This is a genomic window from Sporosarcina sp. SAFN-015 (genome assembly GCF_059415085.1).
Window position 1 is genome coordinate 57,672 of sequence record NZ_JBPFDR010000007.1, and the last position, 115,343, is coordinate 173,014.

Genomic DNA, 115,343 nt, shown 5'->3' on the forward strand with positions numbered 1-115,343 from the left:
AATCTTTTGATCGTTGGAAAATCCAAATGATCATAATGTCCGTGGGAAATGAAGACGACATCGATTTCAGGCAGATCCATCATAGCAATCCCTGGTGCCGTCAGTCGTTTCTGAAAGCCCATACGATTGGCCCAGACAGGATCGGTAAGCATATTGAGGCCATTCATCTGAATGAAAAACGTGGAATGCCCAATCCATGTAATCGACGTGTCCATTCGATTGCTCTTTAGTTCTTCGATTTGCTTGTATGGTGCCTGCTCGATTCGGATGCTAAGATCCTTTTTATTAATCTTGCGCTCCTTCTGCCAACGGCGAAAATCTGTAAATGTTTTTGTCGTTTCCACTTCATCCAAATTTACAAAACGGTGCTTCCGTGACATGACATACCTCCATTGGTTGTAATTGCTACTATTTTAACACTCGACCCAGTCGCATTACAGAATGTCTGACTGCTGTTTAAGGTTTTAATTTTATCCAACAGTATCGTTCATTTCCAGTGAGTTATCGGTCATTTCCCGGAAGTTATCGGTCATTTCGCGAGAGTTATCGGTCAATGTCACAAAGTTATCGATCATTTCCCGAGTTTTATTGTCATTTCGTGACTTAGGACCTAACCAAATTTGCGCTCAATATCCGATTCTCGAAGTCGCAGAATCGAGCCACCAACGAAAACAATTTCACGACAATAAAAAAAGCCGTTCCATTCAAGATTTCTCTCGAATGGGACGGCTTCAAGTCGTTCATTTACTTTGAGTGGCTTAATTCCTTCGCTGCTGCAAATAAAATTTCGACAGCAGGGAGGAGGGAATCTTCGTTGATATCGAAACATTCGTGGTGATGGCCGGCAGCGAGGTCGGTGCCGAAAATGCAGTATGTTGCTTGGCCGCCACGCTTTTGGACCGCTTCCAAGAAGTAGGTGGCGTCTTCTGAACCTGCGTTTGCTTCACTCGTGACTTCCACTTGTTCAATGAAAGCGTGCTGCTCGGCGATGTTGGCTAATTTCTTTGCCAAGTCTTCGGAGCATTTGCAGCTGATCGCTTCCCCTGCAGTTTCGATCGAGTACTCGATGCCATACATTTGTGCAGCGCCTTTTACGATGTTTTCAACTTGTTCTTTCATATAGTTGTTCACTTCGCTTGTTTCCCCGCGTGTTTCAGCGATGAGAGTGGCGCGGTTGGCGATGACGTTTCTTCCTGATCCGGCGTGGAGTTCTCCCACGTTAATGCGAGAGTCCCCGCCGGAATGACGGCAAATGGCATGCATATTCAATGCGGCGCTTGCAGCGGCAAGCAATGCATTTTTGCCGACTTCCGGTTCACCACCTGCGTGAGCAGCTTTTCCTGTGAACGTAATATTTAACTTCGTTGTCGCAAGAAAGCCGTTATTTGAAGCGACGAAATGATGTTGCGGCACGCCGGTTCCGATATGGGAAGCGATGAAGAAGTCTGTATCGTCAACAACCCCTGCACGAGCCATCGCTTTTGCTCCGCGTGTGCCTTCTTCGGCTGGTTGGAAGATCAGCTTGATGACACCGCTTAGCTCATCTTGCTTTTCAGCTAACAAAGTAGCAAGTCCGAGGCCGATGGAAGTGTGTGCATCGTGTCCGCATGCATGCATGGAGCCTTCCGCAGTAGAACGGAATCCTTCGGTTGCAGGTGTATGGTGTGCCGCATCAGATTCTAAAATCGGTAATGCGTCCATGTCCACACGGAACGTAACAGTAGGGCCGGGACGTTTCGTATCGAGCGTTGCGACGATTCCGGTGAACCCTTCCTCAAAATAAGGGAGGAAGCGTTCCACAGCTCCGTTTTCTTTTGCCCATGCGACATGTTCTTTCGTTTTTGCAGCGTCGGGTTTCCCCATGCATTCGTCTGCTTTCATCACTTCTTTGCCGAGCTGTAAATCAAAACCTAAGGATTCTAATATGCTTGCTACGATGGATGCCGTACGTATTTCTAGAAAACCTTGTTCAGGAAATCGGTGGAAGTCACGTCTCCAGTTAATGAGTTGCTTTTCTAGTTGCATAATAATGCCTCCTATAATGGTTGAAAGTCTCTATCAATTATAAGCGTGCGTGAATACCAGGTCCAAATGGAATTCCTAAGTAGAAGAATACGATGATCAAAATGATCCAAGTAACTAGGAAAACAAGGCTATACGGAATCATGAGGGACATATACGTTCCGATGCTTGCCTTCTTATCGTAACGTTGCATGAATGCCAATATGATGACCATATAAGGGAAGAGCGGCGTAATGATATTTGTTGATGAATCGGCAACACGATAAGCGACTTGTGTGAATGCCGGGTGGTAACCAAGTTCCATGAACATCGGTACGAAAATAGGTGCTTCAATTGCCCATTTCGCTGAACCGGATGTGATCAAGAAGTTCATGAGTGATGTGAAAATAATATAACCGATGATGAGCGGCATTCCTGTAAAGTTAACGCTTTCAAGGAATTCTGCCCCGTTAACGGCTACCCATGTACCTAGGTTAGACCAGTTGAAATAAGCAGTGAATTGTGCGATTGCAAAAACGAGTACGATATAGCTGGACAAGTCTTTGACGGATTCGGACATGTAATGGCTAACGTCTTTACTAGACTTGATTTTACCAATAGAAATTCCGAATGTGATCCCGATAATGATGAAGAAGAACAAAATGATCGGAATAATACCGCTCAAGAATGGTGAACTAGGAATTAATCCACCTTCTTCATTCGTCAATGGGCTGTTCGGAATAAGAATAGCTCCTACGACAACGGCAATATAGATAAGACCTGCAATGACAGAGTTTATAAACGCTTTTTTAGCATGCGGATGTTCTTCGGTTTCTTCGTCTTCCAATGCTTCGCCTTTATACGTACCGAGACGCGGTTCGATAAACTTGGAAGTTAATAGACCGCCGACGATCGTCAACACGATAACAGAAGCGATATTGAAGAACCAGTTATCTACAGGTGATACTGTGAATGATTCATCCATAATGCGCGCGGCTTCTGTAGAGATACCGGCAAGTAATGCGTCTGTTCCTGCAATAAACAAGTTTGCAGTGAACCCAGCGCCTGCACCAGCAAAACCGGCAGCAAGTCCGGCCAAAGGATGGCGTCCGACTTTATAGAAGACTAAGGCTGCAAGTGGCGGAATGAGCACGACGGCAGCATCGGAAGCAAGGTTCCCCATGATCCCTACAAATACGACTGTGTAAGTTAGTAAGAAAGGAGGTGATTTCAAAATCGTTTTACGTACTGCATAGTCTAGCAAACCAACTTTTTCTGCTAATCCAATCCCGAGCATCATAACGACAACAAGGCCAAGCGGTGCAAAGCCAGTGAAGTTATCGAGCATTGAAGACAACATGAATTGTAAACCTTCAGCGGAGATCAAGCTCTTAATCGGCATGACCTCTCCCTTGCCAGGATGGACAACGGAAGCGTTGAAAAGACTGAAAATCCAAGAAGTAATAATCATCAACACTGCTAAACCGACAAATAATGCGAACGGGTCAGGTAGTTTGTTACCAACCTTTTCAACAACATCCAAAAATCTTTGGAATAAACCTTTTTTCTTTTCCATCATTTCACCTCTTTAGTAGATTCTTTTTCCGCCCAGCGTAGATGGACTAACATCTTTCGGGATAGGGGGATTGTATGGGTTTTGGTGCTCAAATTGAGCATGTTCTTTTTTCACTTGTTCAAGTTTTTCGCTTGAAGTGAGTAGGTCGATGCCTGTCAAAGCCATAGCGGAAGCTGCACGCATCATACCGCGGTTTGCAAAATCGGAAAGCCCTTGTGCAGTCATTTGCCATGTGTGTAAAGCAGTTCCAAGAGTGCTTGTTGCAGCAGTGAGTTGGGCAGTAGGAAGCACCCAGCTGACATCCGCTACATCTGTCGAGCCGTAGAAAATTTCCTCGGATGCTACATAATCAGAAATTCGGTCATTCAAATATTTTCCTTCGAATTCACTGCCGTCTCCGATATAGCCAAATCCATTCATGACGTCTAAGTAAAATTCCTGCTCATCAGATGAGAACGTCTCCCAAATCTGTTTTGCATACGCCTCTTCTTCAGCTGACACTTCGCCAGCTCCGACTTCTTTCAAGTTTTTATGAAGGATTTGTTCCAAACTTCTATTTGGCACGTAGTTGGAGCATGCTTTAATGAATTCGATTTCCACGTTTGTTTCCGTCATGAGTGCAGCACCTTCAGCGATTTTGCAAATCCGTTTATAAATCCCTTCCACCTGATTGTTTTTCGGTGCACGGATCAAATAGAGAACTTCCGCTTGAGGTTGCACGACAGCAGGGGACAAACCGCCTGTATCCGTAATCGCATAGTGGACTCTTGCATCTTGAATGATATGTTCACGCAAATAATTGACACCGACGTTCATTAATTCAACAGCGTCCAGTGCACTACGACCGAGGTGCGGGGAGTTTGCTGCGTGTGCAGAAATTCCTTTGAAACGGAAAGCGACTTGGTAGTTTGCCAATGTCGGTCGGCTCATAATGGCGTTGCCGGGTGACGGATGCCATGTCAGTGCCGCATCGACACCTTCAAATGCACCGTCTCGCACCATGAACGTTTTCCCGGATCCGCCTTCTTCGCCTGGGCAGCCGTAAAAGACGACAGTTCCTTCTAAGTTGTTCGCTTCCAAATACGCTTTCGTTGCGCAAGCCGCTGCAAATGCGCCTGTACCGAGCAAGTTATGCCCGCATCCATGTCCGAAATGAGGTGATTCTTCAACGAGCTCTTTTTCAGCGGTTCCCGGCGTTTGGCTCAGTTCTGGTAAAGCGTCATATTCACCTAGAAACGCAATGACGGGTTTACCGGAACCATACGTTGCTTTGAAGGCAGTAGGGATATTTGCGAGATTGCGCTCAACCTCGAATCCTTGTTTTTCGCATTCTGCAGATAGAAATGCGGCAGATTCATATTCTTCAAATCGTGTTTCTGGATGGCGGAATATGTAGGCGGATACCTCGTTAAAGTAATCTGCTTTTTCTTCCATATACTTTTTGATGAATGTATTCATTTGATGTCCTCCTAGTTGTTATTCTAATGAAAGTGAGTTGTTGCCAGTTGTTTCTCGTAAATATTCAGCTAGCACCCTAGTTCCTTTCAAGAGATCTTCACTATCGGCGTGCTCTGACGGATGGTGGCTAACTCCATCTCGGCATGGGATGAATAAGAGCCCGCACGGCCAGCGTTTGGCCAAATTCATAACATCGTGTCCAGCCCCGCTATCTAGCGGCAATGAAGACAAGCCGATTTTCTCGCAAATATGTGTGAGCTTTGCTTGTATGGATGAATCGAGTTGGGTCGGTTCATCATCAACGAGCGTTTCAATGGTAATCGTAACCGGCCGATCCTTTTCAATGGATCTTGCATAGTCGGTAATTCTTTTCACGAGTTCGTGTTTTTCTTGTAAACGCGTACTTCGGATATCGACGCCTAACACGACTTCCCCTGGAATCATGCTTATTGCATTCGGGCTGTTTTGAATCGTGCTGACCGTCGCCACAAGCGGAACTTGTTGTTGTGCGATGATATCAACCGTTGCTTCCTCAATGAACGTAATGATTGGTGCAATGGCAACGAGTGCGTCTTGGCGTTCTTCCATCGGCGTAGTGCCTGTATGGTTTGTTTTCCCGACAGTAGTGATACGGAGTCGAGTTGGCTGCGCGATTGCCCGGACAATTCCCAATTCCTTTCCGGACTTCTCCAGCTTCGATGCTTGTTCAATATGCAATTCGACAAATTGTTCAAGCTGATGATCTTCGAGTCTGGCTTCGTGTAGCAGCTCCCAGTCCAAACCACAGTTTGCAAATGCTTCCCTCAAGGTGATGCCGTTATTATCTTCTAGAGAAGCATGTTTGGTTTTATCCAATATCCCGCAAATTGCTTTACTGCCAATCGTAGAAACATGGAAGCGCGCAGCTTCCTCGCAGGCAAATGCAATAACGGCAATGTTCTTTTTCGGTTGGAAGGACGCCTCTTTTAGTAGTTTCACTGCAGCGAGACTTGCCACTACACCCGCGGCGCCATCGTAACCTCCGCCGTTGTAAACGGTATCGAGATGTGAACCGGTGGCAATCCAGCTTGCTGAATCATCGACTTTCCACAAAGCCCATTGGTTGCCTGCCGCATCTTGATGCGTTTGAAGTCCAAGTTCCTTGGCGATGCAGCGGAATTGTTCCTGAGATGCCTGCTCTTCCTTCGTATAGCCAAGTCGTGAAAACCCGTCTGCCTGGTCCATCGTGTTGACAAGATTGACTTGCAGCAGCTTTTCTTCAATCCACGTAATCAGATGATGCATCGCTTACTCCTCCTTTCCGAAGAGGAGTTCTTGGTCCGAAAAACGGTACACATTGCTAGGGCGTCCTCTTGGTGTTGTTTGCGTTTTATCGTAAATTTCGATGATACCGGCTTGCTGCAATTCTAGTAAAATCCGGCGGGCGTTTCGCTTCGTGTTTGAGAACCATTGCGCCACATCATCAGCAGTGAATTCCTGTTTGTTGTATCTCTGGCAATAAAACGCCAACCGCAGCACATCTCGAGCGTTGCTGTCCGTCATTTGGAATCTTTCTTGCAAGATTGTACGCAACTCGGTCGTGTTCAACATACTTGCATAATCGCTGCGTACTTTTTGCGTAATGTCTTTTTTCGTTTTCACGATTAGAAGAGAGGGCTCTTCATCCGCTTTTAATTGATTGAGCCCATGTCGCACATGTTGTTCGGCTTCTAAAACGGTTTGTCCATAGCCGATTGTAAAACCGATATCCAATTGATCATTTAACTTGAACGTTTCGATCGTCGTAAGCAAGGATGATTCAATATCTTCATCGATTTCGCCTTTCGTCGTATAAATCGAGTAAAGTCCGTCTGCAATTTCTACGAAGGATCCATTCAATTTCTGCGTCAATGTGAAAAGGTGTTTTTTAACGACTAAGTCTTGAAGTTTCCACTCAAAGATCGATTTCTCGATATTATCATTGGCATTTAACACTTGGCATCCAATCACGGCCATCTGCAAGTTTTCAAAGCGTTTTGACTGCGCTTTTTTAATGAGCAGTTCAATTGATAACTTAATTGACATGTAGGAGGGGGTCAGCCGGTAGACGGGAACGTTGGATTCTTTTAGCCGATCATATACTTCTTTCATAGCAGTAATGGCAACTTCGGTTTTCTGATTTTTGTACCGTTCTTCGTGAAGGGAAGCGATCTTTTTCCCATCACCGTTACAAGAAGGAATCGTTTCGAAATGAAGATGCGTTAAGTCGTAAAAGGAGACTACTTTTTGCACTTCTTCAGCCGTAATATAATCAATGCTGACCGATCGAATGATCCGACCTTCTTTTGCTTGTATTTCCAATAGTTTTCCGAAGAAGCTTGAACCGTGCAAATAAGGAAAACTCGCTTGCTCTTGCTTCACTAAGCCATGTTGCAACGCGTACATATGATTCATAATTCCGGAAAATAGCCACTGATCTACGATTAGGCGTCCTTGCTCAATCAATGCAGGCAATTCGCGCACATTTTCGTATATGAAAGGAATGCATTTCGTGTTCGGAAACTCCTCCGCAACTGACAAAATCTTACCGACCGATTCGGCAGGCCCGACAACACCTATTGTCACTATCAATTTTCCACCCCCTCTGCATTGTAAAAATCGATTTAAGGTCAAATTCCTTTAAGTTTCCTTATACGTTACTATAAAGCGCTTACATTGTCTATATTTTTTTCTTTGGAAATATTAGATAGTTCACAAGAATATTGTTAGGGCATGTTTTAGAAAGAGTAATCATTTTCATCTTTCTTTGTTAACTTGCCTCGGGGTTTATTTACAGAAAAATAAGGAATCATTTCAAAAAATCAGGTATAATGTAGGATATATAGAGATATGAAAAAAGTAGGCTAATAGATTATAAGCGGGTGACATGATGAGGTTGTTCGGATTCTTATCTACTAAGCGAGATGATAAGGAAAAAGAGCTGAAAACGATAGATGAAGAAAGAGTGAAAAGCGCTTCACCGGTAGCCAATCCAGTAAAAGATCCGGATATCCACTATCTTGAAATGCAAAATCAACAACTGTATTTCGACTTAGAGATGAAAGATCAAACGAATAGGCAACTAGTTGCAGAACAAAAAAGATATGAAGAGCTATTTCAAAAGCAGTCTGCTGAACTGGAAAACTATAAGAAGATGATCCGGACGCTCGAAGGAGAAATGGAGAGGCGGCCGACGAAAGAAGAGCTTGACCAGAAAGACGAGCAAATTCAACGGTTGGCAATGCGGCTGAAAGCAGTTGGCCAGGGGCTCGTTTCAAAGGATGCCTATGAACTGGCACAATCGGAAACCGCGAAGGTGGAGCAACGACTTCGTATGATGACAGCTGCGGCCGAACAGTTGAAAGTTAGGGCAGATCGGCTCGAGGCGGAAGTTCAGTCAAATACGGCTGCGCCCTTACTTAAGGAATTAGAGAAAAAGTACGCTATTTTGCAGATGAGCCATTCATTACGAATCGTGGAAAACAATCGTTTAGCTCAACAGTTGGATGAAACAGAAATGAAATTCAAACAGCTGGAACAACTTTTGGAAAAATTGGAGATGCCTGCACCGATTACGATGGAGCAAGACGCCGGTTTTGAACAAGCGATCCACAACAGTGTTTCGATGAAGGACGTTGTCATGACTATCCTTGAGGAAGCCATTACCGTACAGATGGAGTTGGAAGAAGAGGAAAACGAGTTTTTGAAGGCGGCTGACATAGTACCGGAATTACAAGTGGATGACCAACCAATGCATGCCGAGAAGGAAATCGATGAAAAGAAGATGTTGCAGTCGATGTCAAAAGAGTTGCTGAAGACTGTTTCTACATTAAAAGAATCGAAGGTGCAAGAAGTATCTAAAGCACCTTCATTCCCGGCTTATAGTGAAGCCTCGTTTTTCCCACGTGATGACAACTCAGAGGTTGGCTTTTTGCGGAAAGTACTTAGTAAAGTAAAGTCCTTAATGAGACCGATCCGAAAAGTGGAGTTCGACAGTACATATAGTGTGGATTATGCATCTGCCTATGCTGAAGGGATTATACGGAAACGTTCATACGAACATAACAGCCGACTAAAAACAATTGAAGATTCCCCGTATTTGGCGCGTGTCGATTATGTCACTCGAAACGGCGCGGAAACGATGTATATCGGGGAACAAGGCATCGACGGCTATGTGACGAACTGGAAAGCGGAAGCGGCCTCGCTCTATTATTTGCGGACAGTCGGCCAACCGATTTCCCATAAGACGCTTGGCAATGTCATCGTCGATTACAGCCGGCAGATAGATATACGAAGAGGAAGTATTTATAAGCTCCATCCTCCACTTACGGCATCGAGCCAATACTTCCAAGATGAAGGTCTCATTTCCGCACTTTCGGACAAACGTGGTGTGGACATGCAAGCAATTGTCGCGACGTTGCAACGTGAGCAGTATGAAATCATCCGACTTCCGATGACAAAGCCGATCATTATCCAAGGTTCGGCGGGAAGCGGGAAGTCCGCAATCGCCTTACACCGATTAAGCTATCTGTTATACAAATACGAAGATCTTTCGCCGGAGCGTGTGGCCATCTTAGGACCGAATGAGGCCTTCTTGGCTCATATTAAAAACGTACTTCCTTCGCTAGGGGACTTCGGCATTAAACAGATGACATTCCTTAACATGGCTTGCGATATTCTTGGCTTATCACCGGCTAATATAAAGCGACATGGCTTAAACGAGCTTGAACTCATTCAAGCGAAAGGATCGTTGGAGTTCCAGTCGATTGTACAAAGGACGACCATGAGGAAACTCAATGATCTCCGTACATGGGCTGCACAGGTTTTGGTAGGTACAATTGCTGTTCCTATCTTGCCGATTTTGCGTGAAATGGAGAAGTATCCTGACCTGTCGCTGAAAGAGAGGGAAAACCTCTATTTCAACTTCTTTCTGAAGAGTCTTCAAAAAGAGTTGAAAGATCGGAATGAAGCGTCCCACGAATGGAAGCAATGGGTTCGGGAACAGGCGAAAGAGTTGGAGAAGCAGGAAATTGTCACTCTGCCTCTCTTCCAAAGCGAGTTTCTGTCAGAGCGTATCACCGAATTGGGGAAAAAATGGACGCAGGACGCGGTCGGTTATGCAGAGGACGCCTCCGCTGCGATGAAAAAGAAGATGGAGGAAAGCCGGCGTCAGTTCCTTGCGGCCATCCAGCATGCTGTCCAGGAGAAAATGGAGGAGCATAGCGCTATTTTAAAGGACAGTATCCTCGGAGTGATGGACGAGTCATTCATTATGGATGCATGGCGACACCAGATGAAGTGGAGGATGCGTGAACAGCGGGAAGAGGTTATTCTACAGCATATCGCATCGCAAACGGATGAGGTGTTGAATGCGGCCGGTCTCCTGGATGAGCCCGCCTTGAAAGCACAGCTGGAAAAAGTGCAAGGACAGCTGCTGCAGGAGTTTGCTGCAGAAAAGCAAGATTTTGTTGACGAACGGAAAGCCATGCTATTCGACGCTTTGTACAAAGAAAGCCTCGCGGGAATTGAACGAGCGTATTACAGACAGATTATGGGTGCGATCAAACGGGAGTACAATTACAATTACAGTTTCAGTAGTCGCTATCCGAGTTTTGCGTTTGAGGAAGACATCGTCATGTCTGATGCAGATCAGGCCAAGCTGCGAAGCTATGTGAAAAAGAACTTGAAAGCAAACTTGTTTGAGTGTTGTGAAGCCGCGGCCCAGACAGCGAGAGAGGAAGGGGTCTTGCCCGTGCAAGAGGATCCGTTCGGTGTGTATTATGAAGACTTGCCGGCATTGTTGCATGTCGACAGGCTGTTAAACGGGTCTCCGAAAGCTCATCTGCTGTCGTATTTGATCATCGATGAAGCGCAAGATTATATGCCGTATGAAATTACGGAACTGCATGCACTCACTCGGAAAAATGGCATTATGCTCATAGGGGATCTCGGACAGAATTTGAACCGAGCAAGCTCGCTGGAAGACTGGAATGTGCTAGGTGAATGGATTGGGGACCTATCGCTCCATGAATTGAAAGCCTCTTACCGGTCCACAGCACAAATTGTTAATGTGAGCAATGAAATCATTGAGCCTTTCGCGAACGGGAAATATTCACTTTCGAAGGAAACGTTCCGGGAGGGCGAACCGGTTCAGCTGACGGAGTTCACGGCCGGGACAGAAGAGGAGAAACTGATTGCCATTCTGGAAGAAGCCGTCTATGAACACCATCACGAGCCGGTCGCTGTCATTGTGAAGGATGAATCGATGATTGAGCGGTACCATTATATGATCGATCCGTATTTCTCTGTCGCCATCCAGACTGCGGGCGAACTGCCGACGGGCAAAAAGGTAGTGATCACCACTCCTTCCGCCGTCAAAGGGCTCGAGTTCAGAGCAGTTGTCATTGCCGGTTTCAATGACTATCAACCGACGGACGACGACCGGAAATTGGCCTACGTGGCAACGAGTAGGGCATTGCATCGTCTATATTTGATGGTGGAAAAAGGAAAAGGCAGTTTAGTAATGAAGCAATAATGGACCGGAAAACAACTTTTTAATGCAAGTAGGAATGGGCAGGAATTTCCTCAGCCTGATTGAAAACGCTTGTCAGCCTAGGCGCGAAGTCGAGCGAAGACGCGAATAGAACTAAAGTTCATGAGCGGACGAGCGAGACGAGCAACAACGGATGCGAGCGTTTGTCAACAGGCTGAATCCATCCTTGAGTGAGAACTCCAATAGGATGATTTTTTCTATTGCTTACATTCAATCAGTTATATTCGTAAACTTTTTTACCCATTCCCGGTCATTCCAAATATCCGGATCGTCTATCGTTTCATTTTCTCCGCGAACGATGAAATCATAACTATCTTTTGCACCTGTATACCAATCAACGATAACTAGCTTGCCGTTTTCATTACGGACAAGAAATTCGGTAGGTTCACCATAACCACCTTGGTATTTATTAATTGCGACAGGCAAGTGCAAGTAGAGAAATCCTCCATCCGCATCATCCGTAAATTCAACTTCCCACGCTTCGCTAATCTCAATATTTTTCACCTTATTATTAAAATGGGCGTACTTATCAGATTGGGACTGAACTTTCTTTTGCATATACTGTTTGAGGTTTTCATTTGTCACAAACATATTCAAGTCGATATCCGAGCCGTTCCAGACCGCTTTATAATAGTCAGTGAGCGCTCGTACACACATTTCAAAAGCCGTTTCAATATCCGCTTCAGAAAGTCCCTCGTCACTATTAGGCAGATATTTGGAATCGGGGGATTCGATCCTTTCCCAGTCCATCACCTTCTCATAAACAATGGGGTTTCCTTGCGTTCCGACGGGGTAAGCAAGTGCATCGTAAACCACTCTGATTTCCATGCCGGGGACAAGTTCTTCCGACATATCATCGATGACAAACCGGGAAGCGAGTCCTTTTAGTAACAACTTTTCCTTTTTCGAGGGAGCGTCCTCTACGAAGCCTTGCGTGACTAGGACTTGGTCACCCTCGATTGCGGCTACTGTCCCTTCGAGTTCGTCGTATTTCACGGACAAGTCAAAAGGAGGAATCGATTTTTGTTCCATGAACTCACTGATGGCACGCTCGTTTTTATTCTGAAATAAACGAATCGCTTCACCTCTCGTTATAGATTCTTCCTGTGAATGGCGAACGAGCCAATTGGATGCCCTTTCAGCCCTGGCTGTCCACGTAAGCAGGACATTGAAATACTCATCATACGTTATTCCAAAAGCGTCCGTCTGCGCTTGAAGGATGTCGTTCTTTTTCTCTTCTACTTCTTTTTCCAAATCAGCATAGAAAGCATCCCGTTGTTCCGCCACGGTTTCATCGATCGCTTCCATGTCTTCCGTGTAGCCGAGCGTTTTGGCATAATCAATTAGAGCGTCAATTTGCAACATGCTCTGCAAAACCGTCTGCCTCATCTCGTCGGAAGCCTCTGCTTCATTGCCGGCCGATTCAGTCCGAAGCATGAAGTCATAGATCAGTTCATTGACCTCATATTTCTCATCATCCGCAGTGGAAAAACCGTCCTGCAGAACGTTGAATGCAAAAAACAAGATTGCTGCGGCCACAAGGGCGGTAACTGCCGCTGGAATTGGATTTCTTTTTTTCTGCCTCTGTTTTCCGGTAAGGACTCTTTGTTTCACTTCTCCCAAGTCTTCCGATGTAATCCCGGACACGGCATCTAAACCTTTTTTCACTTCATTCACTAGATAGCACCTCCCAATCATCAGGTTTCAGTTTTTCCTTCAGTAGCTGCCGTGCCTTCACCATTCGTGCTTTCACAGTGTTTTCGGATAGATTTAATAAAGCGGCGATTTCTTTTATTTTGTAGCCTTCGTAATAATAAAAAATGATAATTTCTCGATACTTTATCGGCAGCTTCAATATCGTAATGGCGAGTTCTGCTCGCTCTTCATTCAAAACAAGCGGGTCTTGCTGCGTATGTATTGTCTCCGCCCAATTATGCGAAAACAGCAAATTCCGGAATGACCAGCTCCGCAAGTGATCTTTGCAACGGTTGACGGTCAGCTTTGTGAGATACGCGCGTAATGTCCCTCGTTCCTCATAATTCGATGAAGTATAAAAGGAAATGAAAACATCTTGCACAATATCTTTCGCCATTTCGCGATCACGCAAATAAAAGAAAGCCATTCTTAATAGATGTTCACCATGCGCATCCATGATTTTCTCCAATTCTACCTGCTCCATTGTCTCCACCGCCTCTTCCTAATAGTAACGGAGCTCAACGGGGAAAGGTTGTCGTTTTTAGATGAAATAAGTACATGTTGAAATTTTTTTAAAAACCTTTGAAACTTTTTCTGAAAAACTCCGTCTGTACAGTGCTAAATTGACAACAATGGGGTACATGATGAAGAAGATAATCGTGCCGTTATTTGGGAACAGCAATTGCTGGGACGGCACCCCCGAGTTCAAAAAGGCGGAAATGAAACACGCAGTAGTACGGAACCTCGGTCGGCATTGTCCAGAAGAAGCTGTCAACCAACCGCTTGAAGTAGAGGGCGTGTCGACTGGGTTTTAGTTGCTTGAGAAGTAGTTTTATAATTGGAGGACAATGATGATGAAAAGTAAACTGACTGCCATCGTGGCGGTGCTGCTCTTTTTGGCGGCCCTTCCACTTCAGGTAAACGCCGCAACGAATTTCTCAGATGTGAAATCGCATTGGGCGAAGAATGAGATTATGTACTTATCGGAACGCAATATTATAGGCGGTTACCCGGATGGCACTTTCCGTCCGAATGAACCGATCACACGTGCACAAGCTTCTGCCATGCTGATCAAGGCATTGAATATACCGTTGACAGAAAGTGCGTCTGTGGAGTTCAAGGACGTTTCGAAAAAGTCGCCGTATTATCAGATTCTAGCGACGGTAAACGAGAAAGGGATTCTACGAGGCGACGCCGGTTTCATGCGCCCAGGGGAAAAGACGTCACGTGCACAAATGGCTGCAATTTTGCGCCGTGCATTCGACATGCCGCTAGACAAGCAGGCGACATTCATTGACGTGACGCCAGCTCACTGGGCCTATCAGGACATTAATGGAATTGCGAAGCAGCGTGTTGCAGGCGGATCGGAAGGTAAATTCATGCCGAGCAATGTTGTTACTCGCGCTCAGTTTTCTGCATTTTTAGTGCGCGCGATGGATGATAAGATGAAACTTAGCAACTATCATACATACGTGAGTACGAAAGGGAAGAGCGTTGAACAGGATGGGTTTTCGTATTTCACTAAGCGGGATTCAGATGGATACTACCAAGTTATCAAAGAAAATAAGGAAACCGGCAAACGGGAAGTGTTATTGAAAGACAAAGAGATTCAGGAAAGCAAGTGGGATTTTGACTCGGTCATTTACTTGCATGATAACACCCGTATCATTCTTTACAACGAAGAGTTGTACATCCCTTACTGGAGAGGCGGGTTTGCGGAAGCGGATGAAGTTCCCTATGCTTTCGCTGTCATGAAGATGAAAACGGATGGACTAGGATTTGAAATTATGAAAGAGCCATCAGGTGAGTCATTCCGTAATTTATTCATATGGAATGATCGCATGTACTTTACGAATGCGGATTCCTACACGCCGCGTACAGCAGGCCCGGATGTTTTTGAGGAGGCGAAGCTTGTACTTTACTCGACCGCTCTTGACGGCATGAGCGATAAGAAAAAGGAACTCACCTTCGATGCGCGTGTGACGTTCGACTTTTACGAGGAGTCTCACAACCAACCTTACCTAAACCGCGAGGCTGGTGGAGAAAACTTGTCCGTACTATACGACCATTCGACGATGTATTATTTTAATAAAAAAGGCGTCTACAAGTACAGCCTGCTAGATAAGAAAACGACCAAGCTTTCGACAATTCTAGGGAAACGGATGGAAGTTACTGATAAGAAGCTGATCGTGACAGATACGGCAGGGAAGAAGCATGAGTTAAATAAATGATAACAAGGCTTGCTTAGCTGAAAGGTTAATCAGCATATACTTCAACAGCGATTTAGCCATTTGAAAAACGAGTAAAAGCGCTCAGATCTGAGCGCTTTTTTGCGTAATATGCTACTATCCTTATTGAACTAAAGCACTCGTTAGTGAAGCAATAAACTCTTAATTAGGCAAATCGAAATTCTTATGCTTATTAATACTTCCTTCTTTAATACCGAACTTCAATAACCCGTAACATAAAATGAGTATTTGTAACAGACTCTCTGTAAATGCATTCAATGGCAGTCCAAAAATAGTTAAAGTAATATCTAAGAGTAAGACAAGAATAACGGCAATAACCAAAAAGATTAATCCGACAAGTACAAATCTAACCAAGCCCCACTACACAAACTCCTTTTTTACTTATTGAATGCTGCCCCGTAAGTTCTAAAAGAATTGAACTCCTCAGCATCTTATCAATCTTCAAGTAAAGCAGCCTTTAGTTGAAGACTAAAGAATTACTATTGTTCCAATATACTTCTTAATTCATTAGTTTGCTCATTAGAAAGGGAAAAGTAACCATTTACACCTTCATTATATAAAATTGAACTACCATCGTTTTGATAGTATACATACAACCACAATTCGGCAATGCCTTCCTTTGGTCTTTCAAGTGAGAAAAATGTCTCTGGTTCATTATCTAAGTCATTCGGTTCTTCAATCTCTCTAACTTTTTTTATGATCGACCTCAAAGCTTCGATTGATTCAGAGTCCTTGATCTCCCTATCAAAACTTATTGCTTTTCCTTTGTCATTAAAAGAAGGAGTGCCAACCCGAATCACCTCTGATGCTGAACAACCTGAGAGCATTACAGATAAGATTAAGAACAATACCATCCATATAAACTTTTTAAATTAAATCATCTCGCTTCAAATAGTAATAATCTCTTTATTTGATATTTGTTCTATAAATCCTTATTCAACTAAACTGCCCTGTTAGTTGAAGAATGACATCTTCAAGCAAAGCACCCGTTAGCTCTACTTGTTTTATGATTCCACTGTCTCCATAAATGAGATTTTCAACATTATCCATTTCTTTTGCATTTTCCGCTTGTTTCTGGGGACTTATCGTAGGTGGAACTTCGGATGTAGCTCCTTTTAACGAGGCGTTATTGATAAATAGAGAGGTTATAACAAATAAAGTTATAATAGTAGTAATTAATGTGATTTTACTCTTTTTCAGTTAGTACACTCCTTTTTCCCTCTCTCAAACGTTTATCTCTCCTCTTTCTCTTTGATTCGTAAATACCTGCGATTAATTCAACTACCGTAGTTATTAGGTCTGCAACCCACATACCATGACACCTCCAAACTGCTTTATAATCCGAGTCTGGCACCTACTTCTGCATACTCTATATCTTTTCTTTCTGCATTCCAATTACCCCCTGTTTGTCCGTCCCATATCGCTCCTGTTTCAACGAAACCGACAGACGCAAACAACTTCCGGGCGGTTTCGTTTACCATCCAATATGATGTAGCAACTGCATTGGCTTTTCCTTGTGGAAACGACTTGATGTAATCAATAACTTTCATCATTGCTTGTTTGCCAAATCCTTTGCCTTGATGCTTTTTATCAATCATAAAGCGATTAAGTCCATAAGTAGATTTATCTCCATATTTTTCACGTAAAATTGAACTTTCCGCCAGTTCGTAAAATCCAATATCGACATATCCTATGACTTCATCGTTGTTGCATATAGCGAAGATCATAGGAGGTTTTTCGTCGTTGAGCATCCTCACATAGGCTCTAGCCAAACAATATATGCTGGAATCCACATTTCCTTTCTGCTCATCTGTTATGCTTAACTTCAACACTGCCTCAAAATTATCGTGGGTAATTTTTCTTAATTCAATCATGTTTCTTCCCTACTTTCGAAAAATTCTATTATTCGTTCTTTGTTATTCAAGTATCCTGACCCGTTAGCAGAAAGGTAGCCGCCCGATTTAACAATTGCACCCGTTTTATTTCTCGCCTGTTAGTATTCAACAGAATGGCCCGATTGTTGAACACAAGTTAAACATCAATCTTCAACTAAACTGCCTCGTTAGTTCAATGAGAAAAAAGATTGCCGATGCATTTTTACTAAAGCACCCGTTAGTTGAATAATATTCACACAATTCCAATCCTCACTTATTAAATTCAGCTTTCAGAAGATAAACTACGTCATATTTTTCTAACTCATTCATATGACCATCAACATCTTGATAAAAATCGGTAGTAAGACTACTCATATGACCATCAGTTGAATAGCAGATACTTGCTAATACTACTTCTCCTTCAATTGAATTGTTCTCTCCTTGGATGTTGCCCCAAACACTTGACATAGCATCTAAATCATCTGAATTTGTCTCGATGCGACTTGTAGAACCAATGCTATTATTACTGCTAATTCCAATATTAAAGGTATATTGCTTTCTGCCAACTGCTTTTGAGGTTGCAAAAATAACAGAACCATTTTCCTCTACCTGTGATGTTATAGAACTTATTCTATTATTAACCAATTTACCTAATTCGTACTTTTCAATCCATACTGATACTTCTTCATACTCACTGTCAACATTGAAATCAAAAACAAATGAATTATCCGAAGTGGTCGAGAGTATCGCATTCTCTCTCTCTGTTAGTTCAACAGCAGAAATAGTATTTGACTTCGCATTGTTAGTAACACAGGCACTTAAAACAAATACCAGTAGAGCCGCCATAATTAATAACCTTTCCATTTATTTCCCCCTTTTAGCTTTTATCTAGACAAATACTTCTTCAACTAACCTGCACCGTTAGTTCGGTAAGGAAAAATGCTGAGAAGTGCATGATAGTCATTGTTTTTCTTCTTTTGTACTCTTGGATTTGATTAGCGAATAAATATCTTTGACATGAAATACAAGCAAGCCTATCATAAGCAACCAAACAAAATATACCTTGTAACCAATATCCTCCAGCATATATTCACGATATTTAAACGTAAAGTAGCAAATAAATATAAATAATAGCAGGTCCCAGACTACGGTCACTATTTCTTTTAGTTCTTTTTTGTCATTCAGTAATCCAGTTAAGATCAGTCTCACGATTAGAAAGGCAAAAATTGCACTTGGATAATTTGACATATCTACATGAAAACCACGAAAAGCATCCATTGATAACCTCCTTTATTTTTATGAATATAGTGATAATTTCATTCGCCATAAAATATAAGGATCTTGCTATGATAGGCGTTGGTACAACCAAATAAACATACATTCTTACTTCCTAGTTTTTAAAACCACCCCTGTTTATAATTTTTTTAAACTAACCCGCTGCGTTAGTTGAAGAACATCATTTCATAATATTCAATATATTTTATCATAAAACTATCATCTACCTTCTATATTTTCTTTCCAATATCTAATCAGCAATTGTTTTAACAAGTGAGCTGTGTCCCCAAATGTTGTACCTTTTGAAGTTTTCTCCATCTTCCGAACCCGTTACTTACTTAGGATAGGTTTCATTATGAATTATTATAGAAACTCAAAATTATACTTCTTTTCTTATTGCGAAAAATATTTCCAAGTAATTATATGGTAAAATAGTTGCGATTGATTTAAAAAAGTGAGGGATTTGGGTGGAGCTACTCGTAATCAGACATGGCCAATCAGAAGCGGATTTATTGGAAGTGCATGAAGGAAGAGCAGATTTTCCGTTAACTGAATTAGGGGAGAGACAAGCGGGAAAAATGGCAGCGACTGTTGCGAAAGAATATCCTCCGGAAATCATCTTATCGAGCACTTTGAAAAGGGCAAGTGGGACAGCGCAAATCTTGCAGGAGGCAATCGGGTGTGAAATTCGATTTTATGATGATTTAAGGGAATTCAATAATGGAGTGTTAGCTGGAATGTCGAGAAAAGAAGCGGCGATCAAGCATCCGTTACCTGAAGGCGGGAGGCCGGTTCATATTCCGATACAAGACGGGGAATCAGCCCTTGACCTACGCTATCGAGCAGAACGGATACTTCGACAGATTCTCCATGATTATCAAGGCTATCAACGGATTGCGATTGTCTCCCATGGCAAAATGATTTCTAATCTGATCAATGCATTTCTCAGACTGCCTGTAGGAGATGTCGCATTTCCTACTGGGGATACGGGAATCCATTTGCTTGAACAAAGGGAAGGCATGCGAGTCGTTAGGTTTATGAATAGGCAGGATCATTTATCTTGAGAATGCTGCATGGAGTGTTACGCATCGTTAGAAGAATAATAAGATGACTAATAGGGACATTTTAGCGGGCATCTTATTTCTATTTCTCTGTTTCCGGTTCTTTCGGTTAGTCATTAAAATGAAACAGCCTACTGTTTTCCCTGTCACAGAGGAAGATTTACAAGTAATCCGGGTACAGCCGAAAAAAACGATTGAGCGGCCTATTATTTCTCAACAAAAGTCTGCTCTTACATGGCTAGGTTTCAATCTATCGATCTTCCTTATCTTGGCTGTTTATAAATTGTTAGATACAACTATCAATCTGCCTTACGACTTTGTATTTATCTGGGCTTTAATCTATTTTAATCACATTTGGAATCTGTTTGCGGTCGTGGAGGACGGGGTGTTATGTCAAGGCAAGTTTGTTTCGTGGAAGAATATTCACTCCTATCATTTTGAGGAAATCGATCAGAACCACCGTTTTTACGGAGATTCTCCCGAAGTGAACAGCGGGTATGAATTGTGGATTATGACAAAGTATTCCGAAGTCAGCTGTGTTGTCACGTCAGAAGTAGTGAAAGAGAAATTGGCAGGTATCTTGGATGCGCATTTGAAAGCCGATAAAAGGAATAAAGAATAAAGGGGGGGCGTAGATAAATGGTATGGGGAACTATTATACTGTGGCTAGTTAGTTTATTCATCCTGTATATCGTGATTTTTGCAGCAGTAAAGGATGGAATTGATCGGTCCGAGGTGGGGCAATTGATCAAAAAGAAATACGGGGTAAAAGAAGAGATTGTACCGGTGAGTGATGAGGAAATTGAAAAGGAATTAGAAGATCGATTTAAGGATTGATCAAACGTAAAATAAAATACAGTAAAAGTAATTTTTCGACAATCGGTTCCAGAATGGGATTCAAATGGGTTAAAATCCGAATAACAAAAGAAGGTACTATAACTCAAGATTTATGTGTCGGTACCTGTAAATTTATACTAATAGATTCAGGGGGGTTATGGAGTGGCAGGATGGTTTGGAATAATATTTATGTCAGTCTTATTCATTTTTATAAGTTTCTTCTTTACTCTGTCATTTTTCGAAAATCTACATAAAAGCGATGAGAGAATTACAAAACAATCAAAATTAGCAGCTCTTATATGTCTTGGCATAGCTTTTGTAATTCCATTCTTGTACGTCTTTTTTACAGGCTAACATCGCAAACTGGCACGATTATGGAAGAAATTACAACAATAAAATATGGTAAGCACAAACGTATAGATAATTACTTAACGGGTTCGGTTTTGTGATATCAACGTTTAGATGATTTAAATAGACATACTGGAACAGAATTAGCACAGGGATTAATAAGAGCACGTAAATTTATGTGCATTTGCTAATTCCCTTGTTAAACACTTGCTGATTGAATATTGGATAGAAAAATATAGCAGGTAATTGAAAAATACATATTAAAATATATGGAAGATTGCGAAATGACGTTCTTCAACTAACGGTGCAGGTTAGTTTAACAACAATTTGAAACTTTAGTACGTAATATGCATCTAATCTTTCAAGGGGGTGCCTTGTGAAAACTAAATTCACAATAAGTTTTACATTATTGATTTGTTTATTTTTTGCTGGCTGTTCGGATGATTATCAAGAAAGTTTTACTTTCACAGGTACAGTAGAAGAAATTCTTGTTGAAGAAGAAATGTTGATTATGAAGGAGTATGGCGGGGTTTCTCAGGGTAGACGAGAAGGAAATGTATACGAAATACCCGTTGAAAATGTAGAGAAATATAACATTGGACAAAAGCTTGAAATAACTGTCTTTTCTAATACTGATGCTGATATTTGGAGGTTAGACAATATGAAATTCGATATAAAAACAGTCGAAAATTAAATTTCTTATTCAACTAACGGGGCAGTAGAGTTAAAGAAAAGATGATTCAAAACTAATAAGGGGGCATTTATGAAAAAGGCGATAATCACTTTAATAATATTAGTTATATTAAGTATTGGGATTTACTTCGTTATCGGGTTATTTAATAACAATCCACCTGAACTGACTATAACTGTTGATGAAAAGAAGCTAGAAGTGGCACGAGGTTCATATTGTTGGGATGGTTTATTTAATTCTGTTTGTGCGGATACGATTTCTCCCCCAATGCTAATTGAACATCATAAAATTAAACCTGTAATTGTATCGTCTGAATCTGAATTAAAAATAGAATTTAAAAAAGAACCTAACGCAAATACATTGGGAGTAAATAGATGGTTTAATGATAATGAAGTGGAAGGCGTTTCGTTAAGTAATAATGTTTTGCTAGCACCAAAAGAAAAAGGTGTTTACATTTACGATGTCCATGCAAGATGGAAAAAGGGAAGTTCGAGTTATGCTTTTGTAATTGAAGTTCGATAAGACTTCTTGAAGTAACGGGTGCTTTACTTGAAGATCGTTGAGCTGCTTCAGACAAATTAGATTCTGAATGGTTCTAATTGAAGATTAGTGATTCAAAACTAAACGGATCAGGTCAGTAGACTATTTTCATTGGAGAGGAGGAAGTAATTATGTTAGATGGTCTTTTTGATTGTAATCCACTTGCCATAATCCGTTTTAAGATTGACGACGAAAAAGAAGAGCATGGGGAGTATATGGGTGGATTTTCAACTTGGCTTCCTTCTGAATTGACTGAACACCTTGAACATAATTTCGGTAAGGTCACACTTGTTCAACAAACCGAAACCGAGATTCGGTACACATACAAGCGTGGGAAAAAAGGCGGGAAGAGAGAAGGGAAAATACTTGTGACGTTCGATCACTTGTGGGATCAGAATGCGGAGAGGGTAAATAAACTTGTCCCCTATTGGATTGCAAAGGGGCGGCAGTAGCCTGGGACAGTAATTAGGAAATTAATTCGTGTGCCTAATTATCGAATGCTCAATTTTTCTTGTTCAATCAACGGGTGCTTTACTTGAAGGAGTAAAGCCTTTTTTCTTATTGAACTAACGCGGCAGTTTAAGTGAAGAGTGTTTCTTAAGTTATGGTCAACAATCGAGTCTTTAAGTGGAATACAGTACAGGTAGTCAGATTAAGGGGGGATTTGTGTGAAGTTGTTGTTATCCATTCTATTAGCTGGGCTTTTAGGTATCTTGGCATTCCTCGGTCCTATTGGAATTTACATCTTATGTGCAATAATTGTTGGAGTCATCTTTAGGTCATTTATTTTAATTAGTGAGGTCCATAAACAAGTAGTACCACCTAATAGTAATGACAGGGTGGAAGATGCGTACGAAAGATATATCAAAGAGAGAGACGAAAAAGAAACGGAAAACTAATGTATGAACGGGTGCATTAGTTCAATAAGATAGTAGACTATTACACTAAAAAGCGCTCAGAAATCTGAGCACTTTTATTTTCTCCTATTCTACATGTACTTTCTCCATCCAGTCTTTCCCTTCCAATTGCCTTGTTACAAGCATACTTGCAACCGTGTCTCCAGTTGCGTTAACCATCGTTGCAGGTGGGTCAACAACGACACCGATTGCTGAGATCATCGGCAATGCCTGAATCGGTAGACCATACAGTGTAACGATGACCATCTCACCGATAAAGCCGCCGCCAGGAATTCCGCTCATCACTACACCTGACAGTAAGGAAATCGCAATTGCTGTCAAGAAAGTGCCGAATCCTGTGAAATCCATATTGAACACGCCGAAGACGAACGCGATTTTGAGAATGGCAGAAAGACAAGATCCATCCATATGAATTGTCGCGCCGAGCGGTAATACAGTTTCCCGAATATCCTTTGGTACGCCGATTTGTTTTGCTGCTTGCAAGTTAATAGGGAGGGTTGCAAAACTGCTTCCCGTGCCAAGCGCAGTTGCAGCAGGTGCAAGAATGTTTTTCCAAAAACGGACAACTCCTTTTTTCCCGCCAGCAATGAATGCGTAAAGCGTAAATCCAATCACAAAATATAGAAAAGCAACAGGGTAATAAAGGATGAAGGCTTGCGCATAATCACCGATCAGTTCTCCGCCAAAGGTGCCGATCAATGCTGCAAAATAGGCACCCAAGCCGATCGGAGCATAATACATAACGAGTTGAATCACTTTCATGAAGATTTCGGAGCCGCTTTCTAAAAAGCGGGCAAATGGCTTTCCAGCCTCGCCTGTCAACCCGGTTGCGATTCCTAATAACACCGAGAATACAATTAACGCGAGCATATGTTTACGTGAGAATAAATTGACAAAGTCCGGAACAGTAAACGTATTTACAAGTTGATCGGATAGCGACAGCACTTCCGTATTTTCTACAACTTCCCTGGGAATATCAACCCCGGATCCAACTGGGAAAATAAGAACGGCTACTAACATCACAATGGATGCAAAAATCCCTGTAATGATAAAAACCGTAAGCATGGAGCCCATGATTTTCCCAAGCCGTTTCATACTGTCCATATTCGCGACAGCTGATGCAATCGAAAAGAATACAAGTGGAACAACAATCATGAAGAGTAAGTTTAAGAATAAATCCCCAAACGGTTTAATGACGCTCGCCTTTTCGCCAAAAATCAGCCCAATTATGGATCCGATGATAATGGAAGCTAGAAGGATGAGCGGGAAGCGATATGCTTTCAATTTTTTTGCCATGCAACTGTTCCCCCTTTAATGTAGAATCTGTATTTCTATGAAGCTTGACGGTTCCAATGGAAGACCCCTTGAATCGTTGTCTCCGCTGGTCCGGTCATCCAAACATGATCATCATCATCCCATGTAATGCATAAATCACCACCACTCAAATGGACAGTGACATCTGTCCCTTTTTCGATAAAACCGTTTAAAACTGCAGCGACGACTGCTGCGCTTGCTCCTGTTCCGCAAGCTTCTGTCACGCCGGAACCTCGTTCCCATACTCTGTAATTCATTTCATGGCGAGAGAGGACTTCAACAAATCCGACATTCACACGATCTGGGAAACGCGGATCTTCAGTAACGATTGCGCCCAACTCATGTAAAGGGGCTTCCTCAATCGCATCGACAAAAAACACAGCATTTGGATTGCCCAAAAATAATGCCGTCACTTGCCATGTTTGTGACGCAACTTGAAACGTTTCCGCAATCACTCGGTTATCGTCAGGACCGTGCATCGGAATTTGACTTCGATTCAGTAGAGGCGAACCTAAGTCTACTGTCACTTGCTCTACACGCTCTCTTTCGCCGTATACTTCGACAGTGACAATTCCCGCCTTCGTTTCGATCCGAAAGATATTGCTAGAAACGAGATGGTTTTCATAAGCATATTTTGCTGTGCAACGTAAACCGTTGCCGCAACTTTGTCCTTCCGATCCATCTTTATTGAAAATCCGCATTCCAACATCCGCCACGTCACTCGGATGGATGACAATGAGGCCATCTGATCCTACGCCTGTATTGACATTTGAGATATCTTTCGCCAGTTGACTGAAAATGGCATCATCGAATTCATGTACAATGGCATCGAGGTAAATGTAATTGTTTCCAATTCCGTGCATCTTCGTAAAAGGTATTTTCATAAGCTAACCTCACTTCAAGCTTTATAAAGTAAACAAGTCCTCATTGAATAAAGTATGGTTTGCATATAAGGACGGGGATCCACCTGTATGAATAAACAGCACGTTGTCTTCCTTCTTGAATGTTCCGTTGCGAATTAAGTCAATAAGCCCTGCCATCACTTTTCCTGTATAAACGGAATCGAGCAGAATACCCTCCGTCCTCGCCAACATTTGTACTGCTTCAATCATCCCTTGTGTCGGAATGGTGTAGCCTTCGCCAACATACCCGTCGTAGCAGTGGACACTAGTAGCTAATTGGTTGTCTTTCACGTTTACATAATCCGCAGTTTGCTGTACTAAATCTGTGATTTTCGGAATTTGTGTTTCGTTTGGCCTGGAAACATTGATGCCATGCACTTTAATCGGCGCGCTGCTTGCATTAAAACCAACGATCAGTCCTGCTTGTGTTCCGCCACTGCCGCTCGCAACGACTACATCGTTAATGACAAGCCCAGTGTTAAAAGTTTGTTGTAGGATCTCTTGAGCGCACGCCACATATCCAACCGATCCTAATTCATTAGATCCTCCGATTGGGATTAAATAAGGTTTTCTGCCCGCCGCCGCTAATTCTTCTCCTAATGCGTGCATGTCCGCTATTACATCCGATCCATGAGGCACAACCTTAATTGATTCAGCACCTATTAATTTAAACAGCAAGTTATTGCCGTTTGCATCTGGATGATAAGGTGTAGCAACACCTTCCTCTAAAACGAGCTGGCATTTTAAACCTTCTTTTACGGCAGCGGCTAACGTCAGTCGGCAATGGTTCGATTGGAGAGCACCGCAAGTGACGATCGTGTTTGCTCCTTTTTGAATCGCATCGGCAATTAAGAATTCGAGTTTCCTCGTTTTATTCCCGCCGCCGGCAAGTCCAAGTAGATCATCTCGTTTTATGTAGATGGAAGGACCACCCAATAGTCTCGATAGATGGGTTAACTTTTCGATTGGGGTTGCTGCGTGCGTATAGATTCTTCGAGGGTACTTTGCGAGTAGCATTTGAGCATCTCCACCTTTCAATTATTTGGAATCAACTAAACTTCTTTTGAAAATTTTAGTTAATTCAAAGTATCGATTAGGAAAACTCTTCTGTCAATGAGCAATTCGACATTCTTCTACAAATATCTGTAGGGGAGTGCTCTATTCAATCACGTAAGTATTACAGTATATTTTAGGAATTATTTATTATGCTGGATGGGATAGGCATGTATATAAAAATAGGTACCGGACGTGAGCAATTTAGCATTGCTCGGGAGTCTGGCACCTTAACGATTTTTATTTACACTCTCTTCCGTATCGTAAAATTATCTCCAAGCAACAACCAGTTTTGCGGGAAGGGATATCCGAGGACCCAATAACTGATGCCTCGAAGCTTATAATCTTTCACCATATTGAACTTCGCTTGTGCGCTGCGGGCGTCTTCAAACCATACTTTATGGGTACGCCCTTGTTCGTCGGCGTAACGGAAAAATGGAGATTGTGCTTTTGTATCATATTGGATGGCTGCTTGATGTTGAATCGCTCGTCGGACAGCTTCCTGTGCGCTGAATGTTTCGGCTTCCTGCCCTTCAACGAAAGGTAGCAGCCAGTCACGTGCATAAATTTGAAAGCCGAACAGAATTTTGTCTCGCGGAATGACGGTGACAGCGTAGTCGAGCACTCGTTTTATTTCATTGATAGGTGAAATTGCTTGGGCAGGCCCTTTTCGATATCCCCACTCATATGTCATCAGTACAACAAAATCGACGATTCTACCATGCGCTTCATAATCATGCGCTTCAAATAGCAATCCTTTTTGTTCACCACTCGTCTTTGGAGCAAGAGCTGATGATACAGAATATCCCTCAGGATGTAACCGATTGACTGCCAGCTGCAAAAACTCATTGTAATGCTCCCGATCACGAGGATATACGTTTTCAAAATCGATATTCAATCCTTCATAGCCTTTCTCTTTCATAACAGCGAGCACATTCGTAATGACCTTTTCCTGAAGTTCGCGACTTGATAAAACAGTATGGGCAAGATCGGATCCAGCTTCTGTAGCGCTGAAATTTGTGATTGCCATTATGGGTACGATTCCTTCAGCTGCAGCAGATTTGAGCATTTCCTCATCATCGAGATCCGTTAAACTTCCATCTTCTTTCACGCTATACACAAATGGCATCCAATACGTTAAGTAACGGCCGACTTCTTGAATTTCCCGCGCGCCTGTTTCCCCAGTATTGATCGTATAGGCATTCACATCAATAACCGGTTTTGAGGCGGTTGAACGGGAAACGGTCGGAATGACAAGGGCTTGACCGATGACTAATGCATTCGGATTTTCCAATTGGTTGGCCGATACAATTTGATTTACAGTAACGCCGTATTGATGGGCAATTGCCCATAAGGAATCCCCCTGTTTGACGACATAAATCTGCAATGCACTTCTCTCCTTATTCTTCATCTCCTGTATGGTATTCCGATAGGAAATAGGATGTCATCACTTTCAGGCGACACATCTACTAGTTCTAGGCAAGAAAGATAGCGCTTTACATATGCAGTAAGCCTTATTCGGAAAATATATGATGTTTTAAATAAGAGTACTAGGGAAGAACATAGTCGTAAGGATAAAACAGAGGAGGAATAAAAAATGGCTAACAACAACAAACGTAATCGATCAGATGAAGGCAAAATGACAGTGGAAGAAGCAGGACGTAAAGGCGGCGAAGCGACTGCTGAAACGCATGGAAGAGAGTTTTATGAAGAGATCGGTAGAAAAGGCGGAGAAGCTACTTCTGAATCTCATGGAAGAGAATTTTACGAAGAAATTGGCAAAAAAGGTGGAGAAGCCCGCGCCAATCAACGTGACGACGATGATAATAACGGCAAGATGAGTAGGGAAGAAGCAGGTCGCAAAGGCGGAGAAGCGCGTGCCAAGCAACGTGATGATAATGACAATGACGGCAAGATGAGCAAGGAAGAGGCAGGACGAAAAGGCGGAGAGGCACGTGCGAGGAAAAAAGATAAATAAACTAGTTTGTAAGGAATATAACAGTTACTAAATGATAAAAATGAGGAACCAAATCAAACTTACATTTGATAGGTTCCTCATTTTTTATGGAGACATTCACATTATTTCAGGCCGCCGCTAAGTAGGTTTCTCAACAATTGCTTGTCGCCGAGATATGACATTTTAGCGATTTTATCTTCACGCATAATGGCAACACCTGTAACTTCGATTGCTGTTGTCTCCCCGTCTTTATCTACATAATCAAGCTTGACCGTGAAGTTATAATTCGATGGCGTCACTTCGTTTTGCTCCACAATGACATCGTTCACCTGTAACTGATAGTCGTATCTGTCGGCTACCGTATGGAACATATCGAATTCATTCGTTCGCGTGTACAGTTCGAAAGTGCTCTCCGTAAAGTAAGGTCCGTATGTTTCCTCTAAATACGTCATGTATTGAGCGACTTCCTCCTCGAATTTTCCTTCATCGTCCGAGAAGTAATTCGCGAAGACTGCTTTTTCTTTCGGTGCATTCATTTGCAGTTCAACAACCGTTTTGACCGTTTCTATGATGTTATCTTGTTCATCGGTCTTCGAGCAGCCTGCACAGACAAGACAGATCGCAAAAAGAAATATGGATGCACCTGTTTTCCAGCGAGAAACTCTATTCATCATCTCCTCACCCCATCTATTCACATTTGTAGTTAGCTAGTATACGGCCGGCGGGCGATAAACGTTTCATTATTATCTAGACTTGAACTTCTAGTCGTCTGTCCGGGTTATTATCGATCATTTCCTGCTGTTTATCGGTCATTTCCCGGAAGTTATCGATCAAGTTCGGAGAGTTATCGTTCATTTCCCAAGAGTTATCGGTCATTTTCACAACTTTATCGTCATTTTGTGACCTTTGACCTGCCAAAACCATCTCTCAAAGAACCCCAAAAAACTTTTTTACAAACCTTTGAAACTTTTTTTGAAAATCTCCGTCTGTACGTTGCTTGAATGACAGTGGAGGTAAAGGTATGAGGAAGAATTCTAGTAAGCTGATACTTGTGTGCTTGTTTGTATTTATTATAAGTATAGGTGCGATATGGTTTTTCGTAGAGTCACAAGGAATAGCTTTTGCGCAAGATAGAGACCGCTTTATTATGAAGAAAGAATTTGAGCAAGTACTGACATTGCAGGAACGCCAGCCGATTTATATGAAAGGTGCAGCCTTGAAGCAGATTGGCGAGTTGGAGGCGAATCAGCCGGTTGCCATTGTCGGTGAAGATGAAGTGTATTATGAGCTTCGGCTTGGAAATATGTCTGCCTTTGTCCGGAAGGGGCACGGGACAGTCGAATCAATGAAGCTATCGACAGTTGTACATAAGGAGCGGTTGGCTGCTATTCTTTCATTGCAAAAAACCGCCGTTTACGAAAATCCCGACTTGCAGAGCAGCGTTATACTGGAGCTTGAGGAAGGTTATCGCTATCCAATCGTGCGAGAGGAAGAAAATTGGTATATCCTTACGATAGGGGAGCGTCCGGGTTATATTCATAAACAGTCCGTTGAAATGGATGAGGGAATGCCTGTACTTGTCTATCATCAAGTGTTGCCGCTAGAGTTGATGAAGACGATGAATAGCACAATTTCGTTGGAATCGTTTGAGCAGCAGATGGAGTATTTGGCGGAGCACCATTTTGAGACGTTGACTGCACATGAGCTTTATGATTATTTGGAAGGACGTCTTGTCGTGCCGGGCAAGGCAGTGCTGATTACATTTGATGACGGTTTGTTATCGACGAAGGAATATGCCTATCCGATTTTAAAACAATACGGCTTTACTGCACTACAGCATATTATTTCTTCACGTACGGGCCGGGCAGAGGGGACGCAGTTGTTTGATGCGGAAGGTCCGCTGCAGTTTTTTACAGCTGCAGATTTGGATGAGCTGGCGGATGTTTTTCAATTTGAAGCACATACGGATGAACTCCATGCACTGAACGGGGATACGGGAGAAGGTGTTGTGTTTGATCATACAAAGGAAGAAATCCTATTGGACTTACAGCAAAATGTTGCGCAAGTGCCGGCAGCGGTTTCGTTAGCCTATCCGTTTGGGCATTATAATAAGGATTTTATTGCGGCGGCGAAAGAGGCAGGGTTGTTGATTGGCTTTACGACGACGGAAGGGTATGCCAATCGAAAGATGTCAAATTATGAAGTTTGCCGATACGGTGTGACAGAGAAAAAGTCGTTCGATCAATTCGTTGCGTATGTGGAAGGGGACATGACTTGGTAGTGAAAGAGGGTGAGGATTCGTAAATGAGTACTATTGATAAAATCATCGATGAGCATTCGCGTTATTTAGTGCGCATCGCTTATTTATATGTGAAGAACTGGTCGACTGCCGAGGATATTGTGCAAGAAGTGTTTGTTACGTATTTTCAAAAGAGTGACCAGTTTCGCAATGAGGCATCGTTGAAGACGTATTTAACGAAAATGACGGCCAACCGCGCAAAGGATTATTTGCGTTCATGGAAGCATAAAAAAGATGTGCTGTTCGATACAATTTTTGTTTCGGAAAAAGGCGCAGATGAAGTTTTGTTGGAGCAGGAGCGGCTGGCATCTCTTGAGAAAAATCTTTTTCAGCTGCCGTTAAAGTACCGGGAGCCGCTAATTTTATTTTATTATGACGAGCAGTCGATCACGGAAATAGCAGCCTATTTGCAGCTCAACGAAAATACTGTGAAAACGCGGCTGCGGAGGGCAAAGCAGCAGCTTAAGGAATTTTTTGAGGAAGAGGAGGTAGAGAGCAATTGAATGATTTTAAGCGTAAGCTCGATCAAATGATGGGCGATACAACGCTGCAGGAAAGGCGGATTAAGCAGCGTGTGCATGAACAATTGAATAGAGCACCGGCGAGAAAGTTTTCTTGGCAAGTGCTGTTTGTCACCGCGGCGCTTCCGGTCGTGGCACTCGTTCTTTTTCTTGCGATTGACCCTACGAATTATCTTTCGGCAGATCAAGGGCCGGGCACCCCATATGACCCGCTGGACGATTTGGCGCAAATTTCGGCATTGCAGAAGAAGAAACAGTTGTCAGCCGTTGATTATGAAGTATTCGCGGAGCTTCCGCATTTTGATCAAGTCGATGGTCTGCATTATGTGGATAAAGAACAGTTTTCATTGAAAGGAAGTTCGGATACTTTCCATACAGTCATCGAGCGGAAAGCGAATTTATTCGACGAAGTTGTATACGAGACGGGCGACATTGTTCGCACAATGACGAATACGACGAGCCATTTGCCGACATATAATGATGCCTATTATGAGGTGATTGCGGTTCCAGGAGATCGAGTCGTATTGAAAAATGGCAAGCTGCGCATAAACGGCAAACCGGTAAAATCTGACCTTATGGATCGTTATGAAAAACACGGAGTCGAAATTGTAGGCGGATACGACCAGCTGTTGAATGCGCGGGAATATTTATTGTTAAACCATTTCCCGGCAAGTGAAACAGTACAAGGGGCGACAATTACACCTGTACACAAAATTTACGGGCAAGTAGTAGGCGTAGCGAGTGAAGAAGGTACTGATTCGATTTATATCGATTACTTAACCGGACAGCTTGCGGATGAATACACACCGGAACAGTATTTTGATTTGTATTTGTATGACGATTTGTTAGGCTATGGCAATTTGCCGGAAACGCCTCTGTTTTCGCAACTGACGAGGTTAGGTGAATTGTTCTTAGAGGCATCGTATCGAACGACCGCTTCTGTTTCTGAAAATGAAGTTGAAATCCGCTACGAATATGGACGAGAAGGAGTAGCGGAGCAAGTGTTTCATATGAAATGGGATGTAAATGCAGGTCGCTGGGTAATAGAAGAATAATGCTGGAGGGGGATGGGACCCCCGATATCATCATTTATAGAAACCAGGTTGGCAACCTCCCTAAAATAACCGTCAACCAACCGTTTAATATATAGGACGCGCTAATCTGGTTTCACGGTACCTTTTCACGGTGCCTGTGCAATGCATGCGCAGCCACCTCAATAATTCTGTAAAGTAGAAAGGGAGATTGAAAGTGAGGAAGAAGATATTTATTGGATTAGGGGCGTTGCTGCTTGCTTGCAGTCTGCCTTTATCCGGCACAATTGCTGCTAGCACGGAAGAGCGATTTTCAGATGTACCCTCATCAAAACATTTTGCTGAAGCGGTTAATGATCTAGCAGAACGCAAAATTATTGGGGGCTATCCGGACGGCACTTTTAAACCGGGGAACTCCATTACGAGAGGGCAGGCAGCTGCTATCATCGCCAAAATGACCGACTTGGACACTTCGAACGTGAAGAATCCAGGGTTTAAAGATGTCTCGACAGCGAATGGCTATTACAAAGCGATTGCAGCGCTTGCAGAAAAAAGCATCATTAGCGGTTATGGTGATGGACGTTATGGTCCGAACGATCCGATCACCCGTGCACAGATGGCTTCGATAATTGTGAAAGCTTTTGATTTGCCTCGTTATGACTTCACGTCATATAAAAGTCCATTCGTAGATGTGAAACGGGGAACGGGTCACGATCCGAGCATTATATCCATCTACAGACTTGGCATCACGGGAGGAACGACTCCGGAAACATTCAGCCCGAACTCGCCCATCACAAGGGGGCAAGCAGCCAAAATGTTGAAAGCGACCGAAGAAGCGAAGTCGCAAATTGTAACCGTACGGGCAAGTGATTTCGGTTGGGAAGAGTTTAAAATGTTTGATTCCAACCATGAGGATACCGGCTTGTACCATGCGGTTGTAGGAAGTGATAAACCAATGGGCAGCACTGCAGACAAGATCCACTTAGTCCCGCTGAAAGAGGGGGAAGGTACATTCCAAGTCGCATTAGTGTATTCGGGAAATCCTGATAAAAAATACTATCGCAAGTATTATGCGCACGTCAAAGAAGTGGACGGCAAGTTAAAGCTGACATTAGAAGAGACGCAAGATTTCCTCACAACGCCGGCTATCCTTGATGTAAGGGGTAAAAAACAGGTCCAAAACATATCCCTTGCCACGATGGACGGAAAGGAACTGTCTGACAATGTGGCGTTCAGGAAGTGTATCTCTTTCAGTCCTTCCGATTGCCGGGAATCTGATGCAACTGATAGTGAGGGCAAGTACTATAATATCCGCTTTGGTATTGATGAGCCGGGTCGATATATTGCCACGGTCCGATTCGAGGATGGAGAAGAAGTACGGTACGGCATCGAAGCGGTAAGCCTTACACCGCATTTTTATTACAGCATTCGGACATTGGAGGAAAGGCCGACTGCGTCAGTGGATCTAGGCGCAACATATGATATTGGAAAGCATGTCTTACCGAAAGATGCTGAACAGATTGCCACTGTCACAAGAGATGCGGGAACCAATGTATTCCATGCCGTCGGTAAGAAAAAAGGTTCCTTCAATATTAAACTTCCAGACCATAACAAGACTGATTTACTTGGAATCGGCGTGCATGTCCAGACATTGGGACCTATTATCAATGTCCAGATCTATGAAGAAATCGACACGCATATGTGATTGAATGTGAGTGGTATGACTGCAGGGATGACGAATGCGCAAGCATATCAATAGAAAGAGGTGTACGAAATTGAAAAAAATCTTCATTTCTTTTCTAACTTTATTCCTTTTCTTTTCAGTAACATCAACGGTTGACGCAGAGACAGAATATCCGCCGTACAACGATCCGATTCCGTTCAAGGATATGCAGAAGGGCAATGGTGCTTCGTGGGACATCATGTTCCTATACAAAAAGGGGATTATCGGGGGCTATCCGGATGGGACATTCAGGCCGAATGAACCAATCACCCGTGCACAAGCTTCCTCCATGCTCCTAAAGGCGCTTGATATTCCATTGGCGAAAAACCCGACTGTCACTTTCAAGGATGTGTCGAAACAGTCGACTCACTATCAGACGCTTGCGACCATTAATGAAAAGGGAATCCTGCGTGGGGAAAACGGCTATATGCGACCGGCAGAACAGACGACGCGTGCCCAAATGGCTGCGATTCTACGCCGGGCATTCGACCTTCCATTGGAACAGAAACCGATGTTTAGAGATGTCTCGCCGGCACACTGGGCATTCGGGGATATTAACAGCGCGGCACTGAATCGGATAGCAGGCGGCTACCAGGACGGTACGTTCAAACCAGGAAATCCGGTTACGCGCGCCCAGTTTTCTTCTTTCCTTGCACGAGCGATTGACGACAAGATGAAGTTGCCTACCCCGTTTTCCTATGTCAGCCAGAAGGGGATTGTCGTAGAAGAGGACGGGTTCCAGTATACGATCAAGGGCGAAAAGCTCGTAAAGATTAATAAAAAGACGAAAGAGGAAACTGTACTGCTGACGGAACAGGATTTCCCGACACAAGATGGACTTTTTGACGTCCACCTGGAAACAGGGTTTCCGATCATCCTCCAAAACAACATGATATACGTTCCATACTGGGCCGCTGTATCTCAAGTGGCCGATTATCCATATGCGTATGGTGTATTTCAGACGAATAAAAATGAAGTAGTAAATAATACGAAGTATATGGACATGGGAATCGATGCGGATCATGCAATGAGTATGCGGAATTTCAACGTCTATGGACATGACTACTATTATACTATAGAAAAAAACGTACGGTATTTCGATTACAATCCGATCTTCGACGAATCCGTAAATATAGACCAGACACTAATCCTTTACCACTATAGTCCAGACAAAATGGAACCAGTAAAAGTGATAGAGTTCGATGCACGCGTCATTTTCGAACGGCTTGATGGGTCCACAAGATTTTCAACTAACATTACGCAAAATAACAAGTCCGTCAAATTCGACCCGAGCACGATGTTTTATTTCAATAAAAAAGGTGTGTTTGCATACAGCTTGCTGGACGGGAAAACGAAAAAACTATCGAGTATCCAAGCGAAGGATATGAAACTGACAGCGGCAACCGTGGAAATTGTTGATGTGAACGGGAAAAAGCATTCGTTGAAAAAATGAACAGGAAGCAGACATGCCGAGCATGTCTGCTTTTTGCGTGCCCTTCTACTAGTAGTTTTGCCAATACTGTGGTGTCCAGGTTCTCCAGTAGTTGTTTGCAGCTGCAATTGTTTGATAATGAATAGCGATCACTTGTGATACTGCTATTAAGCTATCCGGATCTCTCGAATAAACAGGACGCAATAGTTTTCTAGTATCTTCTGAAGGCTGTGTGACTTCAACCCCTTTTTGCGCAAGCTTTATTGCTAATGCAAACCCTTCTTCTGGCGTTTGTGTAAGCAGCGTTTGCAGTTCAGCTTTTGCCATGCAGTGCACCTCCCAGGGTAGTTGCTATCGCTATACATATGCATAGGTAACCCGGTGGGTGTCACTTCTTCAAAAAGAAATAAAACCCCTAAAAAGGGGCTTCATATATTTCTAGTGATTGTATTATGAAACCGGTTTTAACCTTTTCCGTAATGTGATTGACTTATTTTCGCTTACAAATGTTGAACCTAAAAGCAATGCCCCACCAAGTAGTTGAACGAATGTCGTTTGTTCTTGCAAGATCATAACTGATATGACTAATGAGGTGATGGGGTCTGCATAGCTTAGTGCAGCCATGCTTTGTCCTTTTAACTTTTGCATACCAGAGAAGAATAACAAAAATCCAACCCCGGTGTGTCCAATCCCTAAAATCAGTATAAATGGAATGGAAGCACTCGATACTTCCAAAATCCCGAATCCTTCCGTGAAGAAAACATATGGCACTAGAAGGACTGTCGCAGTTCCAAGTTGAAGTACTGTCTTTTCTAAGCCATCCATGTTCTTGATGAATTTATTCAGGATCATTAAGGAAGCGTAGAATACAGCTGCCAGAAGTCCATACCCGATGCCGATTAGATCATTCAATCCAGATGTACTGACACGGCCATTCCCGACAATGAAAAGCATGCCTAGCATGGCGACACCGATGCAGATAATTTTCTTCGCTGATAATTTTTCCTTAAGTAAAAGTGGGGAAAGAATCAAGACAATAACTGGTGCAAAATAGTAGGTTAATGTTGCATTGGAAAGTGTTGTATGCTTGATTGCTTCGAAAAAGAAAATCCAATTTCCACTTAATGCAATACTCGAAAGTACGATTACTACAGCATTTACTTTTACCATGGTCCATGGAATTTTCTTCTTCATTATGATAAGGACTGCCGTTAAAAACAAACTGCCGATAAAACCACGTACTAAAGCTATTTCGCTTGAGGATAAATCAATGTATCTTACAAATACACCAATTGTCCCGAAGATAACCATAGCTAGTAAAAACTGAATTTTAGATGACATCGTCTACTCCTTCGGCTCTTTATGCATAAATCGCTGCATATATTGGTGCATTCATTATACTAAATAACAATGGACTTTGTAATAATTCCTCCAATATTTCGAAACCTTCAACAGGAATTTGTAGATGTCCGACAAAAGATACTATTACCCGGGAAATACCGACACTTTTTGAAAAGAGTTGCGTGTATTTGTCGAATAAAACCTTTTTGTATCACTTTCACTATTACGTTTTATCTAACTCGCTCTGCATTTTTCGCAAGGCAACAATCCGTTTCCAAATGGCTTTATTCTCAATTTGCGCAAATCCGCCGATGCCTGGTGTCGTATTCACTTCGAATAAAATAGGTGTACCTTCTTGATTCACACCGAAGTCCATTCCATATTCTCTATTAGGCAGAACGGAATAGATGACTTTTGCGGCTGCCAGTGCAATATCTTCTAACTTATTAACTGTCTTCTTTTGATTTCTGACTTTCGTCTGGGACAAAACTTCGGAGACAGTCATCACCCTAGCGCCCCTATGGAGATTCACAATCCCGCTTTCCGACACATGTTCCATTGCAGTCGTCCCATACATCCCGCCGATGACCCATGCGCCATTTAGTTTTTGGATATGAACTCGTATCGAACAAGGCTGTCCATTTTCAGTGAAGCTTTGAATATCTTCTTGAATAATATACAGGCCGCTTTCTCTCCCGAATTTAATAAATGGATGAAGGAGCTCCTGAATTTCATTGGCGTTCGACATGGATTTTCGGACAGGCGTTCCTTGAATGGTAAATCCATTTACATAGTATTTCCCACCGTCGTTTTTGCGGATCTTGAAGATTGCTCTGCCTTGGCCTGTCGTATTATGTTTCACGAAGACAGACGGATAACGGTTCAATAAGTCATCCAAATTGTCTTTACTGTAAACGGTCGTTTCAGGAATATGCTCTGCGACAAATGGGTCTTGCTGTAATAATACATGTTGCTCCCATTTCCCCAATGTTCTTTTCATGTGCAATAGTACCTCCCTATATGTAGCCGTTGTTAAAACGGATGTCTATTCCTATTTTATGCACGCGGAATGAAGGTAGCTGGATTTTTGGGAAAGGTGATGTGGAAAGTGAAGGTTGCTATCTAGGGTACCTGTCGAGTAATGTGGAAACTATAAATAGATTGCGAAAAGGCTGTGATTCATTTGATAGATGTTCCTTCAAGTTTAGCGGAATTGACAGATGGGTTCTCTTGGGAACCGATTACAATCGGACATTCGGAGGCGATGACCTTTTTGTTGAGAGGCTCCCACTCGAATCGCTACTTAAAAATGCAACGGAAAAACTTTGTTGAACGGCTATTTGCAGAAAAAGAGAAATTGGAGTGGTTGGAAGGAAAGCTGCCTGTGCCACGCGTGATTTTCTATGGCGAAGACGAAGCGAATGAATATTTGTTAATGTCTGAAGTGAAAGGCGTTAATGCATCGGATTCATCACATCAAGGAGCATTGCCTGCGATTTTGACGTCGTTAGGTGCTGGGCTTAAAACAATTCATCGCGTCCCTATCGACGATTGCCCTTTTGATCAAAGTCTGGGTGTGAAGATTGAAGAGGCGAAAAATAGGGTGAATCAAGGATTGGTCGATGAAGATGATTTTGATAAGGTGCGAAAAGGGAGGAAGACTAGAGACCTTTTTAAAGAGCTCATCACGAAAAGGCCATTACATGAGGAGCTCGTTTTTACGCATGGTGACTTTTGTTTGCCGAATGTCATTGTGGAAAATAAAAGAGTGAGCGGCTACATTGATTGGGGTAGGGCAGGAGTAGCTGACAACTATCAAGATTTGGCTTTGGCGATACGAAGCATCTCCAGTAATTTCGGCAAAGAATATGTGTGTTTCTTTCTCCAAGGCTACGGGATGGCTGGTTTGGATGAAACTAAGGTTGACTACTATCAACTAATGGATGAGTTTTTTTAATAAGAGTTTTGCTGTTTATTCACACTAACCTTTCGACCGTAAAGTCGTTAAAGAGTTGGTGTTTTTTGTTCGCCATTTTCCGTGTTGACAAAGAGCGTCGTATATTTGTCCAAGTAGGGAAGAGACTATCTTGAACGGACATCCGTTTAGGTATTCATTGACGGAAGAGACGAGGTGGAACATGACGATTGTACGACTGGGATATGTGGCGATGAGTATGGAGCTTACAAATGCATCACCGTCTAAAACGATGACATTTGCACAGTTCCAAAAACAAGAGGACCGTGAAGCGGCTATCCGTAAATTGGAACGGATTGCATTGGAGAATCTGGAAAACACATTTAGACTACTGAAGCATAATCTCTTTAATGACATCCATTTCTATCGCTTCTCCTCAAGACTGATTCCTTCAGCCACCCATGATGAGCTTGCGGGTTGGGATTATATGAAGCCTTTGAAAGGGAAGCTTTCTGAGCTTGGTAACTTTATCGAAGAGCATCAGATGAGGGTTGATTTTCATCCAGACCATTTTGTCGTATTGAATTCCCCGAAAAAGGACGTACTCATCAATTCAGTAAACAACTTAAAGATGCATCATTTGCTATTAAGCGGGATGAAAATAAATCCGACCCATCGATGTGTTCTACACGTCGGCGGCAACTACAAAGACACGGCAAAATCGTTGGAGCGTTTTGTTGAAAATTGGAGTGAAATTCCACTGCCAATTCAAAAGATGATTATGCTGGAAAACGACGATACATCCTTCACGCTTGAAGACACGCTTTATCTTTGCGAGAAATTGGAGATTCCTCTCGTATTTGATTACCATCACCATCTGGCATTCCACCGAAACCCAAACTGGGAAAACGACTGGGACCGTGTCGTACAGACGTGGAAAGCCTCTTCACTTCCAATCAAAATGCATATTTCCAGTCCGAAAAGCGAAGATAAATTCCGTCACCATGCGGATACTGTTGATGTGGATATGTTTTTCACATTTCTACATGAAATCAAAGGTTCAGTCCCGCAGATTGATTGTATGATTGAGGCGAAACAAAAGGACGTAGCTCTGTTTACGTTAGTCGAACAAATTAAGGAAAGAAAAGATGTAGAAATGATCGATAGCTCGACATTTTATTTGAAATAAAAACAGGTGCCTGTGCAAGACACAATTCAGATAATGCACTACAATTGTATAAATGCAATAGGAGACCTAAAGACGATCATGTTTAATGGGTTTTCTATTGCATTTTTATTATTTTCAATGAATTGTCATAAATGCATCTTGCACAGGCACCGACACAATTTACGCAATTGTTCTGAAAGATAATTATGGTAATGTAGTAACAAACAGTGCTTTCAGAAAGGGACGGTAAGTGTGAAATGGGAAATACGCAAGGTGACTGATGACAAAAAGAAAGAGATCTTATCATTGCACGTTGCTGAAGGTCAAAGGCAATTCATCGAGACGATAGAGGAATGTTTGATGGATGCAGAGCAATGGAAGGAATTTCGACCGGTTGGATTATATGTCGATGACGTGCCGGTCGGATTTGCAATGTACGGTTATTTGGGAGATGGCAAAGGTGGCGGCAATTTGTGGATCGACCGGATGATGATAGATGAGAACTTTCAAGGCAAAGGATACGGCCGTCATTTCATGGAGTTGTTAATGAAAAGAGTAGTAGATGAATATGGAGAGCAGCCTATATACTTAAGTGTTTATCCTGAGAATACAGATGCTATCCGATTGTACGAGAGGCTGGGATTTGTGTTTATCGGTGAATATGATTCGAAAGGCGAACAGATTATGGAATACAAAGGTAATTCCTAAAGGAGGCAACTTACCATGATATTTATTTTGCTTGGTTTCGTTGTGATCCTGCTAACCGCAACAGTCATTGTTAGTGTCAAGCACTACAAGAAGGAACTAGTGAGCCAAGATTGGTATGACGAACTTTATTATAAATTCCAGTCGATCGAATGTCCGCACGAGAAGCACATCAAGTTCTCGGAAACGAATTGGAAGTTCCATTTCACTTTTCAGCGTGAGAAGGCTATCACCGTACAAAAAGGGCTGGTCTCCAAACAAATACGACAACATCATTTTCGATTCTTTTGCGAGGAATGTAGGCAACAACGTTGGTTCGAGCATAGCAATTCTAGCGCAGAAACGAAAGGTCTATATAGCTTGCGTCTCAAATATTTGTTCCTGACTGGCGCCTCGATCATGCTCATTTTATTCCTTACTGGGAATCTGTTCAATTGGTTGCTTCGATTTCAGTAAGTAATTAAAACCACTCACGGCGTCAATTAGTGTTATAGTTAGAAAGTAAATTTTTTAAGTGAGTAGGTGGACAGCATGATTGAAATAAAAACATCTTCACTCAGTGACGGTGAATTCAACAGAGGCGTATTTGCGACGTGTGATATTCTCAAAGGAACGATGGTGCATGAAGCTCCTGTCATTGCATACCCGAATGACCAACATCCGCATATCGAGCAAACGCTATTATCTGATTACGCTTTTGAATATGGCGTTAATCATTCCGCGATCTTGCTTGGCTACGGGATGCTTTTCAACCATTCTTATAAGCCCAACGCTACGTATGAAATCAGTTTTGAAAAGCATACGTTTGATTTCTATGCGTTTACAGATATAAAAGCCGGTGAAGAGATTTTGATTAATTATAACGGTGACGTGGATGATAAAGAATTACTTTGGTTTGATCAGGAGTAAGAAGGATGAAATTAAATAAGAACCACTTTGTGAACGCAGGAATGAACGTATTCTTGTGTTTTTTTTATTCCCTCAATGGCATTCCTCCCGCCCCGATTCGTGGTGGACGTTCATAACTATCAAATCTCCCGAGTACACATATACTACATATTCAATGTTCAATCAGAGAGGAGACTATAATTGGCTGTACGGATTTTCCGCTTCATTATTTGCTTTGCAGCAATATTGGTCATTGGGTTAGGTGCGCAACAATTGAAAGCATCGGCAAGCTCTTCAGATTCTATTATTAAAATCTTTTTGAATACGAAAGAGCTGGAAACGAAAACACCTGCTAAGGTCAAGGATGGGACAACGTTCGTACCAGTACGGGCAGTATTTGAGTCATTAGGAATGAAGGTTAGTTGGGAGCCGAAGCAACAGTTGCTTACTATGAAAGATAGCGAGAAGACAATTATGTTAATTGTCGGAGAAAAGACGGCGACAGTAAATGGCAAGACGGTTGCACTTGAAGCTGCGGCTGAAAATATCGACGGAGCTTTGCAAGTGCCTCTTCAATTTGTAGGTGATGCGACAGGGACTGTGGTGTACTGGGACCCGTATAACGCCGAAGTTTCATTGCTGACCCGGAAATTCATTAAGGAAAGCAATATTGATATGGTAGAGCTTGATAGTTTAATCAAAGAGTATATGGACAAAAAAGCGAAGGATGAAGCTGCCAAGAAAAAAGAAGATGCCCAAGCGAAAATAAAGAAAAAACCAAAGACGCCTGTCGATTTGAATAAATTAAGCGGGATGTATGCAGGGTTCCGGAGTGATTTCGGCGGGTATGAATGTGGCGGCATGTGTTGGGATATGTATACATTCTTGCCGAATAAAAAAGTATTTATCGGCGTGCCTGCAAATGGAGGTCCAGAGACGATTAATTGTAAAAAGGAAGAATGTCTCAACTACTCGATCAGTAAAGGACAGTTGAAGTTAAGCAACGGGAAATCCCTTTCGATTAAAAAATCGGATAGCGGTTTTCTCGTCATAAATGGGATCACGTTGGATAAGGTGCAGACTGTGCCTAAAGGAACGAAGTTCAATAATACGTACAAATATATGGGGTATTCGGGCTTGATTGGCATTACGCCGGCCGCAAACTCGTGGACGTATAAATTAACTCTTCGAAAGGATGGAACGTTCGAGCTTTCAGGTGTGAGCATCGGGAGCTTGGCGGCAAATAGTAATCCTTCTACACATACGAGCCATACCGGTAAAGACGAGAAAGGAACGTATACGATTCAAAATAATACGATTACAATGAAAGGCAGTGATGGTAAGGTTCTTAAATCCCTGTTCTTCATTCATGATTCCGACGTGGATGATATCCAGATCGGGTTGAGGAATTACTATGTTAAATAGAAAATAGAAAAACAGCCAGTGGAGGCTGTTTTTTTTTTGACCTATCTCCTATAAATCCCGAAGTTCTACTACTTCGCCAGTGACAGCATCGATAGCTAGTTCAGAGTCGAGCAGCCCGCATAAGATGTATTTTTTCAGCTCCGCATCATACACATAGACAGGGTCCAACGTGATGTACGGAACCATCTTTTCGAAGGCTGTTTCATGATCGATGCGCGGCTCCGGCGCTGGGGTGAATGAATTGAATACGTCGAACATCGCTTCATTGTCGATCATATTGATGACTTTCATTGTTTCCCTGTCGATAATGAGGGCGAGTTTTGGCCGGAAAAGTGTGTTTTCGGCTTTGTTTGTATAACAGAAAGCCTCAATATATGAATGGGCTATGCGAAGCTCTTTCAATCTCCATTTGCCGCTATCGTCTGGGTACTCCATCCGCAGTGCATCATGGACAAGTGCAATGCACGCAACTATTTGTTCATTCGTCAGTTCGTAGTTATCCTGTCTATCGTTATGGAAAGCTTCGTCCGCGGTCACATCTTCCGCAAAGTTAATGAATTGACGTTCGATGCTTCCTCTTAACGGTTCGTCCCACTCCATGAGATGATCCACTTTGGCCATCCGTTCATCTGATAAGAATGGGATGCAGCGTTTCCCGTCCGCTGTGACATACACTTCATCGATTGCATAGACCGGCACGAATTTCTCCTCCGCTTCAGAAGGAATGTTGACAAGCGTGAGATGCTTCTTGACGGTCGGCTCGATTTCTTCAAGGGTCAGCTTGAATTCCTGCTTTTCGACAAGCTTTAGGTCCGGTGCATCGCCATAAGCGGAGAAGACAAGAAGCTTCCCGTCATCGTCAAACTCTACATTCAATTGGAAGCTCGGGGAAAGCCGGATGCCGTCCACGCGGGATGTGAACTGGAATCCGTTATCACTTGCTTGCTCTGCAAAGAAATCCTGCTCGTATACGAGGCCCGTTTGTCTTTCCAACCAAGCGGCTGCTTCTTCGATCGTCTTTTTTGTAAAAGGACGGACCGTTGAAAAGGTTGTCCCCCTTGTAAAAATGACACTTTGAAAACGGTCCTGCTGGATGTTGTAATCAATGCTCACGGTGCCATCCGGGTTTATATCTTCCTCAATAGGGGCTTCCGTATCATTTGGAAACCACTCCATATTTAATTCATAATCTGTCCCATTGCGCTTTGTGTAAAATGAATATCGGCCAAGGTGATAATGGTCAAGACCGAATTCCATGCTCGCCTTATCAGCAATAGCTTGTACACGTTTATCCATACAACTCGCCTCCTGTATATACGTGGTTTCATTATAGGCATGGAGTGGCGTTGTTTACAATTTATGCAAGCCGGCACGGGTAGTTAACGCGAATCCTGTTGGCTGATCGCAAGGTCCTCTTCTGCTATGACATAGGAATGAACGCTCACTAATAGTTCGGCAAGTTCCGCAGAGATTCGTTTCTTGCCGTACGCACAAACGTGTGGAAAAGCATATTCGCTAATAATTTCCTCGCAAGCGGTTTCGCACTCTTTAACAATATGGTGAGGCTCCTCATTGCTTGACCATTCCACATGCGCCCATGATCTGAAGAGGACATCTTTATCGACATAGGGTTGAATCGTCTCGAGAAAGAACTCGATAATTGCAGGGGGGCTGTAACTGCCGCTTGACCTGTAGAAGTATAGGCTGTTGACGAAATGGACGACATCCAAATCCGAGGCGGAATGACGGCGATTAAGGTCCCGGAGAAGTCCAGCGGTGATTTTATCATTTTCTACGATTATCACCTGTTCTCCAGCAGCTATCCCTTCTTCGATAAACGTCAAAACCTGGCGGAAATACTCCTTTTCATCATTGTACAAATATAATAAATGTAAGTCTCTCTTCTCTAATAGAAGCTGATTCAAAGTAATCATTCCATGACCCCTATCATTATTCGATAGTTCAATTATACTTATATTTCACAAAACCAACTAGAGGTAATTTAGCAGGGTGCCTGCACAATTTGCAACGTGCAGCTAATCATGAGGAACGGGTATGAACCAATTCACCTTGGACCCATACTTCCCGAATATTTTCGGGGCGCGTTAAATAGATGATTTTCTCAAAAATGTCCATTTTGCTTTCATTTGCATCGTAAAGCGGTAGACGTGCATTTGCCGTTCTCGTGTCAATGACTTGTACATCCCAAGCAAATCCTTCTTGCAAGCGCCCGACCGGAAGGCTAAGGCTCTCACCGCCGCCAGCAGTTGCGAGGTAGAAAGCTTCATTAATTGTAATGCGGGAGTTAGGAACACCACGTTGTTCTGCTGATAGACTAGTGTCTACGCCATCTTCCAACATTCGTGAAGATATGACCGCTTGCCTTGTATTGTCGTATAAGCTTGGCGAGAAACCGCCTGAAATATCAGAGCCTAGTCCGATGTCAATGCCCATCGACATGAATCGGGCTACTGGGAGAACACTATTTGCAAAATACGCATTGGAAATTGGGCAATGCGCGATGGCACTACCTGTTTCGGCGAATAGTTCGGCATCTTCATCCGTCAGGAAGTTGGAGTGAGCCATAACGGTCTTTTCTTGTAGTAAACCGAAATCATCAAGCGCTTGTGCATCGTTTTTGCCGAAGCGCTCCCTGACGTAGCCATGTGCCCAGTCGCTCTCACTGCAATGGGATTGGATATGGGTATCATATTTGGCTGCCAGCTCGCCTAATCCACGTAGTGCTTCATCCGTACAACTTGGAATGAACCTAGGAGTGACGACGGGATAGACGCCTTGTTTGGCTTGCTTCCCTATCTCTTTTACAGCTAATATGAATTCTTCCGTTTCAGCAAGAGCTGTTTTTGTATCGGAATCACGATAAAAAGAGGGCGTCTGTTCAGGATCGTCCATAACGACTTTCCCGACAAGTCCACGCTGTCCTTTCTTCGCACAAATGTCTGCTAAGACGATGCTCGCTTCTTTGTGGATCGTTGCAAAATAAAGGGCTGTTGTCGTACCGTTTGCTAGCAACGTTTCCACAACATCTTCATACACTATTCTAGCAAAATTTGCATCCGCAAACTTTGCCTCCGTTGGAAACGTGTAAGTGTTCAACCAATCATTCAATGGTATATCGAGTGCAGTACCTGATTGGATCCATTGCGGCGCATGGATATGGAGGTCGACGAAACCGGGGAGGAAGTACATACCTTCTTCGAGCCGATGGAAAGCATTTGTGTTTTCATAGTCATGGATAACTTCATTGTAAGCTGCATCTTCAGGATGTAAAACCTTCGCAATTTCACCTTTGTCATTAATACAAAAGAGACAGTCATGTAAAACGTTGACCTCTTGCGGTGAGTTGCTAGTAAAAGCGGTGCCTTGGAATACTTTTGTAAATCTGTTCATAGGTGGGCTCCTTTTGTTATGTACTTTGCTTATTAAAATATATACGAAAAGCGAGCAATTCAAAAGCCATCCGAATCATTCCCATGTGTACTAAATGTAAATATCTCTACTTTGATGAATTGTCATAAATAAAAGTACCATGCACAGGCATCACCTGCGCAATGGCACCTGTGAGGATGAAATTACCAGCTGAGGGCCATGCGTAAGGTGCAGCAGTTGTTTTGGGTATCGCTGTTTGTGAAATCGATTCGGATGCCGCTGGGCGTATACTCGAGGGTGTATTTGATTGTAACGCCTGTTGAGCGGACGAGTCGTTCGACTTCGCTTTTGTCAGATCGTTGGGCGGCGTCCATGAACCTGCGGGCGAAATCATTGGAAGACGTTATTGTGCCGATGAATAGATTTGCTTGATTCATTACTTGCTTGAACCGTTGTGCCGACTCATTGAATTTCCGCGTATCTACTGGAGGATAGGGATTCCCTCCATTTTGCGGTGTACCCGAGGGTATCGCCGTATATCCCGGGTGAACCGGTATGAAAGCCGGTTGCTGGGAATTATAGCCGTAGCCATGGGGAAAAGAAGAATAATACATAGGCAACCTCCGTATTCCTTCGATGCCTCAGTATATGCCTATTGTCGAAAACTCGTGTGCCCTTATGCTTTAAGTTACAGTCCGCTTTTTGAATAAATCACCTGCAATTCGACGAGTACTATCGTAACTGGTGAGTAACTGGAGGAATTAAAGTGCGCACACCCAAAAGCAGTACCCCTTCAAAAGACGAAAAGAAAATGAAGCAATCCTTTATTAATGACCTTGAAATGAATGTCAATCTTATAAAAGAAGCATTTTCATATCCAACCAATCAATCGCTTAAAATTCGAAATATTTCTATTTTGCAGGGGGCAAAAAAAGGCGTTATTGTCTTCCTTGAAGGAACCGTCGATAAAACTACGGTTGAAGCATATATTGTCGAACCACTATTGAGCGCAGCTGACCTCCCGAAAGATGAGAGCGGCATGACTGACGTAGCGGATCGCGTGTTCGTGGCAACAGGTACAAAGAAACTTGCGAAACTCGATGATGCTGTCAACGATCTATTGGGAGGCAACACCCTTATTTTATTGGAAGAAGAGCAAACAGTACTATCTGTGGCAACAGCAGGTTTTGAAAACCGGAGTGTAACCGAACCGACAGTGGAGAATGTAGTCAGAGGACCGAAAGAATCATTCAACGAATCAATGCTAGTCAATCAGTCGTTAATCCGAAAACAGATTAAAGATAGTCGGCTGGTAAGCGAATCGATGACGGTCGGAAATAGTGCCTTAAAAGAAATCTCGATTATGTATATAAAAGATGTTGCTGACGAGGAACTGTTGAACGAAGTGAAAAAAAAGATTGGTGAAATCGAAAGCGATGTCGTCCAAAATCTTTCCATACTGGAACAATATGTAGAAAGCAGAACCTATTCAATCGTACCTTCCACACTGTTGACAGAACGGCCAGATCGGGCTTGTTCCTTTCTTTTAGATGGTCATATTGTGTTGTTAATGAATAGCTCGCCATACGCATTAGTCGTTCCCGTTACTTTTTGGAGTTTATTCCATACGATTGAAGATCAATACCTCCGCTGGGCATACGCGAACTTTATTCGCGTTATTAGTGTAATCGCTATTTTTATCGCCCTTTATACACCCGCAATCTACTTGGCGGTCAGTACGTTCCATATCGAAATGCTGCCTCCGGATCTTTTGTTTGCTATCGCTGCAACAAGGGAAGTCGTACCCGTCCCGGTTTTATGGGAAATCATTTTACTGGAAATCGTATTTGAAATATTAAGGGAGGCAGGTATACGAATTCCGTCGGTAATCGGTCCAACGATCGGCATCGTAGGGGCGCTCATATTAGGGCAAGCTGCAGTACAGGCGAATCTTGTCAGTCCGATCCTAGTCATCGTTGTCGCAATTACAGGGTTGTCCTCATTCGTCATCCAAGATGTGAACTTAGGTTTCATGATTAGAATCCTTCGTTTTGCCTTTATTTTCATTGCGAATTTTATTGGCTTTTTCGGGATATTTTTAGCCACTGCCTGTCTATTCACTTATATGGTGTCTTTAAAATCGTATAATGTTCCTTTTTTTGCACCGTTCGCTCCTTATTTTCGTTCACCAAAAGGTTTGATTTTCCGTCCGCCAGTATGGAAACAGGTTTTGCTTCCTTTTTATTCGAATAGCCAAAATGAACAAAGGGGCAATAAATCGAAAGAAGGTTCAAATGATGATTAAGGCTAGCGACGGCAAAATTCGGAAAAGGGAACTAGTAGGCATCGTCATTTTCTTATTTACTATTCAAGTCATGGATACAACTCCGGACTTGCTTTTAAAATACGGAAAAAATGCGGCATGGATGATGCCTATTATTTCCTTTCTATGTATGCTGATTCCCTTCCTCATTCTGTTAAGAATCGTGAAAAGAAGGAATACAGGTCTGACAGAGCTTATATTTATGCTGATGGGGAAACGAATTGGCTCCTTCATCATGCTCCTGTTTTTCATCATTATTTTTAGTGCCACGGTGATTAATAGTAGGAATTATACGGACATTTTCAACACGATGTTTTATCCGAAAACCCCTATTCCATACCTCTATATCATGCTATTGGGGGCAAGCTTCTACATAGCAAAACGTGGATTGGAGAATATCGGTAGAACTGCTTGGATCTTTACGCCTTTATTGTTAATTCTTATGTTTGCTCTCATTGGTTTTGTGTGGGAGGAAATTTCATTCATTCGTATATTCCCGATTGCGGGTCCGGGCTTAAAAACAATACTGAAAGAAAGTGCAGTTCACAGTTCAATTTATGGGGAGAGCATTTTTCTGCTAGTGCTGTTTCGATTTGTCAAAACGTATAAAGATATGCGGTTTGGCTCTTTGCTTGGATGGATCATTTCTGTCTTTACGCTTGTTGTATTCATGATAGTGTATGTGGCAGTTTTTGACTATCCGGCAAGTCAAAATATCGCTTATCCTTTTCAACAAGTAAATCGCCTAGCGACCATCGGAACAATAAGCCATATAGAATCCATTTATTTAGCTAGTGCGACGGTTGCTTCGGCTATTCATTTTTCGATTTACTTGTACTTGTCGGCGTATTTCTTATCGAAAATGCTGCATCTGCATGAATTTGAACAGTTGCTGCTGCCATTGACGGGGCTTGTAATATTGATAGGATTAATATCACCAAACATTTTTGTTGGAAACACACTTAGGGAATCTTTAGTCCAATCTAGCTCAATTATATTGATGCTTTTTCCGTTCGTCTTATGGATAGTGGATCGCCGGAAAGGAAAGATGGAAAATGAAACGGCCTAAGCTATATTTATTGTTGCTGTCGATGTCATTCGTCTTATCAGGCTGCTGGGATAAAGTGGAGTTGGAAGAACGAGGATATGTTGTCGTATTAGGGATTGACAAAAGCGACAAAGACCATATGGTCGATGTCACATTTCAAATTGAAAATCCGCAAGTCGGTTCCTCAAGCTTGTCGATGTCGCAAACTGAACCACCGAGTGACATCCTAACGATTACTGCGACAGATATTTTAGCAGCGAAAGAATTGGCAAATAGTATCGTCTCAAGGGAAATTGATCTTTCACAATTGCTGACCATCATAATAGGAGAAGAATTTGCGAAAAGCGATTACTTTCACAATGTCATCGCTTCTTCCGTACGTGATCCGGAAATACGGAGAAAAAGTATTATGATTGTAAGCAAAGAAAAAGCAATGAAATTTATTAATAACAATCATTCCCGAATGGAAACGCGTCCGCATAAATATTACTCTTTTATGAGCGACAGATGGAAAGATACAGGGTTTGTTCCGGTATCCGATTTAAACCGTTATTTTCAAAGAACTTCAGGCGCCTTATTTTTAGCTATTTATGCGACTTCGGAGAGAGATGAAAGATACCGGGAAAGTCCCGATAATTATGAAGCAGGACAAGTTCCGCAAAAAGAGGGAGATCCTGTTCAAATGATTGGTTCTGCAGTGTTAAAGGAAGGTAAAATGATTGATGTTTTAACCGGAGAGGAAACAAGAAGCTCACTCCTGTTACGGGAAAAAAGTCTGGCCCATCACTATATAGATTCATTTGAAGATCCGAAAAAGGCCGGTCATAGAATTACTGCAAGGCTCATAAAGGAAGATCGTACGGATGTGAAAATAAATGTGGAAAAAAGTACTCCGGAGGTGCATGTCACCGTCCCACTGAAAGTTCAAGTTCTTTCGATTCCAAGTTTAACGGATTATGCAAGTGATGAAAGAAACCAAGAGCTTTTAAAGAGAGAGATTCGTAAAAACCTGGAAGATAACATTTCAAGTCTCATCACTAAAACACAAGAAGAATATGGTGCAGAACCTTTCGTCTGGTATGAAGCGGCGCGCCGTGAATTTTGGACGATGCCGGAATTTTTACAGTATGATTGGCAGTCAAAATATCGTGATGCAGACGTACATGTAGATTTCAAAATTACAATTGAAAGTTTTGGCAGCCAATTGAAGCCTCAAAAAATTGAAGGGAAAAAGGAGTGATTGTATTGCCATTTCCATTAGTATTCGTATTTTTGTATGTCATGGTTTATACGGCAATCTATGGACGTATGATTTGGCGTTCTGGGAATAAATTTGCAGGCGTTATTGTGTTGTTAATGGCAGCAATGATACCTGCTCTTTTAATGCTACTGAGGTTTTACAGTTGAAGAAAGAGGAAAGTGAAAGGTGCCTGATTTGCATTCGCAGGCACCTATTTTTATGTATTGGTTTTCATTTGATTCCCAAAAACATATTTTAGCACTCTAAGGAATAATGGTTTTGCTAGCATGTTGGGATAGTAAGTGAGTAAGATATGAAGCGGGGTGAATAGTATGCAAAACAAAAACTCAAGAAGAAAAGAAATCCGCATTTTGCTCATTCTGATAGGCATCGTTTTATTCAAGCTCTTTGTGTGGGATGAATACATCGTAAATTCAACAGCGGATGCTGCGTTGAACGGTGTAGAAGGCGAAGCGGGTGTTATGCATGTCATTAGTGAAAAGCAGGAATTGGCAATAAGGTCTTATGATGATGGCTTCAAGCTATATGCCGTATCCAAAGGGTTTTGGGGTTGGTCCATCACAGATGAAATGTGGATTGGCAATGAAAAGGACAAGACTTTGGAAATAACTGAACAGACATTGCAATTCAAGCCGGATCAAAAATTATATATGAGCCTTGTAGTGGATAAAAAGCAGTCTTTTGATAAAGTCACTGCCGACTCGACTACTATGGGGGCCATCAATTTTAATAGAACAGTTGGAGATAATGCATTTGTCTACTACTATTATAGCAATGAATCATTAGGGGATATCAATTATGAAGGCACTCGGTTAAATGGGGAAACGGAGAAATTGGCACGTGATAACGAGCCCAATTGACGCATATAGTGTAGGCGTAGCAAGAAGTACGTCATTGGAGGGGTTATATGCCGAAAAAGTTGTATTTCCTTTTGTTGCTTGGAATATACCTACTAGCCGCTTGCTCATATGATAGCGAAAAAGCGGTGAAAAATGGGGATGTCATTAATATGAATGGCCCCATTTTCAACTTTGATCGATTTGAACAGTTTTTGGAAAGTGTCAAAGCCGATGAAGCAGCCTTTGTCCGGATTGCCAACTACACTCTTGAAGGAAATCCGACTTTGTACGATTTATCTTTCAACGGATCCGAATTCGAGTTGGAAATTGATCGGTCAAAAAATAAAGAACGGGGAGACAACCCTGCCAAAGTGAACATGTCGTGTACTGATCTCGTTTCAGAGGAGGGACAGCAATTGTTCATCTATACATTGGAAGGGTGCGAGCAAGGGTCAACCGATGATAACTTCCTTCTATTAAACATCTTGAAAGAGCAAATAGAAGACCACGACCATGAGCATTAAACGTTACGGAAGTGCATATCACGCACTTCCTATTTAGTTAATGAATATAAGTCAAATAAACCATCATGATTCCTCAGTTTATTCATAGTTCCTCCAATCAAGTTTCAAGAGTTTTTGATGAAAAAGCAGTGGAATGCTACAATTTATTTTAACGGATGATGAAGTCTATCTACCTTCTAGAGATTTATCGACAGACTTAACAGCAAGGAGTGAGTATATGTTTTTCAAGAAGAACAATCCTTACAATAGCCAATTGGAAATTGAAGACGTTAGTAATGATACATATGCCGTCATTCTTCATTTTACACCATCCGCGGTCTACGTGTACGAAGACAAGATGGACTCTCATATAGTAGAGGGAAACAATATTGAAATGTGGGATGACCATGATACGGTTCTTACCGGAACACTCATCGTCACTTATGTAACTTCCACTCAGGAGGCACTTGAGAAATTTAAAGTAAATGACCTTGGTCTTCTCGTAATTCCGGTTGATCTATCCTATGAAGGCTAATAAATGAAACCTTGGATATCAAAAGAAAGTCATTACAAAGGAGGGACATGAAAAGGGGGAGAGAATATGTATGGTTGGTTGAATGTCGGCAGTCTTGTGCTCGGTCTCATTGCTTGGATACTGCCGGTTGTTGCTCTCATGCGAATGAGTAAACACTGGGTTGCATTCTCCATTATGAGTTTGAGTGCTTGTTCAATTTCAGTCTGTTTTCAGATTTACTATAACTATCATCTCGTGCAGATCAAGGATTGGGCAGCTCTTATGGATACTATGAGGGCGGTGGTAATAGCGGCTACCGTACTGCTTGTTGTGACGCTCTTATTAAATGTAGTTACGCTGATTGTTTACCGGGGAAGAACTGCAAAATAGCCAGTATGGAATGTAGAATGGGGGAGTTGCAATGCATCTCGAAAGACCGTCTTTGAAATGGGAAGCGGAACATATTGCATATATGCAAGAGTGGGATGAAGACCGGATGACGCCTAGCAGCTTTCATTTGAAAGAGGACATCCCCTACGAAGTGTACCTAGAGGAACTGGCAGCAAAGGAAGCAAGGCATGGTAATCGAGTCCCGAATACGAATTATTTCTTAGTCGATGACGACGAACGGATCATTGGGATGGTCAACATCCGGCATAGCTTGAACGACTATCTACTTCAAGTCGATGGCCATATCGGTTACGGAATCCGCCCGTCTGAACGGAGGAAGGGGTATGCGACCTATTTGCTTTCTGAAGCATTGAAGGTAACAGATCAGGTAGGTATCCGCTCTGTGTTAGTCACATGCAATGAAGACAATATCGGCTCCGCTGCGGTTATAATAAACAACGGTGGCGTGGAAGATGCGAGTTTTACGGAACCGCATGGCAATGTCGTTAGGAGATTTTGGATTGAACGGTGAAACAGCAATCATGTGGAGTTGACGTCAGTGAAAAAACAATGGAATCATAAGGGGATTGTCGAAAAGTTTGAAATGTGCCGTAATGCTGAGAATGCAGATCCGATGAAAGCATATATGAAACACCATTTCCCGTTTCTCGGCATTAAAAGTCCGTTGCGAAAAGAGCTGTTGCGTGCGCAATTTCAGGAATATGCTCTTCCGGAAGTGGATGAGATTTTTAACGAGGCGTGGAAACTATATGAATTACCCGAGCGAGAATATCAATATGCCGCAATTGCCTTGCTCGATAAAATGAAGAAACACTTCACTACCGCCGATTATCCGAAACTATTGAAATTCATCGAAACGAAATCATGGTGGGATAGTGTTGATTCAATCGCGCCGCATCTTGTCGGTCATGTCGTCAAATTGGACCGCGTATACGGTAAAACCGTGATGCTTGAATGGTCGCAATCCGATAATATGTGGACAAACCGCTCCGCTATTTTGCACCAATTAAAGTTCAAAAAAGAAACAGATACGGAGCTTCTATTCGATATTATTTTGCAGCATACGCAGTCAAATGAGTTTTTCATTCAAAAAGCAATTGGTTGGGTATTAAGGGAATACGCGAAAACAGACCCAATTGCAGTGAAGAAGTTTGTGGAAGAAAATACGTTGAAGCCATTAAGCAGGCGAGAGGCTATGAAGCATATAGGCGACATGACGTGATGTGTTAGGTGGGAATATGATAAACAGATTTCACCTATATAAAATGAATAATAATTGGAGAGAATTTTGTTTTACAGGAGCCGACTTTCTAGTATGACATTCAATATTTAGTTATTAACTTCGGAAAGTGCACCTAAACAATTACATACTGTTCAGGTGCCTGTTTCTTTTCTTTATTAATTCACTTTAGTAAGGAATCTCTTAGTTCGTTCTTCTTTTGGCTGATTAAATATTTCCTCAGAAGTACCCTGTTCTACAATTAATCCTCCATCCATAAAGATGACCCGATCTGCCACTTCCTTCGCAAAATTCATTTCATGCGTAACAATGACCATCGTCATCCCTTCCTCTGCAAGGTCTTTGATTACTAAGAGCACTTCGCGAACAAGTTCGGGGTCTAGTGCAGACGTTGGTTCATCATACAACATGACTGTAGGACTCATTGATAGTGACCTGGCTATTGCTACCCTTTGTTGCTGGCCTCCTGATAATTGGGAGGGATAGTGATCCGCTCTATCACTAAGTCCTACTTTAGTTAAAAGTTCTAAAGCTAGTTCACGGCTCTCGGCTTTGTTTTTTCCCTTTATTGTAATAGGTCCTTCCATAACATTTTCAAGTGCTGTTTTGTGTGGGAATAAATTAAAGGATTGAAAGACAAATCCCGTTGATTTACGCAAATCCCTAATTGCTTTTTTGTATTTACGATCGTGCCTTGCCTTGGCATCAATTTCTTGATTCCCTAGTCTTATAACTCCTTCGCAAGGCTCTTCCAAAAATGTTAGGCAACGTAAAAAAGTTGATTTGCCAGAACCGCTGGGTCCCATGATGACGACCACTTCACTTTTATTTACAGTTAAGTCTATCCCGCAAAGAACGTCATTTTGACCAAACCGCTTTTTTAAATTATTCACCTGGATAATACTCATTTTGGTTCTCGCCTCCTGACCTTTTGCTTAGCGTACTAGATGTCTTGAACTCCTTACTTCGAACTTATCTAATAGAGTGGTAAAGAAGGTAATGATAACCCAATATATAGCTGCTGCCATTAAATAGATGGTAAGTGGTTCGAATGTTTTGGCAATAACCAAGCTAGACATTTGAAGTAATTCCGTGACCGTGATGACAGACACAAGAGATGTATCTTTGATCAAAACAATGAATGAATTGGATAAGGTCGGAATTGCAATTCGAATACTCTGAGGCAAAATAATCCTTTTGAGGGCTTGCCAGTATGTCATTCCCATAGACATAGCGGCTTCCATCTGTCCTTTATCAACTGCAAGTATGGATGCCCGGAATGATTCCGATAAGTATGCTCCTGCATTTAGACTTAAAGCTAAGATACCTGAAGGAATTGGATCTAAAGATACCCCTATTTGAGGAAGTCCGTAATAGATTACAAATATCTGTACCAGTAATGGGGTCCCGCGGATAATAGATACATAAGCACTTGCAATTTGATACAATATTTTAATTTTGATTATCCGAATCAATGCTGTTAAAAAGCCAATGATTAAGGCAAACAGAATTGAAAGGACGGCAAGGAAAATTGTCATGAGTGCTGCTTTTAAAAGGGCCGGCAAAGAATCGATTACGATTGTGGCATCCATTTGCTCACCTCCTATCAGTTTCTAAACGGTAGACGCGGCATTTGCATTGTATTTTATTTGAATGCCTAACTCATTAAGTTCATCTACAAACGGTTGAAACCGTTCATTGATGATCAAGTTTTCCAGTGGCATGATTCCTGTTTCATAAATTTTTCCTTGAATAATCCATTTGGCGGCGACGGTTGCGGGCAATGCAGTTGTCTTTGCCATTGAAGTTATTCCTCTTTCTTTATCATAAAAATCTACTATCTCCCAGGAATGCTTTGCTGGGATTCCATCTTTAATTCCATTTACTTCGACACGGACTACTGTGACGTCTTCATTGGAAGAGCCAATTAATTTTGGAGCTAGCACAGACTCTGTAAAGGCTCTCGGTATAGTTGAATGTCCATTAAACATAATTGGCTGACTATCCAAAAATCCTAGTTCCGCAAGCACCTTCATTTTTTCCCAATGGCCCGGATAGCGAACGGTCTTTTCGTAAAGATTTTTGACTTTACCTTTAAGGGTGAATGCGGTGCTATGAGCATCAGTATTCACCATTTCACATTCGCCAACGGGGTCAGGAAAACTTATTTTTTCAAGTCCGGTCAGTGGTGGTAACTTTACTACTTCACCATTTTTTAGAGCTATGGCTGGTTTTGTATAAAGACCTAATACACTTTCCAATCGGAAGACAACTTGGTACCAAAGAGGGGGAATTGGATGCCGCGGGATCCCTCCGCAAATCATGGTTGCTTCTTCTGCTTCATCGAGCAATTCAATTCCCTGAGCGGCCAAGAAGTTCGTTATACCTGGAGCCACGCCAGAACCAGGTATAATAATTACACCGGCCTCTTTTGCTTCCTGATTAAGTGCAATTTTTTCTGGGAAATTTGATCCGACCAAATCGACAAGATGGCAACGGGAACTGATTGCGGCTTTGATTGCGTTTAGACTTAAGGAGTGGGGAAGACAGGCTATTGCTAAATCTGCATCTGATAAAATGGCTGCTATATCCTCTTCTGTTGCGAGGGAGGCCGATTGACCTTGGACTTTTGTGCTTTTTGCTATTTCAAGACATTTTTTTATTCCTTCTTTTCTAACATCAACAACAGTTACTTTCTCAATCTCTGTAAAATTACTAATTTCTCGGACGACAGTGGTTCCGATCATTCCCGCACCTAATACGACGACATGCACATTAATTCCCCCCTGTAATATGTAGTTTTCAAATAGGCGTAGCGGCATCTATAAAGATGCCACTACATTGTTTATCAGTTTTCTAGCGGATCTGTTCCAAACCATTTTTTATATATTTCTTTATAAGTTCCATCCTCTTTCATAGCCGCAAGAGCTTCATTCACTTTAATGATAAAGTCCTCATTCCCTTTGTTAACTGCCATGGCGATTTCATCTTTGTTTAAAATATCGCTTGCAATTTTAATTGGTAGATCCATTTCTTGGATGTTATAGCTGATCAATAATTGATCGTTAATTATGACGTCCAGTCGTTGATTTGATAAATCTTGAAGATAATCGCTTACTGTTTTATAAAGTTTGACATCGGCTCCGTCGACGCTTCTTGCTACTTCTTCAAATGTTGTTCCTCCGCCGACACCAACTTTTTTCCCTGAGATATCTTCTAATTCTTTAATATCATCGGTGTCATTTCGGGTAACCAAGACAGAGCCGGTAATAACATATGGATCTGTGAAATCGACACTCTTTTTCCTCTCCTCAGTTACAGTCATTTGACCGATAATAATATCGAACTTGTCAGCTTTCAGTCCACCGATCAGTCCATCCCAATTAGTAGCAATGAATTCAACGTCAACATCAAGTCGTTTTCCAATTTCATTCGATATATCAACATCAAATCCTTGGAAGTTATTATCGTCATCTAAAAAGTTAAATGGGGGATATGTCCCTTCGAAAGAGACTCTCATCACCTTGTTTTTTTCAATTCTCTCAAGGACTTTGTTTGAGCTTTTATTAGTTTTTGTATCTCCTTCTGCTTTTGAGCATCCACTAATAATACTTAAAGTCAAAATAGCTGTGAACATAAGTAAAATTGTTCTTTTCATCCTTTAGCCTCCTTTTATCTTAAAAGTAAACGCTTACATTTATTGATATCCCTCCTTATTTTTGAACCGATAATTTAGAACTAATAAAAGAGTATTTGAATTGTAGTTCTAAATTGTAGTACAATTCATTTACTATATGATAAGTTACAAGATTCAATTAGTCAATGATTTCAGAAATATTAATCGGGTTGGAGGTATATTGGTGAAGAAGTCTTCAATGGAGAGTATGGTATATTTTCGATTGCGAAGTGCCATTCTGAATAGAAAGCTTGCTCCTGGCACTCAATTGGTTGAACAGGTAATATCGAAGGGATTGAAAGTTAGTCGAACCCCGGTTAGAAACGCGATTAAACTACTTTCAGAAGAAGGAATGGTAGATATGATCCCCAATCGGGGCGCATTTGTTGCTAATCCTACTAAGGGGGAAGTAGTACAGGCATACGAACTCCGCTTGGAATTAGAGTTGTTGGCTATCCGAGCATCGTTATATAAGCTTGATGAAGATGACTTTGAAGAAATGACCAACTGCATTCAAGAAGAAAGTTCAGCTCTTAGAGCAAAAGATATGGACAATTATCTAAAGGCGAATAAAAGATTCCATATGGTAGCTGTCAAGAAAGCTGGCAATGCCTTTCTTGAAGAATTTATGGAGACTTTATTGAATAAAACTGATATATATTTAATGTTATTTGATTGCTTTTTCGATGATTTTCCTTCGACACCGAGGGGGCCAGAGGAACACTTGGCAATCGTAGAAGCAATGAAAAGTAAGAAGATGAAAGAGATTGAGAGACTGATCCAGCTGCACGTAGAGCATGCTTTAGAAAGCCTGGCCGACCAAGTGAGAGAATACAAAATGCCTAATGAACTGTTTATCGAATTATAAGTAATAGCAGAAGTATGGTAGTTCTCAGAGAGTGTAATGGTAATATCTTCTTTGAATATTTATGGACAAAAAAGGAATGAATGCACAAATGAACAAATGCACTCATTCCTTTTATTTTATTGAAGGGTAATTGAAATCGGATATCAAATATGTTCCATACTACTCGATTCCATTTCGGATAAACTGTCTTCAACCAAGGTAAGACGAAGTCCAAGAGCTTGAGCCACTTTGTCTAATGTATCCAAACGAGGAATTGCATGCTCTTTTTCTAGTCGTGCAATGGCCGTTTGTTTTAAACCTGCCCGATCGGCAACTTCTTGTTGCGTCAAGCCAAGTTGGATCCGTCTATGAATGAGTTGGGCGACAATTTCAATCTCATGAACTTCTCTCGGTGTCAAAGCAGTTATTTGTTTTTTATAGTCAGCCCATTTCAAATTAATTCCCTCCTTTCGGGTAAATGGCAGCGATCATCTTGCTACACCACACGTCCGTTAGTTCCTTGAATTAAAGTTTCATATTTGAGGTGGTGAACAAAGCTCTTTAAAACACCTTCCGACTATAAATCCTTATCGAAAGCATCCAAGAAAACATGTAGAGAAGTACTGCTGCTAGTATCCCTCCTGCATATAACAGAGAATTATCAAATGATAGGATTGTTTGCACACCCGCACGCAATCGATCGTTCAAATCTAGTATGAACTTATTGACAAGTACTACATAAAGGACAAACAAAACACCGCAGGCTATCATCAAATACTGACTTTTGAATAGATAGGAGAATGGAAAAGCAAATGAAATAAACACGACGATAACGCCTGCTATAAAGAGTAATTGATCCAAGTGAGTTATTTCTCTATGAATAATGATATTCCCTACCACAATCGTCAATAAAATGATGAAAGTAAAAACACATGCCCCTATATATTTAGAACTGACGATTTCCTTACGGGTATACGGTAAAGAATTCATGAAAAGGTTGGTGGAGGGTTTTTCATCCAACGCAAAACTTTGCATAATGATGGCGAAGCTAAATAAAACGCCTACCCAAATAATAGATCTATCTATTAACAAAGCGATCAATAATGCAGGCAATAGAATGACTAATGTGTTTTTCTGTAACAGAATATCTTTACGAATAAGATTTAGCATAGTTATCATTTCCTTTCTTCGTATACAGCATAATATCTTCAAGTGTTGGTTTCTCCAAAATGACTGTATCACCAAAGAGATTTGCCGTACGCTTTTTGTTTGTCGTTAATGCTTCAAAACCATGATTGGATTTTCGAATACCTAAAAATTCTTGCTCTGTATCACGATCTAATAAGTTCGTTTCGCCTTTTACAATCGCATAATCTTCTTCGATTTTATAATGCTCTTTTGTGAAAATATGCTGTCCATTATGGATAAAGGTTATATAATCTGCTATTCGATCTAAGTCTGTCGTAATATGTGTTGAGAAGAAAATTGTTTTTTCATCATCCTGCATAAGGTCATGGAGGATATCTAACAGCTCCCTACGAAAAATAGGATCTAATCCCGATGTTGGTTCATCCATAATAATTAACTCGGCGCGATGGGATAACGCAAAAGCTAATGAAGCCTTCATCATCATACCTTTCGAAAAGGTCTTAATCGGTTTCTTTAACGGCAGTTCAAACAAATTAACATACTGATGAAATATAGTATCGTCCCAGTTTTGATAGGCTGGTTTTATAATTTTCTTCATTTCAGTCAATGTAATATGGTCATAAAAAACATTGTGATCGAATACAAAGCCGATTCGTTGTTTAATTTCTTTTTCATGCTTTTTATAGTCCAGACCAAAAAGAGAAATCTCTCCGCTATCCGGTTGCAATAAATTCATGATCAACTTGATCGTTGTGGACTTTCCTACTCCATTCCCACCGATAAATCCTGTAACAAAGCCTTTCTTTACGGAGATAGACATGTCTTTCAGCTCAAATCCTTTGAAGGTTTTATTTACATTGTGCAGTTCAATTACGTTTTCCATTACATATCCTCCTTATATAGCAATGTTAGCAATTCTTGTAACTCGGCTAATCCGACTCCTATTTCTTTGCTATTCTCAATAGCTACCATCAACTGCTCTTCGATTACTTTCATTTTTCTCTCGAGAATCATTTCATTATTTTGTTCAGACACGAACGATCCTTTGCCGACGATTGAGTAAATAAAACCGTTTTTCTCAAGTTCTTCGTACGCCCGTTTTGTTGTGATGACGCTAATATCCAAGTCTTTGGCTAGCTGGCGCATAGATGGCAAAGCCTCTCCCGCTTGTAATTCATTCGTCAAAATATGCTTCTTTATTTGCACGTAAATCTGCTCATAAATTGGCTCTTTTGAAGTGTTGGAAATGATGATTTGCATGCAACTACCTCTTTCTTGAAAAAACAATGTATATATACTTTATATACACTATATACAAATTGGTATTCAATTGCAATGACAATTTAAAATGAATTTGTTTCATCTTGCTACCTATTCAGAATTTTGATATTCTATATTAAATCTTAGTAAATCAATAGGATATTATAGAATGAAAAGGGGAAATGGGCATGTCGACGACAGAAAAGAAGATGAATGTGGAGAGCTTCAACTTGGACCATACAAAAGTGAAGGCCCCGTTTGTGCGCCTCGCAGGGGTAAAGGAAGGGATCAATGGCGACGTTATCCGTAAGTATGACATCCGTTTTTGCCAGCCAAATAGGGAGCATCTTGAAATGCCAGCAATTCATTCATTGGAACATATGATGGCAGAGTTTAGTAGGAACCATTCGGACAGAATCGTCGACATTAGTCCGATGGGATGCCAGACGGGTTATTATATGGCGCTCATCAATCATGATGATTACGATGATGTGCTCGATATATTGGAAAAGACATTGAATGACGTCTTAACTGCTGATGAAGTGCCCGCATGCAATGAAGTCCAATGCGGATGGGCTGCAAGTCATAGTCTTGAGGGTGCAAAGGAAGCGGCAAAAAAGATGTTGGAGAAGCGGGCAGAGTGGACGACTGTATTTTAAGTAAGCGTCTGAAATTAATCTGCATGCGGTTCTGAATGAAGAATTGTTTTTCTCTTAACAATTACTAATAAAACGATAGCATTCCTGCGATAAAAGGCGTACGATGTACATGAAGCAGACAGAAAAAACTGTCGAGCAATGTTCATCGTATGCCTATTTGGCAATTTCCATAATGAGAGGACAAGGTATAAATGAAACTGGGAAGAATTGAGAAGGATTTCTTAGGGGAAAAAGAGGTTCCCGATCATGCATATTACGGGATTCAAACGATACGGGCGACTGAAAACTTTCCAATAACGAAAGAGCGTATGCATCCAGAATTGATTCGCGCGATTGGAATTGTGAAAAAAGCTGCGGCCATTTCAAATGTTGCCGTGAATGATATGCCCGAAGATATAGGATTTGCCATCGTCAAAGCCGCAGAAGAAGTGATTGAAGGAACGTTGACAGATCAGTTTATCGTCGATCCGATACAAGGAGGCGCAGGCACTTCATTCAACATGAATGCGAATGAAGTCATCGCGAATCGTGCACTTGAAATCATGGGGCGTGACAAAGGCGAATACAGCTTCCTCAGTCCGAATAACCATGTAAATATGTCCCAGTCGACAAATGATGCTTTCCCGACAGCGATTAAAATTGCGACCCATCAAATGGTGAACCAGCTGCTGGAGACGATGGCGAAGTTTGTGGACGAGCTAAAGGTAAAAGAAGACGAATTTGACGGAGTCATTAAAATGGGAAGGACCCATTTGCAAGACGCCGTTCCTGTTAGACTAGGACAAGAATTCAGCGCCTACCGCAGTGTCATCGAACGCGATATCGAACGTATCGGCCGTACAAGAGTACATCTTTCCGAAATTAATATGGGTGCCACTGCAATTGGCACTGGGCTGAATGCAAATGCTCAATACATCGAAAACGCAGTGGAGCATCTTCGTTCCATTAGCGGCTTGCCATTGAAATCGGCAGCAAACCTCGTCGATTCGACGCAAAACACAGACGTGTATACAGAGCTTTCTTCCGCTTTGAAAATTTGCATGATCAATCTTTCTAAGATGGCAAATGATTTACGTCTAATGGCATCAGGTCCTAGAGCAGGTCTAAATGAAATCAATCTTCCAGCAAGACAGCCAGGTTCTTCTATCATGCCAGGGAAAGTGAACCCAGTCATGGCGGAAGTGATGAACCAGATCGCTTTCCAAGTGATTGGCAACGATCATACAATTAGCCTTGCATCGGAAGCTGGTCAATTCGAATTGAATGTCATGGAGCCAGTGCTAGTCTATAATTTATTACAATCATTGACGGTCATGAACAATGGTCTCGAAGTCTTCCGCAAATACTGCATTAGCGGCATCACTGCAAACGTGGAGCAAATGCAGGAGTATGTGGAGAAAAGTATCGGAACAATTACCGCTCTGACACCATACATTGGTTATGAAATGTCATCGAAAATTGCACGCGAATCATTCGAAACAGGCGTCCCGCTGAAAGAGCTATGCCTGCGTTACAACGTGCTCACTCTTGAAGAACTGAACCGCTTGCTCGACCCATACAAAATGACAGAAATGAAACGTGAAGGCGTAGCGCATTATTCATAAGTGTGTCTTGCACAGGCACCGTCTTTTTAAGAAAGCAACCAGCGGGGAGAGGGTAGTGTGGGTGGGATAGATAAAAGAAACCGGTTAGGTGAGGAACCATTTACTTATCAAATAACGAAAAAAGAGTCAGTGATTATCAGCTACGAGGGCAAACAAATAAAAATTGTAAATGGTACGGAAGCAGACCGTCTGATTGCAAGGATTAGGAATGTAGAGGATAACCCAACTGAAGTCCAGTTATTGTTAGCGAAAATTACGGGTAATTTTAAACGAGGTAATGAGAAGCTAGGTAAAAAGGGACTTAAATAACTTGTGTTTGAACATCCAAACTAACTTCAACCCTACAGTCAATTGACTGAAAAGCAGGGTGTAAAATTCTAATAAGTATAATGTGTGCTAAAAAAGAGCCCTCGGAACTGTAACTCAGTTCCAGAGGGCTTTTGCAATTCATTCAAACAATCAATTCGGTGCTTGTCCTTCCAATCCGCGAAATCCTGCTTCCGCTTTGAAACGGACTTCCGCGTAGGCGACTTCTTGAGCTTCCATACGTTTCGCGCCTACATACGTACCGATGATGGCGGCAATGAATCCGGCAGGTATGGAAATGATAGCCGGATTGACGAACGGGAATAGTGGATCGCCGACGAAGAATGCAGCACCTTCAACCGGATTGATGACGTTCGGGCTGACCGCGACGAGGACGAGGGCAGTAATAAGCCCAGTCAGCATAGAGGCAACCGCGCCAGTCGTATTGAATTTGCGCCAGTAGATCGTGAAAAGAATCGTCGGAACGTTCGCGGACGCCGCAATACAGAATGCAAGCGACACGAGGAACGCTACATTGAGTTTTTCCGATCCAAGTGCAAGTAAGATAGAAACAACTGAGACACCGATCGCGGCAATACGCGCTGCTCTTACTTGCTGCTTTTCTGTCACTTTGCCTTTTTTAATAATTTCTGCGTAAATATCATGTGCGATAGCTGATGCGCCGGACAGCACGAGGCCTGCAACGACTGCTAGAATCGTAGCGAATGCAACGGCCGCGACGAATGATTCAAGCATATCCCCACCTAGCACCCCCGCTAACATCGGAGCGGCCATATTGCCCGCGGAGTTTTCCGCGATAATGGCATCTGCACCAACGAATTTGGCAGCACCGAAGCCGAGGAAAATCGTCATGACATAGAAAATCCCGATGATCCATACAGCGTATACAACGGAAGAGCGAGCAGTCTTTGCATCTTTAACCGTAAAGAAGCGCATAAGGATATGCGGCAATCCTGCAGTTCCGAGTACGAGCGCAAGCAACACCGAAATGAGACCGATCGGATCTTTATAGACGACCCCGGAATGAAGGAATGACTCTCCGTGAGGTGTCGCTGTCCGCATGACATCGAACATGCCGACAAAGTTAAAATTAAATTTCATAAGAACGAGGAATGAAATGACGATGGTTCCAATCATTAGCAAAATTGCTTTGATGATCTGTACCCAGCTCGTAGCAGTCATTCCACCAAATAATACATAGATCATCATCATGACACCGACAATGAGGACGGAAATCCAGTAGTCGATACCAAATAATAGCTTAATAAGCGCGCCTGCCCCGACAAGTTGCGCAAGCATATAGAAAAGGACGATTGTAATCGTATTAAGCGCAGCGGCGCCACGGACTTTCTTCGCTCCGAACCGTGAACCGATCATATCTGCCATCGTGTACTTTCCAAGGTTCCGAAGTGGTTCCGCAATTAAAAACAATACGACGAGGTAAGCAGTCAACCAGCCGACGCTGTAATAAAAACCGTCAAAGCCGTTCAGTGAAATCGCTCCGGCAATTCCTAAAAACGAGGCAGCCGATAAATAGTCACCTGCGATGGCCATCCCGTTTTGCCAGCCTGTCAGTGAACCGCCTGCTGTATAAAACTCACTTGCTGTCCGCGTCTGCTTAGCAGCCCAATATGTGATGTATAGCGTTAAGACGATAACTGCAAAAAAGATTCCATAAGACATTAAACCCATGCGTCATTCCCCCTATTTCCGAACGTGTTTTTCGAGCAGTCGCTCAACGTCGTTATCAAATTCTCTCGACTTCTTTACATAGATCTGTGTGAACACCCAAACCATGATGAACATGCCAAACGCATAGACCCACGTCCACGTCATCCAGCCAATCGCCCTTGTTTCAAGAATCGACGTATAACCCGTCAAAATGGGGAGCAATAAATAAATAGCAAAAAAAGCAATTACATAGGGCATCATAAAGCTTTTTTTCTTTCTTACCAAATGCTTGAACTCTTCCGTTTCGATAAGTCGTTCATAATCTAGCAGACCGTCTGTCCTTAGCTGCGTCTGCCGCTTGACAGGAATATCCGCTTTCTTCATCTTCACTGTCATTCCCTTTCATCCCCCTTGCCACATAATGTATGTCATGCCGCAATTTAATAGAGTCGACCCCCTAATCGACTCTTCACAGTTAGAAAGATTTCCAGCATGCCATATTGGTAAAGGTATCAAACTAACAGAAAATAATCAATAGTATACCAATGAAACTGTTAGAAAAATTAAATAATGGGTAGAAGGTAGTAGTGAACCCGTTTTTAAAATGAAAAAATCCATCCTTGAGTGGGTTACTCAGATGGATGGATTTGTATTAATCTATTGAGCCATTTCGTTCAAACCCTAAATACCGTGTGCCTTGAAATGTTAGAATACCGATGTCGCCTTCAGCTAACATGCCGTATTCCTTTCCGGACAGACCTAACTCCATCCGGTCGCCGCTTTCCACTTGGAAGGTGACGTAGTAATTCGTGCTAGCCGACGAATCGCCGCTGCCGCCCCAAGTATGCGTGCGCTTCGTTTTCACTTGCGCAGGAACGGTCAGGCGCGGCGAGTTATTATTGGAGGACCATTGACCGACACCTTTTACAATTACAAAAATGAATCCGCCAATGACGATGGCGAATATGATAACCCCCATGATCGGCATAGCACTAAACATAAAATCATCGAACGGGGAAAAGCCCATTTCACGAACACCTACCTTATCGATTGCTTCTAATTTTGGATAGAAGCCTCAGAATCTCGAAATACAACCAAACTAATGTAACCATCAATCCAAATGCGCCATACCATTCCATATATTTTGGCGCTCGCTGCTCCGCCCCTTTTTCGATGAAATCAAAGTCCAGTACAAGATTCAACGCGGCAACGACTACAATGGCGATAGAAATAAGGATGCCGACGAGACCTGTTTCATGGATAAAAGGGACTTCCATTCCGAAGAAACGAAGGATGAAATCCGCGAGGTATACAAAGAATATTGCACCCGTCGCAGCAACGACTCCGAGCTTAAAGTTCTCTGTTACTTTTATGAGACCTGATCGATACACGAACAGCAATGAAAATAACGTTCCGAGTGTTAAAAGGATTGCTTGCGTTGTGATCCCTTCAAATTGGGACTCGAACATAGCAGAAATCCCTCCGATTGCGAGCCCTTCTAACAATGCATAGAGAGGCGCCGTGTAGGGAGCTGCCCTTTTCACGAAGATTGTAATAAGGGCTACGATGAATCCGCCGATGAGCCCAATCCATAGCCATGCTTGAATATCTTCCCCTGAAAAGTACTGATGCCATGTGAATATGGCGGTTGCACATAACAATAAAAACAGGATAAACGTCTTGTTCACTGTCCCTTGAATCGTCATTGGCATGCCATTTTCTGACCGAAGTCCTTTAAAGGTATTTGCCCCTAAACTCGGGTTGGCGGACCTCATAATTGATCACATTCCTTTCTTGAAATCATCTGTATGCTAGTTTACTATACGGAAAAGGGCTCGAATAGTTTCAAGTTTACGGCAGTTTTCATTTGCCAAGCATAATGGACGGCTTCACATTATGGTAACCTGAAATAAAGAAATGGGGGATGGACAATGAGCATGAAAACGGAAGACTTCAGGAAAGTGGCAATCGGCTTGCCGAAACTGAGAAAAAAGGAAATGACGTCCAAGCTGACGTACGGCGAACAGGAGGAACTTGAATCGCTGCTTATGCTGGACGCCCAAAATCATCCTGATAACAGAGAGAAGCACCTAGCAAGCAATGTTAAATTGACTGCGCTCCGAAATTACACAATCGTTGATGTCACACCGAAAGCAGGCATCTTCCAAAAGCTTTTTAAACAGGAAAACACGAAGGAATACAAGCTTCGAATTTTGGAAGAAGATATCGCGAGCAATAAATGGCTATATTCGCTCGCACTCGATATGAGACAACTAATGGAAGACGTCGGACTCGGGCTTGATTGGCCAAAGATGATGCCGGTGGATGACGATATGTTTTATACGGATCCTCTCGAAGAGGACGACAAGGAATGGTTTGAATCATTCCTAGATCCTGCACTGTGCTACGCTAAACTGGACGAAGCAGCGGAGTTGGAAGAAAAGGCCGCTGCACATAGCCCTGAGATGCTGCGTGCGATCCAGTGGTTGAAGGAGCAATGGAAGAATGGGTATCAGATTTATGCAGATGTTGGCGATTTGTTTGACTACTACGGGGATGACGAGTTGGAGTAAGTGAGAAGTAATGAGGCCTGGAATTATCCAGGTCTCTTTTTTATAAATATAGTTGATAGTCACTTGCACCCGGATATGATGAGCCCTCTTGGAACATAAATTGAAAAAGAAAGGAGATGGAGATGAAAGCGATACTCTCTGAAAAATACGGAACACCGGATACGTTGAAACTAAGTGAGATAGCTATACCCACACCTCAGCCAGATCAAGTACTAGTGAAAATTCATGCATCATCAATTAATTTTGGTAATCTTGTGTTATTAACAGGAAAACCTCTGCCAGCCCGGTTTGTATTTGGCCTGATGAAACCTAAATATCCTATACCTGGCGGGGACATGGCTGGAACCGTGGAGGCGATAGGTGAAAAAGTTACACGATTTCAAGTCGGAGATGAGGTGTATGGAGACCTATCTAGCAGCGGTTGGAGTGCTTTCGCCGAGTATGTAGCCGTTGATGAAAAAAGTTTGGCGATAAAGCCTCGTAATTTATCATTTACAGAAGCTGCAGCAGTTCCAATGGCAGGCATTACAGCTCTACAAGCTATAAGGGATAAAGGAATGGTGAGGGCTGGACAGGAAGTGTTGATTCATGGAGCTTCAGGTGGTGTAGGAACATTTGCTGTTCAAATAGCGAAAGCATTTGGTGCTGAAGTGACGGCTGTGGTAAGTACGAGAAACGTAGACATCGTAAAGTCTCTCGGAGCTGACCATGTGATCGATTATCAAAAAGAAGACTTTGGAAACTATGAACATACCTATGATGTAATAATCGGAGTGAATGGATCACAATCAATTTCCACTTATAAACGAAAGCTCAAAGAGAATGGGAAATTCATTCATGTCGGCGGCGCAGAAAATCAAATGTATCAAACAATGATGCTAGGATCTTGGTTATCGAAGATTGGAAAAAAGAAATTTATTACCTTTTTGCAGAGGGCCAATCAACAAGATTTAATGGTGATGAAAGAGCTTATTGAAGAGGGTCAAGTAAAGCCCGTTATTGATAGAACCTATTTTTTAAGTGAGATTCATGAAGCATTTCGATATTTTGAGAAGGGTCATTCCCAAGGGAAAGTTATTATAACAATCTAAAACGAGTCCCCCTTCCAATTTTGGAAGAGGGATATTTTCATGGTTTATTCCTCCTCGAATTCGTCCCATTTTCATTCCGCACAAATTCCTTTATACTAGATAAGTATGTCTCTTTTTGAAGGAGTCGGCCAGCATGGAGCTAAGCCGTAAAATAGATGAACAAAAGTGAAAGGGGATCATTCATTGACTACGATAAAAGAAGAAACGCTAGTTGCTGAAATAGACCATTTGGATAAGAAGGGAAATGGACAAGCTGTCATTTGGCGTGAGAGTGAAACAGGTTCAAATCCGAGAAAGCTAAAACTGACGATTCCGCTCACACTGCCTGGAGAGAAGATTCAAGTTGTTGTGGACGAACCGGATAAGAGAAGAAGAAAGGTATCGCCTGAAAAAATTCTTACTCCGAGTCCAGAGCGGCAAGATGCGCCTTGTCCGCATTTTGAGCTTTGTGGGGGCTGTGTTTGGCAGCACTGGAATTATGAAGGCCAGCTGAAGCATAAGACGAATCATGTGAAGGAAGCGTTGCAACGCGAGGGGCTGGATCCAGAGCTAGTACGCGATACGATAGGCATGGACAATCCGTGGCATTACCGTAACAAAATGGAATTTACGTTTTCACCTGAGGGAGATCTTGGTTTGCACGAGCAAGGAAACTTCCGAAAAATTATACCGCTCGAAACATGTCTCATTGCTGGCCGAAAAATAGTCGATGCTACGATGGAAGTGAGCGAATGGGTGAAAGAATTCGGCTTGAAAGGCTACAATAAAGATAAACATGAAGGGCTTCTCCGCCACTTGATGGTACGGGAATCGTTTGAAACCGGAGAAATCATGCTGGCGTTGTTCGCGACAGAAGCGCCTGCTGGTGAATTGGCGCCGGCTGCTGAAGATTTGATTACGCGCATCACAAATAAATTCCCGAATGTGAAAAGCCTTCTTTGGCTTGTGAACACGGATTGGGCAGATCGAACACAATCCGAAGAAACATTCGTTCTGGCGGGACGCGACTTTATCTATGATGAACTGGGCGGATACCGCTACCGACTTTGGTTCGATACGTTTTTCCAAACGAATCCTGTTCAAGCGCAGAAACTAGTCGAACTTGCGCTTGAAATGGGCGAGCCGAAGGAAGACGAAAAAATGATCGACCTTTTTTGCGGCGTCGGTACGTTCTCACTTCCGTTTGCAGCACGGGTGAAAGAATTAGCAGGAATTGAAATTGTCGAGACGTCAATTGAATCTGCTAAGCGGAATGCGACGGATAATAATTTGCATAACACGACGTTCCTCGCTCGGGATGCACGGCGTGGCATTGACGAAGTGCATGAAAGCTGGGGATTGGCGGATCTATTATTGATCGACCCTCCACGCTGCGGTGCTGGCGGCAAAGTGATGCGCCGTATTGGACGCGCAAAACCGAAACGGATCGTCTATGTGTCTTGCAATCCGGATACGTTCGCGACAGATACAGCGGAATTGCTGCCATTCGGCTATACACTTCAAAAAGTGCAGCCGGTTGACCTTTTCCCTCATACTGTGCATGTGGAATGTGTTGCGCTGTTAACATTGGATGAATAATTGAAATAGTGAGCTCTCTTCCTTATGGAGGAGGGCTTTTTTTGGAAAAAAATGATAATCCGTCTACGACACATGGCAACATACATAGGAATTTCGTTTTTGGACAATCTAACAAGAAAATATCGGATGAGGGGATGTTTATGCAGATTGAATGGTCGTCCGATTGGAAAGAGGGCTTTGCCGAACGGTTGGAAAACCGCCAAGCATGGGATAATTGGACGCTGTATAAAATGTGCTATGACGTAGAAAAAGCGAAATTGATAACGGACTTCCAAGGTCTTCAATGCCCAAAATACTTACCTGAACTGAAGCCTTACCCCCATCAGTTGGAGGCGGCAGAAACGGTCATTGAGCGGATGAACGGAAAAGCGATTCTTGCCGATGAGGTAGGTCTCGGGAAAACGATCCAAGCCGGTTTAATATTGAAAGAGTATTTAATTCGGGGCCTCGTGAAAAAAGCGCTCATTCTCGTCCCCGCCTCACTTATGAATCAATGGATTGACGAGTTGAATCAAAAATTCCATATTCCGGCGATTCAATATAAAAAGGCTTATGATCTTGACTACTGCAATATCGTCATCGCGAGCATCGATATGGCGAAAAGAAGTCCTCATAAGGAGAATATTTATAATCAGGACTTTGATTTAATTATTATCGATGAGGCGCATAAATTAAAAAATCCAAAGACGAAGAACTATGAGTTCGTGCAAAACTTGAAGAAAAAGTTTTGTTTGTTGCTGACAGCGACGCCGATTCAAAACGATGTATTTGAGTTGTTCAATTTGATTTCTTTATTAAAACCTGGCCACCTCGGAAATTTCGAGACGTTCCAGTCCGTCTTTTCCGCAAGCAAGCATAATGTGGAGGAAGATGAGTTTTTAAAGGAATTGATTAACCAAGTAATGGTGAGAAATTCAAGGCATGACACAGGAATCGAATGGACGAACCGCCGTGTGCAAATTATTCCGCTTGAGTTCAGTGAGGCGGAAAGAGAAGTGTATGACATGATTTTAGAATTGAAAAATGTGTCTTCCGTCTTTTCAAGTGCCTTTTCCATGATTACTTTACAAAAGGAAATTTGCAGTTCCAAAGAAGCTGCGTTCTTCACATTGAATGAAATGCGGCAGAAGTGTACAAATCCGGAGGAACTTTCGTATATTGATGAGTTGCTTCGGAAATTAGCCGCGCTGCAAGTGAATACAAAAGCGGAAAAGGCGTATGAAATCATCTCGCAAGCAAATGACGAGAAAGTCATCATTTTTACGGAATATCGGGCGAGCCAAGCCTTTTTGCAAGCCTATTTATATGAAAAAGGAATTCTCAGTGTCCCGTTCAATGGGAAGTTCAGCAAAAATAAACGTGAGTGGATGAAGTATTTATTCAAGGAAAAAGCGCAAGTGTTGATTGCCACGGAATCTGGCAGTGAGGGGATCAACTTGCAATTTTGCCATCATGTCATCAATTATGATTTGCCTTGGAATCCGATGAAATTGGAACAGCGGATCGGCCGTGTGCATCGGTTAGGGCAAGAGCATGATGTTAATATATACAATTTGGCCATTAAACATACAATTGAGGATCATATATTGGAGCTGCTCAATGTGAAAATTGGCGTCTTTGAAAAAGTCGTCGGTGAGCTGGATGATATCCTATCGGAATTTAAGTTGACGATCTAGATGTAAGGAGGATGCTTATGTATCCACAACAGATCCATCAATATGTACGGCAATTTTTCATTGAAAACAATTGCGATATTTTGCGTGAAAATGAACATTTCATCAACGTGCAATTAACGGTCGAGATGGATAAAAAAATAATGAATCGTCCGTTTTATTGGAAGTATGTGGAGAGCACGGGGGGAGAACCGAATCCTGCACAACTGACGTTGATTACCGATAAAAATAGGCTGATGGAAAGCATTGCCGGGGAAGTGGTGCATTACGGGTCGAATCGTCTCAATCAATTGTTCCAGGTGACGAAGGAGCTCGGCTCATTTGTGCAAATGTATGAGAGGGCAGTCAATGCGTCTGGCGCACAAACGATATTGACGCCTTGGGTAGGGGTTAATTATAAAATAACGTATTCAAGTGATCGGACGCAGGAAACCTTGTATTCGCTAGGCATCAATTTAATGAATGGCATGATTATCAACGGTTTTCAAGAATCAATAGGTGGATTGGATTTGGTAAGTACGATTGCGCCAAACACATATCATCTACCGTATATCATTAAACCGCTGAACGGTGTGGCGCGACTCGAAGCTATAATTGAAAACCTTATCCAGCAAGATGATCATACATGGGCTGAAGAGGCAAAGGAAAGACTTCGAAAAGATCTTCTTGTGCTGGAATATTTCTATAGGGGAATCGAGGATGAAGATCGCCCTGAATGCTACGAGAGTGAGAAGAAAGCAATCGAGGAACAGTACGAGACGAAAATAAAAATCGATGTTATTAATGGGGGATTGTTTTATTTAAAGTCGATTTGAAATAGCAAAGACCACCTATTATTAACAGTAGGCGGTCTTTGTTTTGTTTATTATTTCATCGGCAAGTCAAACGTCACCGATTTTTCTTTGAATAATTTTTTTGCATTGCTGTCTGCTAATGGGCCGAATTGGAGCTTCAATTCTTTCAACAGACCGAACTCGTCTTGTCGGAACAAGAATACCGCTAAGATTTCCTCCGACTCGCCAGGGTTTAGATCGCCATGAAGGAAAGGTTCCAGCATGCCTTGTGACAACATAGTTCCTCGGTTTTGGTCGAGGATCAATCGTTTGTCGATCAATGATTTTGCGATAGCTTCCTTACTGTCGTTTTTAATTTGGAGCTTTGCCGTCAATGCAACGAGCGGGCCATCGCCGAAATTAGTGAAACGGGAAGCGTGCGCTTTCGTCGGTGTGACGTCAGTGTACTGAACGCCTTCAAGTGTAATGGTTACACCATCGATTTTTTGTGTTTCGTTTATGTCTTCCTTCGCGAAGAATATTTCCTTGTCTGCAATCGTGTCCGTCACCATTCTATCTGCATACAAAGCGGAACTATTCGATGCTTTTTCTGCGCCTTCTGCATTGAATGGAATTTTGAAGACGGCATCCTTACCGATTCTTTTATTGAAATCATCTTCGAGCATAGGAATGTCGATTGTGTATGTCGGAGCACTTAAACGTTCATATTGTGCCTTTGTCATCGTGTATGATTGCATCCCGGTATATTTTCCTGGGGCGTATTGACGTCCAGCTTTGTCTTTATCGCCTTTCAGCCAATCTTCCCGATCAACGAGACCGATTTTCATATACAAGTTTTCAGTGCCATCATCGGATAGCATCATTGTGCTTGCATTGAAGTACACGTCTTCGTCCAAGTTGTTTTCAAAACCGAGCTTGTATGTAATGACATATCCTTCGTCTTCGTCATCGAAATTATACTTGGCTGATTCGTTCATATTCGACACGTGGACGATTTGATATTCTTCAATGGAAATTTTCACTTTGTCCGAGTATTCGTGTGTCAGGCCTGGGTTTGAATTTGTGTAGACGATTTCAACGTCGCCGCCCGTTTCTTCTTCTATCGTAGGATTGATGTTTTCAGCTGATTCGTTTTGCGTATTATCGGAAGCATCCGCTTCTTCTGTTTCCTCTTCTTCTACTTCAGTTGCTTCGGTATCTTCATTTTCGTTCGTTTTGTCTGCTTTTTCATTTTCAGTTTGTTCGGCAGCGGACACTTCCTCTTCTTTCTCTTTCTCTTGTCCACATGCGCTAAGCATAAGCATTGCCGCGGCTATGCTGCTGAATAGAATTTGTTTCTTGTTCATTTTTTGCGCCCCTTTAACATTGACTTTACTTAGATAATTTTAACAGTTTTTTCTATGGGAAAAAGAACCGTTCTGAAAATGATTCTTAAGTGTAATTTTTTGATAGGGAATATGTGGAAAGTCCTAATGGGATGCACATATGAGGACGTTAATTTCAGTCCAAGGAGAAAGTAAAGTCCTAATTTTATCCTGCCGACCCGTCATTTTGGTGCCTGTGCACGACACTATTCAGAAAATGAGCTACAATTGCATAAACGGAATATCAAATCTCATAGTGTCGGCATTTCTATATTTTTTGTTGGATTATTACTCACTGGATTGAATTGTCATAAATGTGTCTTACACAGGCACCGTAAAAAGGAGCGTACTTTTATGAGGAAAAAGATTTTTGGTGTGCATGATGATAATACGTTGCGACAGTTTAAAAATTGCTTGCGAACGGGTCAAGTAGCTGGCGGTGTACTATGTGCCGACGGGCATTATGGATATAGCCAGCCGGTCGGAGGCGTGATCGTGTATGACGGTCAAATTTCACCGTCGGGCGTCGGGTATGATATCGCCTGCGGGAATAAGGCGGTCCGGACAAATTTGAAGTGGACGGATATCGAAAAAGATATCCCGCGTCTTATGGATGAAATTGCTTCATCCATTTCATTTGGCGTCGGTCGGAGGAATAACGAGCGGATTGACCATGAATTGTTTGACGATCCGGATTGGTCCGTGTATCAGGAAATCGGCAAGCAGGAGCACGATCGTTTGAAGAAATTGGCGAGGGACCAATTGGGAACTGTTGGGGCCGGGAACCATTTCGTCGATCTTTTACTGGAGAAGGAGACGGGAGATGTATGGGTGGCAAATCATTTCGGCAGCAGGGGATTCGGCCATAAAACGGCGAGCGGGTTTTTGAACTTGGCAATTGGACGGGAGTTTTCCGATCGCGCACCGGGTGAAAGCATGGAACAAGCGCCTACCTTGATTGATTTGGATAGTGAATTGGGAGATCTATATTATCGTGCGATGACGTTAAGCGGGAAATATGCTTATGCGGGCAGAAACTATGTGATCGATGAAGTGCTCTCCATCTTAGGGGCGACTTCCGTGTTCGAGGTACATAATCATCATAATTATGCGTGGAAAGAAACTCACTTCGGCAAGGAGTATATCGTCGTCAGAAAGGGAGCAACCCCTTCTGCTCCAGGTCAATTGGGGTTTATTGGCGGGAGCATGGGCGACATTTCCGTCATCGTCCGCGGCAAAGAGAATGAGGCGAACGCTGATGCTTTCTATAGTACGGTTCACGGAGCGGGCAGAATTATGAGCCGAACGGAAGCGGCAGGTCGGATGAATTGGAAAACTCGTACGCGGACAGGCGGGAAGATTTCTCGGGAGAGGATGGATCAAGCGATTCAAAAGTATGGCGTGGAATTACGTGGCGGGGGAACGGATGAAAGTCCATTTGTCTATCGTAAATTGCGTGACGTCTTAGCCGCACACGAAGACACAATCGACGTCCTCCACGTGTTGAAACCAGTAGGCGTCTGCATGGCCGGCGCCAACGAACACGATCCGTATAAAGATTAAGGTGCCTGTTCAAATGTGTGTCGCACAGGCACCGATTCCTCTTCCATTGACAAAACGTCTAATGCTAATCCGGCATTGGACGTTTTTTTATGACACGTGTCATAACGATCTCCTTACTCCTGTGAATATTCGCAAGGCATCCTGTCAGCTACAATTGAGACAATTCAAGCTGAAGGAAGGGGAAGGGTATGGAAGCGCATCAGGAACGTATTCGATTGTTGGATATTTTAAGAGGGGTAGCCGTGTTGGGAACGTTAGGTACGAATATATGGATTTTCGCCCATTTGGGGGATTTGGGTTATATTACGACGGGCGATTATTCAGGCTGGTGGGAAACAAATGATTTCATTCGCATGGTCGTTTTATTTTTTGTGAATGGTAAATTACTAGGCTTGCTGACGATCATGTTCGGAGTCGGCGTCGAATTAAAATACAGGCAAGCTATTCGAAAAGGGCAGGCATGGCCGGGGGTGCCTTTGACTTGCCAACACGTTATTTGTTCGCCCCGTTCGTCTCACTTGGCTATGTAGCAATTATTGCAAAAATGATAGAATGGAAGAAATGGAATTTCTTTTGGAAACCTTTTGAAAAGGCCGGGAAGATGTCGTTAAGCTGCTATGTCATGCAAAATTTGATTGCCTCTATCCTTTTCTATGGATGGGGATTCGGGTTAGGAGGCAAATTAAGTTCCTTCCAAATCATATCGATTTGGTTAAGCATCTCATTGATTCAACTTCTAATTGCTTCGATTTGGTTGCGCCATTTTGCATTAGGTCCGATGGAAATGGTTCGGAGACGGGTGATCGGGATGCTTTCAGCAAAGTGAAACGGGGGAAGCAGGATGGGATTAAGGATTTATCCGAAAGAGCAAATGAAGCACTACTTGATAATTGACGCCATATCGGTTGTTTTTCTCATTTTTATTGTGCTAGAAGCGGAAAGCGTTCTCGTGCTGCCCGTCCGCCTCGTTTTATTAGCCATCTTTCTGTTCTCGTACTATATTGCCTTATGGCATCGAGACGTCCGCCTACTGCTAGCTGTGCTAGGTGGCATTGCAATCCTCACAGTTTTTGGGGTATACATTAATCCGCCAGTACTCCTATTCGGGTTTATTTTTGCGGATTTATTAGGAAGGGCGGAGAGTCACTGGCACCGAGGAATTGGGATAGCGGCAATCGGAGGCATGTTCCTTACTGTTTTTTTCATGCAATCGAAGGTCGGATTCAGCTGGGCTCATACATTTCTTCTTCCCGTTATGATTCTGCAAATGGTTTATCCACTGTTGATATACATTCGGAGTAAAAACCTTCATTTGAAAGATGAATTGCTCGTCGCCAATCATCAGCTTGAGCAGCAGTATATCGAGGAACAGGAAAGGCATCGCATCGCGAGAGATCTTCATGATACGTTAGGGCAAACTTTGACGATGATCAAGCTTAAAAGCGAACTAAGCGCCAAATGGATTGATCATGATAAGGAACAGGCCAAGAAGGAATTATTAGATATTCTATCCTCGTCAAGAATTGCATTGAAGCAAGTGCGGGAGCTTGTATCTGATATGAAATTCATTCCGTTGGACAAGGAAATTGAACAGGTTAGAACGATACTTATACAAGCCGGAATGGAAGCGACAGTCGAAGTAGTGGAAGAGCCACCGTTGCTTTCCAGTGTGGAAGAAACGATGCTCAGCCTTTCATTGCGCGAAGCGGCGACAAACGTTATTAAACATAGCAAGGCGACGCGCTGTCAAATCAGGCTGACTATGGAAACCGATGCATTTACGATTCGGATCGCTGACAATGGCATCGGTTTGGGACATGTTGCTATCGGAAACGGCATGCAGTCGATGAAAGAGCGGATGCAAGCATTGCTAGGCACGGCTGCTATGGAAGATGGAGAGACAGGAGGGACTGTCGTCACGCTCCGACTGCCTTTACGCCACCATGAAAGGGGGGGGATAAAATGATTCGTATACTTATTGCGGAAGATCAGCAGATGGTGCGCGGTGCTTTCACATCGTTACTTCAATTTGAGCAAGATATCGAGGTCATTGCAGCCGTGTCCGACGGAAAAACCGCATACGATACAATCGAGCAAACAATTCCGGATGTTTGTATTTTGGATATTGAAATGCCGAATGTAAGTGGGTTGGAAGTTGCTGAAAAAATACGTGCTGCTCAATTGCCTTGCAAGATCATTATCGTTACGACATTTGCCCGTCCAGGCTATTTGCAAAAAGCGATAGATGCCCAAGTGGAAGGCTATTTATTGAAGGATGAACCGATTGACTTCCTCATCCAATCCATTCGGCGGGTGATGAAGGGGGAGCGGGTGATTAGTACTGATCTTTCTGCAATTCTTTTTATGCAGGAGAAAAATCCGCTCAGCGAAAGAGAGGCGGAAGTGCTCCGACTAACAAATGAAGGGCTCACGACAGAAGAAATTAGCAAAACACTTTTTCTGACGAAAGGGACGGTACGGAATTATGTCTCCTCAGCCATTCAAAAGGTTGAGGCAGAATCACGGACTGAAGCTGTACAGATTGCGATCGAAAAAGGATGGATTTAAAAAGGAAAGTGAAACACATCAGTGCTTCACTTTCCTATACTTGAATATAAATACACCCCGATGATTCTTTGTAAATGCATCTTGCACAGGCGTTATTATTTTGATAGGTTCAATGCGGATTCCGATACGTAGAAATCTTTCCCGTTATAAACAGTTACACCATCAAGTGTCTTTGTGTATGATTGGTTTTTCTTCGTAACGAATGCCACGTTTTTATTCACAGGAAGTTCGATCTTACTATTTTGCTTTTCTGCAATGAATACAGGGTTATGCTCATCTGTCACATCAATGCGTGTCAGATAGCCCTTTTTCTCGAATGACTCTCTTGCATTGACGAACAGCTTGTCCGTTACTTCATTCAAATCAAACCCTAGGAATGAAGCCATAGATTTTGCGATATCAGTGTTATCTACTAATCCATACGGTTTCGATGGACCGTAGGCGTAAAGGAAGACATCCTCCCCAGTATGGCCGCCTGTCGAGAATCCGATGTTTGCGCGTTCTGAAAGCATTTTAGACATATCCGCTTGTAATGATTTTGAAGCTTGTAACGCTTCGATTTCTTCCTCTGACAAGTTATCCAAGCCGTATAATTCCGCTACTTCTTTCATATTGGAGCGATCGTCGTTTAATTGCTTTAATGCACCTTCAACTGTCATCGTCGCTTTCTTTAAAGGGTCGATATACGTGGAAACTGGAATTTCAGGGTAGTTGGAGTTTGTGTTGACATTCCCCATTGTAATTCCGCTGTTGCCATGGTCGCTCACCGCGATGACCATTGTATTTCCATCTTCTTTCGCAAAATCCAGCGCTTCTTGTACCGCATCATCGAAAGCTAATACATCACTAATAATCCCGATCGGATCATTTGCGTGCGCAGCCCAATCGACTTTACTTCCTTCAATGAATAGGAAGAAGCCATCTTCATCTTCGGAAAGAGTACCGATTGCTTTTTTCGTCATTTCGGCAAGAGATGGTTCGTCATTTGCATTTCGGTCAATGTCGTAGGCGAGTGCTGAAGGAGCAAAAGAACCCCAAATTTTATCCGAATTTGCTTGGAGCAGCTCATCACGTGTTTCGACAAAGTCATATCCTTGCGCATCGAGCACTTGTGTCAAATCTTCACCATCGACACGGGAATTTCTCGCTTCGCCTGGCAATAAAGATTCTTTTCCTCCCCCAAGCACAACATCGATACCTTGGTACACTTGTTGCTCAGCGATATCCTGATAGTTGCTGCGGTGTGCTGCATGGGATGAGAAGCCCGCAGGTGTTGCATGCTGAATTTCGGAAGTGGAGATGAGTCCTGTCGACTTTCCTAACAGTTTTGCTCCTTCTAAGACGTTTGCAACTGGTTTGAAGGCATCCTCTGGATCAACCGCCTCAACCCCAGGTGTATTTACAAGTTCGGGAAGAAGCCCGACAATTTTATCATTGCTCTTATGGCCCGTCGCCAATGCGGTTGCAGCTGGTGCGGAATCGGTGATTGCTGATTCTGCGGAATGCGTTCGCACGCCTCCGATCATGATTTCATCCATTGCAAGGTCCTCGCCTTTATACCATCTTGCTAGTGAAGTAGCCCCTGCACTCGTTCCATCCATCACCATCATAATGACATTCGTAGGTTCGTTCTTTTTGTCTTTCGCCACAGTAATATTGTTGTAGCCAAAACCTAATGCGGAAAAGGCTACAACAGCAGCCATGGAGATGCCCGCTGCTTTCCTTCCAAAACGATGCTTCATGTCGAAATCCCCCTCAATGAAAGTAGTAAACTCAACACTAATCATAGGGATGAATTATTAATTTGATATGAATCTATGGTAAAAGATTTGTTAATTTCATTAGGGAGTGAATGTTGGGTTATTTGAAATAAAGGACTTCCGGATTTTATGGAGAATTTACTTCTGTACAACATACGAAAGGATGTTAATTACATGGAATTATATAAAGACAAAGCGGTGGATTATCTTCAATTGATCGTCGCGGGGAAAATTGACGAAGCGTATGAAAAGTACACAAGCCCTGAACTCGGCCACCATAATCCATATTTCCCTGGGGATGTAGAATCGCTGAAGCAGGCGATGAAAGAGAATGATGACATGAGCCCGAATAAAACGCTCGAGGTGAAACAGACGATTGAAGAGGGGGAGATGGTGATGGTTTTTTCTCACATTAAACAGAACCCTGATGACCTGGGAGCCGCGGCTGTTCATATCTTCCGCTTTTCGGATGGACTAATCGTAGAAATGTGGGATGTCGGTCAACCGGTCCCCGAAGACTCGCCGAACGAGAATGGGATGTTTTAATACCTAAACAATTTAATGATATGGGAATGAGAGTATGCTGAAAACAGAGAGAGAAAACGTAAAACAGAAACTTGGAGAGTTACTTGGCGGGGGCTTGATTGATATAGTTCCCGCGTCGGATGGATTCCATAACCTAGTTTTTGTTATTAATAAGAAGATGGTAGCGCGGCTCTGTTCACGTAGCAGGGCAAGGAATGAGTTGGAGGCGGAACTTGATTGGATAATTGCATTGGATAAAGCTGGCGTGCCGGTTGCGAAGCCGATAACGCTTATAGGGCATGATCGAATCATTCCACTGGATATGGATGACAACGCTTATTGGCTTACCTTTTTCCACCATACTGGAGGACGGCCGGTCGATGTTTCGAATTTGAATGAATGGAATCAAGAGTTTTTCCATAAATGGGGAAGCCAAGTCGCAGAAATGCATAATGTAGAAGTAGACGAGCTCGATCGACCTGTCTATTTGGACAGTGTCAAAAAGAATGCGAGGCCAATGAATGATTGGGTAAAACATCGACAAGAGCAGTTGGTGCATCAAATGGTGAATTGGGAGAGACACCCGAACACATTCGGGCTTATCCATAATGATCTCCACCAAGGCAATTTCCATTTGAATAAAAACGGGTTGATTTTCTTCGATTTTGATGACTGTGCCTATCATTTTTATGTGCATGATTTGGCAGTCTCGATTTATCATGCATTATGGACGGGGACAGCATTCCATCCTGAATCAAAAAGCTTTCCGGATGATTTCCTAACTTCCTTTTTGAATGGTTACGCTACAAGTAGACGGCTGACTTCCGAAATGTATGACCAACTTCTCATTTGTTTGCAAATGCGTGAAGTTTATTTGTACGCGCTATTTATCTCTGAATGGAATGAGGATGAGATGATGGATTGGCAACTTGATAAACTGCAAGAGTTGGAGGAAAACATTAAATTAAACATAATTCCATATAAAGAAGAACTGGAAAAAGTAAGACATCTTTTTGGGTGAAAAACTGGTGCCTGTGCAGCAAACAACTCAGACAATGCACTACAATTGCATATAAAAAACGAGGAAGCCAGCCAAATCAATGTTTGGTGGGCTTCCTTGCGTAATTTCATACGTAATGTTGAATTGTCATAATTGCACCATGCACAGGCACCGAAGAAGGAGATACCGCAAAAAGTTAGTAGCCGTCTGTTTCGTGTCCTTTTTCTTCGGCCATTTTTGGTGCTTTTTCTCCGTCTTTATTGCCGAGAGGGGCTCCTTCTCCTAAGTTGGAATGTTCGGATTTGGCGTTCTCCAAGCCTTCCCGCAGGCGTCGGCCGTATTCGTCGTCGGCTTCTTCGGCAAGGGCGACCATTTTTTCTTGGATCCGTGGGTCGCATTTAGACAGGTCATTCACGAGATTGGTAATCAGTTCATCTTTTTCCCAGTCCTCAAATGCGCGGTATGTTTCTCCCGCCTGCTTCGTATTGTCATTGCGATCGATTGATTCGCGGACGAGATTGCCTTCTACATATGGCGTATGTTCTGTCCCATGCTGTTCAGCTTCTTTCAGTCCTCCTAAGATGGACGGCTCATAGTTGATATGTGGGTTTTGACCGGGTACACGGTCGACTTTATACTGCATCTGACCGCCCATCTGATTTGTCGCAACCCGCTTCTTCGGCGCATTGATCGGCAATTGGAGGTAGTTTGCCCCGACCCGGTGGCGCTGAGTATCTGAATACGAGAACGTGCGCCCTTGCAGCATTTTATCATCCGAGAAATCGAGTCCGTCGACAAGTACACCTGTCCCGAAAGCGGATTGCTCGACTTCGGTGAAGTAGTCTTCTGGGTTTTTATTCAACACCATTTTTCCGACTTTACGCCAAGGGAATTGGTCATTGGGCCACAGCTTCGTATCGTCTAGCGGATCGAAGTCGAGCTCAGGATGCTCGTCGTCACTCATAATTTGGACGTACAGCTCCCATTCCGGATAGTCGCCGCGTTCGATTGCGTCATACAAATCTTGCGTCGCATGATTGAAGTTCTTCGCTTGGATTTCTTCGGCCTCTTTTTGCGTCAAGTTTTTAATCCCTTGTAACGGTTCCCAATGGTATTTCACCAAAACAGCTTCGCCTTCGCTATTCACCCATTTATACGTATTTACCCCGGAGCCTTGCATTTGGCGATAGTTTGCAGGTATGCCCCAAGGGGAATAGATGAATGTTACCATATGGAATGATTCAGGCGAGCTTGCACAGAAATCAAAGAACCGCTCGCTATCTTGGATATTCGTAATCGGGTCCGGTTTAAACGCGTGGATCATGTCGGGAAACTTGATCGCATCGCGAATAAAAAAGATTTTCAAGTTATTGCCGACCAAATCCCAGTTTCCATCTTCCGTGTAAAACTTCACCGCAAACCCACGCGGATCCCGAAGCGTCTCAGGGGAATGCCCGCCGTGAATAACGGTAGAAAAGCGGACGAATACAGGCGTCTGCTTTCCTTTTTCCTGAAAAAGCTTAGCACGCGTATATTTGAAAACAGGTTCATCGCCCGCTGTCCCGTATGCTTCAAAATATCCGTGAGCACCAGCACCTCGCGCGTGTACAACCCGTTCAGGAACGCGTTCCCTGTCAAAATGGCTAATCTTCTCGATAAAGTCATAGTTCTCTAAAGCGGCTGGCCCTCTATTGCCGACTGTCCTCAAATTTTGGTTGTTCGTGACGGGATGCCCTTGCCGATTTGTCAATGTCGTGTCGTTTTCCATGTCAGAAGTGTTATGCGCAGTCTCATGCTTATTGTCCTTCATTTTAACCTCCTGGAAGATGAATTCCCCTTTTCCATGGGATATAGGGTTATGTTTTTATCCTACCCTTCCCTCTGAAGGTTTTAACCCGATAGCCAGTGTTTATGTTAATAAAGCAAGGGGCGTCATTGTAAAAGCGCAGCCAATCCAGTATACTTTCATGATAATGAATACTACGTTTAAAGGATGATTATCAATGACGTTTGAAGAAGTATTGCCGCGCTTGAAAGCTGGCGAAAAAGTGATCCGCAGCGGGTGGGGCGGAGCTGAATTGTACGTGAAATTAGTCGGTGAAGAAGAGCATGAAGGGAAGAAGCTGAACCCTTACTTTTTGATCGACGTTGAAGGCGAAGGGTATACGATGTTTACACCGACGGTATGCGATCTATTGGCTGATGATTGGATCATTGTGGAATAAATTCTGAGGGCTCATGAGAAATCATGGGCTTTTTTTGCGGGAGGAAAGGGTTATGAAATTTGAAGAATTCGCCGGGAAGACGGTATTTGTAACAGGAGCGGCGTCGGGCATCGGCCGTGCGCAGGCCATCGCTTTTATGGATAATGGTGCGAATGTATTTGCGCTTGATGTGGAAGAATCAGGGTTGGTTGATTTGCAAGAGCGATATTCTTCCCGTTTTTCTTATGAAATCGGCAGTGTGAGCGATCAAACCGAAGTCGCGGCGGCTGTTGAACGAGCGATTTCGATATATGGACGGATTGATATTTTATTAAACACGGCAGGCGTCCTGGATGGCTATGCGAAAACGTTGGAAACGGACGAAGTTCTATGGAACCGGATTATGGATACGAATGTGAAAGGCACTTATTTCGTGACGAATGCTGTGCTTCCTCATATGTTGGATAATAAATCAGGCGCCATTGTGAATATGGCTTCGATTGCGGGACTCGTCGCGGGAGGGGGAGGCGCGGCTTATACTGCATCCAAACACGCGATCATCGGCTATACGAAGCAGACGGATTATGATTATTGCAAGGAAGGGATCCGGGTGAATGCAATTGCTCCGGGAGCAATTGAAACGCCGATGAACAAGGCTGATTTTGAAGGGGACGGCGAGATGGCGAAGTGGGTCGCTCAAGAAACTCCTGCAGGCAGATGGGCGCAGCCGGAGGAAGTTGCCGGGCTGACACTCTATTTGGCAAGCGACGCTGCAGACTATATCCATGGCACTGTCATTCCGATGGATGGCGGCTGGATTATGCGATAGGTATATTCAAGGGGATTCTCTTCTGCTATAATAGGCGGGCAAGCAAATTCTGTTTGCACTGCGGCACTTCGGTTTGGGCGTTCGGCCTATTCCTCCTTTGGCCGTAGTTATGACTAAAATAGCCCCGCGCTATTTTACAAAGGAGAATGACAAATGAATATCTCTACTTTCAAGGATTCACCACGGACAGCCGTGAGTGAATTAGCGAAGACCGCACTCATTGCCGGCTTATACGTCGCGGTGACCGTGCTGTTTTCAGTCATCAGTTTTGGCGCGATACAACTCCGTCTATCGGAAATGTTCAACTACCTCGCACTATACAACAAAAGGTACGTCGTGGCAGTTACAGCAGGTGTCGTCCTCGCCAATTTCATGTCGCCTACATGGATATTAGATGTGCCGATCGGCGGGATTGCGACGTTGCTAGTATTACTGCTCTGCAGAAGAGCGACGAGGAACATTAAGAACGATGCCCTGAAAATGGGCGTGACGGCTATCATTTTTGCACTATCCATGTTCACCGTTGCGGGCCAATTATCAATCATGCTTGGATTCCCGTTTTGGCTCACATATTTCACTGTCGGTGTCGGAGAATTGCTCTCCATGACAGTAGGCGGAATGATCATGTATCAATTGCACAAAAAACTAGACTTCACAAAATAAACTTCAACCCATTCCTTCGCACAAGGGGTGGGTTTTATTATTGAATCACTGGCAAATGCATGCTGCACAGGCACCGGATTAGTTATGATATAATTCAGAATAAAAAGTATTCGGTTGCTAGCTAAAGAAAAGACTTGACATCCCTGATGAGCATGATAAGATTCATAGCAATTACTTTTACGTAGAAGTATTTCAATTACATAGATAATGAGAGATGGTGCAGTAGTTCGATTGTGTGCAGCAACAAGAGACTGAATGGGTGGTGAAAGTTCAGGCGGCAATCAGGGTGAAGTACGCTATCGGTTTTTCTCAATTTTACATGAAGTGGATGGCTGATTTTGTATCGGTCCATCAAGTAGGGTGATAACGCGGAGAACTCCTTCGTCCCTTTCCAAGGGATGGATGGGGTTTTTTTATTTTTTTAGCTGTCTATAAATTGTATCGTCAACGGAGAAGGAGATGTCATCAATGAAAAAAGAACTGACTTTTGCAGCATCAATTATCCCAATATTTGCATTACTAGTCGCGGCAGCTTCCTCGATTTTCATTTGGAAAGCTGGGATGCATATCCCGTTGCTCATTGGAGTGTTTGCTGCTGCAGTAGTTGCAAGAATTTGTGGTTGGCGTTGGGAGAAAATCGAAAAAATGATGGTGAATGGGGTATCCCGGGCATTGCCCGCAGTATTTATCTTACTGATCATCGGGATCATTGTTGGAACTTGGATTGCTAGTGGCGTGATCCCAACGATGATTTACTATGGTTTATCGATCATTGAACCTTCCTTGTTTATTCCGCTCGTGGCGCTCATTACTGGAATTGTTTCAATTACATTAGGAAGCTCATTTACGTCCATTGCGACAATCGGGATTGCTTTCATGGCGATTGGAGAGGGGCTGGGATTTCCTCCAGGGCTTGTAGCGGGAGCAGTCATTTCAGGGGCTTACTTCGGTGATAAACTATCACCGCTGTCCGATACGACAAACATCGCTCCTGCAATGGCTGAAACAGATTTGTTTAGCCATATCAAGCACATGCTTTGGGACACGATTCCTGCATTTGTGATTGCACTTATTTTGTATTGGTTTGTCGGTCTTTCAGGTGCAGCGATTCATACTGTGGATACGAATGGCATCGATCTAATCAAAACGGGACTTGGTGATGTCTTTACCATACATCCCCTACTGCTGCTGATGCCTGTATTTACAATCGTTTTGATGATGATGCGAGTACCGGCTATTCCGGCGTTGATGATTGTAGGGTTATTAGGAGCGGTACTTGCCGTAATCGTTCAAGGCTCTTCCGTTTCTGAGATTGCACAAGTGATGACGAGTGGATTTTCAGTGGATTCGGGGATCGCTACTGTGGACTCTTTGTTGAATAAAGGCGGTCTTTTATCAATGTTGGGGACAGTCGGGCTGTTAGTCATCGCCACTGCTTTAGGCGGTATTTTAGAAGAAACAGGGGCGTTTGAAGTAGTCACAAGAAAAATGATAGCAGGTGTCCGTTCAACGGGAACGTTAATCAGCACGACCATTCTTTCGACTTTTGTCGTGGCATTCGCAAGTGGAGCACAGTTTTTAGCGATTATTTTACCGGCAAGAACATTTGTCCATACGTATAAAGAGATGGGAATCGATACGAAAAACTTGTCTAGATGTGTTGAAGCTGCTGGTACGGTAGGCATTAACCTCGTACCATGGGGTGTTCCTGCGATTTTTGCAGCAAGTACTCTAGGGGTCAGTCCAGGACAATTTATCCCATATGCATTCTTTGCGTTTCTAGTCCCGCTTATCAATATCATTTTTGGTTTCACCGGCTGGACGATTACGAAAAAGAGCTATCGAGAGAAAGAAGAAATAAAAACTGAAGGAGCCATATCGTTATGAGCAAGGTCATTTTACATGTGTTAGGAACGGCACAAGATGCCGGCCTGCCGCACCCGAATTGCTTTTGTGAAAACTGCGCGGAAGCCATCAGAAATCCCGAGTTCAGGCGCACTGCAGCTTCATTAGCCATTGTGCTGCCTGAACAAAAGTCATGGCATTTGATAGATGCAACGCCAGATATGAAGGAGCAGATGGCAAGGGTCCAAATGAAGCACAATCTGCAAGGGCAACTCATGACGAGCATCTTCTTGACACATGCTCATCTAGGCCATTATCCCGGGTTATTATTCCTAGGGCGAGAAGCGATCGGTGCAAAAAAGATCCCGGTACTCGCAGGGGTGAAGATGAAAAAAATGTTGGAAGAACAAGCGCCTTGGAGTCAATTAACAAAACTGGACAATATCGACTTACAAGAAATGCAAGATGGTCAATCGATTGGTGTTTCACCGGACGTCACCGTTACACCTGTTGATGTTCCGCACAGAAATGAGTTCTCTGATACATTTGCGTTTTGGATTACGGGGCCAGAGAAGAAAGTGTTGTACATTCCGGATATCGATCGATGGGAACAATGGGATAAAGACATTTATGAAGCGTGCAAAGAAGCAGATATCTGCTTACTTGACGGCACATTTCATTCCACCGAAGACCTTAAAAACATTGGCCGGGATTACCGGGAAATTCCTCATCCGCTCATGACGGAAACGATGGATCGATTACAAGATTTAGTGGAACAAACAGAGATTTATTTCATTCATCTTAATCACTCGAATCCTGTAATTCGTAAGGGTGAAACGGTGCGGAAGGAACTTGAATTGAAGGGTTTTCGTATTGCGGAGGAAGGTATGGAGTTTGTTCTATGACATTGGTATAAATCTATAAAGTTTAGTATACTCATGGAAACTATTTTGCAGTGGAAGGGGATACGATGATGAAAGTTGGGTATGAGGAAGGCATCATTTATGATTTCAATAAAGTGCATGAACCGATACGGACGATTCCGGCAGGTTCGACGGTGACGATTCAAACGTACGATTGTTTTCAAAATCAAATTCAATCCGAGCATACGGAAGTAACTGCGATTGATTGGGATAAAATCAATCCAGCAACAGGCCCGCTGTTCGTAGAAGGCGCAATGCCGGGAGACGTGCTGAAAGTGAAAATCGAACGAATTGACATCGGGGACCAAGGTGTCATGGTTGTCGGTCCCGAATTAGGTGTGATGGGGCATGTATTATCAAAAATGGAATCGAAAATATTGCCGATCCGAGAAGGCTATGTCCAGTTCAATGATCTCCAAATTCCTTTGAATAAAATGATCGGCGTCATCGGCGTTGCGCCGGAAGGGGAAGGCGTGAACTGCGGAACACCAGGCGCGCATGGCGGGAATATGGATAATAAAATGGTGACGGAAGGCGCCACGTTATACTTCCCGGTGTTTGCGGAAGGAGCATTGTTCGCGTTAGGCGATCTGCATGCCGCAATGGGTGATGGAGAAGTCAGCGTGTCGGGCGTTGAAGTTGCGGGCGAAGTGACTGTGACACTGGAAGTTATCAAAGGCGAGTCCTTGCGCCATCCAATGCTCGAAAATGAAAAAGTGTTCACTCAAATCGTGTCTGCTCCGACGTTAGACGAAGCGGCAAAAACAGCAGCAGTGGAAATGATAGAGCGCGTTGCAGAGAAAGCTTCTCTTCCAGTAAGCGAAGTGACAATGCTAATGAGTGCAGTCGGCCAGTCGGAAGTTTGCCAAATCGTCGATCCGCTCATGACAGCAAGATTCGTCGTTCCGAAATGGGTTCTGGATCAGTTGGGCGTTACATTTTTTGAATAAAATCAAGTAAGAAGACACAGTGCTCAAGAATACGGTTCTGCGCTCAAGAATGCTGGTCTTGCGCTCAAGAATACGTTTTGCGCTCAAGAATACGGTTCCTGCGCTCAAGAATACAGGTCTCGCGCTCAAGAATGCAGTTCTGCGCTCAAGAATACGTTTTCGCGCTCAAGAATAAAGTTCCGCGCTCAAGAATACGGTTCTGCGCTCAAGAATACGTTTTCGCGCTCAAGAATACGGTTCTGCGCTCAAGAATGCGGTTCATGCGCTCAAGAATACAGGTCTCGCGCTCAAGAATGCACTCCCACTTCCAATTCGAGATTCTATAAGCAAAATATGTACAGGTGAAGGGATTTCCCTCACCTGTTTTTTATCGTTCTCTATCATCCCGCCGCTCATTGCGTGCATTTGCGTCAAAGTCTTTTCCGAATTCCTGTGTGCGATTTTCGCCCGGATTATTCGTATTGCTGTTAGTGTTGTGTGCCTCTTTGTAAGTGTCAAAGCTATTATGCGTTCTCTCATTCATCGTCTTCTTATTGTTTTTATTCACCGACTTCTCACCTCCTCTACGTACTATGCGCGTCAGCGAAAGAAGTATACGCTGCTCTGCCCGATGAAAAGAAGGAATTGGAAATGGAGTTGGCGAAGGATAGAATTGTGGGATTTATTAACATTGGGGGTTGCGGAATGAATTATGATGTCATCGTAATTGGAGCCGGCCTAGCCGGTTTGGTGGCGACTTCGGAAATGATTAGAGCGGGTAAAAAAGTTCTCCTACTGGACCAAGAACCGGAGTCGTCTCTAGGTGGGCAGGCGTGGTGGTCGTTCGGAGGATTGTTTTTAGTTGATTCGCCGGAACAGCGGAGGCTTGGCATAAAGGACTCCAAGGAACTCGCATGGCAAGATTGGATGGGGAGCGCAGGATTCGACCGAATAGAAGATGAGGATCAGTGGGCGATGAAATGGGCGGAAGCGTATGTGGATTTTGCTGCGAATGAAAAAAGGGAGTGGCTGCATTCGCTTGGCGTCCGTTTTTTCCCTGTCGTCGGCTGGGCTGAAAGAGGGGGCTACTTAGCTGAAGGGCATGGCAATTCAGTGCCTAGATTCCATATAACGTGGGGGACGGGTCCGGGGCTCGTGCAACCGTTCGAAAAAATGGTCAGGGATGGAATTAGCAATGGTCTCGTTGACTATAAGCCGCGGCATCAGGTGGATGAATTACTAAACGAAAACGGCACGGTTATCGGGGTGAGAGGATCTGTTCTCGAGCCGAGCGACGTCCAAAGAGGGGAAACGAGTTCACGTTCTGTCATCGGGCAATTTACATACGAAGCACCAGCAGTCGTTGTGACGAGCGGCGGGATCGGCGCAAACTTCGATCTCGTCCGTGAAAATTGGCCATCGCGATTGGGGGAGCCCCCGAAGCAAATGATTTCAGGCGTCCCTGCCCATGTCGACGGGCGTATGCTTGCGATTACAGAAAATGCGGGCGGTCGAATTGTGAATAAAGATCGGATGTGGCATTACACGGAAGGTATCCGGAATTGGAGTCCGATCTGGCCTTCTCATGGCATTCGGATCTTGCCTGGACCTTCCTCCATTTGGCTAGACGCAGAAGGAAACCGGTTCCCTGCACCGAATTTCCCTGGATTCGACACGTTAGGGACGTTGCAGGCAATAAAGGAAACGGGCTATGACTACTCATGGTTTATTCTCACCGAAAAGATTATCGAAAAGGAATTCGCGTTGTCCGGCTCGGAACAGAATCCGGATTTGACAGGGAAAAGCATTAAAAAAGTGTTATCTAGGGTGCTTCCCGGCCCGCCTGCTCCTGTCAAAGCGTTCATGGATCAAGGTGAAGATTTCATTGTTGCGGATACGTTGGAAGAACTAGTTGCAGGTATGAACCGAGTCGCGGGGGATGATTTGATTGACACTGCAAAAATCGAGCGGCAGCTTCTCGCAAGGGACCGGGAGATGGATAATGCATTCACAAAGGATTTGCAAATTACTGCACTCCGCGGAGCGAGGAATTATATTGGAGACAAACTGATCCGCGTTGCGAAGCCCCATAAGCTGCTCGATCCGAAAAACGGTCCGTTAATCGCAGTCAGACTCAATATTTTAACCCGGAAAACGTTAGGTGGTCTTCAAACGGACTTGTCCGGCCGTGTGTTAAATGAAGCGGGAAATCCTATACCGGGATTGTATGCGGCAGGGGAAGTCGCCGGTTTCGGAGGAGGAGGCGTACATGGATACCGCGCATTGGAGGGGACGTTTTTAGGAGGATGCCTATTCAGCGGACGCATCGTCGGGCGAAACTTGTCAGAATAAGAAGGATATTTGCTGCGCCGCATCGAATGAAAAGAGAACGACAGAAAAAAGGGGAAGAGACTATGACAGTTGAACAGTTTTTGGAAGAGCAAAATAAAGCAATTAAAGAGTTACATATGACGAGCGCAAGCAGTTCTTGGATGGCGGCAACGACGGGGGAAGACGAATGGAATCAAAAGACAGCAGAAGCGCAAACGGAATTTAATAAATACTTAGCGAATCCGGAACGTTTCGAACAAGTGAAGGCGTATTTAGCACAAGATGATTTGACGGCAGTGCAACGACGCCAGCTCGAAAGCCTCCGTACTGGCATGGCAGGAAAGCAGATTGCAGAAGCGGATTTAAAGGAAATGGTAGAACGCTCGACAGAATTGATCGGTATTTTTAATACATTCCGTGCGACAATCGACGGTAAACCCGTATCGGAAAACGATGTTCGGCAAATTTTAATTAAAAATAATGATTCAGCTAAACGCGAAGAGGCGTGGCATGCGAGCAAGCAGATCGGGAAAGAAGTCGAAGAGAAGCTGTTGACCCTCGTCAAAAAACGGAATGAAGTCGCGCGTTCGTTAGGCTTTAAAAACTATCATGAAATGAGCTTCGAGCATCAGGAACTGGACCGGGATGAAATCTTTTCGATTTTCCATAAGTTGAAAGAGCTTTCGGATGAGCCGTTCCGTGAAATGAAGCATGAGATGGACAGCGAATTGGCGGAGCGCTTCGGCATTTCAATCGACGATCTTCGTCCTTGGCATTATGCTGATCCGTTTTTCCAAGAAGCACCGCCTTCCAAGGAACTGGACTTGGACCCATTCTATGAAGGGAAAGATCTTGAGCAATTAACGATCGAAACGTTTAAAAGCATGGGCATGGATATTACAGATATGTTGGCGAACAGTGATCTTTATCCGCGTGATAAAAAGAACCAGCATGCGTTTTGCACGGATATCGACCGGGAAGGCGACGTCCGCGTGCTATGCAATAACGTGCCTTCCGACTATTGGTCCGTCACGATGCTGCACGAGTTCGGCCATGCGGTTTACTTCAAATATGTCGATCCGACACTCCCATACTTGCTAAGGACATGCGCGCATACATTAACGACGGAAGCAATTGCGATGCTGTACGGCCGTTTCGGGAAAGATCCTGCTTGGCTGCACCAGTTTTTAGGGTTGGATAAAGAAGAAGTGAAAGAGCTGACGCCGCTCATCGAGAAATCGCTGCGTAGGCAAATGCTCATTGCGGGCCGTTGGATTATGGCATTCACTTTCTTCGAGCGCGAATTGTACGAAAATCCGGATCAGGATTTGAATAAGCTTTGGTGGAAAATCGTTCAGAATGTCCAATTCGTGAATCCGCCTGAAAACGTCGACTATCCGCATTGGGCGGCGAAAATCCATTTCACGCTCGTCCCGGTTTATTATCAAAACTATTTGCTAGGCGAATTGACGACGTCGCAGCTGCATTCCTATATTGAGAACAATATCTCAAAGGATATGTTCACGCCTGAAGTAGGTACGTATTTGATCGAGGAATATTTCAAGCCAGGGGCATTATACGAGTGGAATGAAAAGATTGAAAAAGCGACAGGTGAAAAGTTGAACCCACAATATTTCATTGATCAATTCGTTACGAAAGTACTTGTGTAATTAAAAACATGCCGAACGAGAATAGACAATCTCATTCGGCATTTTCTTATCGTCTTTTCTTTTTCACATCTAGTGCAGCCGTCTTGCTTTTATCCACTACTTTTTCGAACTCGACAAATACATAATAGACGTTTTCCTTTATTTCTTCGATCCTCATCACTTTGCCTTTTCGCCCTTTCAGCGTCACATTTTCATCGACGGCAGGGATGTTTCTGAGAACTTGGTTGAGAACGTAATTGTTATTTTCATAGAAATGGATGGCATACATAATTCGAATCTCCTTTAGTAGTGTGATAGTTGGAATCCATTCATTTTATGATTGTCCAAGAGATTTAGAACAAAGGACTTTTAGCGAGACGTGTCGAATGAAAGATATAACGACAAGTTGAACAAAGGGAGTGGTATGAATGAAACTCGCGGAGGCATTGATTGCACGCGCGGATTTGCAAAAAAGAAACGAGCAGCTGAAAAGGCGGATCAGCATGAACTTGAAAATCCAAGAAGGGGAACAGCCTGCGGAGGATCCGAACGTTATGTTGGCGGAGCTCGAAAGCAATATGAAGGAATTGACGACATTAATTCAACGGATCAATAAAACGAATTGCTCCGTCCAATTCGACGACACACGAACACTTGCCGATGCATTGGTTGAGCGTGACCAGAAGTGGGACAAGCGGTTGATCTTCGCGAAAATTGCAGAGGAAGCGTCGATCCGAAACGACCGATATAGCCGAACGGAAATCAAAATCATCAGCACTGTCGACGTTTCGTCCATTCAAAAGCAGGTCGACCAGTTATCGAAGGAGTTTAGGGAGATGGACACGAAGATTCAAGGAATGAATTGGAGCATCGATTTGATTTAGAGATCACAGATTTTTAAAGGAAGATGATCGGGCGCGCCCGATAAAATCTGGACGCACTAACGCCAAGGCGTAAGTGATCAGCAAGTCGGTAGCTGCATCGCAAAGGTGAGTACAAACCCGCCGACTGGGAAAGTCGGACTTAATGGTAGGTAGACGGGGCTATACCAATCGGTTCAAATCCGTCATGAACAATTGACGCCCAGTACCGTGACATGAGTACAAGTAGAATGTAATTGTAACGACCATGTACTAATTTGCGAACGCAGTGAGGGTGGGGTTGGGGGCTTGTTTTTGTAAATAAATTATTGGCGGCGGGCACCAAGTGTAATTGGATGCCCGCCGCTTTTCATTCTTTTCCTTCATTAATAATCGAGCGGATAATATGCATCGAATTCCATTCACCAAATGAAAAGAGCGTAATCGGGTATTTCTTAGTGAAAAGTCGCGAGTGGATTTCGCGCGCACCGTACCCTTTCTCACGTAGGCTAAGTGTCTCCTCCCTGAGCTCCTGTAAATACGCAAGTTTCTTCTGTAGCGCCATCCGCCCATCCTTCACATATCCCGCATGGCAGCAAAACATTTCCCCGAAGTCATACTGCAACGTCTTTTCAATGGAATTAATAATCGTAGGAATGCTCTCATCACGTAAAATGAGCTTTGTTTTCGGGTGCACATACAAATCCCCGGAAAACAGCTGTCCGGTCTCCTTGTTTAAAAATGCAAGATGGTCTTTTGCATGTCCCGGCGTAGGGATGACAGACCACTCGGCGCTCCTGGAATGGAATGTTTCACCGATCGGCTTTGCCGAGAAAGGGCGACGCGCTCCCCAGAAGAACTTCCGGTAAAAAGGATAATCCGCTTTTCGCACACATTCATCAATCGTCATTTCGTTCATGAAAATTGGTAATCCACGTTCGTTTTGTAAATAGTTTGCGCCTCCATTATGATCCTCATGGGCATGCGTGATCACGACCTGGTCAACGTCCGCCTGCTCAAGAAAAGGCTTGAATTCCTCCGCCAATGTTCGGGATCCCGTGTCAATCAACACCCCGTCCGTTTCAAAACAATGGACATTCAACTTCACGCTATTGAAATGAACGACCCCGTTGATAAAACGGACACCACTTATCTCATCCTTCTTTGATTTCGTTTTCAAAAACAAGAGCTTCACCCCTTACTATTGCATGATTCACTTACTAGTAGACTACCACAATATGAATGACTATTCATTCAATTGATTATTATTTGAAGGATTTTATAAACAATGACTCGAATACAGTAGAGAAAGGAGGGGGCACTATGACGATTGGAATAGAATACTTACGCGTCGTTCGGGAACGGTTTGCCGTTTTGAAAGGGCAAGGTGACAAGACCTTTGCTCAATTGGATGAAGAACATTTTCATTGGACGATGAACGACGAATCAAACAGCATCGCGATTCTTATTCAGCATATAAGCGGTAATATGGTTTCGAGGTGGACGGATTTTCTGACGGCGGATGGTGAAAAGCCGGATCGGAATCGGGACGGGGAATTCAAGATGAAACGGATGTCCAAAGCGGAGCTGTTAGATTGTTGGGAACATGGCTGGCGTGTATTTTTGAATGCGCTCGAAAGCTTGAATGAGCATGACCTGGTTAAAACCGTTCATATTCGCGGGCAGGCTCATTCCGTCATCGACGCGATTGAACGGCAAATGGCACATTACGCAGCCCATATCGGACAGATTATGTTCATTGGAAAACAGATAAAAGGGGAGGAGTGGGCAAATTTAAGCATCCCTAAAGGGGGATCGGACGCCTACTTGCAACGGATGCTGAAGGAGAAATGAAGAAGTTATGCCTGTGAGATGGTGGAATGTCCCCGTCTCACAGGCGATTAAACGTGCAAGGGCTCATTAATTCCACCAAGGGCTCAATTAATTGCACAAGGGCTCATTAATTTCGCCAAAGGCTCAATTAATTGCACAAGGGCTCATTAATTTCGCCAAGGGCTCAATTAATTGCACAAGGGCTCCATTATTTCGCCAAGGGCTCCATTACTCACACGACAGCTCTTTTTATTCCCCCAAGCTCCCCTCTTCCGATTAAAAATGCGCCATATGTTTACATTCTGCTAACCAATGGGAATCCTACCTGCAGTACATTGTACAGGAGGACAGGATATGAACAGTCAAAGCAATGGGAAATTGCCGGAGCATCCAGAATCATTTTGGAGGACGAGTGTCGACTTTCCGACCTTTCCGAGTTTGGATGAAGATCTCGACGTAGACGTTATCGTTGTCGGTGGAGGCATTACCGGGATTACATCCGCATATTTATTGGCCCAGGATGGTTTGAAAGTTGCGGTCATTGAAGCTGATAAGGTGTTGAACGGGACAACGGGGCATACGACGGCGAAAATTACGGCGCAACATGATTTGATTTATGATGAGTTCATCCAAAACATGGGGCGGACTACAGCAAGGCTGTATTACGATGCGAATATGGAAGCACTGGCATTCATCAAAAAAACGGTGGAGGAACATCAAATCGACTGTGATTTCACAACTGTGGATGCGTATATTTACTCCGTCACCGAGAAGTACGCAGAGAAGATCAAGAAGGAAGCGGACGCTTACGAGAGGCTTCAAATCGAAGGCGGATTGGTCGATGGCCTTCCGTTTGACATTGACGTACAAAATGTCCTTGTCATGAAAAACCAGGCGCAATTTCATGTAACCAAATATTTGGTGCAACTCATTGATTTATTCACACAAAAGGGTGGGCAAATCTTTGAAGATACAGTGGCAGTTAATATTGATACGGGGGAGCGGCCGGCTGTCCTGACGCGCAATGAAAAACGGATTACCGCGAAGCATGTGCTGATTTGCTCGCATTTTCCGTTCTACGAGGGAACTGGTCTTTATTCCACGAGGATGTATGCGGACCGTTCATACGCGTTAGCTGTGAAATCGAAGAAAGAATTCCCGTCAGGCATTTTCATTAGCGCGGATGAACCGACACGCTCTTTCCGGTCTGTCATGGATAACGGCGAGGAGCTGGTGCTCATTGTCGGAGAAAACCATAAGACGGGTCAAAGTCCGGTGGAGACGATGGAGCATTACAAAGCGTTGGAGCAATTCGGCGAAGAGGTTTTCGGTCTTGAGAAGATTGTACAAAGGTGGTCGGCACAGGACTTGGTCACTTTGGATAAACTGCCTTACATCGGTGAAATCACATCAGGAAATCCAAATATCCTAATTGCGACGGGCTTCCGGAAATGGGGAATGTCGAATGGGACGGCCGCTGCATTGTTATTCCGCGATATGGTGATCGGGAAAGAGAACAAGTTTGAGAAATTGTATACGCCAACAAGGTTCTATGCACAACCAAGCTTGAAAAACTTCCTCGTCCAGAACGCAAACGTCGTTGGTCAATTAATCAAAGGTAAGCTTGATTCGCCAAAAACGAACCCAGATGATTTATCCAAAGGAGAAGGCGCGGTCGTAACACTCGATGGACATCGGAAAGGTGCCTACCGGGATGACGACGGGAAAATCCATATCGTCGATACGACGTGCACTCATATCGGATGCGAAGTCGAATGGAATAGCGGCGATAGGACGTGGGACTGTCCGTGCCACGGATCTAGATTTACATTCACAGGCGAAGTAATTGAAGGCCCGGCGGAAAAGCCGTTGCAGCGTTATGATTATACAATGATGGACAATTTGACATCTGAGGATTCCGGATATTGAATGAAAACGACCCATCCTGCGCTTTGCTGGATGGGTTATTTTGATTACGATTTTTTTCGATACACGCAGGGTGTATACCGTTTCCAAGACTCCTCTAATTCCTCCCAGTCAACAATTTTCCATGGATTGAAAAATGTCTGTCCATTTTTATTGAAAAACAACTGTCCGTCAATGCAGTAGGCCGCATGTTGAACGTTGCTATTTTCATCAATCCAGACGACTGCGTCATCCGTCTCAAAGTTGTCTTCGACTATCGTGAATGAAGCTTGTGCCACCTTCTGCTTAAAGGTTTCGCCATGAACCCATTCATGGATGATCCATTCGTCAAGCGCAGGCTCGGAACTGATTGCGAATAGCGTGGCGGCGAGGCAATTGGCGCCTGGCTCGGTCGAAAATGTATTGGCATATTTGAGCAAATGAGAAGGAGTCGATGAAGGAGGCTGCAACGATGTCCATCCATCGTATTGCTGTGCAGTTATGCGGACGATTTCTTCTTTGATGGAAGCGGGCAGTTTCATCCACATCGCCCTTTGTAAAACACCGATTCTTTCCCCATTTACTTCTAAAATGTAGTCCTTCGGAAATGAATCTTGTTCGGACAACAACGAGAGCGGGCCGACTAACCCTCTTCCTAACTCGTATTGCATCGTGAATAGTGCATGTCTCTTGTCGAAGGAAAGTGAGTCGATCCATTCGGGTTGTGTAACGATGACGTACTCAGCCTCTTTAGAAATCATCCAATACATATAACTATTTACCATTTGAATGCCGTTGTAAGAGGAATGATTGAAGAACTCTGATCTCGGAAATACTAAAGCACCTTGCAAATCATTTTGGAATAAAGGTAGATCATTCTTTCGCAAAAAATATAAATCTTTTTCTGGTACATATTTTTCAATCCAATGTTCTAGCTGTTGCTGTGTAGGTTTTATCGTAATATCCATGTCTGTGCACCTCTCGACTGAAAATTGTCTTTCTTCTCATAGTAAACTATTAATGCAGAACCTTCTATCGTTTTCAGAAAGTAGTAGAGGGATTTTCACGTTTGTATCGAATACATGAAAGAGTGAAGTTTATATGGGGGTGACAGTTTGACGTTTGAGGACTTGGTGAATGAAAAAGGATACTCTATTTCATTTGAACAAGTAAGCGTCCCAAAAAGCGAAGGGGTCAATTTGCGTTTCATTGTGAATAAAGCGAAGGAAAGTTGGCATTTACGTGTTCATCCTCAACCGGATATAGAGGTCACGACATATCAGATTGATTTTCCTTACTATATTACATTTCTTGCGGCGGTAGATATTTATACTCGCTGGAATGACAATGAACGATTCAGGGGAGATGCGTTCAGGATTTATGAAAAGTCCACGTTCATAGATTATTTGGAGAAGGAGTGGAATCTGTCCATTCCTGATTATCCGGGCAAGAGGCCTGTATTATATGCGCTAGCTTGTATTGATGACGTCGTCTATATTGTTTCTCACGAAGAACCAATTGTTACGAAAATCACATCTGAAATCGCAGAAGGGAAGAAACCTACAATGAATACAGACATAACAACTAAAATGAAAATTAATAAACCGGCAAGTGACGTGTTCGAAGCGATTGTCGATCCGGGACAAATGGGCGGATATTGGTTTTCATCAGGTACAAGCAGAGTTGAACAAGGCAAGACGATCACTTGGAAGTATGAGGAATATGGTGCCGAAGGGGATATTCACGTATTGGAAGTTAACGAGAACAAGAAAATTGTTTTCAACTGGGGAGAAACGACTGTGACGATGACATTCCAGGAAACGGACGGAAGTACACTGATTGTAGTGACTGAGTCGGGAATGAATGCGGACGACCCCGACATCATTGCTAAAATGCTTGGTCAAAAAGAAGGCTGGGTGTATATGCTCACTTGCTTGAAAGGATATGTGGAAAACGGTATTACGACGTTGCGCGCATCGTTAGTTCATTGAAAGAAGAGGGGGATAAGATGAACGCGCTGCAGGAGAAAGTAGAAGGTCGCTTGAAGAATGCGAACGGGATATGGGCCGTTGCGGTAGAGGATGTAAATGAAGGCACCTTATTTTCAATAAATGGAGATGAATGCTTTTACGCGGCAAGCATCATCAAAGTTCCAATTATGGCTGCGGTATTTGCAGCGGCGGAAAAAGAGGTCGTCCGGTTAGGGGATCGTTTGCCGTTACGAAGAGACGATATCGTCGGCGGGAGTGGTGTGCTGCAGTTCATGTCACCAGGCATTGAGTTGCCGATCTATGATTTGCTGACATTGATGATCATTCAAAGCGATAATACAGCGACAAATATGTTGATTGATCTGATTGGGATGGAAACGATTCAGGCTTTCCTGAAAGAACTAGGGATGGAACGAAGTGAGATTCATCACAAATTGATGATTGTTCAAGCAAATCGGGTGCGTAGCAATGAAATAACCGCTTCTGAGATGACTGCTTTATTGGCAAAGATTGCACAGGGTGAGTGCGTTTCGTTGCACGCATCGGAGCAGATGGTGCGCATTATGAAGCAGCAACAGCTTTCGAATGGTTTTATCGACAGCTTGCCTGCAATCAATACCCCGATTGTTGGCGCCATTCCAGAGTGGGAGTTTGCTGGGAAGGGCGGTAATGTTGAAGGAATTAAGCATGAATGTGCGCTGCTATACGTGCGCGGGCGATGCATGGCGGTCACTGTGCTCTCCAAAGGATGTGCGGAAGATGAGGCGCAGGAAATGATTGCGCAAATTGGAAGCGAGGTGTATGACTATGCCAGATGAGGGAAAGTCCTCATCTGGTTTTTTCATTTCTTACATCGAATTGTAGTCAATCGGTGATAAATTCATTCGAGTCGGTGATAAAGGGTGCCAAGTCGGTGATAAAGTCATCAGAGTCGGTAATAAACTACAGCGAGTCGGTGATAACAACTTCCGCGCCACCTTGCCGAGGCACTCGACCAAATGAATCTTATAAATTAAAAACCGTTATGCGTGTTTGTGGAGTTTATGCGTGAAATAAACGAATTATGCGTTTTTGCGACGCCAGAGGATGACGATACGGCAATAAAAGAGGGAAATCATGCTTAACGGCGAATAATCTTAGTATGGAAAAGCAAACAGGGGGAATGAAAATGGGGGAAACTATAGCGGTAAATACATTTGATACGTATGCGCAAGAGTTCGTTGAGAAGCATTTGATTCCAGGGGCGATGATTGGCATTGAGACGGACGGGCTGCGGGTATATGAGAAGAACTTAGGCTATCGGAATGTTAAGCGGAAGCTGCCCGCGACGGGTGATACAGTTTTTGGAATTGCATCGATGACTAAGTCGTTTACGAGTGCGGGCATTATGAAACTGCAGGAGACGGGAAAGTTGTCAGTGCATGATAGAATCGTTGACTACTTGCCAGAATTGAAGAAGCCAGGAACACAAGTGGAGCGAATTACGATCCATCATTTAATGACTCACACTGCAGGTTATCCACCTCTCGCGACGCATGTGTATGCCCGGAAAAATAGCATTGAACAAGATCCTTCCGCAAAAGATTACGGACTGGATCTGTTGAACAATCCAGGACCACATATCGAGACGTACGACGAAATGCTTGCGTTCATGGCGACAGACGATTTTGAATGGCTCGGCGAACCAGGTCAGTTTTACAGTTATTCGAATGATTCATACGGGTTGCTTGGCGTCATCATTAGCAGAGTGAGCGGACGACCATATGAAGAGTTCATTGAAGAAAATATAGTAAAGCCTGCGGGCATGAAAAATAGCTTTTTTGCGATGGAGAGATTGGACCGTACCGATGATGTTGCGACACTTTACATGAAAGCGAAGGACGGCTCGCATGTGTATGAAGCACCGCTTTGGTGGGATGCGCCGTCGATGCGTTCGGTCGGTTATTTGAAATCGACGGCAAATGATATTCTCCGCTATTTAGAAATGTATTGGAATGAAGGCGTCGTCGACGGAACACGGATTTTATCGAAGGAAAGCATTGAGCAAATGATCCATCCGCATATCGAATACGAACCTGGCAAGTGCTACGGATATGGTCTGCGAGTCATTCCCGATTATTTCGGTTCTACATTGATCAGCCATGGAGGCGGCTTAAAAGGCGTGTCATCGTATATGTGTGCCGTTATCGAGAAGAAAAAGGCGGGCGTGATTTTGACGAATGTTTCGGATGTTCCGGCGGCTGATCTTCTTATGAGCGCGATAAATGTTACGGAAGGCAGAGAATTAAACGCTTCCTCGTCAACGTATGAGGTGAAAGAAGTTGATGCCAAGGACCTTCAGAAATTCATAGGCTCCTATATTTCAAGCGAAGGAATGAATGTAAAGGTGTCATTGAACGATGGCCGGCTCACTGTTGAATCGAATGAAGCGAGCAGGAAGTTAAAATGTATAGGGGACAATGTTTTTATGGATGAAGATGAGAATGATGGCATTTTGCAATTCGTTGAAAACCGTAGCGGAGAAATTGAGCGTATCGTATATGGTGGAAGGCATATTATGAAGGAGAGCAATTCTTCAATTGCTTGAAAGTTACTGGGCTTTCACGGTTACGTGGGAGCTCTTTTTTTATTTCCCGAAGCTGTGCAGGTCGTACTAGGGGAATGTCATGGGCATGGATGAAGTGACTACATAGAATAACATCATCAAGTGTTTTGGAGGTGTGGAAGAATGTCGAATGAAGTTGGTCAAGGTGGAGGGTATGGCGGCGGTTATACTTTAATTGTCGTTTTGTTTATATTATTAATAATTGTTGGAGCTGCCTATTGGGGCGGAGGATACTGAAAAGGTAAATTTTTTTGTTAATAAATTTATAGAAAATGCATTAAAATTGAAAAACAGAGAGGGTTTATTAAATGCCTCTCTGTTTTTTTATGTACTAATTTTGTCAATTACTCTACTGTTGAATTTATGTTATCATGTTCAAGTTGAGAAAAAAATATAACATTTTCATGCTTATTTGACATTTCGGAAGTTGGTCATGAGTATTTGTTTCGTATATAAACGACCGATTTGTCGAATAACTAAAACGATTACGGAATAAAGTTTTCGGGAACATATGAGAAATGTGATTTTGCTCCGCACAACAACAGTTTATGCACATAGAGAGGGGGAAACCGCTTTGAAATTCCTCATATTCATTGCGGCGTTACTTGTTATTTTTTTCCTTGCATTCATAGCAAGCAATGGCAAGAAGAAGATTAAATACAAACCGATTATCATCATGATCGTTTTGCAGTTAGTTTTGGCTTTCGTCCTATTGAATACGGAAATTGGTCTTGTTCTAGTTAAAGGCGTATCGGGCGTATTCGAGAAACTTTTAGCCTACGCAGCGGAAGGGATTAACTTCGTATTCGGAGGACTTGCGAATGATGGTGCAATCCCATTCTTCCTGAATGTTTTAATGCCAATCGTCTTTATCTCTGCGCTCATCGGAATTGCTCAGTATATAAGGTTGCTTCCGTTGATCATCCGTTTTCTTGGTTCTATTTTGAGCAAGGTCAATGGTCTAGGGAAATTGGAGTCTTTCAACGCGGTCGCCTCTGCGATTTTTGGACAATCTGAGGTATTCATTTCCCTTAAGAAACAATTGCCTCATATTCCGAAGCACCGGATGTACACGATGTGTACTTCTGCTATGTCAACAGTATCCGCTTCCATTTTAGGGGCATACATGACGATGATTGAACCTGAATATGTCATTACGGCACTCGTTTTAAATCTCTTTGGCGGATTTATCATCGCGAATATCATCAACCCTTATGAAGTGACAGAGGAAGAGGATATTATCGAAGGGAAGGAAGAAAGACGCCAGTCCTTCTTTGAGATGTTGGGCGAGTATATTTTAGATGGTTTTAAAGTGGCCATCGTCGTTGGTGCGATGCTTATTGGCTTTGTCGCATTGATCGGCATGGTGAATAACGTTTTTGAAGCGGCAGTAGGTGTTAGCTTCCAAACTGCGTTAGGATATGTGTTTGCGCCATTAGCATTCATCGTCGGCGTTCCGGCATCGGAAGTTGTACAAGCCGGTACGATCATGGCGACAAAGTTGTTGACGAACGAATTCGTGGCGATGATTGATTTGTCAGATATGGCATCATCTTTATCAAGCAGGACGGTCGGCATCATTTCTGTATTCCTCGTATCATTCGCGAACTTCTCCTCAATCGGTATCATTTCAGGAGCTGTTAAAGGATTGAACGAAGAACAAGGAAATACAGTCGCTAAATTTGGGTTGAAGCTGCTCTATGGAGCGACTTTGGTCAGTTTGTTGACTGCGGCAGTTACAGGAATCATGTTATAAAAGGAAGCCCTTTGTTGGGCTTCCTTTTTTTGCACACGCGTCAGTACCATTCAATGGAAGTAGACGAGCCGAAGGGTTATCATGAAATGGAAGTGATAAAGCTGACAAAAACTAGACTTAAACTATTGGAGTGAGGCAATTGATAAATGATGTAGCGAAAAAATTTAATGGCATTCCTTTGTCGATCCTTGATCTTGCGATGATCAACGAAGGAAGCGATGCAGGGCAATCTTTCAAAAACAGCGTCGATCTTGCCCAGCATGCAGAGAAGTGGGGGTTTAACCGCTTTTGGCTTGCTGAACATCATAATATGCCCGGTGTTGCAAGTTCGGCAACGTCCGTCATTATCGGTCATGTGGCAGGTGCGACGAAGACGATCCGTGTCGGGGCAGGAGGTGTCATGCTTCCAAACCATGCACCGCTCGTCATTGCTGAACAGTTCGGAACATTAGATGCGTTATTTCCTGGCAGAATTGACCTCGGGCTTGGTCGAGCACCTGGCAGCGACCAGGCGACAGCTTACGCGCTGCGAAGGACGTTGCAAAGCACCGGAGACGATTTTCCTTTGCAGCTGGACGAACTGCGCACCTTTTTCAAGAATGATCCTTCCGCACGTGTACGGGCGATCCCTGGAGAAGGGAGCAACATCCCGATATGGTTGCTAGGCTCAAGCGACTTTAGTGCAAGACTTGCTGCTGATCTTGGGCTTCCATTTTCATTCGCAAGCCATTTTGCCCCAACATATATGATGCATGCATTGAACTTATATCATCGGAATTTCAAGCCTTCAAAGGATCTTGAAAGACCGTATACAATGCTTGGCATTAATATTATTGCTGCAGATACGGATGAGAAGGCGCGATGGCTTGCCACTTCTCACCAGCAAATGTTTTTGAATATCCGCAAAGGGATTACGACGCACTTCAAGCCACCGATCGATGACGTGGACGCTGTCTGGTCCGAACTTGAGAAAGCGGTAGTCACTGAGCTGTTGGAATGGCCGTCGACGATTGTCGGCAGTCCTGAAACGGTCAAGCGCAAATTGGAAGCGTTCATGGAAATGACGCGGGCGGACGAATGCATTATTAGTTCAGGCATCTTCAACCACGAAGACCGACTCCGCTCGTACGAAATAGTTTCAGAGCTGATGGAATGAATAGAAAAGCCAAGCAAGGGTACATCCATTGCTTGGCTTTTTTCATATTTGCCTTCTTTTCTCATGCTGGTCGATCAATCTTGTCCCAACGAGATCGCCCGTGACGTTAACGGCGGTTGCACCCATTCCGATAAGCGCGTCAATCGCAGTTAACAAAGCCACCGCTTCCATCGGCAAGCCGAGCTGGACGAACACAGTCGCAATCATGACGATGCCCGCGCCTGGAACTCCTGCTGTCCCGATTGAGGCGAGCGTCCCGATCAATACGACCATCAACATATCGGAAATTGTGAGTGTGGTGCCTGCGACATTGGCTGCAAAGACGGCGGACACGGCTATGCGGATCGCGGCACCGTCCATATTGACGGTTGCACCGAGCGGAATGCTGAAGCCATATAGGCTTTTGGAAACCCGCATCTTTTTTGCAGCATCTAATGTGAGCGGCAATGTCCCCGTGCTGCTTTGGGTAACAAAAGCGGTAATGATTGGCGTGCGTGCATGTTTGAAGAAAGACCCCGGTTTTATTCTAAAAAGAAGTAGAAGAATGACATATAACACGATATGAACGAGCAACGCAATATAAAAGATGCCAATCATACCACCTAAGGAAATAAGTGTATCGATCCCTTGGCTCCCGACTGTATTTGCAATAATTGCAAAAATGCCGATTGGCACATATTGAAGGATTGCCTTCAATATAATAAGGGACGCTTCATTCAACGAATTGACTGTTGTCAGTAAGGACTCTCCCAGCCCGACATGTTTCTCAGAGGAACGCATAACGGAAATTGCAATTCCGAATGCGAGAGCTGTGAATATGATGCCGAGTAGATTCATTTCCGTAAATGCCGTGACGATATTGGACGGGACGATATTGAGAAGGACTTGGACGATGCCCGGATTTTCCGGGACGTCGAATGTTTCATTGCCGGTAAGTCTCATTCCCTTTCCAGGCTGCAAAATGCTAGCGACAAGCAAACCTACAATGATCGCAAGCGCAGAAGTCACCGTGTAGTAGATGAAAACTTTGCTGCCCATACGTCCTAAATTAGCAATATTCGTCTGATTCACGCCGACGATGAGTGTAAATAAAATGAGTGGGATAATTAGAAAGGTGAGCAAACGGAGCAACAGATCGCCGAACGGTGCCAAGACGGCGGCTTGTTCCCCTAATAAGAAACCTGCTATAATCCCAAGAACTAAGGCGATTGAAATTTTAAAGATTAACGAAGCACGTAAATATGCAGTGAAAATACTTTTCACCTTGACGCCTCCTATTCAGAACAGCAAGTATTAAAGGAATTCTGAATTCTACGTTAATACAGTGTGGACGGTGTGTCAAAATACATGCCTTGAAAAAGGGAAGTGACAGCAAGACGTCGAAAGAGTAGGAAAGGAGTGATTAGCGAATGGTACTAGTGGAGGAAAAGAAGCAAGTGGAAAAACAACTAGAGAAAGCGAAAGCAGAAGTTCAAGTGCAAGAAAAAGGGCAAGTGCAAGTTGAAAGCAGCGTGGGTCGGAAGGAATTTAGGGAGGCTCCTGTAACGACGGTGTTCAAGAAATTTGGCAATCATAAGGACGTCTCTCTCGTTTTTGGCGAACCGATAGAAGTTGGCTTAACGAAAGTGTTGCCTGTTGCGAAATTAAGATATGGATTCGGCGGCGGTGGAGATGGCAATGGCGCGGATGGCGGCGGTGGGGGCTTTTTAGTTAAACCGGTCGGCGTCTATGAAATTACGCCGGAGCGGGTGAAATTCAAATCGACACGCGATCCATTGCAAATAGCTGGAATGGCATGTCTTCTCGGACTTTCTTTCGTATTAGGAAGAAACCTTCGGAAGAAAGGTAAATGAAAAAGGACTCCTGTGAGTCCTTTTTTCATTTCTATTGACTGGCATTTTTCCGAAGGGAACCAATGATAAAGCCGAGTGTTCCCAACACGATCGCGGGGACAATCCATCCTAGCCCTTCTTCGTAAAGCGGCAAATAGCTGAGAACATCGGCGACAGGAGCAATAGGCAAACCGAAAGCTTTCAGCATATCGAAAAAGCCGACAACCCCTGCAGCCGCTAACGCGAATAAATACACTTCCCGATAACCGTTGAATCGGTTATGAAAGAAGCTGACCGTAATTAACACGATTGCAAGCGGATAAATCCCGACAAGAACCGGCAATGTGATCGAAATTAATTGCGTAAGCCCAATATTCGCAATCACTGTACTAAAGAGGCCGACAATCAGGACAACCGTTCGATACGAAAGTTTCGGGAATGTACTTGAGAAAAAGGCTGCACAGGACGAGACGAGTCCTACGGAAGTCGTTAAACAAGCAAGAAATACAGCTGTTCCGAGCACTACTTGTCCGGTCGTTCCCATTAACGAAAACGCAAGTTGAGTTAAAATTTCTCCGCCGTTTTCCGCATTTGGAGCGATTAAACGACTAGTGGTGCCGAGGTATGCAAGTCCCACATAGACGAGGCAAAGCCCGACAACCGCAAAAATACCAGATTTCATCGTGATGGAGGCAACTGCTTTGCGGTCTGAAATGCCTTTTCCCTTAATCGCGTTAATAACGATAATGCCGAATACGAGCGCAGCAATTGCGTCCATCGTTAAATATCCTTCAATGAAACCGTTTATGAATGGATTGTGGACGTATGGTTCTTGTGGCGGGCCACTTGTTCCGGCAGGCTTGAGGATTCCGACTGTAACGATGAAAGCAATGAGGGTAAGTAGAATTGGCGTCAGCACATTTCCGAAACGGTCGACTAATTTATTTGGCTTCAGGGAAAGCCATGCCGTAATTGAGAAAAAGAGTACCGTAAACAGAAACATTACGATTCTTTCCGAGGATTCAGAAAGAAAAGGAGACAGTCCCATTTCAAAAGAAACCGTAGCTGTACGTGGAACCCCGAAAAAAGGACCAATCGCTAAGTAGACAATGATTGTAAAAGCGATTCCGAACAGCGGATGAGCCTTGCCTGCTAGATCCCTTAACTGGCTGCCGCTCAAGGCGACTGCGACTACGCCTAGAAAAGGAAGACCGACTCCGGTAATGAGAAACCCTGTAATTGTAATCCAGACGTTATCTCCCGCTAGTTGTCCGACTAACGGTGGAAAGATCATATTGCCAGCGCCGAAAAATAGCGCGAACATTAATAATCCTAACTTTACTGTTTCTTTCTTCGAAAACTCATTCATTCAAATTTCCCTCCGTAAAAGCTCATAAATGGATTTTACCATATTAGCCTCTATAACTCGTAAGACGCTCCCTAAAAAGAGAAAAATTATTAATTTCAGATAATAACCTATTTACAAACTTGAAAGTATGTTAATATTCAGAAGAGAGTACGTTTTTATTAGAATGAAATGGAATGAGGAGGAGAAGGGATGTTGAACGTAACAGAAAATCGGTTTGCCAATTACCCTCAACAACCACATGGGGGGAAACTGGTGGACAAAGTATTGACGGGGGTTGAGAGGGAGGAGGAGCTGGAAAGAGCTAGGCTGCTACCTTCCATCATGGTCGACTTGGAAGCGGTCATTACGCTTGAAATGATTGCAACAGGGGTCTTGTCTCCGAATGAAGGATTCATGAATGAAATCGACTATAAATCTGTATTGAACGAAGGCAGGTTGGCGAACGGTACAGTATGGCCTGTTCCGCTAAGCTTTGCTCCGATTGGCAATCGCAACAAGGAAATCATCAAGACACTTTCCGTGGGGGATGAAGTGGCGCTTTCCGACGAACAAAACGAGCCGGTTGCGATTTTGAAGATCGAAGATGTTTTTGATTATGATAAGGAATACCGTGCTTCACATCTATTCGGCACGACTGATCGAAATCATCCAGGGGTGGACGCGATCTATAGACGTATGGGCGACGTCGCGCTAGGCGGACCAATCCGATTATTGCGCCGTGTCGATTGGGGGCCGTTTGAAAAGCTGCGGTTGGAGCCGAAAGATACGTGGCATGAATTTTACGAGGTGAAGAAATTCCGCTCTGCAGCGGGATTCATTACCGGGGCGAATCCTTTGCATCGGGGCCATGAATATATCCATAAAAACGCGTTAGAAGAAATCGACGGCTTGCTTCTTCAGCCGTTAGTCGAAATGGCAAAACGTGAATATACGCGTCATGAATTCCGGATGTTGTCCTATCGAAGTGTGCTGGATACGTATTATCCGAAAGGGCGGTCCATTCTTGCTCCGCTGCGGGTGACGTATATTTTTGCGGGCCCTCGGGAAACAGTGCTGCATGCGCTGATTATGAAAAACTATGGTTGCACTCATGCGCTTATCGGCCGGGATCATGCAGGAATCGGAGATTATTACGATAAGTATGCAAGCCATAGCATTTTTGACCAGTTCAATCCGGAAGAGCTCGGCATTGACGTAAGGCTTTTCCACGAAGTGTTCTATTGCACGCGTTGCGATAGCCCGGCGACAGAACAATCATGCCCGCACGATATTCAATATCGGATCAATATTTCTGGAACAGGTATCCGGGAAATGCTTCGTCATGGAATTATGCCGCCGAAGGAAATCGTCCGTCCGGAATCGGCAAGGATTGCGATCCAGGGCGTCCAGCCAAAAGGTCTTGATGAATTTGGAAGCGCTATCTCTCCAGTAGGGAAGATCATTAAGAGTATGTTCCCGTTCTATTTGGAACGGACGAGGCTTGGAGGACGGATTCGAAAAGCGTCACTGTCGGTCGAGGACTTGACGAATGACGATTTGGAAGCGGTCAATTTGGATGTCCGGGCGAATGCCGACCGTATTTATCGGGAAGTTTTCGAGGAGTATTCGAATGTGGGCGACACGAACCGGAGCATGCAGCCTGAATGGGTGATGGATGCAAGAGAATCATTGCATACTCAGCAACAGATGGTCATCCAGGACTTGGAGGAGAAAGTGAAGCAGGCTCCTGAGGCCGCTTCGGATGAATTCATGTATCAGGATAAAGAGGAAGCACAACGGGAATTGGAAGTGGCAAAGAAAATCTTGGGCGACATTCCGAAAGTACTGCGTGCAGCAGACTTCGATTATCGGACGTGGAATGTGCTACCGTATAAGCGTTATCGCGGGGCAGACGAGCCTGAAGAAGAAAAATAAAATCCATATAGAGCGAGTAGTAATATACTTGGAGCTTTCCGCTTTTGTCGCGGAAAGCTTTTTCACGTTTCTGTAGGTCCTTTTGACTTCAAGGAATCATTCTTATGTATGGTCGAATGCAATCCATAAAACACCATTTACATTGCTTTGCGAGGTACCTCGTGTTACGATGTCGATAGAGAGGTGATTGAAATGGATCAAGAGATGATGAAAGGAAGCATCGATTTAATATTATTATCCCTCATCGCGCAACGGCATATGTACGGCTATGAAATCGTTAAAGTGTTGAAAAAGGTCAGTGACGATACGTATGAAATGAGTGAAGGGACTCTTTACTCTGCGTTGAAGCGTTTGGAAAAGAAACGGTGGGTCGACTCCTATTGGCAGGAAACGGAGGGCGGCAGGCGAAAGTATTATCGACTGACCGATGAAGGCGGCGCCGCTTTGGACAGCAAGCGCGAAAATTGGGAGTGGATGAATACGCTTGTGCATAAAAGTTCGGAAGGATTGCTATGAAGCAGCCCTTTCAACGGTTTGTCGAGGGAATTGTCCGGGAAACCGACAGCAATCATGAGGAGCGGAAAGACTTGTATGAAGAACTGCTCTCTCATTTGGAATGTTCATTCATAGATTATCAGAAGCAAGGATTATCAGAAGAGGAGGCTATGCGAACCGCCATGACAAACTTTGGAGAGGAACGGGAGATTGGCAAGCAGCTGCAACAGGCAATGTACCCATACCGAAGGGAAATGATGCTTTCATTATCGGTAGCATCACTGCTTTTCGCGTATAGCGTTTACGCATGTCAGTTATTTGTAATGGGAGATGCGCATATCCCTTGGTTAATCGTTGCCGTCTTCATTAGCACCGCAATACTAGTTATGACGGTTCGGCCGGTTTCTTCATTGAATCGGAGATTGTGGATGAATAGCATGCTGCTCATTCATATCATGACTTTTTTCTATGGATTTTTATTGGCGACTGACGTATATCCGCCGTTGTCGACCGGCTTGTCAATCATTGCAGGATTGATTCTTTTGCTTGCGATCGTTCTTGTGTATCGGACGACGATTTACGATTATTCATCAAAACGCCAACAGCTAGTGAAGGATGCAAAACGATTTCATTTTATAAATATCACAACAGGTATATTCATTGTTTTCGCTACATTGTTTTTCTTATGGGCGTTTTTATTTTTCGGTGATATGTCGCCAAAAGTATTCATATTGTTTATACCGCTTGTCCTATGGATTGTTTCCTATGCAAGCCAATTGCAGTTGCTCTCGAAGCAAAAGAAACTGTGGGCGTATGCGATTCTGTTCATGCAAACAGCAGTCGTATTATCGGCGGTCGGATTTTGGGTGTTTGGAGTTGTAGGAGGGATGGCATGAATAAATCAATCAGTATTCTCATTGGTAGTATCGGCTTCGTTACGATCGTTTTCGTTGTGCTAGGGTTCTTGTTTGAAAAAGAGGAAAATGAAAAGCAAAATGGGCTGACTGCCACTTTCGATGTCTCTGTAGATGGTTCGATTGCATATGTTGCCTATGATGACGGGAAAGCAGGTATTTATTTGCCTGATGGGAATGAATTGCCGATTGTACAGTTTCCTGTCGATCAAACAATTTTAGATATCAGCTTCTCGAAAGATGGTAAAAGACTAGCATATATTGTGACAGATAAAGAGATGAGTCCAGAAAGTGAAAGCTCCGTACATCTTTTGAATGTGGATACGGCTGCTGATCAACTTGCATTTCGTGAGCAAGGAATAATTACGGAACTGGCATTTGACCCGAAAGATTCGGAGCTTCTCTTTTATTTGCACGCCGCGACTTTTACGAACTATTCACCGATTGTAGGCGAAAGGCCACATGATTTTGATGTGCATAGCTTCCATCTTCAAACGCTTGAGCAGACAAAATATACCGATCTGAAAAAGTACAATATGCAGTCATTGCAAGTATCGGCGACAGATGAATCCGTGTATGTCCAAACGGATGACGATGAACATGTACAAACAGCGGACGATGTATTTGCATCCAAGCAGCGTATTTTTAAAATCCCACTCGATGCGCCAGACGAAAAAACGGTCATAAGTGATCCGGCGGGGGAGGAAGATCTATATGACTTCGTACTGTTGCCGGATAGGGAAGAAATTATTTACCAAGCAGTCGGGGGCACTGGAGAAGATGGCATATTCGAGTACGAGTTGTTCAGCTTCAATTGGAATACGTATGAAACGAAGCAACTGACCCATTTAAAGGAGTATGCGTCTGAACCAACCGTAGGGCAGGATAATAAAATCTACTTTTTGGTGGACCGTCAATTCGGAGGGCGGCAGCCTGACTATCGAATCTATCAGATGTCCGCAGATGGGGAAAATGTGAAAGAAATCTTGAGTGCACAATAAACGATTTGCATGACTATGAAAAATTGAAAAAAATGGAGGCGTACCCGTTGTCAATAAGCCGATTTCTATGATAAGCTAATTCCTGTTTTGAATATCTTAAATAGAAATGAAGGCGATATATAGATGGCAGCAGTTGCAGCCAACGGCCCGGGGAAGAAACTGAATTTGTTTCATCTGACGTGGCCGATTTTTCTTGAGTTATTTTTGTTCATGTTGATGGGATTGGCGGATACGTTCATGTTGAGTGCGCTGTCTGATGATGCGGTATCAGGCGTTGGGGCAGCGAACCAATATGTGCAAATCGCAATTCTTGTACTAGAAGTAGTCGGTAACGGTGCAGCAATCGTTGTTGCCCAATATTTAGGGTCTAGGCGTTTTATTGAAGCGTCGAAGATTTCTGCGCTTGCAGTTTCTTTGAATCTATTAGTAGGACTTGGCATTAGTGGCATCTTCATTTTGTTCACGAGCCGTATGATGGAAACGATGAATTTGCAAGGGGATGTCCTTGCACATGCGGAAGCGTATTTGGTCATCGTTGGAGGTGGGATTTTCCTACAGGCGATCATCAACTCGCTTGCAGCTGTCATTCGTGTTCACGGATTTACGAAACAGACGATGTTCGTATCACTCGGCATGAACATTATTCACGTCATCGGGAACTATGCGCTCATCTTCGGAAAGTTCGGGATGCCTGCGCTAGGCGTGCAAGGAGCGGCGATTTCGTCGGTCGGAAGCCGTGTAATCGCGATGTTCGTCTTCATTTGGCTATTGTACAAAGTGCTTGAATATCGTATCGAATTCCGTTATTACTTTACATGGTCGAAGGAATACATCAAAAAGATATTGAACATCGGATTGCCTTCAGCGTTCGAACAGATCCTGTACCAAGCATGCCAAATCGTATTCCTCTACTATGTCACTTATCTCGGTACGGAGGCGCTTGCTGCGAGACAGTATGCGACGAACATTTCGATGTTCAGTTATTTGTTTGCACTCGCAATCGGCCTCGGGACAGCAATCATCGTCGGCAGACTCGTTGGAAGCGGAGAAAAGGATGAAGTGTACCAGCAAGTTTGGTCCTCTTTGAAGCGTGCGCTTGTCTTTACCGTCGTGTTAGTGGCGATTGTCATGACGTTCCGTTATCCGCTTATGCGCCTGTTCACCGACAATGAGGAAATTATCGAGCTTGGAGCATCTGTGTTGTTATTAGCATGTTTGCTGGAAACAGGACGGACGTTCAATATCGTCATCATCAACTCGCTCCGTGCATCGGGCGACGCGAAATTCCCGGTTTTGATGGGAGCTCTATCGATGGTCATGATGAGTTTGCCGCTTGGCTATTTCTTCGTGTTCGTGCTAGACCTAGGACTTGTCGGAGTATGGCTAGCTATCGCGGCAGATGAATGGACACGCGCCATCATAATGATGCTGCGTTGGAAAAGCAGAGCATGGGAACGGTATGCGCTTGTTGAGCCTCTTGAAACAGAAGTAGAAGTGAAGCCGGAAGTCGTTTAAATGAAAAAGAAGGCCTCTCATATGTGAGAAGTCTTCTTTTTATTTTTATAATTACCAGAAGAACGGAAGCAAAGCGAAGGTTACGATGGAGCCGAGTGCAATTCCTAAGCCAAACGCTAATCCACGTCCTCCAAAGCCATATCCATATCTAAAACCGTATCCGAAACCACCCAAATTTCGTTGACGACCGAATGGCTCTAAATAGACTTTATTGCCCCTGACACATTGAATAATCCCCCTATGGGTTCGTCCATCCCGAGTCCCAATAACGACAGCTCTTCCGATATGCCTAGTGCACAAAGAATGGTATTGTTGAACTGACATCGTGTTGTCACCCCATTTCGATTGAACATAATACATCATATGTGAGGGATTTTTCTTCAAGGGGGACAAACACACCGTTGCATTCGTTTAGAGTGAAAAGCAGTATTACGACAGCTGTCCAATTTCGGAGGATGAAAGTGTAAAAAGATCCGCTACATGCAAGTCTTTAGCTCTTAAAAAGTTTTGAACCAAATAATAGCCGACAGCGTATCCAGTCATATGGGGACAATTGCCGAGGCCGTATAGCACTTTTTCATGGGTAGCACTCTCTTTCACATGATGTTTGTTTGGATTGACGAAGTCTTTCCACAATCGGGCCAGCTGTTTGTCGGAATAAAGAGAAGTCCACGAAGAGGTAGAGTCCTTCCCGAATCTTTCTGCCACAGCTGCTTCTGCCAACCCTTCCAAAATGATCGTATCTAATAATGTGTACTCTTCTCCCCGTTTCGGAAACTTGTTCAATCGGCACACATGATTGTACTCATGGGTAAGTAACGCCTTCATTTCAGTTTCCGTATTATG

116 protein-coding genes and 1 pseudogene (2 of these 117 cut by a window edge) are annotated in these 115,343 nt (G+C 43.3%); 69 read left to right on the plus strand and 48 right to left on the minus strand.

What is annotated here, in order from left to right:
- The 6 genes from ACR65H_RS13010 to ACR65H_RS13035 all read right to left on the minus strand — a co-directional run.
- Window positions 1-380, minus strand: partial view of an MBL fold metallo-hydrolase gene (locus ACR65H_RS13010; RefSeq protein ID WP_440500776.1) — the 5' portion only. 541 nt of this gene lie to the left of the window's left edge; the window shows 380 of its 921 coding nt (coding positions 1-380); it begins with the start codon at window positions 378-380; the stop codon falls past the left edge of the window.
- A 364-nt stretch (window positions 381-744) separates the two neighbouring features.
- Window positions 745-2,025, minus strand: a complete 1,281-nt coding sequence (locus ACR65H_RS13015; RefSeq protein ID WP_440500778.1) for an amidohydrolase — start codon at window positions 2,023-2,025, stop codon at window positions 745-747.
- Between the two features lie 37 nt (window positions 2,026-2,062).
- Complete coding sequence (locus ACR65H_RS13020; RefSeq protein WP_440500779.1) at window positions 2,063-3,580, minus strand: AbgT family transporter; 1,518 nt, start codon at window positions 3,578-3,580, stop codon at window positions 2,063-2,065.
- Between the two features lie 9 nt (window positions 3,581-3,589).
- Window positions 3,590-5,035 carry a M20 family metallopeptidase gene (locus ACR65H_RS13025; RefSeq protein ID WP_440500781.1) on the minus strand — a complete coding sequence of 482 codons (1,446 nt, stop codon included), beginning with the start codon at window positions 5,033-5,035 and terminating at the stop codon, window positions 3,590-3,592.
- Between the two features lie 18 nt (window positions 5,036-5,053).
- A complete protein-coding gene (locus tag ACR65H_RS13030; protein WP_440500782.1) occupies window positions 5,054-6,319 on the minus strand; it encodes a M20 family metallo-hydrolase in 1,266 nt (421 codons plus the stop codon).
- Between the two features lie 3 nt (window positions 6,320-6,322).
- Window positions 6,323-7,645 (minus strand): hypothetical protein, encoded by a 1,323-nt coding sequence (locus tag ACR65H_RS13035; protein WP_440500783.1) that lies wholly within the window; start codon window positions 7,643-7,645, stop codon window positions 6,323-6,325.
- 298 nt (window positions 7,646-7,943) lie between these two features.
- Here ACR65H_RS13035 and ACR65H_RS13040 point away from each other — a divergent pair, with 298 nt between their 5' ends.
- Window positions 7,944-11,588, plus strand: a complete 3,645-nt coding sequence (locus ACR65H_RS13040; protein ID WP_440500784.1) for an ATP-binding domain-containing protein — start codon at window positions 7,944-7,946, stop codon at window positions 11,586-11,588.
- A 228-nt stretch (window positions 11,589-11,816) separates the two neighbouring features.
- Here ACR65H_RS13040 and ACR65H_RS13045 read toward each other — a convergent pair whose 3' ends face one another.
- Window positions 11,817-13,283 carry a hypothetical protein gene (locus ACR65H_RS13045; protein WP_440500786.1) on the minus strand — a complete coding sequence of 489 codons (1,467 nt, stop codon included), beginning with the start codon at window positions 13,281-13,283 and terminating at the stop codon, window positions 11,817-11,819.
- Window positions 13,276-13,785 (minus strand): sigma-70 family RNA polymerase sigma factor, encoded by a 510-nt coding sequence (locus ACR65H_RS13050; protein WP_440500788.1) that lies wholly within the window; start codon window positions 13,783-13,785, stop codon window positions 13,276-13,278. The genes ACR65H_RS13045 and ACR65H_RS13050 overlap by 8 nt, the downstream gene beginning before the upstream one ends.
- Before the next feature lie 160 nt (window positions 13,786-13,945).
- On the opposite strand from ACR65H_RS13050, the gene ACR65H_RS13055 reads away from it, so the two are divergent.
- Both ACR65H_RS13055 and ACR65H_RS13060 read left to right on the plus strand, forming a co-directional pair.
- Complete coding sequence (locus tag ACR65H_RS13055; RefSeq protein WP_440500789.1) at window positions 13,946-14,116, plus strand: hypothetical protein; 171 nt, start codon at window positions 13,946-13,948, stop codon at window positions 14,114-14,116.
- Between the two features lie 36 nt (window positions 14,117-14,152).
- Window positions 14,153-15,532, plus strand: coding sequence for an S-layer homology domain-containing protein (locus tag ACR65H_RS13060; RefSeq protein WP_440500791.1), 1,380 nt, complete (start codon window positions 14,153-14,155; stop codon window positions 15,530-15,532).
- Between the two features lie 497 nt (window positions 15,533-16,029).
- Here ACR65H_RS13060 and ACR65H_RS13065 read toward each other — a convergent pair whose 3' ends face one another.
- The 4 genes from ACR65H_RS13065 to ACR65H_RS13080 form a co-directional block, all read right to left on the minus strand.
- On the minus strand, window positions 16,030-16,404 hold the full coding sequence (locus tag ACR65H_RS13065) for a hypothetical protein (RefSeq protein WP_440500792.1): 375 nt from the start codon (window positions 16,402-16,404) through the stop codon (window positions 16,030-16,032).
- Window positions 16,405-16,884: 480 nt separating this feature from the next.
- The gene (locus ACR65H_RS13070; RefSeq protein WP_440500794.1) at window positions 16,885-17,424 is read right to left on the minus strand and encodes a GNAT family N-acetyltransferase; all 540 of its coding nucleotides are present in this window, start codon (window positions 17,422-17,424) and stop codon (window positions 16,885-16,887) included.
- Window positions 17,425-17,694: 270 nt separating this feature from the next.
- On the minus strand, window positions 17,695-18,288 hold the full coding sequence (locus ACR65H_RS13075) for a YgaN family protein (protein WP_440500795.1): 594 nt from the start codon (window positions 18,286-18,288) through the stop codon (window positions 17,695-17,697).
- Window positions 18,289-18,384: 96 nt separating this feature from the next.
- A complete protein-coding gene (locus ACR65H_RS13080; protein ID WP_440500797.1) occupies window positions 18,385-18,702 on the minus strand; it encodes a hypothetical protein in 318 nt (105 codons plus the stop codon).
- A 464-nt stretch (window positions 18,703-19,166) separates the two neighbouring features.
- On the opposite strand from ACR65H_RS13080, the gene ACR65H_RS13085 reads away from it, so the two are divergent.
- From ACR65H_RS13085 to ACR65H_RS13115, 7 genes are all read left to right on the plus strand, one after another.
- Window positions 19,167-19,763, plus strand: a complete 597-nt coding sequence (locus tag ACR65H_RS13085; RefSeq protein WP_440500799.1) for a histidine phosphatase family protein — start codon at window positions 19,167-19,169, stop codon at window positions 19,761-19,763.
- 43 nt (window positions 19,764-19,806) lie between these two features.
- Window positions 19,807-20,382, plus strand: a complete 576-nt coding sequence (locus ACR65H_RS13090; protein WP_440500800.1) for a hypothetical protein — start codon at window positions 19,807-19,809, stop codon at window positions 20,380-20,382.
- A gap of 17 nt (window positions 20,383-20,399) precedes the next feature.
- Window positions 20,400-20,597 carry a hypothetical protein gene (locus ACR65H_RS13095; protein ID WP_440500802.1) on the plus strand — a complete coding sequence of 66 codons (198 nt, stop codon included), beginning with the start codon at window positions 20,400-20,402 and terminating at the stop codon, window positions 20,595-20,597.
- A 724-nt stretch (window positions 20,598-21,321) separates the two neighbouring features.
- Window positions 21,322-21,639, plus strand: coding sequence for a hypothetical protein (locus tag ACR65H_RS13100; protein WP_440500804.1), 318 nt, complete (start codon window positions 21,322-21,324; stop codon window positions 21,637-21,639).
- A 69-nt stretch (window positions 21,640-21,708) separates the two neighbouring features.
- On the plus strand, window positions 21,709-22,158 hold the full coding sequence (locus ACR65H_RS13105; RefSeq protein WP_440500805.1) for a hypothetical protein: 450 nt from the start codon (window positions 21,709-21,711) through the stop codon (window positions 22,156-22,158).
- A gap of 149 nt (window positions 22,159-22,307) precedes the next feature.
- The gene (locus tag ACR65H_RS13110; RefSeq protein WP_440500806.1) at window positions 22,308-22,628 is read left to right on the plus strand and encodes a hypothetical protein; all 321 of its coding nucleotides are present in this window, start codon (window positions 22,308-22,310) and stop codon (window positions 22,626-22,628) included.
- 216 nt (window positions 22,629-22,844) lie between these two features.
- The gene (locus ACR65H_RS13115) at window positions 22,845-23,075 is read left to right on the plus strand and encodes an ATP-dependent Lon protease (RefSeq protein ID WP_440500808.1); all 231 of its coding nucleotides are present in this window, start codon (window positions 22,845-22,847) and stop codon (window positions 23,073-23,075) included.
- Between the two features lie 84 nt (window positions 23,076-23,159).
- Here the strand turns inward: ACR65H_RS13115 and ACR65H_RS13120 are convergent, their stop codons facing one another.
- From ACR65H_RS13120 to ACR65H_RS13135, 4 genes are all read right to left on the minus strand, one after another.
- A complete protein-coding gene (locus ACR65H_RS13120) occupies window positions 23,160-24,389 on the minus strand; it encodes a dicarboxylate/amino acid:cation symporter (RefSeq protein ID WP_440500809.1) in 1,230 nt (409 codons plus the stop codon).
- Window positions 24,390-24,424: 35 nt separating this feature from the next.
- Entirely contained in the window at window positions 24,425-25,291 is an 867-nt protein-coding gene (gene dapF, locus ACR65H_RS13125) for a diaminopimelate epimerase (RefSeq protein ID WP_440500810.1), read from the minus strand.
- Window positions 25,292-25,312: 21 nt separating this feature from the next.
- The gene (gene cuyA / locus ACR65H_RS13130; protein WP_440500811.1) at window positions 25,313-26,326 is read right to left on the minus strand and encodes a D-cysteate sulfo-lyase; all 1,014 of its coding nucleotides are present in this window, start codon (window positions 26,324-26,326) and stop codon (window positions 25,313-25,315) included.
- Between the two features lie 280 nt (window positions 26,327-26,606).
- Window positions 26,607-27,749 carry a glycosyl hydrolase family 18 protein gene (locus tag ACR65H_RS13135; protein WP_440500813.1) on the minus strand — a complete coding sequence of 381 codons (1,143 nt, stop codon included), beginning with the start codon at window positions 27,747-27,749 and terminating at the stop codon, window positions 26,607-26,609.
- A gap of 210 nt (window positions 27,750-27,959) precedes the next feature.
- On the opposite strand from ACR65H_RS13135, the gene ACR65H_RS13140 reads away from it, so the two are divergent.
- On the plus strand, window positions 27,960-28,340 hold the full coding sequence (locus tag ACR65H_RS13140; RefSeq protein ID WP_440500814.1) for a KGG domain-containing protein: 381 nt from the start codon (window positions 27,960-27,962) through the stop codon (window positions 28,338-28,340).
- A 101-nt stretch (window positions 28,341-28,441) separates the two neighbouring features.
- Here ACR65H_RS13140 and ACR65H_RS13145 read toward each other — a convergent pair whose 3' ends face one another.
- Together ACR65H_RS13145 and ACR65H_RS13150 are read right to left on the minus strand one after the other, a co-directional pair.
- A complete protein-coding gene (locus tag ACR65H_RS13145; protein WP_440500816.1) occupies window positions 28,442-28,993 on the minus strand; it encodes a hypothetical protein in 552 nt (183 codons plus the stop codon).
- Between the two features lie 73 nt (window positions 28,994-29,066).
- Window positions 29,067-29,243 carry a hypothetical protein gene (locus ACR65H_RS13150; RefSeq protein WP_440500818.1) on the minus strand — a complete coding sequence of 59 codons (177 nt, stop codon included), beginning with the start codon at window positions 29,241-29,243 and terminating at the stop codon, window positions 29,067-29,069.
- Window positions 29,244-29,466: 223 nt separating this feature from the next.
- On the opposite strand from ACR65H_RS13150, the gene ACR65H_RS13155 reads away from it, so the two are divergent.
- From ACR65H_RS13155 to ACR65H_RS13175, 5 genes are all read left to right on the plus strand, one after another.
- Window positions 29,467-30,600: a polysaccharide deacetylase family protein gene (locus ACR65H_RS13155; RefSeq protein ID WP_440500819.1), complete on the plus strand. Its 1,134-nt coding sequence runs from the start codon at window positions 29,467-29,469 to the stop codon at window positions 30,598-30,600.
- A 23-nt stretch (window positions 30,601-30,623) separates the two neighbouring features.
- On the plus strand, window positions 30,624-31,121 hold the full coding sequence (locus ACR65H_RS13160; RefSeq protein ID WP_440500821.1) for a sigma-70 family RNA polymerase sigma factor: 498 nt from the start codon (window positions 30,624-30,626) through the stop codon (window positions 31,119-31,121).
- A complete protein-coding gene (locus tag ACR65H_RS13165; RefSeq protein WP_440500822.1) occupies window positions 31,118-32,194 on the plus strand; it encodes a S26 family signal peptidase in 1,077 nt (358 codons plus the stop codon). The genes ACR65H_RS13160 and ACR65H_RS13165 overlap by 4 nt, the downstream gene beginning before the upstream one ends.
- Before the next feature lie 193 nt (window positions 32,195-32,387).
- The gene (locus tag ACR65H_RS13170) at window positions 32,388-33,875 is read left to right on the plus strand and encodes an S-layer homology domain-containing protein (protein WP_440500824.1); all 1,488 of its coding nucleotides are present in this window, start codon (window positions 32,388-32,390) and stop codon (window positions 33,873-33,875) included.
- A 70-nt stretch (window positions 33,876-33,945) separates the two neighbouring features.
- Window positions 33,946-35,346: an S-layer homology domain-containing protein gene (locus ACR65H_RS13175; protein WP_440500826.1), complete on the plus strand. Its 1,401-nt coding sequence runs from the start codon at window positions 33,946-33,948 to the stop codon at window positions 35,344-35,346.
- A gap of 48 nt (window positions 35,347-35,394) precedes the next feature.
- Here ACR65H_RS13175 and ACR65H_RS13180 read toward each other — a convergent pair whose 3' ends face one another.
- From ACR65H_RS13180 to ACR65H_RS13190, 3 genes are all read right to left on the minus strand, one after another.
- The gene (locus ACR65H_RS13180; protein ID WP_440500827.1) at window positions 35,395-35,652 is read right to left on the minus strand and encodes a hexameric tyrosine-coordinated heme protein; all 258 of its coding nucleotides are present in this window, start codon (window positions 35,650-35,652) and stop codon (window positions 35,395-35,397) included.
- 123 nt (window positions 35,653-35,775) lie between these two features.
- Window positions 35,776-36,666, minus strand: coding sequence for a DMT family transporter (locus ACR65H_RS13185; protein ID WP_440500828.1), 891 nt, complete (start codon window positions 36,664-36,666; stop codon window positions 35,776-35,778).
- Window positions 36,667-36,889: 223 nt separating this feature from the next.
- A complete protein-coding gene (locus ACR65H_RS13190) occupies window positions 36,890-37,666 on the minus strand; it encodes a YheC/YheD family protein (protein ID WP_440500829.1) in 777 nt (258 codons plus the stop codon).
- 183 nt (window positions 37,667-37,849) lie between these two features.
- Between ACR65H_RS13190 and ACR65H_RS13195 the strand changes: the two genes are divergently transcribed.
- The 6 genes from ACR65H_RS13195 to ACR65H_RS13220 all read left to right on the plus strand — a co-directional run bounded on the left by ACR65H_RS13195 (window position 37,850) and on the right by ACR65H_RS13220 (window position 42,767).
- Complete coding sequence (locus ACR65H_RS13195) at window positions 37,850-38,623, plus strand: APH(3') family aminoglycoside O-phosphotransferase (protein WP_440500831.1); 774 nt, start codon at window positions 37,850-37,852, stop codon at window positions 38,621-38,623.
- Between the two features lie 181 nt (window positions 38,624-38,804).
- The gene (gene uvsE / locus ACR65H_RS13200) at window positions 38,805-39,770 is read left to right on the plus strand and encodes a UV DNA damage repair endonuclease UvsE (RefSeq protein WP_440500989.1); all 966 of its coding nucleotides are present in this window, start codon (window positions 38,805-38,807) and stop codon (window positions 39,768-39,770) included.
- 231 nt (window positions 39,771-40,001) lie between these two features.
- Window positions 40,002-40,457: a GNAT family N-acetyltransferase gene (locus ACR65H_RS13205; RefSeq protein WP_440500833.1), complete on the plus strand. Its 456-nt coding sequence runs from the start codon at window positions 40,002-40,004 to the stop codon at window positions 40,455-40,457.
- 15 nt (window positions 40,458-40,472) lie between these two features.
- On the plus strand, window positions 40,473-40,910 hold the full coding sequence (locus ACR65H_RS13210) for a hypothetical protein (RefSeq protein ID WP_440500834.1): 438 nt from the start codon (window positions 40,473-40,475) through the stop codon (window positions 40,908-40,910).
- Window positions 40,911-40,985: 75 nt separating this feature from the next.
- Window positions 40,986-41,363 carry an SET domain-containing protein gene (locus ACR65H_RS13215; RefSeq protein ID WP_440500836.1) on the plus strand — a complete coding sequence of 126 codons (378 nt, stop codon included), beginning with the start codon at window positions 40,986-40,988 and terminating at the stop codon, window positions 41,361-41,363.
- A 180-nt stretch (window positions 41,364-41,543) separates the two neighbouring features.
- Window positions 41,544-42,767 (plus strand): stalk domain-containing protein, encoded by a 1,224-nt coding sequence (locus tag ACR65H_RS13220; protein WP_440500837.1) that lies wholly within the window; start codon window positions 41,544-41,546, stop codon window positions 42,765-42,767.
- A 48-nt stretch (window positions 42,768-42,815) separates the two neighbouring features.
- Here ACR65H_RS13220 and ACR65H_RS13225 read toward each other — a convergent pair whose 3' ends face one another.
- From ACR65H_RS13225 to ACR65H_RS13240, 4 genes are all read right to left on the minus strand, one after another.
- Window positions 42,816-44,063 carry a hypothetical protein gene (locus tag ACR65H_RS13225; protein ID WP_440500838.1) on the minus strand — a complete coding sequence of 416 codons (1,248 nt, stop codon included), beginning with the start codon at window positions 44,061-44,063 and terminating at the stop codon, window positions 42,816-42,818.
- A gap of 83 nt (window positions 44,064-44,146) precedes the next feature.
- Window positions 44,147-44,701: an MEDS domain-containing protein gene (locus ACR65H_RS13230; RefSeq protein ID WP_440500840.1), complete on the minus strand. Its 555-nt coding sequence runs from the start codon at window positions 44,699-44,701 to the stop codon at window positions 44,147-44,149.
- 106 nt (window positions 44,702-44,807) lie between these two features.
- Window positions 44,808-46,178 (minus strand): guanine deaminase, encoded by a 1,371-nt coding sequence (guaD, locus tag ACR65H_RS13235; protein ID WP_440500841.1) that lies wholly within the window; start codon window positions 46,176-46,178, stop codon window positions 44,808-44,810.
- A 182-nt stretch (window positions 46,179-46,360) separates the two neighbouring features.
- Window positions 46,361-46,771 (minus strand): YuzC family spore coat inner layer protein, encoded by a 411-nt coding sequence (locus ACR65H_RS13240; RefSeq protein ID WP_440500843.1) that lies wholly within the window; start codon window positions 46,769-46,771, stop codon window positions 46,361-46,363.
- A gap of 152 nt (window positions 46,772-46,923) precedes the next feature.
- Here ACR65H_RS13240 and ACR65H_RS13245 point away from each other — a divergent pair, with 152 nt between their 5' ends.
- The 9 genes from ACR65H_RS13245 (at window position 46,924) to ACR65H_RS13285 (ending at window position 54,278) form a co-directional block, all read left to right on the plus strand.
- Window positions 46,924-48,462 carry a spore germination protein gene (locus tag ACR65H_RS13245; protein WP_440500844.1) on the plus strand — a complete coding sequence of 513 codons (1,539 nt, stop codon included), beginning with the start codon at window positions 46,924-46,926 and terminating at the stop codon, window positions 48,460-48,462.
- Window positions 48,455-49,549 (plus strand): GerAB/ArcD/ProY family transporter, encoded by a 1,095-nt coding sequence (locus ACR65H_RS13250; RefSeq protein WP_440500846.1) that lies wholly within the window; start codon window positions 48,455-48,457, stop codon window positions 49,547-49,549. Before ACR65H_RS13245 ends, ACR65H_RS13250 begins: the two co-directional genes overlap by 8 nt.
- The gene (locus tag ACR65H_RS13255; protein WP_440500848.1) at window positions 49,536-50,768 is read left to right on the plus strand and encodes a Ger(x)C family spore germination protein; all 1,233 of its coding nucleotides are present in this window, start codon (window positions 49,536-49,538) and stop codon (window positions 50,766-50,768) included. Before ACR65H_RS13250 ends, ACR65H_RS13255 begins: the two co-directional genes overlap by 14 nt.
- A 332-nt stretch (window positions 50,769-51,100) precedes the next feature.
- Window positions 51,101-51,649 (plus strand): hypothetical protein, encoded by a 549-nt coding sequence (locus ACR65H_RS13260; RefSeq protein WP_440500849.1) that lies wholly within the window; start codon window positions 51,101-51,103, stop codon window positions 51,647-51,649.
- Window positions 51,650-51,696: 47 nt separating this feature from the next.
- Window positions 51,697-52,152: a DUF4362 domain-containing protein gene (locus ACR65H_RS13265; RefSeq protein WP_440500851.1), complete on the plus strand. Its 456-nt coding sequence runs from the start codon at window positions 51,697-51,699 to the stop codon at window positions 52,150-52,152.
- Between the two features lie 133 nt (window positions 52,153-52,285).
- A complete protein-coding gene (locus ACR65H_RS13270) occupies window positions 52,286-52,666 on the plus strand; it encodes a hypothetical protein (protein WP_440500852.1) in 381 nt (126 codons plus the stop codon).
- Window positions 52,667-52,732: 66 nt separating this feature from the next.
- On the plus strand, window positions 52,733-53,035 hold the full coding sequence (locus ACR65H_RS13275; protein WP_440500854.1) for a hypothetical protein: 303 nt from the start codon (window positions 52,733-52,735) through the stop codon (window positions 53,033-53,035).
- Between the two features lie 31 nt (window positions 53,036-53,066).
- Window positions 53,067-53,567, plus strand: coding sequence for a GNAT family N-acetyltransferase (locus tag ACR65H_RS13280; protein ID WP_440500856.1), 501 nt, complete (start codon window positions 53,067-53,069; stop codon window positions 53,565-53,567).
- A gap of 27 nt (window positions 53,568-53,594) precedes the next feature.
- Window positions 53,595-54,278, plus strand: a complete 684-nt coding sequence (locus tag ACR65H_RS13285) for a DNA alkylation repair protein (protein ID WP_440500858.1) — start codon at window positions 53,595-53,597, stop codon at window positions 54,276-54,278.
- 176 nt (window positions 54,279-54,454) lie between these two features.
- Here the strand turns inward: ACR65H_RS13285 and ACR65H_RS13290 are convergent, their stop codons facing one another.
- The 4 genes from ACR65H_RS13290 to ACR65H_RS13305 all read right to left on the minus strand — a co-directional run bounded on the left by ACR65H_RS13290 (window position 54,455) and on the right by ACR65H_RS13305 (window position 57,954).
- Window positions 54,455-55,198: an amino acid ABC transporter ATP-binding protein gene (locus tag ACR65H_RS13290; RefSeq protein WP_440500990.1), complete on the minus strand. Its 744-nt coding sequence runs from the start codon at window positions 55,196-55,198 to the stop codon at window positions 54,455-54,457.
- Window positions 55,199-55,231: 33 nt separating this feature from the next.
- Entirely contained in the window at window positions 55,232-55,888 is a 657-nt protein-coding gene (locus tag ACR65H_RS13295) for an amino acid ABC transporter permease (RefSeq protein WP_440500859.1), read from the minus strand.
- A 21-nt stretch (window positions 55,889-55,909) separates the two neighbouring features.
- Window positions 55,910-57,070 (minus strand): saccharopine dehydrogenase family protein, encoded by a 1,161-nt coding sequence (locus ACR65H_RS13300; protein ID WP_440500860.1) that lies wholly within the window; start codon window positions 57,068-57,070, stop codon window positions 55,910-55,912.
- Window positions 57,071-57,144: 74 nt separating this feature from the next.
- Window positions 57,145-57,954 carry a transporter substrate-binding domain-containing protein gene (locus ACR65H_RS13305; RefSeq protein ID WP_440500862.1) on the minus strand — a complete coding sequence of 270 codons (810 nt, stop codon included), beginning with the start codon at window positions 57,952-57,954 and terminating at the stop codon, window positions 57,145-57,147.
- Window positions 57,955-58,156: 202 nt separating this feature from the next.
- Here ACR65H_RS13305 and ACR65H_RS13310 point away from each other — a divergent pair, with 202 nt between their 5' ends.
- The gene (locus ACR65H_RS13310; protein WP_440500863.1) at window positions 58,157-58,840 is read left to right on the plus strand and encodes a GntR family transcriptional regulator; all 684 of its coding nucleotides are present in this window, start codon (window positions 58,157-58,159) and stop codon (window positions 58,838-58,840) included.
- 143 nt (window positions 58,841-58,983) lie between these two features.
- Here the strand turns inward: ACR65H_RS13310 and ACR65H_RS13315 are convergent, their stop codons facing one another.
- The 4 genes from ACR65H_RS13315 to ACR65H_RS13330 all read right to left on the minus strand — a co-directional run bounded on the left by ACR65H_RS13315 (window position 58,984) and on the right by ACR65H_RS13330 (window position 61,228).
- A complete protein-coding gene (locus ACR65H_RS13315; protein ID WP_440500865.1) occupies window positions 58,984-59,274 on the minus strand; it encodes a helix-turn-helix domain-containing protein in 291 nt (96 codons plus the stop codon).
- A 106-nt stretch (window positions 59,275-59,380) separates the two neighbouring features.
- Window positions 59,381-59,989: an ABC-2 transporter permease gene (locus ACR65H_RS13320; RefSeq protein WP_440500866.1), complete on the minus strand. Its 609-nt coding sequence runs from the start codon at window positions 59,987-59,989 to the stop codon at window positions 59,381-59,383.
- Window positions 59,970-60,851, minus strand: coding sequence for an ABC transporter ATP-binding protein (locus ACR65H_RS13325; protein WP_440500868.1), 882 nt, complete (start codon window positions 60,849-60,851; stop codon window positions 59,970-59,972). Before ACR65H_RS13325 ends, ACR65H_RS13320 begins: the two co-directional genes overlap by 20 nt.
- Entirely contained in the window at window positions 60,851-61,228 is a 378-nt protein-coding gene (locus tag ACR65H_RS13330; protein ID WP_440500869.1) for a GntR family transcriptional regulator, read from the minus strand. Before ACR65H_RS13330 ends, ACR65H_RS13325 begins: the two co-directional genes overlap by 1 nt.
- Window positions 61,229-61,416: 188 nt before the next feature.
- Here ACR65H_RS13330 and ACR65H_RS13335 point away from each other — a divergent pair, with 188 nt between their 5' ends.
- The 3 genes from ACR65H_RS13335 (at window position 61,417) to ACR65H_RS13345 (ending at window position 63,800) form a co-directional block, all read left to right on the plus strand.
- Window positions 61,417-61,887, plus strand: coding sequence for an S-ribosylhomocysteine lyase (locus ACR65H_RS13335; RefSeq protein ID WP_440500870.1), 471 nt, complete (start codon window positions 61,417-61,419; stop codon window positions 61,885-61,887).
- Window positions 61,888-62,078: 191 nt separating this feature from the next.
- Entirely contained in the window at window positions 62,079-63,491 is a 1,413-nt protein-coding gene (gene aspA / locus ACR65H_RS13340) for an aspartate ammonia-lyase (RefSeq protein ID WP_440500871.1), read from the plus strand.
- Between the two features lie 57 nt (window positions 63,492-63,548).
- Window positions 63,549-63,800 carry a hypothetical protein gene (locus ACR65H_RS13345; RefSeq protein ID WP_440500872.1) on the plus strand — a complete coding sequence of 84 codons (252 nt, stop codon included), beginning with the start codon at window positions 63,549-63,551 and terminating at the stop codon, window positions 63,798-63,800.
- Window positions 63,801-63,950: 150 nt separating this feature from the next.
- Here ACR65H_RS13345 and ACR65H_RS13350 read toward each other — a convergent pair whose 3' ends face one another.
- From ACR65H_RS13350 to ACR65H_RS13365, 4 genes are all read right to left on the minus strand, one after another.
- Complete coding sequence (locus tag ACR65H_RS13350) at window positions 63,951-65,510, minus strand: solute symporter family protein (RefSeq protein WP_440500874.1); 1,560 nt, start codon at window positions 65,508-65,510, stop codon at window positions 63,951-63,953.
- A 12-nt stretch (window positions 65,511-65,522) separates the two neighbouring features.
- A complete protein-coding gene (locus ACR65H_RS13355) occupies window positions 65,523-65,885 on the minus strand; it encodes a DUF485 domain-containing protein (protein WP_440500876.1) in 363 nt (120 codons plus the stop codon).
- 256 nt (window positions 65,886-66,141) lie between these two features.
- Entirely contained in the window at window positions 66,142-66,516 is a 375-nt protein-coding gene (locus ACR65H_RS13360) for a DUF2500 domain-containing protein (protein ID WP_440500878.1), read from the minus strand.
- Between the two features lie 16 nt (window positions 66,517-66,532).
- Entirely contained in the window at window positions 66,533-67,264 is a 732-nt protein-coding gene (locus tag ACR65H_RS13365; RefSeq protein ID WP_440500879.1) for a Bax inhibitor-1/YccA family protein, read from the minus strand.
- Window positions 67,265-67,420: 156 nt separating this feature from the next.
- Between ACR65H_RS13365 and ACR65H_RS13370 the strand changes: the two genes are divergently transcribed.
- The 5 genes from ACR65H_RS13370 (at window position 67,421) to ACR65H_RS13390 (ending at window position 73,219) form a co-directional block, all read left to right on the plus strand.
- Entirely contained in the window at window positions 67,421-68,062 is a 642-nt protein-coding gene (locus ACR65H_RS13370) for a hypothetical protein (RefSeq protein ID WP_440500881.1), read from the plus strand.
- A gap of 122 nt (window positions 68,063-68,184) precedes the next feature.
- Window positions 68,185-69,153 (plus strand): NAD(P)-dependent alcohol dehydrogenase, encoded by a 969-nt coding sequence (locus tag ACR65H_RS13375; RefSeq protein ID WP_440500882.1) that lies wholly within the window; start codon window positions 68,185-68,187, stop codon window positions 69,151-69,153.
- 183 nt (window positions 69,154-69,336) lie between these two features.
- Window positions 69,337-70,731, plus strand: a complete 1,395-nt coding sequence (gene rlmD / locus ACR65H_RS13380) for a 23S rRNA (uracil(1939)-C(5))-methyltransferase RlmD (RefSeq protein WP_440500883.1) — start codon at window positions 69,337-69,339, stop codon at window positions 70,729-70,731.
- Between the two features lie 134 nt (window positions 70,732-70,865).
- Window positions 70,866-72,407 (plus strand): DEAD/DEAH box helicase, encoded by a 1,542-nt coding sequence (locus ACR65H_RS13385; RefSeq protein WP_440500992.1) that lies wholly within the window; start codon window positions 70,866-70,868, stop codon window positions 72,405-72,407.
- Window positions 72,408-72,424: 17 nt separating this feature from the next.
- Window positions 72,425-73,219: a YqhG family protein gene (locus ACR65H_RS13390; protein ID WP_440500885.1), complete on the plus strand. Its 795-nt coding sequence runs from the start codon at window positions 72,425-72,427 to the stop codon at window positions 73,217-73,219.
- A 50-nt stretch (window positions 73,220-73,269) separates the two neighbouring features.
- Here the strand turns inward: ACR65H_RS13390 and ACR65H_RS13395 are convergent, their stop codons facing one another.
- Window positions 73,270-74,544: a DUF5068 domain-containing protein gene (locus ACR65H_RS13395; protein WP_440500887.1), complete on the minus strand. Its 1,275-nt coding sequence runs from the start codon at window positions 74,542-74,544 to the stop codon at window positions 73,270-73,272.
- Between the two features lie 372 nt (window positions 74,545-74,916).
- On the opposite strand from ACR65H_RS13395, the gene ACR65H_RS13400 reads away from it, so the two are divergent.
- The 4 genes and pseudogenes from ACR65H_RS13400 (at window position 74,917) to ACR65H_RS13415 (ending at window position 78,693) form a co-directional block, all read left to right on the plus strand.
- Window positions 74,917-76,125 carry an RtcB family protein gene (locus ACR65H_RS13400; RefSeq protein ID WP_440500888.1) on the plus strand — a complete coding sequence of 403 codons (1,209 nt, stop codon included), beginning with the start codon at window positions 74,917-74,919 and terminating at the stop codon, window positions 76,123-76,125.
- A gap of 188 nt (window positions 76,126-76,313) precedes the next feature.
- Window positions 76,314-76,951 (plus strand): annotated as a pseudogene (locus ACR65H_RS13405) (DUF418 domain-containing protein).
- Window positions 76,952-76,966: 15 nt separating this feature from the next.
- Window positions 76,967-78,091, plus strand: coding sequence for a sensor histidine kinase (locus ACR65H_RS13410; protein WP_440500890.1), 1,125 nt, complete (start codon window positions 76,967-76,969; stop codon window positions 78,089-78,091).
- Entirely contained in the window at window positions 78,088-78,693 is a 606-nt protein-coding gene (locus tag ACR65H_RS13415) for a response regulator (protein WP_440500892.1), read from the plus strand. Before ACR65H_RS13410 ends, ACR65H_RS13415 begins: the two co-directional genes overlap by 4 nt.
- 95 nt (window positions 78,694-78,788) lie before the next feature.
- Here the strand turns inward: ACR65H_RS13415 and ACR65H_RS13420 are convergent, their stop codons facing one another.
- Window positions 78,789-80,435 (minus strand): alkaline phosphatase, encoded by a 1,647-nt coding sequence (locus ACR65H_RS13420; protein ID WP_440500894.1) that lies wholly within the window; start codon window positions 80,433-80,435, stop codon window positions 78,789-78,791.
- 192 nt (window positions 80,436-80,627) lie between these two features.
- On the opposite strand from ACR65H_RS13420, the gene ACR65H_RS13425 reads away from it, so the two are divergent.
- Window positions 80,628-80,999, plus strand: coding sequence for a nuclear transport factor 2 family protein (locus tag ACR65H_RS13425; RefSeq protein WP_440500895.1), 372 nt, complete (start codon window positions 80,628-80,630; stop codon window positions 80,997-80,999).
- Window positions 81,000-81,033: 34 nt separating this feature from the next.
- A complete protein-coding gene (locus ACR65H_RS13430) occupies window positions 81,034-81,999 on the plus strand; it encodes a phosphotransferase enzyme family protein (protein WP_440500897.1) in 966 nt (321 codons plus the stop codon).
- A gap of 175 nt (window positions 82,000-82,174) precedes the next feature.
- On the opposite strand, the gene ACR65H_RS13435 is transcribed toward ACR65H_RS13430, so the two are convergent.
- Window positions 82,175-83,788 carry a catalase gene (locus ACR65H_RS13435; protein WP_440500898.1) on the minus strand — a complete coding sequence of 538 codons (1,614 nt, stop codon included), beginning with the start codon at window positions 83,786-83,788 and terminating at the stop codon, window positions 82,175-82,177.
- Between the two features lie 193 nt (window positions 83,789-83,981).
- Here ACR65H_RS13435 and ACR65H_RS13440 point away from each other — a divergent pair, with 193 nt between their 5' ends.
- From ACR65H_RS13440 to ACR65H_RS13465, 6 genes are all read left to right on the plus strand, one after another.
- Window positions 83,982-84,203, plus strand: coding sequence for a DUF2829 domain-containing protein (locus ACR65H_RS13440; RefSeq protein WP_440500899.1), 222 nt, complete (start codon window positions 83,982-83,984; stop codon window positions 84,201-84,203).
- A gap of 52 nt (window positions 84,204-84,255) precedes the next feature.
- Window positions 84,256-85,011 (plus strand): 3-oxoacyl-ACP reductase, encoded by a 756-nt coding sequence (locus ACR65H_RS13445; RefSeq protein ID WP_440500901.1) that lies wholly within the window; start codon window positions 84,256-84,258, stop codon window positions 85,009-85,011.
- A 153-nt stretch (window positions 85,012-85,164) separates the two neighbouring features.
- Window positions 85,165-85,674 (plus strand): QueT transporter family protein, encoded by a 510-nt coding sequence (locus tag ACR65H_RS13450; protein ID WP_440500903.1) that lies wholly within the window; start codon window positions 85,165-85,167, stop codon window positions 85,672-85,674.
- Window positions 85,675-86,142: 468 nt separating this feature from the next.
- Window positions 86,143-87,561, plus strand: a complete 1,419-nt coding sequence (gene nhaC / locus ACR65H_RS13455; protein WP_440500905.1) for a Na+/H+ antiporter NhaC — start codon at window positions 86,143-86,145, stop codon at window positions 87,559-87,561.
- Entirely contained in the window at window positions 87,558-88,424 is an 867-nt protein-coding gene (locus tag ACR65H_RS13460; protein ID WP_440500906.1) for an MBL fold metallo-hydrolase, read from the plus strand. The genes nhaC and ACR65H_RS13460 overlap by 4 nt, the downstream gene beginning before the upstream one ends.
- A 65-nt stretch (window positions 88,425-88,489) precedes the next feature.
- Window positions 88,490-89,392, plus strand: a complete 903-nt coding sequence (locus tag ACR65H_RS13465) for an acetamidase/formamidase family protein (protein ID WP_440500908.1) — start codon at window positions 88,490-88,492, stop codon at window positions 89,390-89,392.
- A gap of 367 nt (window positions 89,393-89,759) precedes the next feature.
- On the opposite strand, the gene ACR65H_RS13470 is transcribed toward ACR65H_RS13465, so the two are convergent.
- Complete coding sequence (locus tag ACR65H_RS13470) at window positions 89,760-89,939, minus strand: hypothetical protein (RefSeq protein ID WP_440500909.1); 180 nt, start codon at window positions 89,937-89,939, stop codon at window positions 89,760-89,762.
- 137 nt (window positions 89,940-90,076) lie between these two features.
- Between ACR65H_RS13470 and ACR65H_RS13475 the strand changes: the two genes are divergently transcribed.
- Window positions 90,077-91,723, plus strand: coding sequence for an FAD-binding dehydrogenase (locus ACR65H_RS13475; protein WP_440500910.1), 1,647 nt, complete (start codon window positions 90,077-90,079; stop codon window positions 91,721-91,723).
- 62 nt (window positions 91,724-91,785) lie between these two features.
- Window positions 91,786-93,372, plus strand: a complete 1,587-nt coding sequence (locus tag ACR65H_RS13480) for a M2 family metallopeptidase (RefSeq protein WP_440500911.1) — start codon at window positions 91,786-91,788, stop codon at window positions 93,370-93,372.
- Window positions 93,373-93,418: 46 nt separating this feature from the next.
- Here the strand turns inward: ACR65H_RS13480 and ACR65H_RS13485 are convergent, their stop codons facing one another.
- Entirely contained in the window at window positions 93,419-93,640 is a 222-nt protein-coding gene (locus ACR65H_RS13485) for a hypothetical protein (protein ID WP_440500913.1), read from the minus strand.
- Between the two features lie 139 nt (window positions 93,641-93,779).
- Between ACR65H_RS13485 and ACR65H_RS13490 the strand changes: the two genes are divergently transcribed.
- Window positions 93,780-94,235 (plus strand): DIP1984 family protein, encoded by a 456-nt coding sequence (locus ACR65H_RS13490; protein WP_440500915.1) that lies wholly within the window; start codon window positions 93,780-93,782, stop codon window positions 94,233-94,235.
- Window positions 94,236-94,581: 346 nt separating this feature from the next.
- Here the strand turns inward: ACR65H_RS13490 and ACR65H_RS13495 are convergent, their stop codons facing one another.
- Window positions 94,582-95,397 carry an MBL fold metallo-hydrolase gene (locus tag ACR65H_RS13495; RefSeq protein WP_440500916.1) on the minus strand — a complete coding sequence of 272 codons (816 nt, stop codon included), beginning with the start codon at window positions 95,395-95,397 and terminating at the stop codon, window positions 94,582-94,584.
- Between the two features lie 137 nt (window positions 95,398-95,534).
- Here ACR65H_RS13495 and ACR65H_RS13500 point away from each other — a divergent pair, with 137 nt between their 5' ends.
- Window positions 95,535-96,065: a DUF1572 family protein gene (locus ACR65H_RS13500; RefSeq protein ID WP_440500918.1), complete on the plus strand. Its 531-nt coding sequence runs from the start codon at window positions 95,535-95,537 to the stop codon at window positions 96,063-96,065.
- A gap of 333 nt (window positions 96,066-96,398) precedes the next feature.
- Window positions 96,399-97,973: an FAD-dependent oxidoreductase gene (locus ACR65H_RS13505; protein WP_440500919.1), complete on the plus strand. Its 1,575-nt coding sequence runs from the start codon at window positions 96,399-96,401 to the stop codon at window positions 97,971-97,973.
- Between the two features lie 44 nt (window positions 97,974-98,017).
- On the opposite strand, the gene ACR65H_RS13510 is transcribed toward ACR65H_RS13505, so the two are convergent.
- Window positions 98,018-98,917, minus strand: a complete 900-nt coding sequence (locus tag ACR65H_RS13510; protein ID WP_440500921.1) for a hypothetical protein — start codon at window positions 98,915-98,917, stop codon at window positions 98,018-98,020.
- Window positions 98,918-99,514: 597 nt separating this feature from the next.
- On the opposite strand from ACR65H_RS13510, the gene ACR65H_RS13515 reads away from it, so the two are divergent.
- The 6 genes from ACR65H_RS13515 to ACR65H_RS13540 all read left to right on the plus strand — a co-directional run bounded on the left by ACR65H_RS13515 (window position 99,515) and on the right by ACR65H_RS13540 (window position 105,457).
- Window positions 99,515-99,940 carry an SRPBCC family protein gene (locus ACR65H_RS13515; protein WP_440500994.1) on the plus strand — a complete coding sequence of 142 codons (426 nt, stop codon included), beginning with the start codon at window positions 99,515-99,517 and terminating at the stop codon, window positions 99,938-99,940.
- A gap of 17 nt (window positions 99,941-99,957) precedes the next feature.
- Entirely contained in the window at window positions 99,958-100,758 is an 801-nt protein-coding gene (locus tag ACR65H_RS13520) for a serine hydrolase (RefSeq protein WP_440500922.1), read from the plus strand.
- A gap of 350 nt (window positions 100,759-101,108) precedes the next feature.
- Window positions 101,109-102,527, plus strand: coding sequence for a serine hydrolase domain-containing protein (locus tag ACR65H_RS13525; RefSeq protein ID WP_440500924.1), 1,419 nt, complete (start codon window positions 101,109-101,111; stop codon window positions 102,525-102,527).
- A gap of 141 nt (window positions 102,528-102,668) precedes the next feature.
- Entirely contained in the window at window positions 102,669-102,782 is a 114-nt protein-coding gene (locus tag ACR65H_RS13530) for a YjcZ family sporulation protein (protein ID WP_440500925.1), read from the plus strand.
- 337 nt (window positions 102,783-103,119) lie between these two features.
- Window positions 103,120-104,301 carry a NupC/NupG family nucleoside CNT transporter gene (locus ACR65H_RS13535; protein ID WP_440500927.1) on the plus strand — a complete coding sequence of 394 codons (1,182 nt, stop codon included), beginning with the start codon at window positions 103,120-103,122 and terminating at the stop codon, window positions 104,299-104,301.
- Window positions 104,302-104,440: 139 nt separating this feature from the next.
- Entirely contained in the window at window positions 104,441-105,457 is a 1,017-nt protein-coding gene (locus ACR65H_RS13540) for an LLM class flavin-dependent oxidoreductase (protein WP_440500928.1), read from the plus strand.
- 42 nt (window positions 105,458-105,499) lie between these two features.
- On the opposite strand, the gene ACR65H_RS13545 is transcribed toward ACR65H_RS13540, so the two are convergent.
- Window positions 105,500-106,720: a dicarboxylate/amino acid:cation symporter gene (locus ACR65H_RS13545; RefSeq protein ID WP_440500930.1), complete on the minus strand. Its 1,221-nt coding sequence runs from the start codon at window positions 106,718-106,720 to the stop codon at window positions 105,500-105,502.
- Window positions 106,721-106,866: 146 nt separating this feature from the next.
- On the opposite strand from ACR65H_RS13545, the gene ACR65H_RS13550 reads away from it, so the two are divergent.
- Window positions 106,867-107,310 carry a hypothetical protein gene (locus tag ACR65H_RS13550; protein WP_440500932.1) on the plus strand — a complete coding sequence of 148 codons (444 nt, stop codon included), beginning with the start codon at window positions 106,867-106,869 and terminating at the stop codon, window positions 107,308-107,310.
- Between the two features lie 31 nt (window positions 107,311-107,341).
- On the opposite strand, the gene brnQ is transcribed toward ACR65H_RS13550, so the two are convergent.
- Window positions 107,342-108,658, minus strand: coding sequence for a branched-chain amino acid transport system II carrier protein (gene brnQ / locus ACR65H_RS13555; RefSeq protein WP_440500933.1), 1,317 nt, complete (start codon window positions 108,656-108,658; stop codon window positions 107,342-107,344).
- Between the two features lie 189 nt (window positions 108,659-108,847).
- On the opposite strand from brnQ, the gene ACR65H_RS13560 reads away from it, so the two are divergent.
- The 5 genes from ACR65H_RS13560 (at window position 108,848) to ACR65H_RS13580 (ending at window position 114,497) form a co-directional block, all read left to right on the plus strand.
- On the plus strand, window positions 108,848-110,572 hold the full coding sequence (locus ACR65H_RS13560; protein ID WP_440500935.1) for a sulfate adenylyltransferase: 1,725 nt from the start codon (window positions 108,848-108,850) through the stop codon (window positions 110,570-110,572).
- A 192-nt stretch (window positions 110,573-110,764) separates the two neighbouring features.
- A complete protein-coding gene (locus ACR65H_RS13565) occupies window positions 110,765-111,088 on the plus strand; it encodes a PadR family transcriptional regulator (RefSeq protein ID WP_440500937.1) in 324 nt (107 codons plus the stop codon).
- The gene (locus tag ACR65H_RS13570) at window positions 111,085-111,963 is read left to right on the plus strand and encodes a permease prefix domain 1-containing protein (RefSeq protein ID WP_440500939.1); all 879 of its coding nucleotides are present in this window, start codon (window positions 111,085-111,087) and stop codon (window positions 111,961-111,963) included. The genes ACR65H_RS13565 and ACR65H_RS13570 overlap by 4 nt, the downstream gene beginning before the upstream one ends.
- Window positions 111,960-112,982, plus strand: coding sequence for a WD40 repeat domain-containing protein (locus tag ACR65H_RS13575; RefSeq protein WP_440500940.1), 1,023 nt, complete (start codon window positions 111,960-111,962; stop codon window positions 112,980-112,982). Before ACR65H_RS13570 ends, ACR65H_RS13575 begins: the two co-directional genes overlap by 4 nt.
- Window positions 112,983-113,105: 123 nt before the next feature.
- Window positions 113,106-114,497, plus strand: coding sequence for an MATE family efflux transporter (locus ACR65H_RS13580; RefSeq protein WP_440500942.1), 1,392 nt, complete (start codon window positions 113,106-113,108; stop codon window positions 114,495-114,497).
- A gap of 51 nt (window positions 114,498-114,548) precedes the next feature.
- Here ACR65H_RS13580 and ACR65H_RS13585 read toward each other — a convergent pair whose 3' ends face one another.
- Together ACR65H_RS13585 and ACR65H_RS13590 are read right to left on the minus strand one after the other, a co-directional pair.
- Complete coding sequence (locus tag ACR65H_RS13585; protein ID WP_440500943.1) at window positions 114,549-114,821, minus strand: hypothetical protein; 273 nt, start codon at window positions 114,819-114,821, stop codon at window positions 114,549-114,551.
- 105 nt (window positions 114,822-114,926) lie between these two features.
- Window positions 114,927-115,343, minus strand: the 3' portion of a protein-coding gene (locus ACR65H_RS13590) for a DUF2268 domain-containing putative Zn-dependent protease (RefSeq protein ID WP_440500944.1). 360 nt of this gene lie beyond the right edge of the window; only the last 417 of its 777 coding nucleotides appear in the window; the start codon falls outside the window, past its right edge — the gene reads right to left on this strand; it ends in the stop codon at window positions 114,927-114,929.

Excerpts from the sequence above, each read along its gene's own strand:
- ACR65H_RS13240 (WP_440500843.1), bottom strand. The coding sequence starts at position 46,771 with ATGTATTATTCTTCTTTTCCCCATGGCTACGGCTATAATTCCCAGCAA.
- ACR65H_RS13155 (WP_440500819.1), top strand. The coding sequence starts at position 29,467 with ATGAAGAAAGAATTTGAGCAAGTACTGACATTGCAGGAACGCCAGCCG.
- ACR65H_RS13335 (WP_440500870.1), top strand. The coding sequence starts at position 61,417 with ATGTCGACGACAGAAAAGAAGATGAATGTGGAGAGCTTCAACTTGGAC.
- aspA (WP_440500871.1), top strand. The coding sequence starts at position 62,079 with ATGAAACTGGGAAGAATTGAGAAGGATTTCTTAGGGGAAAAAGAGGTT.
- ACR65H_RS13210 (WP_440500834.1), top strand. The coding sequence starts at position 40,473 with ATGATATTTATTTTGCTTGGTTTCGTTGTGATCCTGCTAACCGCAACA.
- ACR65H_RS13325 (WP_440500868.1), bottom strand. The coding sequence starts at position 60,851 with ATGGAAAACGTAATTGAACTGCACAATGTAAATAAAACCTTCAAAGGA.
- ACR65H_RS13275 (WP_440500854.1), top strand. The coding sequence starts at position 52,733 with ATGTATGGTTGGTTGAATGTCGGCAGTCTTGTGCTCGGTCTCATTGCT.
- ACR65H_RS13270 (WP_440500852.1), top strand. The coding sequence starts at position 52,286 with ATGCTACAATTTATTTTAACGGATGATGAAGTCTATCTACCTTCTAGA.
- ACR65H_RS13585 (WP_440500943.1), bottom strand. The coding sequence starts at position 114,821 with ATGTCAGTTCAACAATACCATTCTTTGTGCACTAGGCATATCGGAAGA.
- ACR65H_RS13500 (WP_440500918.1), top strand. The coding sequence starts at position 95,535 with ATGACGATTGGAATAGAATACTTACGCGTCGTTCGGGAACGGTTTGCC.
- ACR65H_RS13515 (WP_440500994.1), top strand. The coding sequence starts at position 99,515 with ATGAATACAGACATAACAACTAAAATGAAAATTAATAAACCGGCAAGT.
- ACR65H_RS13180 (WP_440500827.1), bottom strand. The coding sequence starts at position 35,652 with ATGGCAAAAGCTGAACTGCAAACGCTGCTTACACAAACGCCAGAAGAA.
- ACR65H_RS13510 (WP_440500921.1), bottom strand. The coding sequence starts at position 98,917 with ATGGATATTACGATAAAACCTACACAGCAACAGCTAGAACATTGGATT.
- ACR65H_RS13065 (WP_440500792.1), bottom strand. The coding sequence starts at position 16,404 with ATGGTATTGTTCTTAATCTTATCTGTAATGCTCTCAGGTTGTTCAGCA.
- ACR65H_RS13395 (WP_440500887.1), bottom strand. The coding sequence starts at position 74,544 with ATGAACAAGAAACAAATTCTATTCAGCAGCATAGCCGCGGCAATGCTT.
- uvsE (WP_440500989.1), top strand. The coding sequence starts at position 38,805 with ATGACGATTGTACGACTGGGATATGTGGCGATGAGTATGGAGCTTACA.
- ACR65H_RS13530 (WP_440500925.1), top strand. The coding sequence starts at position 102,669 with ATGTCGAATGAAGTTGGTCAAGGTGGAGGGTATGGCGGCGGTTATACT.
- ACR65H_RS13400 (WP_440500888.1), top strand. The coding sequence starts at position 74,917 with ATGAGGAAAAAGATTTTTGGTGTGCATGATGATAATACGTTGCGACAG.
- ACR65H_RS13015 (WP_440500778.1), bottom strand. The coding sequence starts at position 2,025 with ATGCAACTAGAAAAGCAACTCATTAACTGGAGACGTGACTTCCACCGA.
- ACR65H_RS13390 (WP_440500885.1), top strand. The coding sequence starts at position 72,425 with ATGTATCCACAACAGATCCATCAATATGTACGGCAATTTTTCATTGAA.
- ACR65H_RS13070 (WP_440500794.1), bottom strand. The coding sequence starts at position 17,424 with ATGATTGAATTAAGAAAAATTACCCACGATAATTTTGAGGCAGTGTTG.
- ACR65H_RS13525 (WP_440500924.1), top strand. The coding sequence starts at position 101,109 with ATGGGGGAAACTATAGCGGTAAATACATTTGATACGTATGCGCAAGAG.
- ACR65H_RS13445 (WP_440500901.1), top strand. The coding sequence starts at position 84,256 with ATGAAATTTGAAGAATTCGCCGGGAAGACGGTATTTGTAACAGGAGCG.
- ACR65H_RS13225 (WP_440500838.1), bottom strand. The coding sequence starts at position 44,063 with ATGGATAAACGTGTACAAGCTATTGCTGATAAGGCGAGCATGGAATTC.
- cuyA (WP_440500811.1), bottom strand. The coding sequence starts at position 26,326 with ATGCTACTCGCAAAGTACCCTCGAAGAATCTATACGCACGCAGCAACC.
- ACR65H_RS13295 (WP_440500859.1), bottom strand. The coding sequence starts at position 55,888 with ATGGATGCCACAATCGTAATCGATTCTTTGCCGGCCCTTTTAAAAGCA.
- ACR65H_RS13025 (WP_440500781.1), bottom strand. The coding sequence starts at position 5,035 with ATGAATACATTCATCAAAAAGTATATGGAAGAAAAAGCAGATTACTTT.
- ACR65H_RS13375 (WP_440500882.1), top strand. The coding sequence starts at position 68,185 with ATGAAAGCGATACTCTCTGAAAAATACGGAACACCGGATACGTTGAAA.
- ACR65H_RS13360 (WP_440500878.1), bottom strand. The coding sequence starts at position 66,516 with ATGGGCTTTTCCCCGTTCGATGATTTTATGTTTAGTGCTATGCCGATC.
- ACR65H_RS13110 (WP_440500806.1), top strand. The coding sequence starts at position 22,308 with ATGTTAGATGGTCTTTTTGATTGTAATCCACTTGCCATAATCCGTTTT.
- ACR65H_RS13145 (WP_440500816.1), bottom strand. The coding sequence starts at position 28,993 with ATGATGAATAGAGTTTCTCGCTGGAAAACAGGTGCATCCATATTTCTT.
- ACR65H_RS13435 (WP_440500898.1), bottom strand. The coding sequence starts at position 83,788 with ATGAAGGACAATAAGCATGAGACTGCGCATAACACTTCTGACATGGAA.
- ACR65H_RS13475 (WP_440500910.1), top strand. The coding sequence starts at position 90,077 with ATGAATTATGATGTCATCGTAATTGGAGCCGGCCTAGCCGGTTTGGTG.
- ACR65H_RS13440 (WP_440500899.1), top strand. The coding sequence starts at position 83,982 with ATGACGTTTGAAGAAGTATTGCCGCGCTTGAAAGCTGGCGAAAAAGTG.
- ACR65H_RS13250 (WP_440500846.1), top strand. The coding sequence starts at position 48,455 with ATGATTAAGGCTAGCGACGGCAAAATTCGGAAAAGGGAACTAGTAGGC.
- ACR65H_RS13265 (WP_440500851.1), top strand. The coding sequence starts at position 51,697 with ATGCCGAAAAAGTTGTATTTCCTTTTGTTGCTTGGAATATACCTACTA.
- ACR65H_RS13485 (WP_440500913.1), bottom strand. The coding sequence starts at position 93,640 with ATGTATGCCATCCATTTCTATGAAAATAACAATTACGTTCTCAACCAA.
- ACR65H_RS13320 (WP_440500866.1), bottom strand. The coding sequence starts at position 59,989 with ATGCTAAATCTTATTCGTAAAGATATTCTGTTACAGAAAAACACATTA.
- ACR65H_RS13550 (WP_440500932.1), top strand. The coding sequence starts at position 106,867 with ATGGTACTAGTGGAGGAAAAGAAGCAAGTGGAAAAACAACTAGAGAAA.
- ACR65H_RS13075 (WP_440500795.1), bottom strand. The coding sequence starts at position 18,288 with ATGGAAAGGTTATTAATTATGGCGGCTCTACTGGTATTTGTTTTAAGT.
- ACR65H_RS13410 (WP_440500890.1), top strand. The coding sequence starts at position 76,967 with ATGGGATTAAGGATTTATCCGAAAGAGCAAATGAAGCACTACTTGATA.
- ACR65H_RS13580 (WP_440500942.1), top strand. The coding sequence starts at position 113,106 with ATGGCAGCAGTTGCAGCCAACGGCCCGGGGAAGAAACTGAATTTGTTT.
- ACR65H_RS13185 (WP_440500828.1), bottom strand. The coding sequence starts at position 36,666 with ATGTCATCTAAAATTCAGTTTTTACTAGCTATGGTTATCTTCGGGACA.
- ACR65H_RS13215 (WP_440500836.1), top strand. The coding sequence starts at position 40,986 with ATGATTGAAATAAAAACATCTTCACTCAGTGACGGTGAATTCAACAGA.
- ACR65H_RS13430 (WP_440500897.1), top strand. The coding sequence starts at position 81,034 with ATGCTGAAAACAGAGAGAGAAAACGTAAAACAGAAACTTGGAGAGTTA.
- ACR65H_RS13055 (WP_440500789.1), top strand. The coding sequence starts at position 13,946 with ATGAAGAAGATAATCGTGCCGTTATTTGGGAACAGCAATTGCTGGGAC.
- ACR65H_RS13040 (WP_440500784.1), top strand. The coding sequence starts at position 7,944 with ATGAGGTTGTTCGGATTCTTATCTACTAAGCGAGATGATAAGGAAAAA.
- ACR65H_RS13230 (WP_440500840.1), bottom strand. The coding sequence starts at position 44,701 with ATGATTACTTTGAATCAGCTTCTATTAGAGAAGAGAGACTTACATTTA.
- ACR65H_RS13305 (WP_440500862.1), bottom strand. The coding sequence starts at position 57,954 with ATGAAAAGAACAATTTTACTTATGTTCACAGCTATTTTGACTTTAAGT.
- ACR65H_RS13350 (WP_440500874.1), bottom strand. The coding sequence starts at position 65,510 with ATGGGTTTAATGTCTTATGGAATCTTTTTTGCAGTTATCGTCTTAACG.
- nhaC (WP_440500905.1), top strand. The coding sequence starts at position 86,143 with ATGAAAAAAGAACTGACTTTTGCAGCATCAATTATCCCAATATTTGCA.
- ACR65H_RS13080 (WP_440500797.1), bottom strand. The coding sequence starts at position 18,702 with ATGGATGCTTTTCGTGGTTTTCATGTAGATATGTCAAATTATCCAAGT.
- ACR65H_RS13465 (WP_440500908.1), top strand. The coding sequence starts at position 88,490 with ATGATGAAAGTTGGGTATGAGGAAGGCATCATTTATGATTTCAATAAA.
- ACR65H_RS13355 (WP_440500876.1), bottom strand. The coding sequence starts at position 65,885 with ATGACAGTGAAGATGAAGAAAGCGGATATTCCTGTCAAGCGGCAGACG.
- ACR65H_RS13150 (WP_440500818.1), bottom strand. The coding sequence starts at position 29,243 with ATGGTTTTGGCAGGTCAAAGGTCACAAAATGACGATAAAGTTGTGAAA.
- ACR65H_RS13190 (WP_440500829.1), bottom strand. The coding sequence starts at position 37,666 with ATGAAAAGAACATTGGGGAAATGGGAGCAACATGTATTATTACAGCAA.
- ACR65H_RS13030 (WP_440500782.1), bottom strand. The coding sequence starts at position 6,319 with ATGCATCATCTGATTACGTGGATTGAAGAAAAGCTGCTGCAAGTCAAT.
- ACR65H_RS13460 (WP_440500906.1), top strand. The coding sequence starts at position 87,558 with ATGAGCAAGGTCATTTTACATGTGTTAGGAACGGCACAAGATGCCGGC.
- ACR65H_RS13570 (WP_440500939.1), top strand. The coding sequence starts at position 111,085 with ATGAAGCAGCCCTTTCAACGGTTTGTCGAGGGAATTGTCCGGGAAACC.
- ACR65H_RS13370 (WP_440500881.1), top strand. The coding sequence starts at position 67,421 with ATGAGCATGAAAACGGAAGACTTCAGGAAAGTGGCAATCGGCTTGCCG.
- ACR65H_RS13255 (WP_440500848.1), top strand. The coding sequence starts at position 49,536 with ATGAAACGGCCTAAGCTATATTTATTGTTGCTGTCGATGTCATTCGTC.
- ACR65H_RS13560 (WP_440500935.1), top strand. The coding sequence starts at position 108,848 with ATGTTGAACGTAACAGAAAATCGGTTTGCCAATTACCCTCAACAACCA.
- ACR65H_RS13450 (WP_440500903.1), top strand. The coding sequence starts at position 85,165 with ATGAATATCTCTACTTTCAAGGATTCACCACGGACAGCCGTGAGTGAA.
- ACR65H_RS13280 (WP_440500856.1), top strand. The coding sequence starts at position 53,067 with ATGCATCTCGAAAGACCGTCTTTGAAATGGGAAGCGGAACATATTGCA.
- ACR65H_RS13505 (WP_440500919.1), top strand. The coding sequence starts at position 96,399 with ATGAACAGTCAAAGCAATGGGAAATTGCCGGAGCATCCAGAATCATTT.
- ACR65H_RS13520 (WP_440500922.1), top strand. The coding sequence starts at position 99,958 with ATGAACGCGCTGCAGGAGAAAGTAGAAGGTCGCTTGAAGAATGCGAAC.
- ACR65H_RS13020 (WP_440500779.1), bottom strand. The coding sequence starts at position 3,580 with ATGATGGAAAAGAAAAAAGGTTTATTCCAAAGATTTTTGGATGTTGTT.
- ACR65H_RS13330 (WP_440500869.1), bottom strand. The coding sequence starts at position 61,228 with ATGCAAATCATCATTTCCAACACTTCAAAAGAGCCAATTTATGAGCAG.
- ACR65H_RS13480 (WP_440500911.1), top strand. The coding sequence starts at position 91,786 with ATGACAGTTGAACAGTTTTTGGAAGAGCAAAATAAAGCAATTAAAGAG.
- ACR65H_RS13490 (WP_440500915.1), top strand. The coding sequence starts at position 93,780 with ATGAAACTCGCGGAGGCATTGATTGCACGCGCGGATTTGCAAAAAAGA.
- ACR65H_RS13365 (WP_440500879.1), bottom strand. The coding sequence starts at position 67,264 with ATGAGGTCCGCCAACCCGAGTTTAGGGGCAAATACCTTTAAAGGACTT.
- ACR65H_RS13095 (WP_440500802.1), top strand. The coding sequence starts at position 20,400 with ATGGTATGGGGAACTATTATACTGTGGCTAGTTAGTTTATTCATCCTG.
- ACR65H_RS13385 (WP_440500992.1), top strand. The coding sequence starts at position 70,866 with ATGTTTATGCAGATTGAATGGTCGTCCGATTGGAAAGAGGGCTTTGCC.
- ACR65H_RS13050 (WP_440500788.1), bottom strand. The coding sequence starts at position 13,785 with ATGGAGCAGGTAGAATTGGAGAAAATCATGGATGCGCATGGTGAACAT.
- ACR65H_RS13565 (WP_440500937.1), top strand. The coding sequence starts at position 110,765 with ATGGATCAAGAGATGATGAAAGGAAGCATCGATTTAATATTATTATCC.
- ACR65H_RS13260 (WP_440500849.1), top strand. The coding sequence starts at position 51,101 with ATGCAAAACAAAAACTCAAGAAGAAAAGAAATCCGCATTTTGCTCATT.
- ACR65H_RS13160 (WP_440500821.1), top strand. The coding sequence starts at position 30,624 with ATGAGTACTATTGATAAAATCATCGATGAGCATTCGCGTTATTTAGTG.
- ACR65H_RS13060 (WP_440500791.1), top strand. The coding sequence starts at position 14,153 with ATGATGAAAAGTAAACTGACTGCCATCGTGGCGGTGCTGCTCTTTTTG.
- ACR65H_RS13575 (WP_440500940.1), top strand. The coding sequence starts at position 111,960 with ATGAATAAATCAATCAGTATTCTCATTGGTAGTATCGGCTTCGTTACG.
- guaD (WP_440500841.1), bottom strand. The coding sequence starts at position 46,178 with ATGAACAGATTTACAAAAGTATTCCAAGGCACCGCTTTTACTAGCAAC.
- ACR65H_RS13140 (WP_440500814.1), top strand. The coding sequence starts at position 27,960 with ATGGCTAACAACAACAAACGTAATCGATCAGATGAAGGCAAAATGACA.
- dapF (WP_440500810.1), bottom strand. The coding sequence starts at position 25,291 with ATGAAAATACCTTTTACGAAGATGCACGGAATTGGAAACAATTACATT.
- ACR65H_RS13425 (WP_440500895.1), top strand. The coding sequence starts at position 80,628 with ATGGAATTATATAAAGACAAAGCGGTGGATTATCTTCAATTGATCGTC.
- ACR65H_RS13120 (WP_440500809.1), bottom strand. The coding sequence starts at position 24,389 with ATGGCAAAAAAATTGAAAGCATATCGCTTCCCGCTCATCCTTCTAGCT.
- ACR65H_RS13090 (WP_440500800.1), top strand. The coding sequence starts at position 19,807 with ATGACTAATAGGGACATTTTAGCGGGCATCTTATTTCTATTTCTCTGT.
- ACR65H_RS13420 (WP_440500894.1), bottom strand. The coding sequence starts at position 80,435 with ATGAAGCATCGTTTTGGAAGGAAAGCAGCGGGCATCTCCATGGCTGCT.
- ACR65H_RS13415 (WP_440500892.1), top strand. The coding sequence starts at position 78,088 with ATGATTCGTATACTTATTGCGGAAGATCAGCAGATGGTGCGCGGTGCT.
- ACR65H_RS13105 (WP_440500805.1), top strand. The coding sequence starts at position 21,709 with ATGAAAAAGGCGATAATCACTTTAATAATATTAGTTATATTAAGTATT.
- brnQ (WP_440500933.1), bottom strand. The coding sequence starts at position 108,658 with ATGAATGAGTTTTCGAAGAAAGAAACAGTAAAGTTAGGATTATTAATG.